We start from the raw sequence: 115,343 nt of genomic DNA on the forward strand, positions 1-115,343 counted from the left end.
AATCATACATGTGTGATTTGTGATCAAGAGAAGAATAGAGGCATTCATCTTTATACGAAATTCATATGCTTAGATTGTGAGAGAAAAGTAATTTCTACATCAACTTCTGATCCTGACTATGCGTTTTACGTAAAAAAACTAAAGAGCATTCATACACCGCCATTATATTCATAGACCTGAAAAGGTCTTTTTTTATACTCTTAATAATAAAAAGAAGATGAAACTTGTTTAAGGATTGAACGTAGTAGATAATAATATTAAAACAGAGTATAGACACAGGAGTCGATTATCTCATGCAGAGATTTTTTCACTTTTTGATGTGGAGTTTAACTAGCAGTGCGACTTTTGTTTTCATAGGAATATTGAGCTTTTTCGGTTTAAACCAGTCGCTTTTTTTATCTTTTGTTTATGGGCTTGCTTCTGGAGCAGCCGTATATATAGCTGGCATCTGGAATGCAAGACGGTTATTTCTTAAAAAGCATGAATTGACAGGAAGAGAGTATGCTTACATTAAGAAAAACTTAGAGGAAGCAAGGCAGAAAATGATCCGTCTTAGGAAAGCCTTGTTTCAGGCTAAAAGCATTCAAATGTTTAAGCAAAATGCAGAAATGCTAAGGATTGTGAGAAGGATTTATCTCCTCACCAAAAAAGAGCCAAAGCGGTTTTATCAGGCAGAACGTTTTTTTTATCAAACTCTCGATTCGATTGTTGAATTGACAGAGAAGTATGCTTTTCTATCATCTCACCCAAAAAAAAGCAAAGAACTGTCGATGTCGTTAAGTGAGACACGCATCACTCTTACTGAATTGACCAAGCGTTTAGAGGAAGATTTAACTCAAGTAATGGGTGATGAAATTGACGAGTTGCAGTTTGAATTAGATGCAGCAAAACATTCATTAAAGAAATAAGGGAAGAGGGTAAGAGCGATGAACCGAGACCAAAGCGACCTTCATATAGATGAATTATTGGCAGATCCTTTTGGTGGTAACATAGAGATACCAGGTTCGGAGGCTGTAAAAGCAGAGAAAGAGCAAGTACGGCTTGTTGATGTTCTTCCCGAGGAAAACAAGGAAAAAGCAATTCAGCTTGCTGGACAGATTGATCATAAAAATATGCAAAGCATTGTCTTATACGGTTCACAAGCTCAATCTAAACTGCTGAACTTTTCTCATGATATGATTAATCATGTTCAAAAGAAGGATGTCGGGGAGATTGGCGAAATACTTGGAGAGCTGATGAAAAAGCTGGAGCAAGTAAATCCTGATGATCTCCAATCTAAGAAAAAGGGTTTTTTGGCACGCATGTTTGGAAGAGTATCAAGTTCTCTTCAAGAGGTGCTGTCTAAATACCAAAAGACCAGCGTGCAGATAGACAGAATCAGCTTGAAGCTGGAGCACTCTAAAAATGCTTTAATCAGTGACAACAAGCTGTTAGAGCAGTTATATGAAAAAAATAAAGAATATTTTGCCGCGCTGAATGTTTATATTGCTGCAGGAGAACTGAAGCTGGAGGAATTAAAAACAAAAACGATTCCTGAACTGAAGCAACAGGCTGAATCGAGTGATCATAACCAAATGGCCGTTCAAGAAGTAAATGATTTGATTCAATTTGCTGATCGGTTAGATAAAAGGGTGCACGATTTGCTGCTGAGCAGGCAAATTACAATCCAAAGTGCGCCGCAAATCAGGCTGATTCAAAATACAAACCAAGCGTTAGCTGAAAAGATCCAGTCATCCATTGTGACAGCGATTCCGCTATGGAAAAATCAAGTTGCCATTGCACTGACGCTTTTAAGGCAGCGCAATGCAGTGGATGCACAACAGAAAGTATCTGATACAACCAATGAGCTTTTGCTGAAAAATGCGGAGCTTTTAAAAACCAATACAATTGAAACTGCACGGGCAAATGAAAGAGGTCTTGTTGATATAGATACCCTGAAGAAGGTGCAGGAAAGCTTAATAAGCACGCTTGAAGAAACACTGACTATACAAGAAGAAGGACGAATCAAACGCCGTCAGGCAGAAGAAGAGCTTATGATGATGGAAGGCGACCTGAAGCAAAAGCTGCTTACAATAAAGGAAAGATAGTTACCAGTAAGTCTGGCTTTAAGTTCTCTCAGAGGCACGATATAATAAGGTGTAAGAAGACACATTCAAAGGATTGTTTTCATGAACACACCTTTATATAAAGCATTAATTCAACATGCGAGAAGAAATTCTCATTCATTTCATGTTCCGGGACATCACAATGGAGATGTCTTTTTTGATGACGCTAAGTCAATATTCGATCCGCTTCTCACCATTGATGTAACTGAACTGGCAGGACTGGATGATCTCCATCATCCTTCCGGGGTGATTAAGGAAGCTCAGGAGCTTGCCAGTCAATTATATGGATCGGCGGAAAGTTTTTTTCTGGTAAATGGTACGACTGTCGGAAACTTAGCGATGATTTTATCTGTTTGTGAACCTGGTGATACAATTCTGGTTCAAAGAAACTGTCATAAATCTGTATTCCATGCTGTTGATTTGGCCGGTGCTGAGCCGGTTTATCTAGCACCTGACGTTGATTCAGCGATGCATGTGCCTACGCATGTTCCGCTTGGAACAATTAAAGAGGCCCTGGCAGCATATCCAGATGCGAAAGGCTTGGTACTGACCAATCCGACATATTACGGACATAGTGCTGATTTGACTGAGATCATTACTGAAGCCCATCATTACGGTATTCCTGTTTTGGTCGATGAAGCGCATGGCGCACATTTTATTTTAGGTGAGCCTTTTCCGGTTTCAGCTTTAAAAATGGGGGCAGATATTGTTGTTCAGTCAGCCCACAAAACGTTGCCTGCCATGACGATGGGTTCTTATTTGCATCTCAACAGCAGCTGCAGGATTAACAGGGATCGGGTGGCAGAGTATTTAAACCGATTACAAAGCAGCAGCCCGTCTTATCCGATTATGGCTTCGTTAGATATTGCCCGCGCTTATGTACAGCATATTATAGAAGAACAAAAGCTTTCTGACATTCTGCAGCGGATACAAACACTTAAACAAACGTTTGATTCACTTACAAATGCAGAAGCTGTTAACCCTGCTAATCCACTGATCATCACGGATCCGCTAAAGCTCACAATTCGTTCAAAACGCGGGCATTCTGGCTATACGCTGCAAAGCATATTAGAGCGTGCCAACATATTCACTGAGCTTGCTGATGAAAATCAAGTACTGCTCGTTCTCCCATTGGGAGGAAAACGGAGAATAAATGCTGAAACCATTAGAAGCATTGATGAAGAGATTGAGAAAACGCCTCCGGATCAGACGTTTGTTTCTGCAGAATGGGGAGTGCAGCCTGTTACTGTCTTGCCTTATCCAAAAAAGGTCTTACATTCGCTTAAGAAAGAATATGTGGACTTTGAGGAAGCAGCTGGCCGGCTGAATGCAGAAGATATCATCCCTTATCCTCCGGGTATCCCGATGATTATGGCGGGAGAAAGAATAACAAAAGAAAGTGTGCAAAAGCTCAGCCGCTTGATCAGCATGAAAACGCATGTTCAAGGGAATATGAAAATCAAAGAGAAACAACTACTTGTTTATATAGAAGAGGAGAAATCATGAACGGTTTATTTATTACATTCGAAGGTCCTGAAGGTGCGGGAAAAACGACTGTTCTGCAGGAAATCAAAAACATACTGACAGCAGAAGGCCTTCAGGTTATGGCAACTCGAGAGCCAGGCGGAATAGATATTGCAGAACAAATTCGAGAGGTTATTCTGAATGAGAACAACATATTAATGGACCCAAAAACAGAAGCTCTCTTATATGCGGCTGCAAGACGCCAACATTTAGTTGAAAAAGTAAAACCTGCTTTAGAACAGGGGTTTATCGTTCTTTGCGACAGATTCATAGACAGTTCTCTTGCTTATCAAGGATATGCAAGAGGACTTGGAATTGATGAGGTTCTGTCCATTAATGAATTTGCCATTGGAGATATGATGCCCCATGTAACGGTTTATTTTTCAATTGATCCGGAAGAAGGACTGAAGCGTATTTACGCAAATGGCTCACGGGAGAAAAACAGGCTCGATTTAGAAAAACTGGATTTTCATACAAAAGTACAAGAAGGTTATCAAGAGCTGATGAAGCGATTTCCGGAAAGATTTCATTCAGTTGATGCCGGGCAATCCAAAGACCTCGTCGTTCAGGATGTTCTAAAGGTGATCGATGAAGCGTTAAAAAAAATTCAATTGTGACCTGTTTCCCAATAGTTGATATAATAATGTAAACGAGATCGCGTTGTTTCCAATCTAAAGGAGGCCTTCACAGATGAAATTGATAGTGGCAGTTGTACAAGATCAGGACAGCAACAGACTTTTGAAAACCTTAACGGATCACAACTTCAGAGTCACAAAGCTTGCGACGACAGGAGGATTTCTTAAATCAGGCAATACAACGTTTATGATCGGTGTCGAGGATATACGCGTCAATAAAGCGTTGAGTCTCATTAAAGAAAACGGGCAGAAACGTGATCAAATGATTGCCCCTGTATCTCCAATGGGCGGAAATGCTGATTCTTATGTCCCTTATCCAGTCGAAGTTGAAGTTGGCGGAGCGACAGTATTTGTCCTTCCAGTCGATGAATTTCATCAATTTTAAGGATTTGAAACTGTGAAAATTAATAAAGATATACGTACATTTATAGATAATAAGCAGCTTCCCTCTGTGAAAACATCTGAGATCACAGCATCGTTTAAAACATCAATGGAAAACCAAAGCAGTAAAATGAAGCTAGATCAGCTTACCAGGCTGTTATCTGATATAGAGGCATTCGGAAAAAGGCTAACGAAATCTCGGAATTTTAAAGACTTAGCGAGATTTAAAGGACTTGTGAAACGTTTTGTCAAAGAAGCTGTGGACAGCGGCCTTTCACATGAAACATCGAAAAGCTTTGACCTTTACGGGAACAGCAGAACGCTGGGACTTGTGAAAGAAATAGATGACAAATTGATACAGCTTACGGAAGAGATGATGGATCAGGAAAAACCGGCAATTGATTTGCTGGAGCGTATTGGCGAAATAAAAGGTTTATTAATTAACCTTTACACATAGAGAGTGATACAATGGCAATATCCTGGAAGGAAATGAACGAGCTTCAGCCCAGAGTGATGAAGCTTTTATATAATAGTATTGAGAAGGACAGACTATCACACGCTTATTTGTTTGAGGGGAAAAAAGGAACAGGCAAGCTTGATGCCGCGCTGCTTCTTGCAAAAAGCTTCTTTTGTCTGGAGGATGGCGCGGAGCCTTGTGAGAGCTGCCGAAACTGTAAACGGATAGAGTCAGGGAACCATCCTGATCTCCATCTTGTTCAGCCTGATGGCTTATCAATCAAAAAGGCGCAAATTCAAGCGCTCCAAGAAGAGTTTTCTAAGACAGGACTTGAATCGCATAAAAAGCTGTATATTATTTCGCACGCAGATCAAATGACAGCAAATGCGGCGAACAGCCTGCTGAAATTTTTAGAAGAACCGAACAAAGACACAATGGCCGTCCTCATCACTGAGCAGCCCCAAAGGTTATTGGATACCATCATTTCAAGATGCCAAACCCTTCCTTTTCAGCCTTTGCAGCCGAAAGCAATTGAAGACAGACTGATTGAACAGGACGTCTCGCTTCATATGGCAAGGCTTCTGGCCAACATGACCAATAATGTAGCAGAAGCAGTCGAATTAAGTCGAAATGATGAGTTTGCAGAGTCTAGAGCGAAAGTGATAAAATTGTATGAAGTCCTACACCAGCGGAAAGGACATGCTTTTTTCTTTATTCAAGATCAATGGATGCCCTTTTTCAAAGAAAAAACCCATCAAGAAATGGGTCTTGATATGCTCTTATTGATATATCGTGATGTGTTGTCCATCCAAATAGGAAATGAAGATAAATTGATTTATCAAGACTTATTCCAATCAATAAAACAGCATGCGCTACAATCAACACAACAAAGCGTTACGAATCAGATACTTGCTGTTTTAGAAGCAAAGAAACGGCTTCATTCCAATGTGAATGTACAAGGATTAATGGAGCACTTGGTGTTAATGTTGCAGGAGGGATAAGCTTGTACAATGTAATTGGTGTCCGCTTTAAGAAAGCGGGTAAAATATATTATTTTGATCCGAATGGATTTCATATAGAACATGACAGCTGCGTAATTGTAGAAACTGTCAGAGGCGTTGAGTACGGCCAGGTCGTAATTGCAAATAAACAGGTGGATGAGCATGATGTGGTGCTTCCCCTTCGAAAAGTGATACGTGTGGCTGACGAGCGCGATCTTCTCATTGTAGAAGAAAATAAACAGGAAGCACTATCAGCATTTGATATCTGCCAAAAGAAAGTGATTGAGCATGGCTTGGATATGAAGCTGGTCGATGTTGAATTCACGTTTGATCGCAATAAAGTCATTTTTTACTTCACTGCTGACGGCCGAGTCGACTTCAGAGAGCTTGTAAAGGATTTGGCATCTATCTTTAAGACAAGAATTGAGCTGCGCCAAATAGGAGTAAGGGATGAGGCAAAAATGCTCGGAGGAATCGGTCCTTGCGGAAGAATGCTTTGCTGTTCAACGTTCCTTGGAGATTTTGAACCCGTTTCCATTAAAATGGCCAAGGATCAGAACTTGTCTTTAAATCCTACGAAGATTTCGGGTCTTTGCGGACGATTGATGTGCTGTCTAAAATATGAGAACGATGAGTATGAGACGGCAAAAGAACAGCTTCCGGATATAGGAGAAATGATTACGACAGCAAACGGTCCCGCGAAGGTCGTCGGACTAAATATTCTGGAACGGGTGCTTCAGGTGGAACTGATAAACCGTGAAAAAGTGATAGAATATACTTGGGAAGAGCTCTTGGAAGAGGGCGTCGTATCCGCACAAACCACAGATTAACGAGGTGTGGAACCTTGGATAAAAAAGAGTTATTTGATACAGTCATTAACTTAGAAGAACAAATCGGCTCACTGTACCGGCAGCTGGGGGATTTGAAGCAGCATATCGGTGAGATGATTGAGGAAAATCATCATTTACAGCTTGAAAACAAGCATTTGCGCAAACGGCTGGACGATACGACGCAGCAGATTGAAAAGTTCAAAGCTGATAAAAAAGAATCAAAAACACAGAAGGCAGAGCAAACTGATATAGGGGAAGGATATGATAATCTGGCACGTCTGTATCAAGAAGGATTTCATATCTGCAATGTCCACTATGGTAGTGTTCGAAAAGAAGATTGTCTTTTCTGTCTGTCATTCTTAAATAAAAAATAGGGAAAAGGCTTCCGCATAAGACGGGAGCCTTTTTCAAAGGTACTGAAAGGATAAGAAGATGGTTTCATTACATGATGATGAAAGATTAGATTATTTGCTGGCAGAGGACATGAAAATCATACAAAGCCCAACAGTGTTTGCTTTTTCGTTGGACGCTGTGCTTCTGTCCAAATTTGCGTACGTTCCGATTCAAAAAGGGAAAATTGTTGATTTATGCACCGGCAATGGTATTGTGCCGCTGCTGCTCAGTACAAGATCAAAAGCAGACATTCTGGGAGTCGAAATTCAAGAAAGGCTGCATGATATGGCTGTTCGCAGCGTGGAGTATAATAAGTTGGACGATCAGATCCAGATCATACATGATGACCTGAAAAACATGCCGGAGAAACTTGGACATAATCGATATGATGTTGTCACCTGCAATCCGCCGTATTTTAAAACGCCGAAACAAACTGAACAAAACATGAACGAGCATCTCCGAATCGCAAGACATGAAATCCACTGCACACTGGAGGATGTCATTTCAGTCAGCAGCAAGCTGCTCAAGCAAGGGGGAAAAGCAGCTCTTGTTCACCGGCCGGGAAGGCTTCTGGAGATTTTTGAACTGATGAAGGCTTATCAAATCGAGCCGAAACGTGTACAATTTGTCTATCCGAAGCAAGGGAAAGAAGCCAATACCATTTTGGTTGAAGGCATCAAAGGCGGGCGCCCGGATTTGAAAATTCTTCCTCCTTTATTCGTTTATGATGAACAAAATGAATATACAAAAGAAATCAGGACCATTTTATATGGAGACAAATAACCATTTCTTCTACGTCGTGAAATGTAAGGACAATAGCTGGTATGCCGGGTATACCAACGATCTGCATAAACGAGTGAAAACACACAATGATGGAAAGGGCGCAAAGTACACAAAAGTAAGACGTCCGGTTGAATTAATTTTTGCCGAGAGCTTTTCAACAAAGCGAGAAGCTATGCAGGCGGAATATTATTTCAAAAAACTAACTCGGAAGAAAAAAGAACTTTATATAGAAGAAAAGCGGAACAGCAAGGAGGCTGTATATGTTAAGGCGCCAAATGAGCTTTAATGGAAAGTCGGACATGGGAATTCTTTACTTGGTCCCAACCCCAATCGGAAATCTAGAGGATATGACATTCCGGGCGATCGACACGCTGAAATCAGTGGATGCGATTGCTGCGGAAGATACGAGGCAAACGAAAAAGCTTTGTCATGTATATGAAATTGAAACACTGCTCGTCAGCTATCACGAACACAATAAAGAAAGCAGTGGGCACAAAATTATTGAATGGCTGAAATCGGGAAAAAACATTGCTCTTGTCAGTGATGCCGGTCTGCCGACGATTTCTGATCCCGGAGCGGAAATTGTAAAGGATTTTACGGATATAGGCGGTTATGTTGTTCCGTTGCCGGGAGCAAATGCTGCATTAACAGCTCTTATTGCTTCAGGCATTGTACCGCAGCCTTTTTTCTTTTACGGTTTTCTCAACAGACAGAAAAAAGAAAAGAAGAAGGAGCTTGAAGCCCTTAAAAAACGGCGGGAAACGATCATTTTTTATGAAGCGCCTCACAGATTGAAGGAAACCTTGTCAGCGATGGCAGAGATATTAGGAGATCGGGAAATCGCTGTAACGCGTGAACTCACTAAGAAATATGAAGAGTTTATCCGAGGAACCATATCTGAGGTCATTGGTTGGGCAAACGAGGATCAGATACGCGGCGAGTTTTGTCTTGTCGTAGAAGGAAGTAATAATGAAGAGGTAGATGAGGAAGAACAATGGTGGGAAACCCTCACTGCGAAAGAACATGTCGAGCATTACATCTCGAAAGGCGCTACGTCTAAAGAAGCCATTAAAAAAGCAGCAGTCGATCGCAATGTACCAAAGCGTGAAGTGTACGATGCTTACCATATTAAGCAATAAAAAAACGTTCTTGTGTCATAACAAGAACGTTTTTTGTACAAGAAATGATTATTTAAGGTTTTGAAGCTGGTTTTGGATTTCGCTGATGATTTGCTCAGCGCCTTCTTTACTAAGAACCAATTTACCGCCTGCAAGTTTAAGGTTATCATCAGAAACTTCACCAGTTACTTGGCAAGTCATGTTTGGTTTATATTTTTTAAGGATGATTTTTTCATCATCAACATAGATTTCAAGAGCATCTTTTTCTGCGATTCCAAGAGTACGACGCAGTTCGATAGGAATAACTACACGTCCTAATTCATCAACTTTACGTACAATACCAGTAGATTTCATAAACATTCTCCTCCCAAGAGATACTTATTTGTTTACATTATATTTTTCTTCGTCATTATTCGACAAAATCCTTACCTTCATAGCATAACAAGGTTTCCAATAATCGTCAATCATTTTGTTTACTATTGATTGTAAGAATTAGTTCTTATAGTCAGTAATGTCTTGGAAACTACCGAAATAACAGCATTTTATAAATATTTAATAAAGCTATTATCCTACTAAAAATCCTTTTAAATCAAGACTTTCGAACCAAAGTTTTTTATTTCATTTGATTATATACGACAAAATTCGACACGAACAGACTTTTTTTATTTTCATTAAAGATTTTTAATTTTAATTATTCTTTTTCAGGGTGTATGTATATATTCTTGATCTTAAAGGCTAAGATGGTATCATAGATAAAGGATAAATATAAATAATATTCATATATGATTTGCACTTATCGCCGCTCTCGTCCTTTGGGCGGGAGCTTTTTGACATTCTGATTAGGAGGTTTCAAGATGCCGCAAGAAAACAATACATTTTACATTACAACACCGATTTATTATCCGAGCGGAAAATTACATATCGGCCATGCATATACGACAGTCGCAGGAGATGCAATGGCACGTTACAAAAGATTAAAAGGGTTCGATGTTCGCTATTTAACGGGAACGGACGAGCATGGACAAAAGATCCAGCAAAAAGCTGAACAGGAAAACATTACACCTCAGGAGTATGTGGATCGCGCAGCGGCAGATATTCAAAAACTGTGGAAGCAGCTTGAAATCTCAAACGACGATTTTATCCGCACGACAGAAAAACGGCATAAAGTTGTCATTGAAAAGGTGTTTCAAAAGCTTCTTGATAACGGGGACATCTATCTTGATGAGTATGAAGGCTGGTACAGCATCCCTGATGAAACGTTCTACACGGAGACTCAGCTCGTTGATATTGAGCGGAATGAAAAGGGAGAGGTCATCGGCGGAAAAAGCCCTGACAGCGGTCACCCAGTTGAATTGATCAAAGAGGAATCTTATTTCTTCCGCATGGGGAAATACGCGGATCGCCTTCTGAAATACTATGAAGAAAACCCGACATTCATTCAGCCAGAATCACGCAAAAACGAAATGATTAATAACTTTATCAAACCTGGACTTGAGGATTTGGCAGTATCACGTACCACTTTTGATTGGGGCGTGAAGGTGCCGGAAAATCCAAAGCATGTTGTATATGTTTGGATTGACGCACTATTTAACTATTTAACGGCACTCGGTTATGATACAGAAAATGATGAGCTTTATCAAAAATATTGGCCTGCCGATGTTCATTTAGTCGGTAAGGAGATTGTACGGTTCCATACTATTTACTGGCCAATTATGCTGATGGCGCTGGATCTTCCGCTGCCGAAGCAAGTATTCGCGCATGGCTGGCTTTTGATGAAAGACGGAAAAATGTCGAAATCAAAAGGAAACGTTGTAGATCCGGTTACATTAATTGAACGCTATGGTTTAGACGAGCTTCGCTATTACCTGCTTCGTGAAGTGCCGTTCGGATCTGACGGTGTTTTCACGCCGGAAGGATTTGTTGAGCGAATCAACTATGATTTAGCGAATGATTTAGGAAATCTATTGAATCGTACTGTTGCGATGATCAATAAGTATTTTGACGGACAAATTGGTTCTTACAAAGGTGCTGTTACGGAATTTGACCAAACGCTCACTTCTGTTGCTGAAGAAACAGTGAAAGCTTATGAGAAAGCAATGGAAAATATGGAGTTCTCGGTAGCACTTTCGACTTTATGGCAGCTCATCAGCCGCACAAACAAATACATTGATGAGACAGCTCCATGGGTGCTTGCGAAAGATCCGGCAAAAGAAGAAGAATTGCGATCAGTTATGTATCATCTCGCTGAATCATTGCGTATTTCAGCGGTACTGCTTCAGCCATTCTTAACAAAAACACCTGAAAAAATGTTCGAGCAGCTGGGCATTACTGATGAATCTTTAAAAGCTTGGGACAGCATTACAACTTTCGGCCAGCTGAAAGATACAAAAGTACAAAAAGGCGAGCCATTGTTCCCTCGTTTAGAGGCAGAAGAAGAAATTGCTTACATCAAAGGGAAAATGCAAGGTTCGGCACCAGCGAAAGAAGAAACAAAAGAAGAAGAGCCGCAAGAGGTCGATCGTTTACCTGAAATTACGATTGATCAATTCATGGATGTAGAGCTTCGTGTAGCTGAGGTCATTGAGGCAGAGCCAGTGAAAAAAGCAGACCGTTTATTGAAACTGCAGCTTGATCTTGGTTTTGAAAAGCGCCAAGTGGTATCCGGCATTGCGAAGCATTATACGCCTGAAGAGCTTGTTGGAAAAAAACTCGTTTGTGTAACAAATCTAAAACCGGTTAAACTCAGAGGAGAGCTTTCTCAAGGTATGATCCTTGCAGGAGAAGCAGATGGCGTTTTAAAGGTCGTGTCTATTGATCAGTCGTTACCAAAAGGCACAAGAATTAAATAATGATAAAACAAAAGGTGTTTCACGTGTAACAATTCGTCGAACACCTTTTGTGTTTCGACAAGAAAGGAGTTTTTCACTTATGTTGTTTGACACACACGCGCATTTAAATGCAGAACAATATGATACTGATCTTGAAGAGGTTATTGAACGGGCAAAAGCTGAAAAAGTTGAACGAATTGTCGTAGTTGGTTTTGACCGTCCGACGATTACCCGTGCGATGGAAATGATTGAGGAATATGATTTTATTTATGCAGCCATTGGCTGGCACCCTGTTGACGCTATTGACATGACAGAGGAAGACTTAGCGTGGATTAAAGAGCTTTCTGCTCATGAGAAAGTGGTAGCGATAGGGGAAATGGGACTGGATTATCATTGGGATAAATCACCTAAAGATATTCAAAAAGAGGTGTTTAGAAAACAAATCGCCTTAGCGAAAGAGGTCAATTTGCCTATTATCATTCATAACCGTGATGCAACGGAGGATGTCGTGACCATTTTGAAAGAGGAAGGCGCAGAATCTGTGGGCGGAATCATGCACTGCTTTACAGGAAGTGCGGAAGTGGCAAGAGAATGCATGAAAATGAATTTTTATTTATCATTTGGGGGACCGGTGACATTTAAAAATGCGAAGAAACCGAAGGAAGTAGTGAAGGAAATTCCCAATGACCGGCTGCTGATTGAAACGGACTGCCCGTTTCTCACACCGCACCCTTTCCGCGGGAAAAGAAATGAGCCAAGCTATGTGAAATATGTGGCAGAACAAATCGCCGAATTAAAAGAAATGACCTTTGAAGAGATTGCTTCCATCACGACTGAAAATGCGAAAAGACTTTTCCGTATAAACTGACAAAAAACGCTAGCGGGTTTTGTAAGAGCTTGTCCCTTACAGCGTTTTTCTATAAAAGTTCTACATGCTTTCTTCTCCTCATAGGATAGGTTTGTCGACAAGTCTTTCTTCCGTTTCTCAGTGTATTTCAGGATAATGAAGAGGACACTGAGCTTTTGGGAGAAAGAGAAGGGAGGGTTGACAGCCTTTTAGATACTCTATATAATCTCTCCGAGGAGAAGGAGGCGTTTTTCATCACACAAAAAATGAAAAAGCTGTTTTCCGTAAAGCTTAGCAAAAGCAAAGTCATTCTGGTTGCTGCTTGTTTGCTTTTGGCAGGAAGCGGGACTACGTACGCGGCTCATGAGCTGACGAAACAATCAGTCTCAGTTTCTATCAATGGCAAAAAGAAACATATACGCACACATGCAAATACAGTCGGTGATCTTTTGGAGGCGCTTGATATCAAGACAAGAGACGAAGACAAGATCACACCTGCTAAACAGACAAAGATAACAGCAGACATGGACGTTGTGTATGAGGCTGCAAAACCTGTGAAGCTTACAATAAACGGGGAAGAAAAGACGTTATGGTCAACAGCAAAAACGGTCGGTGCATTACTGGACGAACAAGATGTTGATGTGAAAGAACAAGATCAAATTGATCCCGCAATAGATACAGATATTTCGAAAGACATGAAGATTAACATAGAGCCCGCATTTCAGGTTACTGTGAATGATGCAGGGAAACAAAAGAAGATCTGGACGACTTCGACTACGGTCGCTGACTTTTTAAAACAGCAAAAGATGAACATAAAAGACGAAGATAAAATCAAGCCTGCGTTAGATGCAAAGCTGACGAAAGGAAAGGCTGATATTACAATTACTCGTATCGAAAAGGTCACCGATGTAGTTGAAGAGAAGATTGCGTTCGATGTGAAAAAGCAAGAAGACGCTTCTCTTGAAAAAGGGAAAGAAAAGGTCGTCCAAAAAGGAAAAGAAGGCAAGCTAAAAAAACATTTCGAAGTCGTTAAAGAAAACGGTAAAGAAGTGTCCAGAGAGCTTGTTAAAGAAGAAACAGCTGAACAAAGCAAAGATAAAGTAATTGCTGTCGGCACAAAGCAAAGCAGTCCAAAAGTTGAAACGGTCAGTGCTTCAGGTGATTCAAAAACAGTTGTGTCCCGCAGCAATGAATCAACAGGCAAAGTCATGACTGTATCATCTACGGCTTATACGGCAAGCTGCAGCGGTTGTTCAGGACATACAGCGACAGGCGTCAATTTAAAAAATAATCCGAATGCCAAAGTCATCGCTGTGGATCCAAATGTCATTCCGCTAGGCTCCAAAGTCCACGTGGAAGGCTATGGATATGCCATTGCTGCAGATACCGGTTCAGCGATTAAAGGGAACAAGATAGACGTCTTTTTCCCAGAGAAATCATCGGCGTACCGATGGGGAAATAAAACAGTCAAAATTAAAATCTTAAATTAGTATATACTTATGTATTCAGAGGGTTTTGCGCCCTCTGTTTTTTTCGTTATAATAGACAAAGTGCATTTTCTGCTTATTAGACGCTCGACATAAGAAAAAGTTTCATGAATATACAAAAGTTTTTATTTTGTCTTGGAGGAAATAATGAAAATTAAAGAGATCATTGTGGTCGAGGGGCGTGACGATACGGCCCGCATCAAATTGGCTGTTGATGCAGACACAATTGAAACAAATGGTTCAGCCATCGATGATCATGTGATTGACCAAATCCGTTTGGCCCAGAAGACCAGAGGCGTCATTATTTTAACGGATCCGGACTTTCCGGGAGAGAAGATTCGCAAAACCATCTCAGAGGCTGTACCCGGCTGTAAGCATGCATTTTTGCCAAAGCATCTTGCCAAACCTAAAAACAAGCGGGGAATTGGTGTGGAGCATGCATCGGTTGAAAGCATTAGGGCATGTTTAGAAAATGTGCATGAGGAGATGGAAGCGCAGCCGAGTGACATTTCAGCTGAGGATTTGATTCATGCCGGACTAATAGGCGGACCTGCGGCCAAACGCCGCCGGGAACGACTGGGTGATCTGTTGAAAATCGGCTATACAAATGGCAAACAGCTTCAAAAACGGCTGCAAATGTTTCAAATTAAAAAAAGTGATTTTATGAGTGCGCTCGATACCGTTATGCGGGAGGAACAGAATGAATAAAGATATTGCGACACCGATTAGAACGAAAGAGATACTGAAGAAATATGGTTTTTCTTTTAAAAAGAGCTTAGGACAGAATTTCTTAATTGATACGAACATTTTAAACAGAATTGTCGATCACGCAGAAGTGACGGAGAAAACAGGTGTCATTGAAATCGGCCCGGGAATCGGGGCTTTAACCGAACAGCTTGCCAAGCGGGCGAAAAAGGTCGTGGCATTTGAGATTGATCAGCGATTATTGCCGATTCTGAAGGATACACTGTCACCTTACGACAATGTCACTGTCATTCATCAGGACGTGTTAAAGGCTGATGTCAAATCAGTCATTGAAGAACAATTTCAAGATTGTGATGAAATCATGGTAGTTGCCAACCTTCCTTATTACGTAACAACACCGATTATCATGAAACTGCTTGAAGAACATCTTCCGCTGAAAGGGATTGTGGTCATGCTGCAAAAAGAAGTGGCTGAGCGCATGGCGGCTGATCCTTCATCTAAGGAGTACGGCTCGCTTTCAATCGCGGTGCAGTTTTATACAGAAGCCAAAACGGTGATGATCGTACCGAAAACCGTATTTGTTCCTCAGCCTAATGTCGATTCCGCAGTCATCCGGCTGATTCTCCGAGACGGCCCGGCAGTGGACGTGGAAAACGAATCCTTTTTCTTTCAGCTCATCAAGGCAAGCTTTGCACAGCGCCGTAAAACGCTGCTCAATAACTTAGTTAACAATCTGCCTGAAGGAAAAGCGCAAAAATCAACGATTGAGCAAGTGCTCGAAGAAACAAATATTGACGGCAAGCGCCGAGGTGAATCCCTGTCTATTGAGGAATTCGCAGCGCTGTCTAACGGATTGTATAAAGCCCTTTTCTAAAAGGGCTTTTTGTTTTGCGCACCACATGGACTGCCGCTACATAGGCTAGAGAAGGACCTTTCATTCAATGATAAGAAAAACTTGGACTCAGCGAAAAAAGGCGCTTTCTCAAGGCTCTTTCTTTCATGATGAGGCTTAGTCTATGTGTGGAGTGAGGAACGTGCAATTTCAAATAGGGGATATGGTAGCCAGAAAATCCTATCAGATGGATGTTTTGTTTCGAATTATAAGAATAGAGCAAACAAGCAAAGGAAATTCAATTGCCATTTTGCATGGAGATGAAGTCAGGCTGATTGCTGATTCGGATTTTTCTGATCTGGTAGCAGTGAAAAAAGATGAGCAGATGATGCGGAAAAAGAAAGATGAGAGCAGAATGAATGAGTCGCTCGAATTACTCCGCCAGGATTATAAACTGCTCAGAGAAAAGCAGGAGTACTATGCGACAAGCCAATATCAGCATCAGGAGCATTATTTCCATATGCCGGGCAAAGTGCTTCATCTGGATGGTGACGAAGCATATCTGAAAAAATGCCTGAATGTCTATAAAAAAATTGGAGTGCCGGTCTATGGCATCCATTGCCATGAAAAGAAAATGTCTGCTTCTATTGAAGAATTGCTCGACAAATATCGACCTGATATCCTGGTGATCACAGGGCATGATGCGTATTCGAAGCAAAAGGGCGGTATTGATGATTTGAATGCGTACAGACATTCTAAGCACTTTGTTGAAACAGTTCAAACAGCCCGAAAAAAGATCCCTCACTTAGATCAGCTTGTTATTTTTGCGGGGGCCTGCCAATCCCATTTTGAATCACTCATCAGAGCGGGTGCGAATTTTGCGAGTTCACCGTCAAGAGTCAATATTCATGCGCTTGATCCGGTATATATCGTCGCGAAGATCAGCTTTACGCCGTTTATGGAACGGATTAATGTATGGGAAGTGCTCCGTAATACGCTGACAAGAGAGAAAGGGCTTGGAGGTATTGAAACAAGAGGAGTTCTGAGAATTGGTATGCCTTATAAGTCCAATTAACAGTTGAAAACCTGCATAGGAGAGCTATGCGGGTTTTTTATTTTACATAATGATACATAATTTACCGAAACTTGCGGAACATAATTGAGGAATCATAGAATTTTGTCAAAATAATTTTATTGACAACGTCTTGTTAACGTTGATATAATTTAAATTTTATTTGACAAAAATGGGCTCGTGTTGTACAATAAATGTAGTGAGGTGGATGCAATGGCGAAGACGTTGTCCGATATTAAAAGATCGCTTGATGGGAATTTAGGTAAAAGGCTGACGTTAAAAGCAAACGGTGGCCGCCGAAAAACGATTGAGCGTTCGGGCATTTTAGCTGAGACGTACCCTTCTGTTTTTGTGATACAACTAGATCAAGACGAGAACTCGTTTGAAAGAGTTTCATACAGTTATGCTGATATTTTGACTGAGACTGTTGAGCTGACATTTAATGATGACGCCGCAAGCTCAGTGGCATTTTAACGGGCAGTGAACCTTTTGTTTACTGCTTTTTGTTTTGCCCTTTTTTGTTTCCATTAATTTTAACGAAAGTTCCATCTAATTTAACAAAAGATAAAACAGTCACATATTATCGTGACGTGCACGAATGGCTATCACTTCTAAAAAAGGGGTTGTTTCGTTTGGGCAGACGTCGTGGAGTTATGTCAGATGAGTTTAAATATGAGCTGGCTAAAGACCTTGGTTTTTATGACACAGTAAAAAATGGCGGCTGGGGCGAAATTCGGGCTCGCGATGCCGGTAACATGGTGAAGCGTGCTATTGAAATCGCCGAACAGCAAATGGCTCAGAATCAGAATAACCGATAAGGATGTGACCCGGGGGACGTGCTGTTCCCTGGTTTTTTTATTTTGGATATAAATACATAATGGGCTGAATATGGATATGTTCATCCTGTACTTCAAATGTGATACAATGTTCATACTTATGTTTAGATGGAGAAGTAGGTGAAAGCTATGCGTATTTTAGAAAAAGCGCCAGCTAAGATCAATCTGTCACTTGACGTCACCCGAAAACGCCCGGATGGCTATCATGAAGTCGAAATGATCATGACGACAATTGATTTAGCTGATCGAATTGAATTGACGGAGCTTGCAGAGGATGAAGTGAGGGTTTCCTCCCACAACCGATTTGTGCCTGATGACCAAAGAAACTTAGCTTATCAGGCTGCCAAGCTGATCAAGGACAGATACAACGTGAAAAAGGGAGTTTCCATCATGATTACGAAGGTAATTCCGGTGGCTGCCGGTCTTGCCGGCGGAAGCAGTGATGCGGCGGCGACGCTCAGAGGGCTGAACAGACTGTGGAATTTAAATCTGTCCGCGGAAACGCTTGCTGAGCTTGGAGCGGAAATTGGCTCTGACGTTTCATTTTGTGTCTATGGCGGAACTGCATTAGCAACAGGGCGCGGCGAGAAAATTAAACATATCAGCACGCCTCCGCACTGCTGGGTCATTTTAGCGAAGCCGACAATCGGTGTTTCAACTGCTGAAGTGTACAGAGCGCTGAAACTGGATGGTATAGAGCATCCTGATGTACAAGGCATGATCGAGGCGATAGAAGAAAAGAGTTTTCAGAAAATGTGCAGCCGTTTAGGCAATGTGCTTGAATCTGTTACGCTCGATATGCATCCTGAAGTTGCGATGATCAAAAACCAGATGAAACGCTTTGGTGCAGATGCCGTGTTAATGAGCGGGAGCGGCCCGACAGTGTTTGGACTGGTTCAGTATGAGTCAAAGGTGCAGAGAATTTATAACGGGTTAAGAGGCTTCTGCGATCAAGTTTATGCGGTGAGAATGATCGGCGAACAGAACGCTCTTGATTAAATCCGTATGTTAAGTTATATTGATCTTAAAATATTCGGATTTTGGGGGTAAGTTCATGAAGTTTCGTCGCAGCGGCAGATTGGTGGACTTAACAAATTATTTGTTAACCCATCCGCACGAGTTAATACCGCTAACCTTTTTCTCTGAGCGGTATGAATCTGCAAAATCATCGATCAGTGAAGATTTAACAATTATTAAACAAACCTTTGAACAGCAGGGGATCGGTACTTTGCTTACTGTTCCCGGAGCTGCCGGAGGCGTTAAATATATTCCGAAAATGAAGCAGGCCGAAGCTGAAGAGTTTGTGCAGACACTTGGACAGTCGCTGGCAAATCCTGAGCGTATCCTTCCGGGCGGTTATGTATATTTAACGGATATCTTAGGAAAGCCATCTGTACTCTCCAAGGTAGGGAAGCTGTTTGCTTCCGTGTTTGCAGAGCGCGAAATTGATGTTGTCATGACCGTTGCCACGAAAGGCATCCCTCTTGCGTACGCAGCTGCAAGCTATTTGAATGTGCCTGTTGTGATCGTTCGTAAAGACAATAAGGTAACAGAGGGCTCCACAGTCAGCATTAATTACGTTTCAGGCTCCTCAAACCGCATTCAAACAATGTCACTTGCGAAAAGAAGCATGAAAACGGGTTCAAACGTACTCATTATTGATGACTTTATGAAAGCAGGCGGCACAATTAATGGTATGATTAACCTGTTGGATGAGTTTAACGCAAATGTGGCGGGAATCGGCGTCTTAGTTGAAGCCGAAGGAGTAGATGAACGTCTTGTTGATGAATATATGTCACTTCTTACTCTTTCAACCATCAACATGAAAGAGAAGTCCATTGAAATTCAGAATGGCAATTTTCTGCGTTTTTTTAAAGACAATCTTTTAAAGAATGGAGAGACAGAATCATGACAAAAGCAGTCCACACAAAACATGCCCCAGCGGCAATCGGGCCTTACTCACAAGGGATTATCGTCAACAATATGTTTTACAGCTCAGGTCAAATCCCTTTGACTCCTTCAGGCGAAATGGTGAACGGCGATATTAAGGAGCAGACTCATCAAGTATTCAGCAATTTAAAGGCGGTTCTGGAAGAAGCGGGTGCTTCTTTTGAAACAGTTGTAAAAGCAACTGTATTTATCGCGGATATGGAACAGTTTGCGGAAGTAAACGAAGTGTACGGACAATACTTTGACACTCACAAACCGGCGAGATCTTGTGTTGAAGTCGCGAGACTCCCGAAGGATGCGTTAGTCGAGATTGAAGTTATTGCACTGGTGAAATAATAAGAAAAGTGATTCTGGGAGAGCCCGGGATCACTTTTTTATTTACCTTATGCCCGAAATGAAAGCTTTATGACCTAATTGTGTAACTATATCCTATTTTTTCAAAAAATATTTTAAAAACGAGCAGGATTTCAGAAAAAATCGTGGAATTGATACACTAATGCTTTTATATAGGGAAAAGGTGGTGAACTACTGTGGAAGTTACTGACGTAAGATTACGCCGCGTGAATACCGATGGTCGCATGAGAGCGATTGCATCCATCACGCTGGATCACGAATTTGTTGTACATGATATTCGTGTGATTGATGGAAACAATGGTCTTTTCGTTGCGATGCCGAGTAAACGCACCCCTGATGGAGAGTTCCGCGATATTGCTCATCCTATTAATTCAAGCACGCGAGGAAAGATTCAAGATGCCGTGTTAAATGAGTATCATCGTCTGGGTGACACTGAAGCATTAGAATTCGAAGAAGCTGGAGCTTCTTAAAAAATAACCAAAAAGCAAGGACTGCTGAAAGGGCTGACATAAGCCTTTTGCCGGCGGTCCTTTTTTAATTCTGATTTTTCAAACTTAGTTGCACTCAATAGAAAATTCTTGCACTTCATGAAGTCTCCTTGAAATCAGAAGATATTTAGGATATATTTTTCTATGGATAAAAGGGATATTGGAGGCCAATAAATGGATAAGCGGTTTGCAGTTGTTTTAGCGGCTGGACAAGGAACGAGAATGAAATCGAAGCTTTATAAAGTCCTTCATCCAGTTTGCGGTAAGCCTATGGTAGAGCACGTCGTGGACGAAGCCTTAAAATTATCTTTATCGAAGCTTGTCACGATTGTCGGACATGGTGCGGAAGAAGTGAAAAAGCAGCTTGGTGATAAAAGCGAGTACGCGCTTCAAGCAGAACAGCTTGGCACTGCTCATGCTGTAAAACAGGCACAGCCATTTCTTGCTGACGAAAAAGGCGTCACGATTGTCATTTGCGGAGATACGCCGCTTTTGACAGCAGAGACGATGGAACAGATGCTGAAAGAACATACACAAAGAGAAGCGAAAGCTACGATTTTAACTGCGGTTGCAGAAGATCCAACCGGATACGGCCGCATTATTCGCAGCGAAAACGGAGCGGTTCAAAAAATCGTTGAGCATAAGGACGCCTCTGAAGAGGAACGTCTTGTAACTGAGATCAATACCGGTACGTATTGTTTTGACAATGAAGCGCTATTTCGGGCTATTGATCAGGTGTCTAATGATAATGCCCAAGGCGAGTATTATTTGCCGGATGTCATAGAGATTCTTAAAAATGAAGGCGAAACTGTTGCCGCTTACCAGACTGGTAATTTCCAAGAAACGCTCGGAGTTAATGATAGAGTTGCTCTTTCTCAGGCAGAACAATTTATGAAAGAGCGTATTAATAAACGGCATATGCAAAATGGCGTGACGTTGATTGACCCGATGAATACGTATATTTCTCCTGACGCTGTTATCGGAAGCGATACTGTGATTTACCCTGGAACTGTGATTAAAGGTGAGGTGCAAATCGGAGAAGATACGATTATTGGACCTCATACGGAGATTATGAATAGTGCCATTGGCAGCCGTACTGTGATTAAACAATCGGTAGTCAATCACAGTAAAGTGGGGAATGATGTAAACATAGGACCTTTTGCTCACATCAGACCTGATTCTGTCATCGGGAATGAAGTGAAGATCGGGAATTTTGTAGAAATTAAAAAGACTCAATTCGGAGACCGAAGCAAGGCATCTCATCTAAGCTATGTCGGCGATGCTGAGGTAGGCACTGATGTAAACCTGGGCTGCGGTTCAATTACTGTCAATTATGATGGAAAGAATAAGTATTTGACAAAAATTGAAGATGGCGCGTTTATCGGCTGCAATTCCAACTTGGTTGCCCCTGTCACAGTCGGAGAAGGCGCTTATGTGGCGGCAGGTTCAACTGTTACGGAAGATGTCCCTGGAAAAGCACTTGCTATTGCCAGAGCGAGACAAGTAAATAAAGACGATTATGTGAAAAATATTCATAAAAAATAATCCTAAATTCGGAGGTTTATCCATGTCTAATCAATACGGAGATAAGAATTTAAAGATTTTTTCTTTGAATTCGAATCCAGAGCTTGCAAAAGAAATCGCAGATATAGTTGGAGTTCAATTAGGGAAATGTTCTGTCACAAGATTTAGTGACGGGGAAGTCCAAATTAATATCGAAGAAAGTATTCGCGGATGTGATTGTTACATCATCCAGTCTACAAGTGACCCCGTTAACGAGCATATTATGGAACTGCTGATTATGGTAGATGCGTTAAAACGCGCTTCTGCAAAAACGATTAACATTGTTATTCCTTATTACGGTTATGCGCGTCAAGACAGAAAAGCAAGATCCCGTGAGCCAATCACAGCTAAACTTTTCGCTAACCTGCTTGAAACAGCCGGTGCGACTCGTGTGATTGCACTTGACCTGCATGCGCCGCAAATTCAAGGATTCTTTGATATACCGATTGACCACTTAATGGGTGTTCCGATTTTAGGAGAATATTTTGAAGGCAAAAATCTTGAAGATATCGTCATTGTTTCACCAGACCATGGCGGTGTGACACGTGCCCGCAAACTGGCTGACCGACTAAAAGCGCCGATTGCGATTATCGATAAACGCCGTCCGCGTCCAAACGTGGCGGAAGTCATGAATATTGTAGGTAACATCGAAGGGAAGACTGCTATCCTCATCGATGACATTATTGATACTGCAGGTACGATTACACTTGCTGCTAATGCGCTCGTTGAAAACGGAGCGAAAGAAGTATATGCATGCTGTACACACCCTGTACTATCAGGCCCTGCGGTTGAACGGATTAATAATTCAACAATTAAAGAGCTTGTTGTGACAAACAGCATCAAGCTTCCTGAAGAAAAGAAAATTGAACGCTTTAAGCAGCTTTCAGTCGGACCGCTTCTGGCCGAAGCGATTATTCGCGTTCATGAGCAGCAATCAGTCAGCTACCTTTTCAGCTAAACCGATTTTGAAAGGTTTAAACCTTTATCGTTTTGGGTATTGTTTGTAATAGGACAACTAAAACGACAATAGGATGGTGCTGAATATGGCAACTTTAACGGCAAAAGAAAGAACGGACTTTACTCGTTCGTCTCTTCGGAATATCCGTACTTCAGGACATGTTCCAGGTATCATATATGGGAAGGATACGGGCAACAAACCTGTGTCATTAGACAGTGTGGAGCTCATCAAAACGCTGAGGGACGAAGGCAAAAATGCAGTCATTACGCTTGAGGTCAGCGGAGAAAAACACTCAGTCATGGTAACAGACCTGCAGACGGATCCGCTGAAAAATGAAATCACTCATGCTGATTTTCAAGTAGTTAATATGAGTGAGGACATTGAAGTGGAAGTTCCGATTCATCTGACCGGAGAAGCCATTGGAGTGAAAAACGGAGGCGTACTGCAGCAGCCGTTATATGCACTTACTGTAAAGGCCAAGCCAAAAGCCATTCCGCAAACGATTGAGGCTGATATTTCAAGCCTCGATGTAAATGAAGTACTGACGATTGCGGATTTGCCTGCTGGCGGTGACTACTCCTTTAATCATGAATCAGATGAGGTTGTGGCTTCAATCCTTCCTCCGCAGCAGCAGGAAGCAGCTGAGGTCGATGAAGAGGAATCTGCCGATGCTCAGCCAGAAGGTGAAAACGAACAATAATAGCTTAAGGCGTAACCCTCCCGCGGTTACGTCTTTTGTGCTAGAATGAGAAGAATTATAGCCCGTTTATGAAGACGGGAGTTATGTGACTAAGGGAGGATTCGCCATGCTTGTGATTGCCGGTCTCGGAAACCCGGGGAAGAACTATGAAAATACACGGCATAATGTCGGATTTATGGTGATAGATCAGCTTGCAAAGGAATGGAATATAGAGCTGAATCAAAATAAATTTAACGGATTATACGGAACCGGATTTGTTTCCGGCAAAAAGGTTCTACTTGTAAAACCGCTTACATATATGAATTTATCAGGAGAATGTTTGCGGCCTTTAATGGACTACTATGATGTCGATAACGAAGATTTGACAGTCATTTACGACGACCTTGACCTTCCTACTGGCAAGATCCGTTTAAGAACGAAAGGAAGCGCCGGAGGGCACAATGGCATCAAATCACTGATCCAGCATCTTGGTACATCCGAGTTTGACCGTATCCGCATCGGAATCGGCCGGCCTGTAAACGGCATGAAGGTCGTTGATTATGTGTTAGGCTCCTTTACCAAGGAGGAGGCACCTGAGATCGAAGGAGCGGTTGATAAATCAGTGAAGGCTTGTGAGGCTTCTTTGAGTAAACCGTTTTTAGAAGTCATGAACGAATTTAACGCAAAGGTATAAAATGTAACAACAAAGTCCATACTACACCAAAATGACTTTTTCATCAGGAGGTCCCTTGTATGGCTTTGCATTATTATTGTCGTCATTGCGGAGTGAAAGTAGGCAGTCTCGAATCTTCAATGGTATCGACAGACTCACTTGGATTTCAGCACTTAACAAATGAGGAAAGAAACGATATGATTTCTTATAAAGAAAATGGAGATGTCCATGTTTTGACGATATGTGAAGACTGCCAAGAGGCGCTTGACCGAAATCCGCATTACCACGAAAATCACACATTTATTCAATAAAAAGCTTTGGTGTAGACACTAGACCAAAGCGTTTTTCTGTTCTCACAGGAAACAGAGAGGAGGGGCCATATGGACAACATTCAAACCTTTATAAAAGAAAGCGATGACTTTAAATCCATCATCAACGGTTTACACGAGGGCCTGAAGGAACAGCTGCTCGCGGGTCTGTCGGGTTCCGCGCGTTCTGTTTTTACTTCTGCTCTGGCTAATGAAACGAATAAGCCTATCTTTCTAATCACCCATAACTTATATCAAGCCCAGAAAGTAACAGATGATCTGACTTCACTTCTAGAGGATCGGTCTGTCCTTTTGTATCCCGTCAATGAACTCATTTCATCAGAAATCGCAGTTGCAAGCCCTGAATTGCGGGCGCAGCGATTAGATGTCATTAATAGACTAACGAATGGAGAAGCGCCAATTGTCGTTGCTCCGGTAGCTGCAATCAGAAGAATGCTGCCGCCTGTAGAGGTGTGGAAAAGCAGCCAGATGCTCATTCAAGTAGGCCATGATATCGAACCTGACCAGCTTGCCTCACGGCTGGTAGAGGTAGGGTATGAGCGGTCTGATATGGTTTCTGCGCCTGGGGAATTCAGTATTCGCGGGGGAATCATTGACATTTATCCGCTGACTTCAGAGAATCCGGTGAGAATTGAACTTTTTGACACCGAGGTGGATTCAATCCGCAGCTTTAATTCAGATGATCAGCGGTCAATTGAGACCCTTACCTCGATCAATATCGGTCCCGCGAAGGAATTAATTATCAGACCGGAAGAAAAAGCGCGGGCGATGGAGAAAATCGATAGTGGTCTTGCCGCGAGCCTGAAAAAATTAAAGGCTGACAAACAAAAAGAAATACTTCATGCGAATATTTCTCACGATAAAGAACGCTTGTCTGAAGGCCAGACAGATCAGGAGCTCGTGAAGTATCTCTCATATTTCTATGAAAAGCCTGCTAGTTTACTAGATTATACACCTGATAATACACTTCTGATTTTGGATGAAGTCAGTCGGATTCATGAGATGGAAGAACAGCTTCAAAAAGAAGAAGCGGAGTTTATCACAAATCTTCTTGAGGAAGGGAAGATTTTGCATGACATTCGTTTGTCATTCAGCTTCCAAAAAATAGTGGCTGAGCAAAAACGGCCTCTGCTGTACTACTCTTTATTTTTGCGGCATGTACACCATACGAGCCCGCAAAATATCGTCAATGTGTCAGGCCGGCAAATGCAGAGTTTCCATGGCCAAATGAACGTGCTTGCGGGCGAAATGGAGCGTTTTAAAAAATCAAATTTCACTGTTGTGTTCTTAGGAGCAAACAAGGAACGTACACAGAAATTGTCATCTGTTTTGGCTGATTATGATATCGAGGCCGCCGTGACAGACAGCAAAAAAGCGCTTGTTCAGGGACAGGTCTATATCATGGAAGGCGAGCTCCAATCGGGATTTGAGCTGCCGTTAATGAAGCTTGCCGTTATCACGGAAGAAGAACTGTTCAAAAACCGTGTAAAGAAGAAGCCGCGAAAACAGAAGCTTACCAATGCAGAGCGCATCAAAAGCTATTCTGAGCTTCAAATTGGAGATTATGTCGTTCATATTAATCACGGGATCGGAAAATACCTGGGGATTGAGACTCTTGAAATCAACGGCATTCATAAAGACTATTTAAATATACATTATCAGGGAAGTGACAAGCTTTACGTCCCTGTAGAACAAATTGATCAGGTCCAAAAATATGTCGGCTCCGAAGGAAAAGAGCCAAAGCTGTATAAATTAGGCGGAAGTGAATGGAAGCGGGTCAAGAAAAAAGTAGAGACATCCGTTCAGGATATTGCTGATGACTTAATTAAGCTGTATGCCGAAAGAGAAGCGAGCAAGGGCTATGCGTTTTCTCCTGACCATGAGATGCAGCGTGAATTCGAATCGGCTTTCCCTTATCAAGAGACTGAGGATCAGCTCCGTTCTATTCACGAAATCAAAAAAGACATGGAAAGAGAACGTCCGATGGACCGCTTGCTGTGCGGAGATGTGGGCTACGGTAAAACAGAGGTTGCCATACGTGCCGCGTTTAAGGCGATCGGTGACGGAAAGCAGGTAGCTCTGCTCGTTCCGACAACAATTTTGGCACAGCAGCACTATGAAACCATAAAAGAGCGCTTCCAGGACTATCCGATTAATATCGGCCTTCTCAGCAGGTTCAGAACGAGAAAAGAAGCAAACGAAACAATCAAAGGGCTGAAAAACGGAACGGTTGATATCGTCATCGGGACGCATCGGCTGCTATCAAAGGATGTCGTGTATAAAGATTTAGGGCTCCTCATCATTGATGAAGAGCAGCGTTTCGGTGTAACCCATAAAGAAAAGATCAAGCAAATAAAAGCCAATGTTGATGTATTAACGTTAACAGCAACGCCGATTCCGCGTACGCTGCATATGTCTATGCTTGGCGTAAGGGACCTTTCAGTCATCGAGACTCCGCCGGAAAATCGGTTCCCTGTACAGACGTATGTTGTGGAATACAACGGAGCTCTTGTCAGAGAGGCAATTGAACGTGAGCTTGCACGCGGGGGCCAAGTCTATTTCTTGTACAACCGGGTAGAGGACATTGAGCGGAAAGCGGATGAAATTTCAATGCTAGTCCCTGACGCGAAGGTAGCATATGCGCATGGGAAAATGACAGAAAATGAATTAGAAACCGTTATGCTAAGTTTCCTTGAAGGAGAATCAGACGTTCTCGTCAGCACAACCATTATCGAAACTGGCGTGGACATCCCGAACGTCAATACGTTGATCGTATTTGACGCCGACAAGATGGGACTTTCTCAGCTTTACCAGCTGCGGGGGCGTGTCGGTCGTTCTAACCGTGTGGCGTATGCGTACTTCACGTATCGCCGGGATAAAGTGCTGACAGAAGTGGCTGAAAAAAGGCTGCAGGCTATTAAAGAATTCACAGAGCTAGGTTCCGGTTTTAAAATCGCAATGCGTGACTTAACGATTCGCGGAGCCGGGAATCTTCTTGGTGCCCAGCAGCATGGCTTCATTGATTCGGTCGGATTTGACCTCTATTCACAAATGCTGAAGGAGGCCATTGAGGAGCGTAAAGGAGACACAGCGAAGACAGAGCAGTTTGAAACAGAAATTGATGTCGAGCTTGATGCGTATATTCCGGAAACTTATATTCAAGACGGCAAACAGAAAATTGATATGTATAAACGCTTCAGGTCTGTGGCGACAATCGAAGAGAAGAATGAGCTTCAAGATGAAATGATCGACCGCTTTGGAAACTATCCAAAAGAAGTCGAATACTTGTTTACTGTTGCAGAAATGAAGGTCTATGCGAGACAGGAACGTGTCGAACTGATTAAGCAGGATAAAGATGCTGTCAGATTGACGATTTCTGAAGAAGCAAGTGCTGAAATTGACGGACAGAAGCTGTTTGAGCTTGGCAATCAATATGGCAGACAAATCGGACTGGGAATGGAAGGGAAAAAACTCAAAATCTCCATACAGACGAAAGGCCGTAGTGCTGATGAATGGCTCGACACCGTGCTGGGCATGCTGAAGGGCTTAAAAGATGTGAAAAAGCAAACCATTTCATCAACGTAAATTTTGTTACTCTCTGGTGTATATTACATTTGATGTGACGGATACTAATTTCAAGCGAGGCGGAAGGTACATAAAGTAACTGCTTTAGGTCTTTCCCACATGTATATACCATCAAATGAAAGAGAGGCACCAGAGATGAAAGCAACCGGTATCGTACGTCGTATTGATGACTTAGGTCGGGTCGTGATTCCTAAAGAAATTCGAAGAACTCTGAGAATCAGGGAAGGCGATCCGCTTGAGATTTTTGTAGATCGTGACGGAGAAGTGATTTTGAAAAAGTACTCTCCGATCAGTGAGCTTGGAGACTTTGCAAAGGAGTATGCAGACGCGCTTTACGACAGCCTCGGCCATTCAGTGCTGATTTGTGATCGTGATGTATATATTGCCGTGTCCGGCAGCTCCAAAAAAGATTACTTAAACAAGTCAATCAGCGAAATGCTGGAAAGAACAATGGATCAGCGCAGCTCCGTGCTTGAGAGTGATGCGAAATCAGTACAGCTTGTGAATGGAATTGATGAGGACATGAATTCTTATACTGTCGGCCCAATTGTGGCGAACGGTGATCCGATAGGTGCTGTGGTAATCTTTTCAAAAGATCAGACAATGGGCGAAGTAGAGCATAAAGCCGTTGAAACAGCAGCTGGATTTTTGGCTCGTCAAATGGAACAGTAGGTCTTATTCCTTTCTTCGAAAATAGGTATGTAAAGAACAGCTCTCCTTGGGACGCTGTTCTTTTTCATGCGTGCCGAAAAAGGAATCCAAGGGTTGGGATGTGGTATAATAACCTCGTTTTTATTTGTGCCGCGGTAATACGTGAACCGTATTGCCCCTGACGTTGGGAAGGAGCTTTTGGATGGACAATTCAATAGGCGTTAAACGGCATTGGATTTGGCAGGGGGCTTTTGTTTTAATTCTGGCAGGCGTCATCACAAAAATTTTAAGTGCCGTTTACAGAGTCCCGTTTCAAAACATTGTCGGCGATGTTGGATTTTATATATATCAGCAGGTATATCCCTTTCTTGGTATTGCGGTCATGCTGTCCACATCAGGATTTCCAGTCATTATTTCAAAGCTGATGAATGATTATAGTGAAAAAAATCATCACACCATATTAAAAATATCAGCGTTATTTTTGTCTTTAATCGGTATTTTATTATTTCTTTGTTTATATTTGGGTGCTGTTCCTATTGCACTCTTTATGGGAGATTCGCATCTAGCCGTGTTAATTCAAGTGACCGCGTACGCGTTTCTGCTGTTCCCATTTGTTGCGTTGCTTAGAGGCGGTTTTCAGGGGCGGCACGAAATGCTCCCTTCAGCCTTATCACAGATGACAGAGCAGTTTCTGCGTGTTGCAGTGCTCTTGGGTTTATCATTTTGGCTCGTGAAAAAGGGAGCCTCGCTTTATACTGCGGGAGCGGCAGCCGCTTCAGGCTCTCTTGCCGGAAGTTTGGTTGCATTGGTGATACTGGGGTTTTTTTGGTTCAAAACGAAAAGAGACAACCAAACGGATAGGCAAAACGAAAATGTCATCACAACAAAAGAATTGACGAAAAAACTGCTTTTATATTCGGTTACAATCTGTGTAAGCAGTTTGCTGCTTTTGTTTATCCAGCTTGTTGATGCTTTGAATTTATATGCATTGCTTTCGGGCGGTGAGGCAAGCGAAGAAGCAAAACGCCTAAAGGGGATCTATGATAGGGGACAACCCTTGCTGCAGCTCGGTTCAATTTTCGCGGTGAGCATTGCGACGTCACTCGTTCCGTATATTTCTATGGCCGTAAAAAACAATGAGCTGAAGATCATGAAAGAAAAAATCACGTCATCTTTGAAACTATGCCTTGTGCTCGGTACGGGCGCAGCGGCTGGGTTGATTTGCATTCTAAAGCCGGTGAATATCATGCTGTTTCAAAATGAAGAAGGGACAGGTGCGTTACAAGTATTTAGCTGCTCCATTTTGTTTGCATCTATGGCGGTAACGGCAGCGGCAGTCTTACAGGGAGCGGGGTACACAGTTTTTCCTGCGATAGCGGTGGGAGCGGGTGTTGCAGTGAAATGGGTGTTAAACACACTTTTGGTTCCGCGCTATGGGATTGAAGGCGCATCGCTTGCGACAGCGGCTTCCTTTGCGGCTGTCGCCGGCCTTAACTTGTATCAGCTTCGGCAAAAGGAATGGCTCGATAAGCTTAGAGGCGTTTTGATTCCGATTATTGGATCTGCTCTTTTGATGTCAGCTGTCTTGCTTGCGTATATGCGTTTCTGGACTTTTTTGTTTCCTGCTACAGGAAGAGGAGCGGCTGTGATTGAGAGTCTTTCTGCTGTTGTCATTGGTGGCGCGGTGTTTATTTATTGTATGATGAGATTGGGAATATTTACAGATGAAGAGCTGAACAGTGTGCCATTCGGCAGCAAGTTAAGCAAATTCATGAGAAGGAGAGAACAAAATGGCGGGTAAAATTACTGTCGTCGGACTTGGTGCCGGAGACATGGACCAATTGACAATTGGTATACACAAGCTGCTGACGAAGGCAGATACGCTGTATGTCAGAACCAAGGATCATCCTTTAATTGAGGAGCTTGAAAAAGAAACGAAGAACATCCGTTTCTTTGATGATATATATGAGAAACATGATCAGTTCGAGGCGGTATATGAAGAAATTGCAGATATCCTCTTTGAAGCGGCGCGGCGTGAGGACGTGGTTTATGCTGTGCCGGGACACCCTTTTGTCGCAGAAAAAACAGTTCAGCTGCTGACGGAGCGGCAGGAAAAGGAAAATGTTCAAGTGAAAGTAGCGGGAGGACAAAGCTTTCTTGATGCCACATTTAATTCTTTGCAAATTGACCCGATTGAAGGTTTTCAATTTGTGGATGCCGGCACATTGTCCGCGGATGAGCTTGAGCTCAGACATCATCTGATCATATGTCAGGTTTACGACCAAATGACGGCTTCTGAAGTCAAGCTGACATTGATGGAGAAGCTGCCTGATGATTATGAGGTCGTCATTGTGACTGCAGCAGGCAGCCGTGGCGAGGAGATCAGGACAGTGCCATTATTTGAGCTGGACCGCAATGTCGCCTTGAACAACTTAACAAGTGTGTATATTCCGCCGATTAAAAAAGAGAAGCTGCTTTATCACGAATTCTCCACGTTCCGAAGCATCATCAGAGAGCTTCGCGGACCTAATGGATGTCCGTGGGATAAAAAGCAGACGCATCAGTCATTAAAGCAGTACATGATTGAAGAATGTTATGAGCTTCTCGAAGCTATTGACGAAGAAGACACAGACCATATGATCGAAGAGCTTGGCGACGTTTTGCTTCAGGTCTTGCTTCACGCGCAAATTGGTGAAGATGAAGGTTATTTCACAATTGATGATGTCATAAAAGGAATCAGTGAAAAAATGGTCCGAAGACATCCCCATGTGTTTAAAGATGTTAAGGTTCAGGATGAAAACGATGTTTTGGCCAATTGGGAAGATATAAAAAAGGCCGAAAAAAATACATCTGAATCATCGTTACTAGACAGTGTGCCGAAAACCCTTCCAGCTCTTTCGAAAGCTGCTAAATTGCAGAAAAAAGCAGCGAAGGTCGGTTTTGACTGGGAAGACGTCAGCGATATTTGGGAAAAGGTAAGTGAGGAAATGAAAGAATTTTCTTCTGAGGTTTCTGAAGCTCCTCACGAACACAATCTTAAAGCCGAGTTTGGCGACATTTTGTTCGCGCTGGTGAATGTAGCCCGCTTTTACAAAATAGAGCCGGAGGAAGCGCTGGCCATGACTAATGACAAATTCCGGAGACGGTTCTCGTACATTGAGGAAACAGCGAAGGAAAAGGGAGTCGAGCTGGCTGATATGTCCCTTGAGGACATGGACAAACTGTGGAATGAAGCAAAAGAAACTGAGAGGAGATCATAGATATGAGATTAGATAAATTTTTGAAAGTATCACGGCTGATCAAACGGCGTACACTAGCGAAGGAAGTAGCTGACCAAGGACGAATCTCTATTAACGGAAACCAAGCTAAAGCAAGCTCTGACGTAAAACCGGGAGATGAACTATCGGTCCGCTTCGGCCAAAAGCTTGTAACGGTTCAAGTTAATGAATTGAAAGACACGACGAAAAAAGAAGAAGCTGCAAACATGTACACGATTCTAAAAGAAGAAAAACTCGGCGAATAGGCTTGTTCTAAAAAAATCCCCCACCTCATACAATGCAGTAATAATGCTAAAAGTATCGAGGATATGGGGGCTGAATAGATGAATTCATATTATGATCAAAAAGGTTCTTCGTCTGTTCCGGAACAGCATGATGTGACAATGAAAGGCCGGAAGCATTTAGATATTTCTGGGGTTAAGCATGTGGAGAGTTTTGATAACGAAGAATTCCTGCTGGAAACGGTGATGGGAATGCTCTCCGTCAGAGGCCAAAACCTGCAGATGAAAAATCTTGATGTGGAAAAAGGGATTGTTTCGATTAAAGGCAGGGTATTTGATTTAGTGTACTTAGACGAACAACAAGGGGATAAAGCTAAAGGGTTTTTTAGCAAGTTGTTTAAATGACGCTGACGACACAATTCTATACAATGCTGGCGATGTCCGGTATGGGTCTCTGGCTTGGTGCTTCGCTTGATACATACCGGCTCTTTGTCATTCGTGCCAAAACAGCCAGATGGCTATTATTTATTCATGATATTCTTTTCTGGATTGTGCAAGGGCTGCTTTTCTTTTATGTCTTGCTTCATGTAAATGAGGGAGAATTCAGGATTTACATCTTTTTAGCGGTTCTGCTGGGCGTTGCGACGTATCAGAGCCTTTGCAAACGAATCTATATAAAAATACTGAAATTCATCATTTACCTTGGTGTTTCTGTTTATCAATTCTTCAAAAAACTCATTCAGCACGTGTTATTTCGTCCTATTGTGTGGACATGCGGAGCGATCATCTGGATGGCGGCACTTTTATTCAAGAAAACATACAGCCTGATTGGTTTTCTCCTGTTGTGTCTATATAAAATAGTCATGGTTCTGTGTTTTCCGATCCGTTTTATCGCGAAACAATGTTTGAAACTTCTTCCTGTGAAAATGCGTCTAACTTTTAGACGTTATTTTGAAAAAGGTGCAGGATTTCTCAAAAAGAAGAAGAAACTATTGATAACCATAAGAACGACCATTACACGGTTTTTGAAGAAATGAAAGGAGGACCGTCTGGTTTGAATTTTTCAAGGGAACGAACGATAACTGAAATACAAAACGACTATAAAGAACAAGTAGAACGGCAAAATCAGCTGAAGAAACGAAGACGCAAAGGGCTGTACAGACGGTTAACTGTATTCGGCGCCCTAGTATTCCTGACGGCAATTGTGCTGGCAAGCTCTGTATGGTCCCAAACATCTTCCCTTAGTGCAAAAGAAGAAAAGAAAGAACAGCTTGAAAAAGAACTGAAAAGTTTAAAGACAAAACAAACGGATTTAAAAGAAGAAATATCCAAATTGAAGGATGAGGATTACGTCACAGAGCTTGCCAGAAGGGACTTATTCATGTCTGGAGACGGAGAAATTATCTTCAATGTGGAGAAGAAGAGCAAGTAGCCTTGTTGACACTTAAATTTTTATTTAGGTATAATTAAGCAAACGATCTTTTTATAAGCCTAAGGAGGAGCACTTTTTTTATGTCGATTGAAGTTGGCAGCAAGTTGCAAGGGAAAATTACAGGTATTACAAATTTTGGAGCATTTGTTGAATTGCCTGGAGGCTCAACCGGTCTCGTTCACATTAGTGAGGTAGCTGATAATTATGTCAAAGACATTAACGACCACTTAAAAGTCGGCGACCAAGTTGAAGTGAAAGTCATCAACGTTGAAAAAGACGGGAAAATTGGTTTATCTATTAAAAAAGCTAAAGACCGTCCGCAAGCCAGACCTAGAAATGATTTCCGTCCGAAAGAATCTTTTGAACAGAAAATGAATAAGTTTTTAAAAGACAGCGAAGATCGCTTGTCATCTTTAAAACGCAATACGGAATCAAAACGTGGAGGGCGCGGAGCAAGAAGAGGATAACTTGCTGCTTTCTATAAAATAAATGAAGCATCCGTTCATCCCGACGGATGCTTTTTTATTATCCTCACCCTCTTTAAGAGTCAGAAAATTACAACATTAAAGTTTCTGTTGACGAAAGAGACAAACCTTTGTATTATATAACTTGTGCTTAGAAGCACAAAACAATATGGCGGTGTAGCTCAGCTGGCTAGAGCGTACGGTTCATACCCGTGAGGTCGGGGGTTCGATCCCCTCCGCCGCTACCATATTTGTTTGGCCCGTTGGTCAAGCGGTTAAGACACCGCCCTTTCACGGCGGTAACACGGGTTCGAATCCCGTACGGGTCATCCTAAAAAATCGGTTTCTCTTGCAGAAGCCGATTTTTTTCATTTTTAGACAACATTTCGGACATAAACGAATATCAAGGCAGAAACCGTCGAAGATTTCTTTGGTATTGTTACCTTCTTTTGACAAAATCCTATCTGTGCTTTCGCTATAATGACAGGCAACGAATATAACAGGTGGGAGATGAGAGGAATGGAAAAAGCAGAAAGAAGAGTGAACGGGCCAATGGCGGGACAAGCTTTGGAAAAACTCCAATCGTTTTTTAACAGGGGCACGAAGCTGGTGACTCATCATTTGCATTCACTGTTTTTCTATAAAGGATTCATTTATGTTGTCATCGGATTTTTGCTTGGACGTGCTTTCATATTATCCGAAGTGCTTCCTTTCGCACTTCCTTTCTTTGGAGCGATGCTTCTCATCAGAAGAGACAAAGCGTTTTATGCGGTTTTGGCTGTGCTTGCAGGTGCGCTGACCATATCTCCAAAGCACTCATTGCTCATACTGGCGGCATTGCTGGCATTCTTTGTATTTTCTAAAGTGGCTGCCTTCATTACCGACGATCGTGTAAAAGCACTCCCGATTGTCGTGTTCTTCTCCATGGCTGCAGCAAGAGCCGGGTTTGTTTATGCCCAAAATGGCGTATTTACAACCTATGATTATGTAATGGCTATCGTTGAGGCTGGACTTTCGTTTATCTTAACACTGATTTTTCTTCAGAGCCTTCCGATTTTTACTGTGAAAAAAGTGAAACAATCATTAAAAATAGAGGAAATTATCTGCTTTATGATTCTTATTGCTTCTGTTTTAACGGGGCTGGCCGGATTGTCCTACCAAGGAATGCAGGCAGAACATATATTGGCTCGTTATGTTGTATTGAGTTTTTCCTTTATTGGCGGAGCAAGCATTGGCTGTACGGTTGGTGTTGTGACCGGCCTGATTCTTGGCTTGGCGAATATCGGAAACCTCTATCAGATGAGTCTGCTTGCTTTTTCCGGTTTATTAGGCGGTTTGCTGAAGGAAGGAAAAAAAGCGGGTGCAGCAATCGGTCTGATCGTTGGATCACTTCTTATATCTTTATATGGTGAAGGCTCTGCCGGTCTGATGACAACGCTCTATGAGTCATTAATCGCAGTCGGCCTGTTTTTGCTCACACCTCAATCTATTACAAGGAAAGTTGCGAGATATATTCCGGGAACTGTCGAGCATCTTCAAGAGCAACAGCAATACGCTAGAAAAATCCGAGATGTCACTGCTCAGAAGGTAGACCAGTTCTCCAATGTATTTCACGCGCTGTCTGAAAGCTTTGCAACCTTTTACCAAGCATCAGACGAACAGACAGATGACAGCGAAGTTGATCTGTTCTTAAGCAAAATCACGGAGCATTCCTGTCAGACGTGCTACAAGAAAAACAGGTGCTGGGTACAGAACTTTGATAAAACATATGACTTAATGAAACAAGTTATGCTTGAAACAGAGGAAAAAGAATATGCATCAAACCGAAGGCTGAAAAAAGAGTTTCAACAGCATTGTTCTAAATCAAAGCAGGTTGAAGAGCTGATTGAGGATGAGCTCGCACATCATCATGCCCATTTGACACTCAAGAAAAAAGTCCAAGACAGCAGGCGTCTTGTTGCTGAACAGCTTTTAGGCGTTTCTGAAGTCATGGCCGACTTTTCTCGGGAAATAAAAAGAGAGCGAGAACAGCACTTTCTGCAGGAAGAGCAAATCATAGAGGCACTCCAACATTTCGGAATTGAGATTCAGCATGTCGAGATCTATAGCCTTGAACAAGGAAATATCGATATTGAAATGACCATTCCGTTCAGCGGACATGGAGAAAGTGAAAAAATCATTGCCCCTATGCTGTCTGACATTCTGGAAGAACAAATTCTTGTGAAAGCCGAACAGCACTCTCCGCATCCGAATGGATACAGCCATGTCGCCTTTGGATCAACAAAATCATACAGGGTGTCCACGGGAGCTGCTCACGCTGCGAAGGGCGGCGGCCTTGTCTCCGGCGACAGCTACAGCATGATGGAGCTTGGAGCCAGAAAATATGCTGCAGCAATCAGTGACGGAATGGGCAATGGCGCAAGAGCGCATTTTGAAAGCAATGAAACGATCAAGCTTCTTGAAAAAATCCTTGAATCGGGAATTGATGAAAAAATAGCAATTAAAACGATCAATAGCATACTGTCTCTAAGGACAACTGACGAAATATATTCCACGCTTGACCTGTCTATTATCGATCTTCAAGATGCCAGCTGTAAATTTTTGAAGGTTGGATCGACGCCCAGCTTTATCAAACGGGGTGACCAGGTCATGAAAGTTCAAGCGAGCAATCTGCCAATCGGTATTATTAATGAATTCGATGTGGAGGTTGTGAGTGAACAGCTGAAAGCGGGTGACCTCTTAATTATGATGAGTGATGGCATTTTTGAGGGGCCTAAGCATGTGGAAAATCACGACTTATGGATGAAGCGTAAAATGAAAGGGTTGAAAACAAATGACCCGCAGGAGATTGCCGATTTGCTTATGGAAGAAGTCATCCGCACAAGATCCGGCCAAATTGAGGACGATATGACTGTTGTTGTCGTCCGGATTGATCACAATACACCGAAGTGGGCATCCATTCCTGTTCCGGCAATCTTTCAAAACAAACAAGAAATTTCATAACGCTTCCGTATAAATCAAATTTCTTCTGGCGAAGATGGGAATATATGAATCTGAGAATCCTCGTATTCTCCAGGAGGAATGAATGTGAACAACGGACATTTAAATCAAATTTTGCTGATAACGGATGGCTGCTCAAACCATGGGGAAGACCCGCTTGCGATGGCTGCTTTTGCTAAAGAGCAGGGGATTACGGTAAATGTCATTGGTATAATGGAAGAAAATCAAATTGACCCTGAGGCAATGAAGGAAGTCGAAGGGATTGCGCTTGCCGGAGGAGGCGTGCACCAAGTCGTTTATGCATCTCAGCTTTCACAAACTGTTCAAATGGTAACAAAAAAAGCGATGACGCAAACCTTACAAGGTGTAGTCAATCAAGAACTGAAACAGATTCTCGGAAAGAATGTGGAAATGGAAGAGCTTTCTCCGGAAAAACGCGGCGAAGTCATGGAAGTGGTCGACGAGCTTGGAGAAACGGTGCATCTTCAGGTTTTGGTTCTTGTTGATACAAGTGCAAGTATGGCGCCAAAGCTTCCAACAGTAAAAGAGGCGCTGATTGATTTGTCTGTAAGCCTCAATTCCCGAATCGGGAATAACGAATTTGCGATGTGTATATTTCCCGGGAAAAAACAAGAGGTCGAACTTGTGCTGAACTGGACACCGAAGCTGCAATCTCTTTCCACACTCTTTGCAAAGCTTTCGACAGGCGGCATCACGCCGACAGGTCCGGCAATTCGTGAAGCGACACTGCAGTTTGAAAAAATACGCTCAAGAAGGGGCATGCTTGCAGATGATGAACGACGCTTTGACGAGTTTGGCATGTAGCCTCAAGCCGGGTACGACAATCAAAGGCAAGTGGAATGGAAACACTTATACATTGCGTAAACAGCTTGGTAAAGGGGCCAATGGAATTGTGTATTTGGCAGAAGCATCAGATGGACATGTTGCCTTAAAGGTGAGTGATGACAGCCTGTCTATTACTTCTGAAGTGAATGTCTTGAAATCTTTCTCAAAGGCCCAGTCCGTTACGATGGGGCCTTCTTTTTTTGATACGGATGATGCCTATATTCCCAGTGCCAATACGAAAGTTTCATTTTATGCAATGGAATACATAAAAGGGCCGCTGCTTTTGAAGTATGTCAGTGATAAAGGAGCAGAGTGGATACCGGTATTAATGATTCAGCTGTTATCCAGCTTATCGGTGCTTCACCAGCAAGGATGGATATTCGGCGATCTTAAACCTGATAATCTGATCGTAACTGGTCCGCCCGCAAGGATCCGCTGCATTGATGTGGGCGGCACGACAAAGGAAGGCCGGGCGATAAAAGAGTATACGGAGTTTTATGACAGAGGCTATTGGGGGTATGGAACAAGAAAGGCAGAGCCATCCTACGATCTGTTCGCAGTTGCCATGATTATGATCAACAGTGTGCATAAAAAAGAATTTAAGAAAACGAACCAGCCCAAAGAACAGCTTAGGTCTCTCATCGAAGGAAACCCGCTGCTTCAAAAGTATAAAAAAGTGCTTTTTTCAGCCTTGAACGGAGATTATCAATCCGCAGATGAAATGAAGAAGGATATGCTAGACGCGGGGCAAAAAGCAGCACAAAGAAAACAGCCTATAAAAGCATCACCGCAACCTGCCACACGACAAAGACAGCAAAAATCGCGCCAAGGAAAAATAACGAAGACGCGATATACCCCAAAACAGAAACCGGCTAAGTCGGGGGGGTTATTTGAAACAACGCTTATCGTGATCAGTGTTTTAGCGCTTTATTTCGCCTATATTGTCTTTTTCTTAATCTGAATGGTGCAAACTGCAGAGCCTATGCTTCTTCTTTGCTTGGAGGGGTTGAAAGTGTTAGGATATGAATATCTTTAAAATACCTGCTCATTGTGAGGAGGACATTGTGAAAAGTGTCAAAGATTTTTTAAACAAACACAATCTTACGTTAAAAGGGGCGACAATCATTGTAGGCGTTTCCGGCGGTCCGGACTCAATGGCTCTTCTTCACGCGTTGCATACATTATGCGGCCGTTCAGCGAATGTTATTGCAGCTCACGTTGATCATCGGTTCAGAGGTGCGGAATCCGAGGAGGACATGCGTTTCGTCCAAGCTTATTGTAAAGCTGAACAGCTCGTGTGCGAAACGGCTCAAATCAATGTAACCGCATATGCACAGGAAAAAGGACTCAATAAGCAGGCTGCAGCACGCGATTGCCGCTACCGGTTTTTTGAGGAAATCATGTCGAAGCACCAAGCGGACTATCTGGCGCTTGCACATCATGGTGATGACCAGGTTGAAACAATGCTTATGAAACTGGCTAAGGGTACGCTTGGAACGGGACTTGCGGGAATGCAGCCGGTTAGACGTTTTGGGACGGGGCGGATCATCAGGCCGTTCTTAACCATTACAAAGGAAGAGATCCTTCACTATTGCCGTGAAAATGGCTTGAGCTACCGGACGGATGAAAGCAACGCCAAAGATGACTACACAAGAAACAGATTCAGAAAAACAGTGCTCCCGTTTTTGAAGCAGGAATCTCCTGATGTGCATAAAAGGTTTCAGAAAGTGAGTGAAGCACTGACGGAAGATGAGCAATTCTTACAGTCATTAACGAAAGATGAAATGAATAAAGTAATCACAAGCCAGTCTAATACATCAGTTGAAATCAATTCCTCTCAATTGCTTGCCCTCCCGATGCCTTTACAAAGAAGAGGAGTTCAACTAATATTAAACTATCTTTATGAAAACGTTCCATCATCCTTTTCAGCCCATCACATTCAGCAGTTTCTCGATTGGGCGGAAAATGGCGGTCCTTCAGGAGTACTGGACTTTCCGAAAGGGCTGAAGGTGGTCAAATCATATCAGACATGTTTGTTTACATTTGAACAATGGCAGTGCAAAAATGTTCCCTTTGAATACCAAATTAGCGGAGCTGCTGATGAAACGGCAGTGCTCCCCAATGGATATCTGATAGAGGCAAAGCATTATGCGGACTCGCCTGAAGAACATGGGAATGCTGTTTTTATCACAAGTGAAAAAAAGGTGCGGTTTCCCTTAACAATCCGGACGAGAAAAGCTGGAGACCGGATCAAACTAAAAGGGATGAACGGCTCAAAAAAGGTAAAGGATATATTTATTGATAAGAAACTGCCTCTCCAAGAAAGAGACAACTGGCCGATTGTGACGGACGCAAGCGGTGAAATTATCTGGATACCTGGCTTGAAAAAATCAATTTTTGAAGATCTTGTGATTCCAAACAGCGACCGCATTGTATTACAATATAGACAGCATGAAAAGTGTAGGGGGCAAGCAAAATCATGATGAAACATGATATCGAGAAAGTACTGATCTCAGAGGAAGAGATACAAAAGAAAGTAAAAGAGTTAGGTGCAGAATTAACGAGCGAGTATCAAGATACATTTCCGTTGGCAATCGGTGTGTTAAAAGGAGCACTTCCTTTTATGGCGGATCTTATCAAGCATATTGATACATATTTGGAAATGGATTTCATGGATGTATCAAGCTACGGAAATTCTACGGTTTCTTCTGGAGAAGTAAAAATCATTAAAGATTTGGATACATCTGTAGAGGGCCGGGACATCTTAATTATTGAAGATATCATCGACAGTGGGTTAACCTTAAGTTATCTCGTAGAGCTCTTCCGATACCGTAAAGCAAAATCAATTAAGATTGTTACCCTTTTGGATAAACCGAGCGGAAGAAAAGCGGACATCAAAGCAGACTTTGTCGGTTTTGAAGTTCCTGACGCGTTTGTAGTGGGTTACGGACTTGATTATGCTGAGCGCTATCGCAATCTGCCTTATATCGGAGTGTTAAAACCGGCAGTTTATGAAAGCTGATCGGCAGCCTGCTTCCGAGATGGTTATTGTTTGTATTGGAATGATTTTCTATGGTACTATTGAACATAGTTGTGCTTACTGTGGGAGGAGGTAAGGAATGAATCGGGTCTTCCGTAATACCATTTTTTATTTACTTATTTTATTAGTAGTAATCGGGGTTGTGAGCTACTTCCAGACCTCAAATCCGAAAACAGAAAATATGTCGTACAGTACGTTCATCAAAAACCTGGATGACGGGAAAGTTGATAGCGTATCGGTTCAGCCTGTCAGAGGTGTTTATGAGGTAAAAGGGCAGCTGAAAAACTACGACAAAGATCAATACTTTTTGACTCATGTTCCTGAAGGAAAGGGAGCAGACCAGATATTTAACGCTTTGAAAAAGACAGACGTAAAGGTTGAGCCCGCTCAAGAAACAAGCGGATGGGTGACGTTCCTGACGACCATCATCCCATTTGTCATTATCTTTATTCTGTTTTTCTTCCTGCTCAATCAGGCTCAAGGCGGCGGCAGCCGTGTCATGAACTTTGGCAAGAGTAAAGCGAAGCTGTATACAGAGGAAAAGAAACGCGTCAAATTTAAAGACGTTGCAGGGGCTGACGAAGAAAAGCAAGAACTTGTTGAAGTTGTTGAGTTTCTGAAAGATCCCCGCAAGTTTGCCGAGCTCGGCGCCAGAATACCGAAAGGCGTGCTTTTAGTCGGACCTCCGGGTACCGGTAAAACATTGCTTGCCAAGGCTTGTGCAGGAGAAGCCGGCGTACCTTTCTTCAGCATCAGCGGATCTGATTTCGTTGAAATGTTTGTAGGGGTCGGTGCTTCCCGTGTGCGTGACTTGTTTGAAAATGCGAAAAAGAATGCGCCTTGTTTGATCTTCATTGATGAAATTGACGCAGTTGGACGCCAGCGTGGCGCTGGTCTCGGCGGTGGACACGATGAACGTGAACAGACGCTAAACCAATTGCTTGTTGAAATGGACGGATTCAGCGCTAATGAAGGAATTATCATCATTGCTGCGACGAACCGTGCGGACATCTTGGACCCAGCCTTACTTCGTCCGGGACGTTTTGACCGTCAAATCACAGTGGACCGCCCAGATGTCATTGGCCGTGAAGCTGTATTGAAAGTCCATGCGAGAAACAAACCGCTGGATGAAACGGTTAACCTAAAATCAATTGCCATGAGAACACCAGGCTTCTCGGGCGCTGACTTAGAAAACCTCTTGAATGAAGCTGCGCTTGTAGCGGCTCGTCAAAACAAGAAAAAAATCGATGCGCGTGATATTGACGAAGCGACGGACCGTGTAATTGCCGGACCTGCTAAGAAGAGCCGCGTTATCTCCAAGAAAGAACGCAATATCGTGGCTTATCACGAAGGCGGACACACCGTTATCGGTCTCGTTTTAGATGAGGCAGATATGGTTCATAAAGTAACGATTGTTCCTCGGGGCCAGGCTGGCGGTTATGCTGTTATGCTGCCAAGAGAAGACCGTTATTTCCAAACAAAGCCGGAGTTGCTTGATAAAATTGTCGGTCTCTTGGGCGGACGTGTTGCTGAAGAGATTATCTTCGGTGAAGTCAGCACAGGGGCGCACAATGACTTCCAGCGTGCGACGAACATTGCAAGACGAATGGTTACGGAATTCGGTATGTCAGAAAAACTGGGACCGTTGCAATTTGGACAGTCTCAGGGTGGCCAGGTATTCTTAGGCCGTGATTTCAACAACGAACAGAATTACAGTGATCAAATCGCTTACGAAATTGATCAGGAAATTCAGCGTATCATCAAAGAATGTTATGAGCGTGCGAAACAAATCCTGACTGAAAATCGTGACAAGCTTGAATTGATTGCCCAAACGCTTCTGAAAGTTGAAACGCTTGACGCTGAACAGATCAAACACCTTATCGATCATGGAACATTACCTGAGCGTAATTTCTCAGATGATGAAAAGAACGATGATGTGAAAGTAAACATTCTGACAAAAACAGAAGAAAAGAAAGACGATACGAAAGAGTAATTAGCTTTCTTTCTAAAAAAACTGCCGGCTGACGCTGGCAGTTTTTTTATGTAAATGATGGGCTCAGATGCGGCTTTTACAATCATCCAATTCTGGTATCGATTTGTTTACAAATGAGCCGCTGATCGTGTATGGTATTGTAGAATGTTTGTAAAAAGTAAAGTAGAGAAACTATTCAAAAGTGGTGATAGAGGTTGTTACTGGTTATCGATGTGGGGAACACCAATACTGTACTTGGTGTATATCATGATGGAAAATTAGAATATCACTGGCGTATAGAAACAAGCAGGCATAAAACAGAAGATGAGTTTGGGATGATTTTGCGCTCCTTATTTGATCACTCCGGGCTTATGTTTGAACAGATAGATGGCATTATTATTTCGTCAGTAGTGCCGCCAATCATGTTTGCGTTAGAAAGAATGTGCACAAAATACTTTCATATCGAGCCGCAAATTGTTGGTCCTGGTATGAAAACCGGTTTAAATATAAAATATGATAATCCGAAAGAAGTGGGGGCAGACAGAATCGTAAATGCTGTCGCTGCGATACACTTATACGGCAATCCATTAATTGTTGTCGATTTCGGAACCGCCACAACGTACTGCTATATTGATGAAAACAAACAATACATGGGCGGGGCGATTGCCCCTGGGATTACAATTTCGACAGAGGCGCTTTACTCGCGTGCAGCAAAGCTTCCGCGTATCGAAATCACCCGGCCCGACAATATTATCGGAAAAAACACTGTTAGCGCGATGCAATCTGGGATTTTATTTGGCTATGTCGGCCAAGTGGAAGGAATCGTTAAGCGAATGAAATGGCAGGCAAAACAGGAACCAAAGGTCATTGCGACAGGAGGCCTGGCGCCGCTCATTGCGAACGAATCAGATTGTATAGACATCGTTGATCCATTCTTAACCCTAAAAGGGCTGGAATTGATTTATGAAAGAAACCGCGTAGGAAGTGTATAGGAGGTTTAGTAATGGATTATTTAGTAAAAGCACTTGCGTATGACGGAAAAGTTCGGGCTTATGCAGCGAGAACGACTGATATGGTAAATGAGGGGCAGAGACGCCATGGTACGTGGCCGACAGCATCCGCTGCATTGGGCCGCACAATGACAGCTTCACTTATGCTCGGCGCTATGCTGAAGGGCGATGATAAGCTGACCGTGAAAATCGAGGGCGGAGGTCCGATCGGAGCTATTGTAGCTGATGCCAATGCCAAAGGAGAAGTCAGAGCCTATGTCTCTAACCCGCAAGTTCATTTTGATTTAAATGAACAAGGCAAGCTTGATGTCAGACGTGCGGTTGGAACAAACGGAACGTTAAGTGTCGTAAAAGATTTAGGTTTGCGCGAGTTCTTCACAGGACAAGTAGAAATCGTTTCAGGAGAATTAGGAGATGATTTCACTTACTATCTTGTATCATCTGAGCAGGTTCCTTCATCAGTGGGCGTAGGTGTGCTCGTAAATCCTGACAATACCATTCTTGCGGCAGGGGGCTTTATTATTCAGCTGATGCCGGGAACAGATGATGAAACAATCACAAAAATTGAACAGCGTCTATCTCAAGTAGAGCCGATTTCTAAGCTCATCCAAAAAGGGCTGACACCAGAAGAAATTTTAGAAGAAGTCCTAGGCGAGAAACCTGAGATTTTGGAAACGATGCCTGTCAGATTCCATTGCCCTTGTTCAAAAGAACGGTTCGAAACAGCCATTTTAGGACTAGGCAAAAAAGAAATTCAAGATATGATAGAAGAAGATGGACAAGCCGAAGCAGTATGCCATTTTTGTAATGAAAAGTACTTATTTACAAAAGAAGAGCTGGAAGGGCTTCGTGACCAAACTACCCGCTAAGCTCTTTAGCGGGTTTTTAATTTGAGAAAAGGGGCTGAAAGCAGGTTTGAAATCAAGAACAATCTGGACCATTATTTTAGGGGCGCTGTTGGTTTGCTGTATTGCTGTTGCATATACGCTGACGAAATCCCAAGCCGGCGCATCGTCATCCGGTGAGTCTATTGCGACTATTGGAGGCAAGAGTGTGACAAGAGAAGAATGGCTGAAAGAAATGGAAGATCAGTATGGTAAGTCAACGCTTGAAGATATGATCAATGTCCGAGTTGTTGAGCAGCTGGCTAAAAAGAACAAACTTAAAATATCCAAAAGCGAAGTTGATCGTGAGTTTTTGCTGATTAAAGCGGTCAATAATTCCTTTTACGAAGATGAACATACGACGGAGAAAGAGTGGAAAGACCAAATTCGTTATAATATCCTCCTTGAGGATTTGTTAACAAGGGATATCGATATCTCAAACAAAGAATTGGAATCATTCTATAATAAAAATAAGGAACTATATCAGTTTGATGATTCGTATCGAATTCGGCACATTGTTGTAAAAGATGAAGAAGAAGCGAGAGAAGTCCTGAAAGAACTGAAAGGCGGATCAAGCTTTGAAGCTGTCGCTGCCGAAAGATCTACAGACAGATATACATCACCATACGGCGGAGATTTAGGTTTTGTCACAGAGGCATCAGACAACATTCCATCAGCATACATTGAAGAGGCGAAAACACTCAAAGAGGATGAATGGTCTCAGGAACCAATAAAGGTCAGCAACGGATATGCCATTATCCAGCTGAAAGAAAAACTAAAGGCAAGAACGTTCTCATTTGATGAAGTAAAGGGCCAGATCAGACGGCAAATCGCAATGGATCAGCTAGGTGATAAAGCGACAGTTAAGACACTTTGGAAAGAAGCCGATGTATCTTGGTTTTATGGGGAAAAAAGTACTAAGTGATTGACAAAAAATTTTGAAATTGATAGATTATATACATAATACCAATACAAATAGTCGGAAATTGAGGTGTCGAGAATGGTACGTGTAGCAAACTCCATTACTGAATTAATTGGGAATACGCCAATCGTTAAATTAAATCGCCTTGCAGATGAAAACAGTGCGGATGTATATCTAAAACTTGAATACATGAACCCTGGAAGCAGTGTAAAAGACCGTATCGGTTTAGCCATGATTGAAGCGGCTGAAAAAGAAGGAAAATTAAAAGCCGGTGATACAATCATTGAACCGACAAGCGGAAATACAGGAATCGGGCTTGCAATGGTTGCTGCTGCTAAAGGATTAAAAGCCATTTTGGTTATGCCTGATACAATGAGCATGGAGCGCCGCAACCTTCTGCGCGCATACGGTGCTGAGCTTGTGCTGACTCCTGGTGCGGAAGGCATGAAAGGCGCCATTAAGAAAGCTGAAGAGCTTGCTGAAAAGCACGGATACTTTGTGCCGCAGCAGTTTAACAACCCTTCTAACCCAGAAATTCACCGCCAAACAACGGGTAAAGAAATCGTTGAGCAATTCGGTGATGATCAGCTTGACGCATTTGTAGCCGGAATCGGAACGGGCGGAACGATTACGGGAGCGGGTGAAGTGCTGAAGGAAGCGTACCCTTCCATCAAGATTTATGCTGTTGAACCGTCAGATTCCCCAGTGCTTTCAGGAGGAAAACCAGGCCCCCACAAAATTCAGGGAATCGGAGCTGGATTCGTGCCGGACATCTTAAACACTGAAGTATATGATGAAATCTTCCCTGTGAAGAATGAAGAAGCATTCGAATATGCCCGCAGAGCTGCACGTGAAGAAGGAATTCTCGGAGGCATCTCATCAGGTGCGGCAATTTATGCTGCTCTTCAAGTGGCAAAAAAACTCGGAAAAGGCAAAAAAGTATTGGCCATCATTCCAAGTAATGGCGAACGTTATCTAAGCACGCCGCTGTATCAATTCGATTAAAAAAAGCCAAAACTCCCGGTCCGCCGGGAGTTTTTTTATATTTCGTGCATCAAATATGCCATGTCTGCGACGAATGTTATTCTTGGAAGAGAAATTCACTTTTTTCACTAACAACATTGCTTTACAATTAAAACAAGTAAAAAAGAAAATAGAGGAATGATACAAATGGCACAACGCAGACCGGCAGGCAAAAAAGTACCTTTTCAAAAAGACTCATTCTTACAACAATTTGAGAAACTTGCGCAATCCCGAAAACATCATGTACTTCTCGAAAGTGCAAGAGGCGGCAGATATAGTATAGCCGGTCTTGATCCAATTGCGACTGTGAAAGGAAAAGACGGAATAACTACAATTAAGCATGGTGATGAGATGCTGTTTAAAGAAGGTGATCCATTACGGGCCTTCCACAGCTGGTTTAAAACGCTGGAAACAGAAGCGAATCATGAGTTCCCTGACTTTCAGGGCGGGGCAATCGGGTTTCTCAGCTATGATTACGCACGGTACATTGAAAATTTTAAAATGCTCTCATTAGATGATCTAGAAACACCAGATATTTATTTTCTTGTTTTTGATGATATAGCAGTTTATGACCATCAAGAAGAGTCTCTATGGCTGATTACTCATGTTAATGGTTCTGATCAGGAAACAGCGGATGTGAAACTATCTGAGTTAGAGCAGATGTGGCTGACTGAGCTTCCCGCTGTCTCTTCGCGAGAGATGAAGCCTGAAACAGATGGTTCCTTCGCGGCGCCATTTACCGAGGATGGGTTCTCACAAGCTGTAGAGAAAATCAAACAATACATTGCCAGCGGAGATGTGTTTCAAGTCAATCTATCAATAAGGCAGTCACAGTCACTGTCTGCCCACCCATATCAAATATACAAAACCTTGAGAGAAGTAAATCCTTCTCCTTATATGGCGTATTTAGAAACACCTGATTTCCAAATCATTTGCGGATCGCCTGAACTGCTTGTCAGCAAAAAGGGCAAGCTATTAGAGACGAGACCGATTGCGGGCACCCGTTCCAGAGGGAAAACAAATGAAGAAGACGAGGCGCTAGCAAACGAATTGATACACAATGAAAAAGAACGCGCGGAACATGTCATGCTGGTTGATCTTGAGCGAAATGACCTGGGAAGAGTATCACGTTACGGGTCTGTGCGCGTAAATGAATTCATGGCAATTGAAAAATACTCGCATGTGATGCACATTGTGTCTAATGTCCAAGGTGAACTGCAGGATGGGTATGATGCTGTAGATATTATTCATGCTGTGTTTCCCGGAGGAACCATTACTGGTGCACCGAAAGTAAGAACGATGGAAATTATAGAAGAACTTGAGCCGACACGCCGAGGGCTTTATACTGGATCTATAGGATGGTTTGGATATAATCACGATCTGCAGTTTAATATCGTCATTCGAACCATTTATGCAACCGGAGGGCAGGCATTTATGCAGTCCGGCGCAGGAGTTGTGATTGATTCTGTTCCGAAGCACGAATACAAGGAATCATTCAAAAAAGCTTTTGCGATGCAAAGAGCATTAGAGCTGAGCAAAGAAGAGACAAAAATTAGATGAGGTGAGCGGAGAAATGATTTTAATGATTGATAACTACGATTCATTCACGTACAACTTGGTACAGTATTTGGGCGAGCTTGGGGAAGAGCTGGTTGTGAGACGCAATGACAGCATCACAATCGAAGAAATTGAAGAACTGTCTCCGGACTTTCTGATGATATCTCCCGGACCTTGCAGCCCTGATGAGGCGGGAATCAGCCTCGAAGCAATTAAACATTTCGCAGGGAAAATTCCTATTTTCGGTGTATGTCTCGGACATCAGTCCATCGCACAAGTGTTCGGCGGTGATGTTGTTAGGGCAGAACGGCTTATGCACGGGAAAACCTCGGATATCGAGCATGACGGCAAGACCATTTTTGAAGGGTTGAAAAATCCCCTTGTTGCGACGCGATACCACTCGCTGATCGTAAAACCTGAGACGCTGCCAAACTGTTTTACAGTAACAGCACAAACGAAAGAAGGAGAAATCATGGCTATTCGCCACAATGACCTCCCGATAGAGGGCGTGCAATTTCACCCAGAGTCTATTATGACCTCCTTTGGGAAAGAAATGCTCAGAAATTTTATTGAGACATATCGCAAGGAAGTTATTGCGTGATGATATATGTGAACGGCCGGTATATGGAGGAGAAAGATGCAGTTCTTTCTCCTTTTGACCATGGGTTTTTATATGGGATCGGTGTTTTCGAAACCTTCAGGCTCTACGAAGGCTGCCCGTTTTTGCTTGATTGGCATATAGAAAGGCTTGAACGCGCACTTAAGGATCTGCAAATCGAATATACTGTTTCAAAGCATGAGATCCTTGAGATGCTGGACAAGCTGCTTAAGCTAAATGATATCAAGGATGGCAATGTCCGCGTCAGACTGAACATATCTGCGGGGATCAGCGATAAAGGCTTTGTCGCCCAGACGTACGATAAGCCGACCGTTTTATGCTTTGTGAATCAGCTTAAACCAGAAAGTCTTCCTTTGCAAAAAGAAGGGAAGATTTTATCGATACGGAGAAACACTCCTGAGGGGTCGTTCCGGTTAAAATCTCATCATTATTTAAATAATATGTATGCGAAACGGGAAATTGGAAATGATCCGCGTGTCGAGGGAATTTTCCTAACGGAGGATGGAGCTGTTGCAGAGGGTATCATATCTAATGTCTTCTGGAGAAAAGGTCGCTGTATCTATACGCCATCGCTTGATACCGGTATTCTGGACGGCGTCACGAGACGTTTTATCATAGAAAATGCAAAGAATATCGGCCTGGAGCTCAAAACGGGCCGATATGAGCTAGAAGCTCTCTTGACAGCTGACGAAGCGTGGATGACGAACTCGGTTCTTGAAATCATCCCGTTTACTAAAATAGAAGAAGTAAACTATGGAAGCAAAAGCGGAGAAGCAACCTCCGCTCTTCAATTGTTATACAAAAAAGAAATAAAGAACATGATTCATGAAAAGGGAGGAAGAGCATGGCGCAGCACACAATAGATCAAACACAAGTAATCCACACTAAGCCCAGTGCTTTATCATATAAAGAGAAGACGCTGGTGATGGGAATTTTAAACGTAACGCCTGACTCTTTCTCGGACGGCGGAAAATATGACAGCTTGGACAAGGCGCTGCTGCACGCGAAAGAGATGATCGATGATGGTGCCCATATCATTGATATCGGAGGGGAATCGACAAGGCCTGGCGCTGAGTGCGTATCTGAGGATGAGGAGATGTCCAGAGTCATTCCGGTGATTGAGCGGATTGCGAAAGAGCTTGGTGTTCCTATTTCTGTAGACACGTACAAGGCTTCTGTCGCAGATGAAGCAGTGAAAGCCGGCGCATCCATTATCAATGATATTTGGGGTGCCAAACATGATCCGAAGATGGCTTCCGTTGCAGCTGAACATAATGTTCCAATTGTTCTCATGCATAACCGCCTTGAAAGAAACTACAATGACTTATTGCCGGATATGCTGTCGGACTTAATGGAGAGTGTAAAAATTGCTGTTGAGGCCGGAGTAGACGAGAAGAACATTATTCTTGATCCCGGTATCGGTTTCGCGAAAACCTATCACGATAACCTGGCAGTGATGAACAAACTAGAGATTTTCAGCGGGTTGGGATATCCGGTTCTTCTGGCAACCTCCCGAAAAAGATTCATCGGACGTGTTCTGGATCTTCCGCCTGAGGAGCGGGCTGAGGGCACAGGCGCGACTGTGTGTCTCGGCATTCAAAAAGGCTGTGACATTGTCAGGGTCCATGATGTAAAGCAAATTGCCAGAATGGCGAAAATGATGGACGCGATGCTGAATAAGGGAGGGGTGCACCATGGATAAAGTTTATGTAGAAGGTATGGAGTTTTACGGATATCACGGTGTGTTCAAAGAAGAAAACAAGCTTGGCCAGCGGTTTAAAGTCGATTTAACTGCTGAGCTGGATTTGAGCAAAGCTGGACAAACAGACGACCTTGAGCAAACGATCAACTATGCTGAGCTCTATCACGTATGTAAAGATATCGTGGAAGGGGAGCCTGTAAAATTGGTAGAAACGCTGGCGGAACGTATTGCTGGCACTGTTCTCGAAAAATTTCAGCCTGTTCAGCAATGTACGGTGAAAGTGATTAAGCCAGACCCGCCAATTCCCGGACACTATAAATCAGTAGCAATTGAAATTACGAGAAAAAAGTCATGAACAACATAGCTTATATTGCACTTGGATCTAATATTGGAGATAGAGAAACGTATTTAAGGCAAGCAGTGGCTTTACTGCATCAGCATGCTGCGGTGACAGTCACTAAAGTGTCGTCTATTTACGAAACTGACCCGGTCGGATACGAAGACCAAGCTGAATTTTTGAATATGGCTGTTGAAATCAAGACATCACTGAACCCTTTTGAACTCCTTGAACTGACGCAGCAGATAGAAAATGAATTAGGCAGAACAAGGGAAGTAAGATGGGGGCCGCGGACGGCAGACCTTGACATTTTGTTATTTAATCGTGAAAATATTGAAACAGAGCAACTAATTGTTCCGCATCCGAGAATGTATGAGCGTTTGTTTGTCCTTGCGCCTCTTGCGGAAATTTGCCAGCAGGTTGAAAAAGAGGCTACAAACGCCGAAACAGACCAAGAAGGTGTAAGAGTATGGAAGCAGAAATCTGGGGTAGACGAATTCGTGCATTCAGAAAGCTGAAAGGTTATACTCAAGAAGGATTTGCAAAAGCATTAGGTATATCAGTTTCTATTCTCGGCGAAATTGAACGCGGAAACCGATTGCCGTCAGCTGCCATCATTCAAGATGCAGCAGATGTTTTAAATATAAGTGCGGACGAATTGGCGCCGCCAGAAAAATAGAACAAATGAAAGGAGGAGAAAAATTGTTCAAAATCGGAGATATTCAATTGAAAAACCGGGTTGTGCTCGCACCTATGGCTGGTGTCTGCAACTCTGCGTTCAGATTGACTGTAAAGGAATTCGGAGCCGGATTGGTATGCGCTGAAATGGTCAGTGACAAAGCGATCCTTTACAACAATGCAAGAACAATGGGTATGCTTTATATCGATGAACGTGAGAAACCACTCAGCCTTCAAATTTTCGGAGGAAAAAAGGAAACCCTTGTGGAAGCGGCGAAGTTTGTAGACCAAAACACAACTGCTGATATCATTGATATTAACATGGGATGTCCCGTGCCGAAGATTACAAAATGCGATGCGGGAGCCAAATGGCTTCTCGACCCTGATAAGATTTACGAAATGGTTTCTGCAGTAGTGGATGCTGTTAATAAACCAGTTACAGTGAAAATGAGAATGGGCTGGGATGAAGACCACATTTTCGCAGTGAAAAATGCACAGGCTGTAGAACGTGCGGGCGGTAAAGCAGTGGCACTTCACGGCCGTACGAGAGTGCAGATGTACGAAGGAACGGCAAACTGGGATATCATCAAAGAAGTAAAACAATCAGTATCGATTCCGGTTATCGGAAACGGCGATGTTAAGACACCGCAGGATGCTAAGCGTATGCTCGATGAGACAGGAGTAGACGGGGTGATGATCGGACGCGCTGCATTGGGCAACCCGTGGATGATTTACCGTACGGTTCAGTATCTTGAAACAGGTGAATTAAAAGAAGAGCCGCAAGTACGCGAAAAAATGGCCGTATGCAAACTGCATCTTGACCGTCTGATTGACTTAAAAGGTGAAAACGTAGCGGTAAGAGAAATGAGAAAGCACGCTGCATGGTATCTGAAAGGCGTAAAAGGCAATGCGAACGTTCGTAATGAAATCAATCATTGCGAGACGAGAGAAGAGTTTGTACAGCTTTTAGATGCATTTACGGTTGAAGTTGAGGCAAAAGAGCTTCAAAATGCAAAAGTAGGATAATACTTACCTCTATTTGCTGCTCACTGCTAGTTTTACGCTGGCAGTTTTTCTGCTTTTTTCATGAAACAATATCTGTAATGGAGTGATAACAATGAGTCAAGAAGAGCATAACCATGAAGAATTGAATGATCAGCTGCAAGTCAGACGCGATAAAATGAATCAGCTGAGAGATAACGGCATCGATCCATTCGGCGCACGTTTTGAAAGAACTCATCAGTCTCAAGAAGTTATTTCGGCATATCAAGATCTAACCAAAGAAGAGTTAGAAGAAAAAGCGATTGAAGTTACAATCGCAGGCCGCATGATGACAAAACGCGGCAAAGGAAAAGCCGGCTTTGCCCATCTTCAGGATTTAGAAGGCCAAATCCAAATCTACGTAAGAAAAGACAGTGTCGGTGACGACCAATATGAAATCTTCAAGTCTTCTGACCTCGGTGATCTTATCGGTGTAACCGGAAAAGTCTTCAAAACAAATGTAGGCGAATTGTCTGTTAAAGCAACTTCCTTTGAATTGCTGACAAAAGCGCTTCGTCCGCTTCCTGACAAATACCATGGTTTAAAAGACGTTGAGCAGCGCTACCGTCAGCGTTACCTGGATCTTATCGTAAACCCAGACAGCAAACATACATTCATTACACGAAGCAAGATCATTCAAGCTATGAGAAGATACCTTGATGATCATGGATACTTAGAAGTAGAAACACCTACAATGCACAGCATTCCTGGGGGAGCTTCTGCACGTCCGTTTATCACTCACCACAACGCGTTAGACATTCCACTCTATATGCGTATTGCTATCGAACTGCACCTAAAACGCCTAATTGTCGGCGGTTTAGAAAAAGTATATGAAATCGGCCGTGTTTTCCGTAACGAAGGTGTCTCTACACGCCATAATCCTGAATTTACAATGATTGAGTTATATGAAGCATATGCGGACTATAAAGATATCATGAGCTTAACTGAAAACCTTGTCGCTCATATCGCCCAAGAAGTGCTTGGCACAACTACGATTCAATACGGGGAAGAGCAAATCGACCTTAAACCGGAGTGGAAAAGAATCCATATGGTTGACGCAGTCAAAGAAGCGACCGGCGTTGATTTCTGGGAAGAGGTTACTGTTGAGCAGGCGCGTGAATATGCAAAAGAACATGGAGTAGAAATTAAAGATTCTATGACAGTAGGGCATATCATCAACGAATTCTTCGAACAAAAAATTGAAGAAACGCTTATTCAGCCAACGTTTATTTACGGGCATCCTGTAGAAATTTCTCCTCTTGCTAAGAAAAACCCTGAGGACCCGCGTTTTACAGACCGTTTTGAGCTGTTTATCGTTGGCCGTGAACATGCCAACGCGTTTACAGAGCTGAATGATCCTATTGATCAAAGAGAACGCTTTGAAGCGCAATTAAAAGAGCGTGAAGCCGGTAATGATGAAGCTCATCTAATGGATGAAGACTTTGTTGAAGCTCTGGAATACGGTATGCCGCCAACAGGAGGTTTAGGCATCGGTATCGACCGTCTGGTTATGCTGCTGACGAATGCCCCTTCTATTCGCGATGTGCTGTTATTTCCGCAAATGAGACAACGCTAATAAAGAAGAGCGGTATCCTCCATAGGGAAAGGATGCCGCTCTTTTTAAATTCCTTAGTATTTCTTCAAAAAAACTATTGCACTATTATTTACTAGGTGGTATATTATTATTCGTTGCCGCTAAACAAGGCGATAACGAAAAAATAACTTAAAAAAAGTTATTGACTTCACTGAGTCAACGAGTTATAATAATAAAGTCGCTTGAACGAAGTGAACAAAATGATCTTTGAAAACTAAACAAGACAAAACGTACCTGTTAATTCAGTTTTTAAAAATCGCACAGCGATGTGCGTAGTCAGTCAAACTACTTTATCGGAGAGTTTGATCCTGGCTCAGGACGAACGCTGGCGGCGTGCCTAATACATGCAAGTCGAGCGGACAGATGGGAGCTTGCTCCCTGATGTTAGCGGCGGACGGGTGAGTAACACGTGGGTAACCTGCCTGTAAGACTGGGATAACTCCGGGAAACCGGGGCTAATACCGGATGGTTGTTTGAACCGCATGGTTCAAACATAAAAGGTGGCTTCGGCTACCACTTACAGATGGACCCGCGGCGCATTAGCTAGTTGGTGAGGTAACGGCTCACCAAGGCAACGATGCGTAGCCGACCTGAGAGGGTGATCGGCCACACTGGGACTGAGACACGGCCCAGACTCCTACGGGAGGCAGCAGTAGGGAATCTTCCGCAATGGACGAAAGTCTGACGGAGCAACGCCGCGTGAGTGATGAAGGTTTTCGGATCGTAAAGCTCTGTTGTTAGGGAAGAACAAGTACCGTTCGAATAGGGCGGCACCTTGACGGTACCTAACCAGAAAGCCACGGCTAACTACGTGCCAGCAGCCGCGGTAATACGTAGGTGGCAAGCGTTGTCCGGAATTATTGGGCGTAAAGGGCTCGCAGGCGGTTTCTTAAGTCTGATGTGAAAGCCCCCGGCTCAACCGGGGAGGGTCATTGGAAACTGGGGAACTTGAGTGCAGAAGAGGAGAGTGGAATTCCACGTGTAGCGGTGAAATGCGTAGAGATGTGGAGGAACACCAGTGGCGAAGGCGACTCTCTGGTCTGTAACTGACGCTGAGGAGCGAAAGCGTGGGGAGCGAACAGGATTAGATACCCTGGTAGTCCACGCCGTAAACGATGAGTGCTAAGTGTTAGGGGGTTTCCGCCCCTTAGTGCTGCAGCTAACGCATTAAGCACTCCGCCTGGGGAGTACGGTCGCAAGACTGAAACTCAAAGGAATTGACGGGGGCCCGCACAAGCGGTGGAGCATGTGGTTTAATTCGAAGCAACGCGAAGAACCTTACCAGGTCTTGACATCCTCTGACAATCCTAGAGATAGGACGTCCCCTTCGGGGGCAGAGTGACAGGTGGTGCATGGTTGTCGTCAGCTCGTGTCGTGAGATGTTGGGTTAAGTCCCGCAACGAGCGCAACCCTTGATCTTAGTTGCCAGCATTCAGTTGGGCACTCTAAGGTGACTGCCGGTGACAAACCGGAGGAAGGTGGGGATGACGTCAAATCATCATGCCCCTTATGACCTGGGCTACACACGTGCTACAATGGACAGAACAAAGGGCAGCGAAACCGCGAGGTTAAGCCAATCCCACAAATCTGTTCTCAGTTCGGATCGCAGTCTGCAACTCGACTGCGTGAAGCTGGAATCGCTAGTAATCGCGGATCAGCATGCCGCGGTGAATACGTTCCCGGGCCTTGTACACACCGCCCGTCACACCACGAGAGTTTGTAACACCCGAAGTCGGTGAGGTAACCTTTTAGGAGCCAGCCGCCGAAGGTGGGACAGATGATTGGGGTGAAGTCGTAACAAGGTAGCCGTATCGGAAGGTGCGGCTGGATCACCTCCTTTCTAAGGATATTATACGGAATATAAGACCTTAGGTCTTATAAACAGAACGTTCCCTGTCTTGTTTAGTTTTGAAGGATCATTCCTTCGAAACGTGTTCTTTGAAAACTAGATAACAGTAGACATCACATTCAATTAGTAATACAAGATATCACATAGTGATTCTTTTTAACGGTTAAGTTAGAAAGGGCGCACGGTGGATGCCTTGGCACTAGGAGCCGATGAAGGACGGGACGAACACCGATATGCTTCGGGGAGCTGTAAGCAAGCTTTGATCCGGAGATTTCCGAATGGGGAAACCCACCACTCGTAATGGAGTGGTATCCATATCTGAATTCATAGGATATGAGAAGGCAGACCCGGGGAACTGAAACATCTAAGTACCCGGAGGAAGAGAAAGCAAATGCGATTCCCTGAGTAGCGGCGAGCGAAACGGGATTAGCCCAAACCAAGAGGCTTGCCTCTTGGGGTTGTAGGACACTCTGTACGGAGTTACAAAAGAACGAGGTAGATGAAGAGGTCTGGAAAGGCCCGCCATAGGAGGTAACAGCCCTGTAGTCAAAACTTCGTTCTCTCCTGAGTGGATCCTGAGTACGGCGGAACACGTGAAATTCCGTCGGAATCCGGGAGGACCATCTCCCAAGGCTAAATACTCCCTAGTGACCGATAGTGAACCAGTACCGTGAGGGAAAGGTGAAAAGCACCCCGGAAGGGGAGTGAAAGAGATCCTGAAACCGTGTGCCTACAAGTAGTCAGAGCCCGTTAACGGGTGATGGCGTGCCTTTTGTAGAATGAACCGGCGAGTTACGATCCCGTGCAAGGTTAAGCAGAAGATGCGGAGCCGCAGCGAAAGCGAGTCTGAATAGGGCGCATGAGTACGTGGTCGTAGACCCGAAACCAGGTGATCTACCCATGTCCAGGGTGAAGTTCAGGTAACACTGAATGGAGGCCCGAACCCACGCACGTTGAAAAGTGCGGGGATGAGGTGTGGGTAGGGGTGAAATGCCAATCGAACCTGGAGATAGCTGGTTCTCTCCGAAATAGCTTTAGGGCTAGCCTCAAGGTAAGAGTCTTGGAGGTAGAGCACTGATTGGACTAGGGGCCCCTACCGGGTTACCGAATTCAGTCAAACTCCGAATGCCAATGACTTATCCTTGGGAGTCAGACTGCGAGTGATAAGATCCGTAGTCGAAAGGGAAACAGCCCAGACCGCCAGCTAAGGTCCCAAAGTATACGTTAAGTGGAAAAGGATGTGGAGTTGCTTAGACAACCAGGATGTTGGCTTAGAAGCAGCCACCATTTAAAGAGTGCGTAATAGCTCACTGGTCGAGTGACTCTGCGCCGAAAATGTACCGGGGCTAAACGTATCACCGAAGCTGCGGACTGTTCTTCGAACAGTGGTAGGAGAGCGTTCTAAGGGCTGTGAAGCCAGACCGGAAGGACTGGTGGAGCGCTTAGAAGTGAGAATGCCGGTATGAGTAGCGAAAGAGGGGTGAGAATCCCCTCCACCGAATGCCTAAGGTTTCCTGAGGAAGGCTCGTCCGCTCAGGGTTAGTCGGGACCTAAGCCGAGGCCGAAAGGCGTAGGCGATGGACAACAGGTTGATATTCCTGTACCACCTCCTCACCATTTGAGCAATGGGGGGACGCAGGAGGATAGGGTAAGCGCGGTATTGGATATCCGCGTCCAAGCAGTTAGGCTGGGAAATAGGCAAATCCGTTTCCCATAAGGCTGAGCTGTGATGGCGAGCGAAATATAGTAGCGAAGTTCCTGATTCCACACTGCCAAGAAAAGCCTCTAGCGAGGTGAGAGGTGCCCGTACCGCAAACCGACACAGGTAGGCGAGGAGAGAATCCTAAGGTGATCGAGAGAACTCTCGTTAAGGAACTCGGCAAAATGACCCCGTAACTTCGGGAGAAGGGGTGCTCTGTTAGGGTGCAAGCCCGAGAGAGCCGCAGTGAATAGGCCCAGGCGACTGTTTAGCAAAAACACAGGTCTCTGCGAAGCCGTAAGGCGAAGTATAGGGGCTGACGCCTGCCCGGTGCTGGAAGGTTAAGAGGAGCGCTTAGCGTAAGCGAAGGTGCGAATTGAAGCCCCAGTAAACGGCGGCCGTAACTATAACGGTCCTAAGGTAGCGAAATTCCTTGTCGGGTAAGTTCCGACCCGCACGAAAGGCGCAACGATCTGGGCACTGTCTCAACGAGAGACTCGGTGAAATTATAGTACCTGTGAAGATGCAGGTTACCCGCGACAGGACGGAAAGACCCCGTGGAGCTTTACTGCAGCCTGATATTGAATGTTGGTACAGCTTGTACAGGATAGGTAGGAGCCTTGGAAACCGGAGCGCCAGCTTCGGTGGAGGCATCGGTGGGATACTACCCTGGCTGTATTGACCTTCTAACCCGCCGCCCTTATCGGGCGGGGAGACAGTGTCAGGTGGGCAGTTTGACTGGGGCGGTCGCCTCCTAAAAGGTAACGGAGGCGCCCAAAGGTTCCCTCAGAATGGTTGGAAATCATTCGCAGAGTGTAAAGGCACAAGGGAGCTTGACTGCGAGACCTACAAGTCGAGCAGGGACGAAAGTCGGGCTTAGTGATCCGGTGGTTCCGCATGGAAGGGCCATCGCTCAACGGATAAAAGCTACCCCGGGGATAACAGGCTTATCTCCCCCAAGAGTCCACATCGACGGGGAGGTTTGGCACCTCGATGTCGGCTCATCGCATCCTGGGGCTGTAGTCGGTCCCAAGGGTTGGGCTGTTCGCCCATTAAAGCGGTACGCGAGCTGGGTTCAGAACGTCGTGAGACAGTTCGGTCCCTATCCGTCGCGGGCGCAGGAAATTTGAGAGGAGCTGTCCTTAGTACGAGAGGACCGGGATGGACGCACCGCTGGTGTACCAGTTGTTCTGCCAAGGGCATCGCTGGGTAGCTATGTGCGGACGGGATAAGTGCTGAAAGCATCTAAGCATGAAGCCCCCCTCAAGATGAGATTTCCCATTCCGCAAGGAAGTAAGATCCCTGAAAGATGATCAGGTTGATAGGTCTGAGGTGGAAGTGTGGCGACACATGGAGCTGACAGATACTAATCGATCGAGGACTTAACCATATTTTTGAATGATGTCACACCTGTTATCTAGTTTTGAGAGAACACTCTCAATTTGTTTGGTGGCGATAGCGAAGAGGTCACACCCGTTCCCATACCGAACACGGAAGTTAAGCTCTTCAGCGCCGATGGTAGTCGGGGGTTTCCCCCTGTGAGAGTAGGACGCCGCCAAGCAATTGCACGTTAGTGCAATTATGGAGGATTAGCTCAGCTGGGAGAGCATCTGCCTTACAAGCAGAGGGTCGGCGGTTCGAGCCCGTCATCCTCCACCATTATGCCGGTGTAGCTCAATTGGTAGAGCAACTGACTTGTAATCAGTAGGTTGGGGGTTCAAGTCCTCTTGCCGGCACCACTTTTATATGATATAATACTCAAGTCTCTTGTAGAAGAGCCATTAGCTCAGTTGGTAGAGCATCTGACTTTTAATCAGAGGGTCGAAGGTTCGAGTCCTTCATGGCTCACCATTTTACGCGGGTGTGGCGGAATTGGCAGACGCGCTAGACTTAGGATCTAGTGTCTTTATGACGTGGGGGTTCAAGTCCCTTCACCCGCATTATATAGGATAACAGTTAGAAAAACTGGACATCCTGTCTGCGGAAGTAGTTCAGTGGTAGAACACCACCTTGCCAAGGTGGGGGTCGCGGGTTCGAATCCCGTCTTCCGCTCCAACTATACCATCCACGCCGGGGTGGTGGAATTGGCAGACACACAGGACTTAAAATCCTGCGGTAGGTGACTACCGTGCCGGTTCAAGTCCGGCCCTCGGCATTATGTTTTGCGCCCGTAGCTCAATTGGATAGAGCGTTTGACTACGGATCAAAAGGTTAGGGGTTCGACTCCTCTCGGGCGCGCCATATCTTTTAATAGAATAGATGGGAAATCGGGAAGTAGCTCAGCTTGGTAGAGCACATGGTTTGGGACCATGGGGTCGCAGGTTCGAATCCTGTCTTCCCGACCATTTTTATGGGGCCTTAGCTCAGCTGGGAGAGCGCCTGCTTTGCACGCAGGAGGTCAGCGGTTCGATCCCGCTAGGCTCCACCAAAAGTTTTTTAAAAAAGTTATTGACTTTGAAGAAGTGATATTGTATACTAACAAAGTTGCTTTAACAAAGCGGACAAAAAATGATCTTTGAAAACTAAACAAGACAAAACGTACCTGTTAATTCAGTTTTTAAAAATCGCACAGCGATGTGCGTAGTCAGTCAAACTACTTTATCGGAGAGTTTGATCCTGGCTCAGGACGAACGCTGGCGGCGTGCCTAATACATGCAAGTCGAGCGGACAGATGGGAGCTTGCTCCCTGATGTTAGCGGCGGACGGGTGAGTAACACGTGGGTAACCTGCCTGTAAGACTGGGATAACTCCGGGAAACCGGGGCTAATACCGGATGGTTGTTTGAACCGCATGGTTCAAACATAAAAGGTGGCTTCGGCTACCACTTACAGATGGACCCGCGGCGCATTAGCTAGTTGGTGAGGTAACGGCTCACCAAGGCAACGATGCGTAGCCGACCTGAGAGGGTGATCGGCCACACTGGGACTGAGACACGGCCCAGACTCCTACGGGAGGCAGCAGTAGGGAATCTTCCGCAATGGACGAAAGTCTGACGGAGCAACGCCGCGTGAGTGATGAAGGTTTTCGGATCGTAAAGCTCTGTTGTTAGGGAAGAACAAGTACCGTTCGAATAGGGCGGCACCTTGACGGTACCTAACCAGAAAGCCACGGCTAACTACGTGCCAGCAGCCGCGGTAATACGTAGGTGGCAAGCGTTGTCCGGAATTATTGGGCGTAAAGGGCTCGCAGGCGGTTTCTTAAGTCTGATGTGAAAGCCCCCGGCTCAACCGGGGAGGGTCATTGGAAACTGGGGAACTTGAGTGCAGAAGAGGAGAGTGGAATTCCACGTGTAGCGGTGAAATGCGTAGAGATGTGGAGGAACACCAGTGGCGAAGGCGACTCTCTGGTCTGTAACTGACGCTGAGGAGCGAAAGCGTGGGGAGCGAACAGGATTAGATACCCTGGTAGTCCACGCCGTAAACGATGAGTGCTAAGTGTTAGGGGGTTTCCGCCCCTTAGTGCTGCAGCTAACGCATTAAGCACTCCGCCTGGGGAGTACGGTCGCAAGACTGAAACTCAAAGGAATTGACGGGGGCCCGCACAAGCGGTGGAGCATGTGGTTTAATTCGAAGCAACGCGAAGAACCTTACCAGGTCTTGACATCCTCTGACAATCCTAGAGATAGGACGTCCCCTTCGGGGGCAGAGTGACAGGTGGTGCATGGTTGTCGTCAGCTCGTGTCGTGAGATGTTGGGTTAAGTCCCGCAACGAGCGCAACCCTTGATCTTAGTTGCCAGCATTCAGTTGGGCACTCTAAGGTGACTGCCGGTGACAAACCGGAGGAAGGTGGGGATGACGTCAAATCATCATGCCCCTTATGACCTGGGCTACACACGTGCTACAATGGACAGAACAAAGGGCAGCGAAACCGCGAGGTTAAGCCAATCCCACAAATCTGTTCTCAGTTCGGATCGCAGTCTGCAACTCGACTGCGTGAAGCTGGAATCGCTAGTAATCGCGGATCAGCATGCCGCGGTGAATACGTTCCCGGGCCTTGTACACACCGCCCGTCACACCACGAGAGTTTGTAACACCCGAAGTCGGTGAGGTAACCTTTTAGGAGCCAGCCGCCGAAGGTGGGACAGATGATTGGGGTGAAGTCGTAACAAGGTAGCCGTATCGGAAGGTGCGGCTGGATCACCTCCTTTCTAAGGATATTATACGGAATATAAGACCTTGGGTCTTATAAACAGAACGTTCCCTGTCTTGTTTAGTTTTGAAGGATCATTCCTTCGAAACGTGTTCTTTGAAAACTAGATAACAGTAGACATCACATTCAATTAGTAATACAAGATATCACATAGTGATTCTTTTTAACGGTTAAGTTAGAAAGGGCGCACGGTGGATGCCTTGGCACTAGGAGCCGATGAAGGACGGGACGAACACCGATATGCTTCGGGGAGCTGTAAGCAAGCTTTGATCCGGAGATTTCCGAATGGGGAAACCCACCACTCGTAATGGAGTGGTATCCATATCTGAATTCATAGGATATGAGAAGGCAGACCCGGGGAACTGAAACATCTAAGTACCCGGAGGAAGAGAAAGCAAATGCGATTCCCTGAGTAGCGGCGAGCGAAACGGGATTAGCCCAAACCAAGAGGCTTGCCTCTTGGGGTTGTAGGACACTCTGTACGGAGTTACAAAAGAACGAGGTAGATGAAGAGGTCTGGAAAGGCCCGCCATAGGAGGTAACAGCCCTGTAGTCAAAACTTCGTTCTCTCCTGAGTGGATCCTGAGTACGGCGGAACACGTGAAATTCCGTCGGAATCCGGGAGGACCATCTCCCAAGGCTAAATACTCCCTAGTGACCGATAGTGAACCAGTACCGTGAGGGAAAGGTGAAAAGCACCCCGGAAGGGGAGTGAAAGAGATCCTGAAACCGTGTGCCTACAAGTAGTCAGAGCCCGTTAACGGGTGATGGCGTGCCTTTTGTAGAATGAACCGGCGAGTTACGATCCCGTGCAAGGTTAAGCAGAAGATGCGGAGCCGCAGCGAAAGCGAGTCTGAATAGGGCGCATGAGTACGTGGTCGTAGACCCGAAACCAGGTGATCTACCCATGTCCAGGGTGAAGTTCAGGTAACACTGAATGGAGGCCCGAACCCACGCACGTTGAAAAGTGCGGGGATGAGGTGTGGGTAGGGGTGAAATGCCAATCGAACCTGGAGATAGCTGGTTCTCTCCGAAATAGCTTTAGGGCTAGCCTCAAGGTAAGAGTCTTGGAGGTAGAGCACTGATTGGACTAGGGGCCCCTACCGGGTTACCGAATTCAGTCAAACTCCGAATGCCAATGACTTATCCTTGGGAGTCAGACTGCGAGTGATAAGATCCGTAGTCGAAAGGGAAACAGCCCAGACCGCCAGCTAAGGTCCCAAAGTATACGTTAAGTGGAAAAGGATGTGGAGTTGCTTAGACAACCAGGATGTTGGCTTAGAAGCAGCCACCATTTAAAGAGTGCGTAATAGCTCACTGGTCGAGTGACTCTGCGCCGAAAATGTACCGGGGCTAAACGTATCACCGAAGCTGCGGACTGTTCTTCGAACAGTGGTAGGAGAGCGTTCTAAGGGCTGTGAAGCCAGACCGGAAGGACTGGTGGAGCGCTTAGAAGTGAGAATGCCGGTATGAGTAGCGAAAGAGGGGTGAGAATCCCCTCCACCGAATGCCTAAGGTTTCCTGAGGAAGGCTCGTCCGCTCAGGGTTAGTCGGGACCTAAGCCGAGGCCGAAAGGCGTAGGCGATGGACAACAGGTTGATATTCCTGTACCACCTCCTCACCATTTGAGCAATGGGGGGACGCAGGAGGATAGGGTAAGCGCGGTATTGGATATCCGCGTCCAAGCAGTTAGGCTGGGAAATAGGCAAATCCGTTTCCCATAAGGCTGAGCTGTGATGGCGAGCGAAATATAGTAGCGAAGTTCCTGATTCCACACTGCCAAGAAAAGCCTCTAGCGAGGTGAGAGGTGCCCGTACCGCAAACCGACACAGGTAGGCGAGGAGAGAATCCTAAGGTGATCGAGAGAACTCTCGTTAAGGAACTCGGCAAAATGACCCCGTAACTTCGGGAGAAGGGGTGCTCTGTTAGGGTGCAAGCCCGAGAGAGCCGCAGTGAATAGGCCCAGGCGACTGTTTAGCAAAAACACAGGTCTCTGCGAAGCCGTAAGGCGAAGTATAGGGGCTGACGCCTGCCCGGTGCTGGAAGGTTAAGAGGAGCGCTTAGCGTAAGCGAAGGTGCGAATTGAAGCCCCAGTAAACGGCGGCCGTAACTATAACGGTCCTAAGGTAGCGAAATTCCTTGTCGGGTAAGTTCCGACCCGCACGAAAGGCGCAACGATCTGGGCACTGTCTCAACGAGAGACTCGGTGAAATTATAGTACCTGTGAAGATGCAGGTTACCCGCGACAGGACGGAAAGACCCCGTGGAGCTTTACTGCAGCCTGATATTGAATGTTGGTACAGCTTGTACAGGATAGGTAGGAGCCTTGGAAACCGGAGCGCCAGCTTCGGTGGAGGCATCGGTGGGATACTACCCTGGCTGTATTGACCTTCTAACCCGCCGCCCTTATCGGGCGGGGAGACAGTGTCAGGTGGGCAGTTTGACTGGGGCGGTCGCCTCCTAAAAGGTAACGGAGGCGCCCAAAGGTTCCCTCAGAATGGTTGGAAATCATTCGCAGAGTGTAAAGGCACAAGGGAGCTTGACTGCGAGACCTACAAGTCGAGCAGGGACGAAAGTCGGGCTTAGTGATCCGGTGGTTCCGCATGGAAGGGCCATCGCTCAACGGATAAAAGCTACCCCGGGGATAACAGGCTTATCTCCCCCAAGAGTCCACATCGACGGGGAGGTTTGGCACCTCGATGTCGGCTCATCGCATCCTGGGGCTGTAGTCGGTCCCAAGGGTTGGGCTGTTCGCCCATTAAAGCGGTACGCGAGCTGGGTTCAGAACGTCGTGAGACAGTTCGGTCCCTATCCGTCGCGGGCGCAGGAAATTTGAGAGGAGCTGTCCTTAGTACGAGAGGACCGGGATGGACGCACCGCTGGTGTACCAGTTGTTCTGCCAAGGGCATCGCTGGGTAGCTATGTGCGGACGGGATAAGTGCTGAAAGCATCTAAGCATGAAGCCCCCCTCAAGATGAGATTTCCCATTCCGCAAGGAAGTAAGATCCCTGAAAGATGATCAGGTTGATAGGTCTGAGGTGGAAGTGTGGCGACACATGGAGCTGACAGATACTAATCGATCGAGGACTTAACCATATTTTTGAATGATGTCACACCTGTTATCTAGTTTTGAGAGAACACTCTCAATTTGTTTGGTGGCGATAGCGAAGAGGTCACACCCGTTCCCATACCGAACACGGAAGTTAAGCTCTTCAGCGCCGATGGTAGTCGGGGGGTTTCCCCCTGTGAGAGTAGGACGCCGCCAAGCAAGCTTAAACCCAGCTCATTGAGCTGGGTTTTTTGTATTTTGGTTTATTGGTATCATAAAATTCCACTTAACTGTATAATATAATAACTTTATACCGAATTTTAAATCAGCAATCAGGTTTTGTGGACCGCGAAAATGGAAATAATAAAGGATAGAGCGAGAAAGTTGAAAATTCTCGAGAAACGGCTTATAGTAAGATTATAGTCAAATATAGTCAAAGTCAGTAAAGGAGGGGGTTGAGTGGGACATAATATTTCTGACATCATTGAACAATATTTAAAACGAGTGTTAGATCAAAATGGCAAGGAAATTTTAGAGATTAAACGAAGTGAAATTGCAGATAAATTTCAATGCGTTCCTTCCCAAATAAATTATGTCATCAACACCAGATTTACAAGCGAAAGAGGATATATTGTTGAGAGCAAACGCGGGGGCGGCGGTTACATCAGAATCATTAAAATTAAAATGAACAATGAAGTTGTCCTGATCAATAATATTATTTCTCAAATTAATACCCATTTGTCTCAAGCAGCCTCTGATGACATTATTTTAAGGCTATTAGAAGACAAGGTAATTTCAGAAAGAGAAGCAAAAATGATGGTCAGCGTAATGGACCGCTCAGTTTTACACATTGACTTACCTGAACGTGATGAATTAAGAGCAAGAATGATGAAGGCAATGCTGACTTCTTTAAAATTAAAATAAGCGGGTGAAAAGATTGATTTGTCAAGAGTGCCACGAGAGACCAGCCACTTTTCACTTTACAAAGGTTGTTAACGGAGAAAAAATAGAAGTTCATATTTGTGAACAATGTGCCAAAGAAAATAGTGATTCATATGGTATAAGTGCAAATCAGGGTTTCTCTATTCATAATTTACTTTCGGGTTTACTGAACATGGATTCTTCATTTCAAAATGCAGGAACTCAAATGTTCAGTCACTCGGAGCAAATATCTGCTTGTCCGAAATGCGGAATGACTTTTCAGCAATTCAGAAAAATTGGCCGTTTTGGATGTTCTGAATGTTACAAAACATTTCATAGCAACATTACACCAATCCTACGTAAAGTGCACAGCGGAAACACTGTGCATGCAGGTAAGATACCGAAACGAATAGGCGGCAATCTTCATGTCAGACGGCAGATTGATATGCTAAAAAAGGAATTAGAATCCTTAATCCATCAAGAAGAATTTGAAAATGCAGCTCATGTAAGAGATCAAATTCGTTCATTAGAACAATCACTCAAAAGTACAGATAGTGAGGAGGAACAGGAGTAATGTCGCTAAAGCATTTTATTCAGGACGCACTAAGCAGTTGGATGAAGCAGAAAGGACCTGAAAGTGACATTGTACTCAGCAGCCGCATACGTTTAGCAAGGAACTTTGAGCATATTCGGTTCCCTACGCGGTATTCCAATGAAGAAGCCTCATCCATCATACAGCAATTTGAAGATCAGTTTTCAGAGCAAGAAATTCCCGGAATCGGCAAATTTGTTTTGATTAGAATGAATGATGCGCAGCCTTTAGAGAAGCGTGTACTTGTTGAAAAACATCTAATCAGCCCGAATCTGACAGAGTCTCCTTTTGGCGGCTGTTTGCTTTCTGAAAATGAGGAAGTAAGCGTCATGCTAAATGAAGAGGACCATATTAGAATTCAGTGTCTTTTCCCTGGATTTCAGCTTTTAGAAGCAATGAAAGCCGCAAACCAGGTCGACGACTGGATTGAAGAAAAAGTTGATTATGCATTCAATGAGCAAAGAGGATACTTAACCAGCTGTCCTACAAACGTAGGTACAGGTTTAAGGGCTTCGGTCATGATGCATCTGCCGGCATTGGTTTTAACTAGGCAAATAAATCGAATTATACCGGCAATTAATCAATTAGGCTTAGTTGTTAGAGGAATTTATGGGGAAGGCAGCGAAGCAGTAGGGAATATCTTTCAAATTTCAAATCAGATCACGCTTGGTAAGTCAGAGCAGGATATTGTAGAGGATCTTAACAGTGTTGCTGCTCAGTTGATTGAACAAGAACGATCTGCCCGAGAAGCGATTTATCAAACTTCTAAAATCGAACTCGAGGATCGGGTATATCGGTCTTATGGGGTCTTGTCTAATTGCCGGATGATAGAATCGAAAGAAACTGCAAAGTGCCTTTCAGATGTTCGGTTAGGCATAGACCTAGGCATTATAAAAGGACTTTCAAGCAACATACTTAACGAACTTATGATTTTGACGCAGCCAGGGTTTTTACAGCAATACTCGGGAGGCGCTTTGCGTCCGAACGAAAGGGACATTCGAAGAGCGGCTCTCATCAGAGAACGGCTTCACTTAGAAATGAATGGGAAAAGACAGGAGGATGAATCGATATGATGTTTGGAAGATTTACAGAACGAGCTCAAAAAGTACTGGCGCTAGCACAGGAAGAAGCACTTCGGTTAGGTCATAATAACATTGGCACTGAGCATATTTTATTAGGACTGGTAAGAGAAGGAGAGGGCATTGCTGCTAAAGCTCTTCAAGCGCTTGGACTCGGTTCAGATAAAATTCAGAAAGAAGTAGAAAGTTTGATCGGGCGCGGGCAGGAAATGTCTCAAACGATTCATTATACTCCTAGAGCTAAAAAAGTCATTGAGCTTTCAATGGATGAAGCAAGAAAACTCGGTCATTCTTATGTTGGAACAGAACATATTCTTCTTGGTCTGATTCGTGAAGGAGAAGGTGTTGCTGCGAGAGTTCTGAATAATCTCGGTGTCAGCTTAAATAAAGCAAGACAGCAGGTGCTCCAGCTTCTAGGAAGTAATGAAACAGGATCATCAGCGGCAGGAACAAACAGCAATGCGAATACGCCTACGCTTGACAGCTTGGCAAGAGACTTAACTGCTATTGCGAAGGAAGACAGTCTTGACCCTGTAATCGGCAGAAGCAAGGAGATCCAGCGTGTCATTGAAGTGTTAAGCCGCAGAACGAAAAACAACCCTGTTCTCATAGGGGAACCAGGTGTAGGTAAAACGGCTATCGCAGAAGGTTTGGCACAGCAAATTATCAATAATGAAGTACCCGAAATTTTGCGTGATAAACGTGTGATGACATTAGACATGGGAACAGTTGTTGCCGGCACAAAATACCGTGGAGAATTTGAGGATCGCCTGAAGAAGGTCATGGATGAAATTCGCCAGGCAGGAAATATCATTCTATTCATCGATGAGCTCCATACACTAATCGGGGCAGGCGGAGCAGAAGGTGCTATTGATGCATCTAATATTTTAAAACCATCACTTGCTCGCGGCGAACTCCAATGTATTGGTGCAACGACTCTTGATGAGTACCGTAAATATATTGAAAAAGATGCAGCACTGGAACGCCGTTTTCAGCCGATTCAGGTTGATCAGCCATCTGTAGATGAAAGTATTCAAATTTTACAAGGTCTGCGTGACAGATACGAAGCCCACCACCGCGTTTCTATCACTGATGATGCCATTGAAGCTGCGGTTAAGCTTTCTGACAGATATATTTCTGACCGCTTCCTTCCGGATAAAGCAATTGACTTGATCGATGAAGCAGGTTCAAAGGTGAGACTGCGCTCATTTACAACGCCTCCTAACTTAAAAGAGCTTGAGCAGAAGCTTGATGAGGTTCGTAAAGAGAAGGATGCGGCAGTGCAAAGCCAAGAGTTTGAAAAAGCTGCTTCCTTGCGTGATACTGAACAACGCCTGCGCGAGCAAGTAGAGGATACGAAGAAATCATGGAAAGAGAAGCAAGGGCAGGAAAACTCAGAGGTTACTGTGGATGATATTGCGATGGTTGTATCCAGCTGGACCGGTGTGCCTGTATCTAAAATCGCCCAAACTGAAACTGATAAGCTTCTCAATATGGAAAACATTCTTCATTCCCGCGTCATCGGCCAGGATGAGGCAGTTGTAGCTGTTGCAAAAGCCGTCAGACGTGCGAGAGCAGGGTTGAAAGATCCTAAACGCCCAATCGGCTCATTCATTTTCTTAGGCCCTACAGGTGTAGGTAAAACAGAGCTTGCACGAGCACTCGCTGAATCCATTTTTGGCGATGAAGAATCCATGATCAGAATTGATATGTCTGAATACATGGAAAAACACTCAACTTCAAGACTTGTTGGTTCACCTCCGGGATATGTGGGATATGATGAAGGCGGTCAATTGACAGAGAAAGTCAGAAGAAAACCTTACTCTGTCGTGCTTCTTGATGAGATCGAGAAAGCGCACCCTGATGTCTTCAATATCCTTCTGCAAGTTCTTGAAGACGGACGATTGACTGATTCTAAAGGACGCACAGTCGATTTCCGCAATACCATTCTGATCATGACATCAAACGTCGGAGCAAGTGAGCTGAAACGCAATAAATATGTCGGCTTTAACGTTCAGGATGAAACTCAAAATCATAAAGACATGAAAGATAAAGTGATGGGTGAATTGAAACGAGCGTTCAGACCTGAGTTCATCAACCGTATTGATGAAATCATTGTCTTCCATTCACTTGAGAAAAAACATCTTACTGAAATTGTGTCATTAATGTCTGATCAATTAACGAAACGCCTGAAAGAACAAGATCTTTCTATCGAATTGACAGATGCTGCAAAAGCGAAAGTCGCGGAAGAGGGCGTTGACCTGGAATACGGTGCCCGTCCGTTAAGAAGAGCGATCCAAAAACATGTCGAGGATCGTTTATCTGAAGAACTCCTCAGAGGAAATATTCATAAAGGACAGCATATTGTTCTTGATGTAGAAGATGGCGAATTTGTCGTAAAAACGACTGCTAAAACGAATTAATATAGAAGACGGAAATGAGGCATACAGCATGTAAGTGTATGCCTCACTTTCATATCAAGAAATAGAACAAGGGAGAGGTCTTACACTATATATGGCTAAAACAAAATCGAAATTCATCTGCCAATCCTGCGGCTACGAGTCTCCAAAATGGATGGGGAAATGTCCGGGCTGCGGTGCTTGGAATACAATGGTGGAAGAAATGATTAAAAAAGCACCGGCCAATCGGAGAGCGGCTTTTTCTCATTCTGTTCAAACTGTACAGAAACCTTCACCTATTACATCAATCGAAACATCAGAAGAACCCCGCGTCAAAACACAGCTTGGCGAGTTTAACAGAGTACTCGGCGGAGGTGTCGTTAAAGGCTCCCTCGTTTTAATCGGCGGTGATCCTGGTATCGGAAAGTCAACGCTATTACTGCAGGTTTCCGCTCAATTATCAGGCTCATCAAACAGTGTGCTGTATATTTCGGGAGAAGAATCTGTAAAGCAAACGAAGCTGCGAGCAGACCGGCTCGGCATTAATAATCCGTCACTGCATGTTTTATCTGAAACCGATATGGAGTATATTTCGTCTGCTATACAAGAGATGAATCCAGCGTTTGTCGTTGTTGACTCTATTCAGACGGTTTACCAAAGCGATATTACATCGGCTCCAGGCAGTGTGTCACAAGTCAGAGAATGTACCGCTGAGCTGATGAAAATTGCAAAAACAAAAGGTATTCCGATTTTTATCGTAGGGCACGTGACGAAAGAAGGGTCTATTGCAGGTCCGAGACTGTTGGAGCATATGGTTGACACTGTTTTATATTTTGAGGGAGAACGCCACCATACTTTCCGTATTTTGCGGGCTGTAAAAAACCGTTTCGGATCTACAAACGAAATGGGCATTTTTGAAATGCGGGAAGAGGGGCTCACTGAGGTTTTGAATCCTTCAGAAATTTTCTTAGAAGAACGCTCTGCTGGTTCCGCAGGCTCGAGTATCACTGCCTCTATGGAGGGCACTAGACCGATTCTTGTTGAAATTCAGGCGCTTATCTCGCCAACAAGCTTTGGCAACCCAAGGCGTATGGCAACGGGAATAGACCATAACAGGGTTTCTCTGTTAATGGCTGTGTTAGAAAAAAGAGTAGGGCTGCTGCTGCAAAATCAGGATGCTTATTTGAAAGTGGCTGGCGGCGTTAAGCTTGATGAACCGGCAATTGATCTTGCCATTGTGATTAGTATCGCATCAAGCTTTAGAGACACACCTCCAAATCCTGCAGATTGTTTTATTGGAGAAGTGGGATTAACCGGAGAAGTCCGGCGGGTTTCAAGAATTGAACAGCGTGTGAAAGAAGCGGCAAAGCTTGGTTTTAAACGCATGATCATACCCGCGGCAAATCTGGATGGATGGACAAAACCAAAAGGGATTGAGGTTATCGGAGTAGCAAATGTTGCAGAAGCGCTTCGTACTTCATTAGGAGGATAATAGATGGAAAAAGAGAAAAAAGGGGCGAAACACGAGTTAGACCTGTCATCTATATTGCAGTTTGTTGCTCCAGGTACACCGCTCAGAGCGGGGATGGAAAACGTCTTGAGAGCAAATACAGGCGGTCTGATTGTTGTTGGATATAATGATAAAGTAAAAGAAGTGGTGGACGGCGGCTTTCACATAAACACGGCTTTTTCTCCGGCGCATTTATATGAGCTGGCTAAAATGGATGGAGCGATCATTTTAAGTGATTCGGGTCAAAAAATCCTCTACGCGAATACTCAGCTGATGCCGGATGCCACAATTTCTTCATCAGAAACAGGAATGCGGCACAGAACTGCCGAAAGAGTAGCTAAGCAAACTGGCTGTCTTGTGATCGCAATTTCTGAAAGAAGAAATGTCATAACGTTATATCAGGAAAACATGAAGTATACACTAAAAGACATAGGATTTATTTTAACCAAGGCGAACCAAGCCATTCAAACACTTGAAAAATATAAGACAATCCTCGATAAAACGATTAATGCACTGAACGCGTTAGAGTTTGAGGAACTTGTTACCTTCAGTGATGTCTTGTCTGTCATGCATCGTTATGAAATGGTACTGAGAATCAAAAACGAAATTAATATGTATATCAAAGAGCTGGGGACAGAAGGACATCTGATCAAACTGCAAGTCATTGAATTGATTACGGATATGGAAGAAGAGGCCGCTTTATTTATTAAGGACTATGTAAAAGAAAAGATTAAAGATCCGTTTGTTCTCTTGAAGGAGCTGCAGGATATGTCCAGTTATGATCTGCTGGATGATTCCATTGTGTATAAGCTTCTCGGTTACCCTGCTTCTACTAATCTTGATGATTATGTATTGCCGAGAGGATACAGGCTGTTAAATAAGATACCGCGTCTTCCGATGCCGATTGTTGAAAATGTTGTAGAAGCATTTGGAGTCCTGCCAAGGATTATTGAGGCGAGTGCAGAAGAATTAGATGAAGTAGAGGGAATCGGTGAAGTACGAGCCCAAAAAATCAAAAAAGGATTAAAACGCCTGCAAGAGAAGCATTATTTAGACAGACAACTGTGATTTCGGTTAAAACCTTATGAATACGGGTATATTAATGTTGGTTTTTGTTTATTCTGATATTCGTAGGATGCATAAGACTTTGTGAAATTAAAATGTTAAAAAAGGAGGTGGGGGTATGTTAAAACGAATAGTTCAGGCGTTCTTCATTATTTTTGGCGGCGTTGTTGGTATATTTTTGATACCTGAATTGTTTGTACTGTTAAATATACAGGACATACCTTTAATAACAAACGCATATACGTCTGCGGCAATAGGAGCAATTATCTTTTTTCTCATCAGTATATGGGGTACAGAATACGTTGTGAACTGGGTGAAGTGGATAGAGGATTCATTGTTAAAAGCGCCGGTTCCAGATTTGTTATTTGGAAGTCTTGGCTTAGTTTTTGGACTTATAATTGCTTATCTTATCGTAAATGTTATTCCTTTAGACAATATACCTTACCGCATATTCAGCACAATAATTCCTGTATTTTTGGCTTTCTTCCTCGGTTATCTCGGCTTCCAGGTGGGCTTTAAGAAAAAGGATGAATTGATCAGCCTGTTTTCCATTTCCGCCAGAATGCAAAAGAAAAAAGGAACAGCTGATGAAGAACATGAGGTTCAAGACAAGAAGCTGAAAATTTTGGACACTAGTGTTATTATTGATGGGAGAATAGCAGATATTTGTCAGACTGGTTTTTTAGAGGGAGTTATCGTGATTCCGCAGTTTGTTCTTGAGGAATTGCAGCATATTGCAGACTCTTCAGATGTTTTAAAACGAAACAGAGGACGCCGCGGTCTTGATATCCTGAACCGCATTCAGAAAGAATTAGACATTGAAGTTGAAATTTACGAAGGCGACTTTGAAGATATTCAGGAGGTTGACAGCAAGCTCGTCAAACTTGCTAAGCTGACATCCGGGGTCGTCGTGACGAATGATTTTAATTTAAATAAAGTGTGCGAGCTTCAGAAGGTAGCAGTATTAAACATTAATGACCTTGCCAATGCGGTCAAGCCTGTTGTGCTTCCTGGCGAGGAAATGAATGTTCAGGTCATTAAGGACGGGAAAGAGCATAATCAGGGAGTTGCCTACTTGGATGACGGTACGATGATTGTCGTTGAAGAAGGACGGAATTATATCGGCAAGCATATTGATGTACTCGTCACAAGTGTGCTGCAGACAGCAGCGGGACGAATGATTTTTGCGAAGCCTAAGCTGTTGGAGAAGGCGCTGTAAAGGGAGAAGAAACAATGAGTTATGATGTGGTGATTCCTGCAGCCGGACAGGGAAAGCGGATGAAGGCAGGGAGAAATAAACTGTTCATTGAGCTGAAAGGAGACCCGGTGATCATACACACGTTAAGAGTGTTTGACAGCCACCGGCAGTGCGATAAAATCATTTTGGTGATTAACGAGCAGGAGCGGGAGCACTTTCAGCAATTGCTGTCCGATTACCCGTTTCAAACTTCGATTGAGCTTGTTGCAGGCGGAGAAGAGCGTCAGCACAGTGTGTATAAGGGGCTGAAAGCCGTAAAGCAGGAAAAGATTGTCCTTGTACATGACGGTGCCCGCCCATTTATAAAACATGAACAAATTGACGAACTGATCGCAGAGGCGGAACAGACAGGAGCGGCCATCCTTGCTGTTCCGGTAAAAGATACGATTAAACGCGTTCAAGATTTACAAGTCAGTGAGACGATTGAACGTTCAAGCTTGTGGGCTGTCCAAACGCCACAAGCTTTTCGTCTTTCTTTATTGATGAAGGCTCACGCTGAGGCCGAGCGCAAGGGATTTTTAGGGACGGATGACGCCAGCCTCGTTGAACAGATGGAGGGCGGTTCGGTCCGTGTTGTAGAAGGCAGCTATACAAATATTAAGCTGACGACGCCAGACGATTTGACGTCAGCTGAAGCTATCATGGAATCAGAAAGTGGGAATAAACATGTTTAGAATTGGACAAGGATTTGATGTGCATCAATTAGTGGAGGGCCGTCCTCTCATTATTGGCGGAATTGAAATCCCGTACGAAAAAGGGCTGCTTGGCCATTCTGATGCAGACGTATTGCTGCATACCGTCGCTGACGCCTGCCTGGGAGCTGTGGGTGAAGGAGACATCGGCAAGCATTTTCCTGACACAGATCCCGAGTTCAAGGACGCAGATTCTTTCAAATTACTTCAGCATGTCTGGGGAATCGTGAAACAGAAGGGGTATGTCCTTGGGAACATTGATTGCACCATCATAGCGCAAAAGCCGAAGATGCTGCCGTACATAGAAGATATGAGAAAAAGAATTGCTGAAGGCCTTGAGGCAGATGTTTCTCAAGTAAATGTAAAAGCAACAACGACAGAAAAGCTTGGATTTACAGGCCGGGCGGAAGGAATAGCGGCTCAGGCGACAGTACTGATACAAAAAGGCTAACTTGTTTTGATGCCGGGTCTATTTGGTGGTAGAATAGATTCATACATTTTTGCCTGAGGCCATACATGACATGAAAGGAAGTATTTGAAAATGGGAAACGAAGTACGCGTCCGTTATGCACCGAGTCCAACCGGACATTTGCATATTGGAAATGCCAGAACGGCGCTTTTTAATTATTTATTTGCCCGCAATCAAGGCGGTAAGTTTATCATTCGAGTTGAGGATACTGATAAAAAGCGCAATATTGAGGGCGGAGAACAAAGCCAGCTGAATTATCTGAAGTGGCTAGGTATTGACTGGGATGAGAGTGTGGATGTCGGAGGAGAGTACGGCCCATACCGTCAGTCAGAGCGTAACGATATCTATAAAGTGTACTATGAAGAGCTTCTTGAAAAAGGGCTTGCTTATAAATGTTACTGTACGGAAGAAGAGCTTGAAAAAGAGCGTGAAGAACAGATTGCCCGCGGAGAAATGCCTCGTTATTCCGGAAAACACAGAGACCTGACTCAGGAAGAACAGGAGAAATTTATCGCTGAAGGCAGAAAACCGAGTATTCGTTTCCGAGTGCCGGAAGGGAAAATCATCGCCTTCAATGATATCGTAAAAGGTGAAATTTCTTTTGAATCAGATGGCATCGGCGACTTTGTTATTGTGAAAAAGGACGGAACGCCGACTTACAACTTCGCGGTAGCGATTGATGACTACTTAATGAAAATGACACACGTGCTGCGTGGTGAGGATCATATTTCTAACACACCGAAACAGATTATGATTTATCAAGCATTCGGATGGGATATTCCTCAGTTCGGACACATGACGCTGATCGTAAACGAAAGCCGTAAAAAGCTCAGCAAACGTGATGAATCCATTATTCAATTCATCGAGCAGTACAAAGAGCTTGGCTACCTGCCAGAAGCACTGTTCAACTTTATCGGCCTGTTAGGCTGGTCACCTGTTGGAGAAGAAGAGCTTTTCACAAAAGAACAGTTTATTGAAATTTTTGATGTAAATCGTTTATCTAAATCACCAGCTTTGTTTGATATGCATAAGCTAAAATGGGTTAACAACCAATATGTGAAGAAGCTGGATCTTGATCAGGTTGTTGAATTGACGCTTCCGCATTTGCAAAAAGCCGGCAAAGTTGGCACTGAGCTTTCTGCTGAAGAACAAGAATGGGTTCGTAAACTGATTTCCCTGTATCATGAGCAATTAAGCTACGGTGCGGAAATTGTTGAGCTGACTGATTTGTTCTTTACGGATGAGATCGAGTATAATCAAGAAGCGAAAGCTGTTCTGGAAGAAGAACAGGTTCCTGAAGTGCTCAGCACATTCGCAGCGAAGCTTGAAGAGCTTGAGGAGTTCACTCCGGATAACATCAAAGCATCGATCAAAGCAGTGCAGAAAGAAACTGGCCATAAAGGAAAAAAACTGTTTATGCCGATTCGTGTTGCTGTAACAGGGCAAACTCACGGTCCGGAACTGCCGCAATCAATTGAATTGATCGGTAAAGAGACTGCAATTCAGCGTTTGAAAAATATCTAAATAAATGATTGTTGACAGGGAAGAGTATAAAGCTTTAGGCCATTACAGAAAGGATCTCCATTGGCTGAGAGAGATCCATGAGCCGGGTTTTAGAAGTGCGCCCTTAAGACCTTTGAAGAACGTTTTTTGAAATCAGTATTCAAAGGCGGCCGCCGCCGTTACAGGCTGAAGTTGGGAGAGCAGAAGTCTGCTTTTCAAACAGAGTGGAACCGCGCGGTTAAAGCGTCTCTGTCATGTTTACATGCAGAGACGCTTTTTTTATTGGGTAGAGGAAATTAGATAGAGAAACGGGGGGAAGCATGTGTTTTTTAGAATGCTCAAAGAAGACATTGATACTGTGTTCGATCAAGATCCCGCAGCAAGAAGCTATTTTGAAGTGATTTTAACTTATTCCGGTTTACATGCTATATGGGCGCATCGGATTGCACATGCTTTATATAAACGAAAATTTTATTTCCTTGCACGCCTTATATCTCAAGTAAGCCGATTTTTTACCGGGATAGAAATCCACCCCGGCGCTACAATCGGGAGAAGATTTTTCATAGACCACGGCATGGGGGTTGTCATTGGGGAGACATGTGAAATCGGCAATAACGTAACCGTTTTTCAGGGGGTTACCCTCGGGGGAACGGGGAAAGAAAAGGGAAAAAGGCACCCAACGATTAAAGATGACGCATTGATAGCCACAGGTGCTAAAGTGCTCGGTTCTATTACGGTCGGTGAAGGCTCAAAGATTGGCGCTGGTTCAGTAGTGCTGCATGATGTTCCTGATTTTTCAACAGTTGTCGGTATCCCTGGGCGGGTCGTTGTACAAAATGGCAAGAAAGTAAGACGCGATTTAAACCATCAGGATTTGCCCGATCCAGTTGCTGACCGCTTTAAGTCTTTGGAACAGCAGATTTTAGAGCTGAAGGCAGAACTTGAAGACAGAAAAGAAAGGATCAATCAAAAATGACAATCACACTTTATAATACATTGACTAGACAGAAGGAAACATTCGTTCCTCTTGAAGAGGGAAAAGTGAAAATGTATGTATGCGGACCCACGGTTTACAATTACATTCATATCGGGAACGCGCGTCCGGCAATCGTTTACGATACGGTTCGAAACTATTTAGAGTATAAAGGCTATGATGTGCAGTATGTCTCTAACTTCACAGACGTAGACGATAAATTAATTAAAGCGGCAAATGAACTCGGTGAGGATGTACCCACCATTTCAGAGCGTTTTATTAAAGCATACTTTGAAGACGTAGGTGCGCTAGGCTGCCGAAAAGCCGACCTTCATCCGCGAGTAATGGAGAACATGGACGCCATTATCGAATTCGTAGATCAGCTCGTGAAAAAGGGCTACGCATATGAATCAGAAGGTGACGTATATTTCAAAACCAGAGCATTTGAAGGGTACGGAAAGCTTTCTCAGCAATCAATCGATGAACTTAGATCAGGTGCACGCATCCGAGTCGGCGAGAAAAAAGAAGATGCTCTTGATTTCGCATTGTGGAAAGCGGCAAAAGAAGGAGAAATCTCTTGGGATAGCCCTTGGGGGAAAGGACGTCCGGGCTGGCACATTGAATGCTCAGCAATGGTGAAAAAGTATCTCGGTGACCAGATTGATATTCATGCGGGCGGACAGGATTTAACATTCCCTCACCATGAAAACGAAATCGCGCAATCTGAGGCGCTGACAGGCAAAACGTTTGCGAAGTACTGGCTTCATAATGGTTATATCAATATTGATAATGAAAAAATGTCAAAATCACTAGGCAACTTTGTGCTTGTCCATGACATCATTAAACAGCATGATCCGCAGCTTTTGAGATTCTTTATGCTATCTGTTCATTATCGCCATCCGATTAACTATTCAGAAGAGCTTCTGGAGAATACGAAAAGCGCGTTCAACCGTTTAAAAACAGCGTACAGCAATCTTCAGCACCGTCTGAACAGCAGTACGAATTTAACCGAAGATGACGATCAATGGATTGAAAAAGTTGAAGAACACCGCAAAGCATTCGAAGAAGCGATGGACGATGATTTTAATACGGCGAATGCCATTTCAGTCTTGTTTGACTTAGCGAAACACGCCAATTATTATCTTCAGAAAGATCATACGGCTGATCATGTGATTACGGCGTTTATTGAGATGTTTGACCGCATTGTTTCTGTCCTCGGTTTTTCGTTGGGAGAGCAGGAACTTCTCGATCAAGAGATTGAAGACTTAATCGAAAAGCGAAATGAAGCGCGCCGGAATCGCGATTTTGCATTGTCAGACCAGATCCGCGACCAGCTGAAAAGCATGAATATCATTCTTGAAGATACGGCTCAAGGCACTCGCTGGAAACGGGGAGAATAACAGATGCTTGAATTTGATACGATAAAAGATTCTAAGCAGCTTAACGGTCTTGCGCTTGCTTATATAGGTGATGCCATTTTTGAAGTGTATGTCAGGCATCACCTGCTTAAGCAGGGCTTTACCAAACCAAATGATCTTCATAAGAAATCAAGCCGGATTGTTTCAGCAAAGTCACAGGCTGAGATCCTATTTTTTCTGCAGAATCAATCATTTTTTACAGAAGAAGAGGAAGCGGTGCTGAAAAGAGGCAGAAATGCCAAATCAGGGACAATACCTAAAAATACAGATGTTCAGACGTACCGCTACAGTACAGCATTTGAAGCGCTTCTGGGCTACCTTTTTCTAGAGAAAAAAGAGGAACGACTTAGTCAGCTCGTAGCCGAAGCTATACAATTCGGGACGTCAGGGAGGAAAACAAATGAGTCAGCAACATGATTACGTCATAGGGAAAAATGCAGTGATCGAGACGTTAAAATCTGATCGGAAGCTGTATAAGCTGTGGATGGCGGAAAACACCGTAAAGGGACAAGCACAGCAAGTGATTGAGCTTGCCAAAAAGCAGGGAATCACGATTCAATACGTCCCGAGAAAAAAACTCGATCAAATGGTGACAGGACAGCATCAGGGCGTAGTGGCACAGGTTGCAGCGTATGAATATGCAGAACTGGACGATTTATATAAAGCAGCTGAAGAAAAAAATGAACAGCCTTTCTTCCTCATTCTGGACGAGCTTGAAGACCCTCATAATCTGGGTTCCATTATGAGGACAGCAGATGCGGTCGGCGCTCATGGCATCGTTATTCCAAAACGGAGAGCTGTCGGGCTGACAACAACAGTGGCAAAAGCTTCAACAGGAGCAATTGAGCACATTCCTGTAGCAAGAGTCACCAATTTGGCACGGACGTTAGAAGAGATGAAAGAGCGGGGAATCTGGGTTGTCGGAACGGATGCGTCCGCGCGTGAGGATTACCGCAATATGGACGGCAATATGCCTTTGGCTCTAGTCATCGGAAGTGAAGGAAAAGGGATGGGCCGCCTTGTGAAGGAAAAGTGCGATTTTCTCATTAAACTCCCGATGGCCGGAAAGGTAACTTCACTAAATGCATCTGTCGCGGCTGGTCTTTTGATGTATGAAGTCTACCGGAAACGAAACCCTCTGGGAGAATAAAGACCCATGGATATCCTGTTAGTAGACGGGTACAACATGATTGGAGCCTGGCCGCAGCTGAAGGATTTAAAAGCGAACAGTTTTGAAGAGGCGAGAGACGTACTGATTCAGAAAATGGCGGAATATCAATCGTATACAGGAAACAGGGTTATTGTTGTTTTTGACGCGCATCTCGTAAAAGGGCTTGAGAAAAAACAGACCAACCATCGAGTTGAAGTAATTTTTACAAAAGAAAATGAGACGGCTGATGAGCGGATAGAAAAGCTCGCTCAGGCTTTGAATAATGTTGCGACTCAAATTCACGTTGCGACCTCTGACTATACTGAGCAGTGGGCGATTTTCGGACAGGGGGCATTGCGGAAATCGGCCCGGGAGCTTTTGAGAGAGGTAGAAACGATTGAAAGGCGAATAGAGAGACGGGTAAGAAAAATCACTTCCGAAAAGCCGGCGGGTAAAATTGCTTTATCGGAAGAGGTTTTGAAAACGTTTGAAAAGTGGAGGCGGGGAGACTTAGATTAAGTTGACGCTTTTTTGCCCAATACTGTATAATATTTCTATCTACGTGCGCCGGGGGGATCGGAGTGAATCTACAGAACAACAAGGGAAAATTCAACAAAGAGCAGTTTTGCCAGTTGGAGGACGAGCAGGTCATTGAAAAGGTTCATGTTGGGGACAGTGATGCGTTAGATTACTTGATTACGAAGTACCGAAACTTTGTTCGGGCAAAAGCAAGATCCTATTTCTTAATAGGGGCGGACAGAGAGGATATTGTTCAGGAAGGCATGATAGGCCTCTATAAGTCTATTCGTGACTTCAAAGAGGACAAGCTTACCTCATTCAAAGCTTTCGCAGAATTATGTATTACCCGCCAAATTATTACCGCAATAAAGACAGCTACTCGCCAGAAACACATTCCTTTGAATTCCTACGTCTCATTAGATAAACCGATTTTTGATGAAGAATCAGACCGAACGCTGCTGGATGTCATTTCAGGAGCGAAAACCTTAAATCCTGAGGAAATGATCATTAATCAGGAAGAATTTGATGATATTGAAATGAAAATGGGTGAACTATTAAGTGATTTAGAGAGAAAAGTACTTGTCTTATATCTCGACGGGAGAAGTTACCAAGAGATTTCTGATGAACTGAACCGACATGTGAAATCGATCGACAATGCCCTTCAGCGTGTGAAACGCAAGCTGGAGAAGTACTTGGAAATTCGCGAAATCAGTTTGTAATAGGAATTTATGCTATATTGACAGTATTTTTCTGACTATGATATGTTACTAAAGATAAGAACTAATGTCTATTTAGAAAAAGGTGTAATGACATGAGAAAAAAGATTACGTTAGCATGCAAGACATGCGGAAACCGTAATTATACGACAATGAAGAGCTCTGCATCAGCGGCTGAGCGATTAGAAGTAAAGAAATACTGCAGTACTTGCAATTCACATACAGCTCATCTTGAAACAAAATAGTTTTTGCGCTTTTAAATTGTGGAGGTCTTTTACATGCGTATTATGAAATTCTTTAAAGATGTTGGGAAAGAAATGAAAAAGGTAAGCTGGCCTAAAGGAAAAGAGTTAACGCGTTATACCATTACGGTAATTTCAACAGTTATCTTTTTTGTTATCTTTTTTGCCCTCCTTGACACAGGAATTTCTCAATTAATTCGTTTAATAGTTGAATAATGATCAGCAATACGTGCTATAATAGATCATAATATTACTTGCCAAAACCCGTTCAGCGGGTTTTTTATTGTGGCTTAAAATGATAGTTATCATAGGCTTGCCGCCTATTTTTGAAGCGTTATGGTAATTCACTAAAACCAAATGCGGGGAGGGAAGGACTGGACAGTCCTGAATAGAATGGAAAAGAATTGGTATGTTGTTCACACGTACTCTGGTTATGAGAATAAAGTAAAAGCCAACTTGGAAAAACGTGTTGAATCAATGGGGATGCAGGATAAAATTTTCCGTGTAGTCGTACCCGAAGAAGAAGAAACGGATATCAAAAACGGCAAGAAAAAAGTCGTGAAAAAGAAAGTATTCCCTGGTTATGTGCTTGTTGAAATTGTAATGACAGACGACTCTTGGTATGTTGTCCGCAACACGCCGGGCGTTACTGGATTCGTAGGATCTGCCGGGTCAGGTTCAAAACCGACGCCGCTTCTTCCGGGCGAAGCAGAAACCATTCTGAAGAGAATGGGCATGGATGAACGCAAAACTGATATTGACTTTGAACTGAAAGAGACAGTGAAAGTAATAGACGGACCTTTTGCTAACTTTACAGGATCAATTGAAGAGATTGATTATGATAAAAGCAAGGTCAAAGTTTTCGTTAATATGTTCGGCCGTGAAACGCCGGTTGAGCTGGAATTTACTCAAATCGATAAATTGTAATGTGAAAAAACTTGAAATTGCTATATATAAATGATAATATAGCAAAGGTACGTCTTGGACTTATCCAAGGCAACTAGCATGATATTTCGTCATTCATATAAAGAATGAAACCTTGAGTGGGAGGGTTTACCCTATTTACCACATCACGGACTTAAGGAGGTGTGTCTCGTGGCTAAAAAAGTAGTTAAAGTTGTAAAATTGCAAATTCCTGCTGGAAAAGCTAACCCAGCGCCACCAGTTGGACCTGCACTTGGTCAAGCCGGTGTTAACATCATGGGATTCTGTAAGGAGTTTAACGCTCGTACAGCTGACCAAGCTGGTTTAATCATTCCTGTTGAAATTTCGGTTTACGAAGACCGTTCATTTACATTTATTACAAAAACTCCACCTGCTGCAGTATTGCTTAAAAAAGCAGCTGGAATTGAGTCTGGTTCTGGTGAACCAAACCGTAATAAAGTGGCAACCGTTAAGCGCGATAAAGTACGCGAAATCGCTGAAACGAAAATGCCTGACTTAAACGCAGCAGACGTTGAAGCGGCAATGCGCATGGTTGAAGGTACTGCCCGCAGTATGGGTATTGTAATCGAGGATTAATTTGTTTCTTGTCGGGTTGCGAGTTTTAACAAGTTCGCAACCCTTATTCGTGGGAGGTTATTCCGCTATAACCACATAAGGAGGAAATTTTAAAATGGCTAAAAAAGGTAAAAAGTACGTTGAAGCTGCTAAGCTTGTAGACCGTTCTAAAGCTTACGACGTCTCTGAAGCAGTAGCTCTCGTTAAAAAAACAAACACAGCTAAATTCGACGCTACAGTTGAAGTGGCTTTCCGTTTAGGGGTTGACCCTCGTAAAAACGACCAGCAAATCCGTGGAGCAGTTGTGCTTCCAAACGGAACTGGTAAAACTCAGCGCGTTCTCGTTTTCGCAAAAGGCGAAAAAGCGAAAGAAGCTGAAGCTGCTGGTGCAGATTTCGTAGGCGATACTGACTACATCAACAAAATTCAACAAGGCTGGTTCGATTTCGATGTTATCGTAGCTACACCTGACATGATGGGTGAAGTTGGTAAAATCGGTCGTGTACTTGGACCAAAAGGTTTAATGCCAAACCCTAAAACTGGTACAGTTACTTTCGAAGTTGAAAAAGCTATCGGCGAAATCAAAGCTGGTAAAGTTGAATACCGCGTTGATAAAGCTGGAAACATTCATGTTCCTATCGGTAAAGTTTCTTTCGAGGATGAAAAACTTGTTGAGAACTTCACAACAATGTACGATACAATCCTTAAAGCTAAACCTGCTGCAGCTAAAGGCGTTTACGTGAAAAACGTTGCTGTAACTTCTACTATGGGACCTGGTGTCAAAGTAGACTCTTCAACTTTTAACGTAAAATAATATTGACATGACATCAACATTCTGATATTATTCAAAATGTTGTAAAATAGAATATCATTTATACCGTAGACAGTAGGGGCCTAACCGCTTAATTATCCTACCGAGGTGTATATTATCACAGCTATTACGTTACGTATGCTTGTATATACAGCCTCCATGTCTCATGGAGGCTTTTTATATGGAATCCGTCGTCTCAGTCGTGATCACCTAACGGTATAAGTGTTACACAAGAATCTACAGGAGGTGTAACCATGAGCAGCGCAATTGAAACAAAAAAAGTTGTTGTTGAAGAAATTGCTTCTAAACTGAAAGAAAGTAAATCAACGATCATCGTTGACTATCGCGGACTTAACGTTTCTGAAGTAACTGAACTTCGTAAACAGCTTCGCGAAGCTAACGTTGAGTTCAAAGTTTACAAAAATACGATGACTCGCCGTGCGGTTGAACAAGCTGAGCTTAATGGTTTGAATGATTTCTTAACTGGACCGAACGCGATCGCATTCAGCACTGAAGATGTTGTCGCTCCGGCTAAAGTTCTTAATGACTTCGCTAAAAATCACGAAGCTCTTGAAATCAAAGCTGGCGTTATCGAAGGTAAAGTTTCTACTGTTGAAGAAGTGAAAGCTCTTGCTGAACTTCCATCACGCGAAGGCTTGCTTTCTATGTTGCTTAGCGTACTTCAAGCTCCAGTTCGCAACCTTGCTCTTGCTGCAAAAGCTGTGGCAGAACAAAAGGAAGAACAAGGCGCTTAATCTAATCAGTTTTTCATAAATTAAAACAAAATGGAGGAATTACAAATGGCTTTAAATATCGAAGAAATCATTGCTTCCGTTAAAGAAGCAACTGTACTTGAATTGAACGACCTAGTAAAAGCAATCGAAGAAGAATTTGGCGTAACTGCTGCTGCTCCTGTAGCTGTAGCTGGCGGAGCTGCTGCAGGCGGAGCTGCTGAAGAGCAAAGCGAATTCGATCTTATCCTTGCTGGTGCAGGATCTCAAAAAATCAAAGTTATCAAAGTTGTACGTGAAATCACTGGTCTTGGCTTGAAAGAAGCTAAAGAACTTGTTGACAACACTCCAAAACCACTTAAAGAAGGTATTGCTAAAGAAGAAGCTGAAGAGCTTAAAGCTAAACTTGAAGAAGTTGGCGCTTCTGTAGAAGTTAAGTAATCTTCACTTACCTGTAGGGGAAGCTCGCTTTTATGAGGCGAGCTTTTTCTTTGCCATTCTTTAAGCCATGAAAAAAGGAGGTTCTAATAATGAGTGAGCACTATTATTCAGAAAAACCTTCAGTGAAAAGCAACAAGCAAACCTGGTCTTTTAGGCTTCGGAATAAAGATTTCACGTTTACCAGCGACAGCGGGGTTTTTTCTAAAAAAGAAGTTGATTTCGGCTCCCGCCTGCTGATTGATTCTTTTGAAGAGCCTGAGGTTGAGGGCGGCATTTTGGATGTAGGCTGCGGATACGGCCCGATTGGTTTATCGCTCGCCAGCGACTTTAAAGACCGGACTATCCACATGATTGACGTTAATGAGAGAGCCGTAGAACTATCAAATGAAAATGCGGAACATAACGGAATAACAAACGTTAAGATTTATCAAAGCGATTTGTTTTCAAACGTTGATTCTGCTCAAACATTTGCTTCTATTCTTACAAATCCCCCAATCCGAGCCGGAAAAAAAGTTGTCCATGCTATCTTTGAGAAAAGCGCTGAACACTTAAAAGCTTCAGGTGAATTGTGGATCGTCATACAGAAAAAGCAAGGCGCGCCTTCTGCCATTGAAAAGCTCGAGGAACTGTTCGATGAAGTTTCTGTCGTTCAAAAAAAGAAAGGCTATTATATCATAAAAGCAAAAAAAGTTTGACTCGGTATTTTAACTATGTTAATATTGTAAAATGCCAATGTATATATTTTGCTTGATATGATGAATTGTCAATATCTATGTATAAATTATACAAGTATGGAAATGCTAATAAAATCGGTATTTGTTTTTGGATGTGGTTTTCTTAATTAGAAACCCTTTTTTCTTTTGTCTTGTAAAAGTATTTTCTTTCTTTGGAAGAAATGCTTATTACACATATAATACGCATGATTTGAGGGGTGAATCAGTTGACAGGTCAACTAGTTCAGTATGGACGACACCGCCAGCGCAGAAGCTATGCTCGCATTAGCGAAGTGTTAGAATTACCAAATCTCATTGAAATTCAAACCTCTTCTTATCAGTGGTTTCTTGATGAGGGTCTTAGAGAGATGTTTCAAGACATATCACCAATTGAGGATTTCACTGGTAACCTCTCTCTTGAGTTCATTGATTATAGTTTAGGTGAGCCTAAATATCCTGTAGAGGAATCAAAAGAACGTGATGTGACTTACTCAGCTCCGCTAAGAGTGAAGGTTCGTTTAATTAACAAAGAAACTGGAGAGGTAAAAGACCAAGATGTCTTCATGGGTGATTTCCCTATTATGACAGATACAGGTACTTTTATCATTAACGGTGCGGAACGTGTTATCGTTTCCCAGCTTGTTCGGTCTCCAAGTGTATATTTCAGTGGTAAAGTAGACAAAAACGGTAAAAAAGGTTTTACCGCAACTGTCATTCCAAACCGTGGCGCATGGTTAGAATACGAAACTGATGCGAAAGATGTTGTTTATGTCCGCATTGATCGCACACGTAAGTTGCCGGTTACGGTTCTTTTGCGTGCTCTCGGCTTCGGCTCCGATCAAGAGATTCTTGATCTCATAGGAGAAAACGAATACTTGCGAAATACGCTTGATAAAGATAACACAGAAAACAGCGACAAAGCGTTGCTGGAAATTTACGAGCGTCTCCGTCCTGGAGAGCCGCCTACAGTAGAAAATGCGAAAAGCTTGCTTGATTCTCGTTTCTTTGATCCGAAACGATACGATCTTGCCAATGTAGGACGCTATAAAATTAATAAAAAACTTCATATTAAGAATCGCCTCTTCAATCAGAGACTTGCTGAAACGCTTGTTGATCCTGAAACAGGAGAAATCCTTGCTGAAAAAGGCCAGATTCTTGATAGAAGAACACTTGATAAAGTACTGCCATACTTAGAAAACGGAATCGGTTTCAGAAAGTTGTATCCGAATGGCGGCGTTGTTGAAGATGAAGTGACTCTTCAATCAATTAAAATCTTTGCTCCGACTGATCAAGAAGGAGAACAGGTTATTAATGTAATCGGCAATGCTTACATCGAAGAAGAGATTAAAAACATCACGCCTGCTGATATTATTTCTTCAATCAGCTACTTCTTCAACCTGCTGCACGGAGTAGGCGACACAGATGATATCGATCATCTTGGAAACCGCCGTTTACGTTCTGTAGGCGAGCTTCTCCAGAACCAATTCCGTATCGGTTTAAGCCGTATGGAGCGTGTGGTTCGTGAGAGAATGTCAATTCAAGATACGAATACAATTACGCCTCAGCAACTGATCAATATTCGTCCTGTTATTGCGTCCATTAAAGAGTTCTTTGGAAGCTCACAGCTTTCTCAATTCATGGATCAGACGAACCCGCTTGCTGAATTAACGCACAAGCGTCGTCTGTCAGCATTAGGACCGGGCGGATTGACACGTGAGCGTGCCGGAATGGAAGTGCGTGACGTTCACTACTCCCACTATGGCCGTATGTGTCCGATTGAAACGCCTGAGGGCCCGAACATCGGTTTGATCAACTCACTATCATCTTATGCAAAAGTAAACCGTTTTGGCTTTATTGAAACGCCATATCGCCGCGTTGACCCTGAAACAGGGAAGGTAACGGGCAGAATCGATTACTTAACTGCTGATGAAGAGGATAACTATGTTGTCGCTCAAGCGAATGCTCGTCTTGATGACGAAGGCGCCTTTATTGATGACAGCATCGTAGCTCGTTTCCGCGGGGAGAACACTGTTGTTTCCAGAAATCGTGTAGACTACATGGATGTATCGCCTAAGCAGGTTGTATCTGCTGCGACAGCATGTATCCCGTTCTTAGAAAACGATGACTCCAACCGTGCCCTCATGGGAGCGAACATGCAGCGTCAGGCTGTGCCTTTGATGCAGCCGGAAGCGCCATTTGTTGGAACTGGTATGGAATACGTATCAGGAAAAGACTCTGGTGCCGCTGTTATTTGTAAACACCCTGGTATCGTTGAACGCGTAGAAGCGAAAAACGTTTGGGTTCGCCGTTATGAAGAAGTAGACGGTCAAAAAGTAAAAGGAAACCTGGATAAATACAGCCTGCTGAAATTTGTCCGCTCTAACCAAGGTACGTGCTACAACCAGCGTCCGATCGTAAGTGTCGGCGATGAAGTGGTAAAAGGAGAAATCCTTGCTGACGGTCCTTCTATGGAGCTTGGTGAACTTGCACTTGGCCGTAACGTAATGGTCGGCTTCATGACATGGGATGGCTACAACTATGAGGATGCCATCATCATGAGTGAACGCCTAGTGAAGGATGATGTTTATACATCTATCCACATTGAAGAATACGAATCAGAAGCACGTGATACGAAACTTGGACCTGAAGAAATCACTCGCGATATTCCAAACGTCGGTGAAGATGCGCTTCGCAATCTTGATGACCGCGGAATCATCCGTATTGGGGCAGAAGTAAAAGACGGAGATCTTCTTGTTGGTAAAGTAACGCCTAAAGGCGTAACTGAACTGACTGCAGAAGAACGCCTTCTTCACGCCATCTTTGGCGAGAAAGCCCGCGAGGTTCGTGATACTTCTCTTCGTGTGCCTCATGGCGGCGGCGGAATTATCCATGACGTTAAAGTCTTCAACCGTGAAGACGGAGACGAACTTCCTCCAGGTGTTAACCAGTTAGTACGCGTATATATCGTTCAGAAACGTAAGATTTCTGAAGGGGATAAAATGGCCGGTCGTCACGGTAACAAAGGTGTTATCTCTAAGATTCTTCCTGAAGAAGATATGCCTTACCTTCCTGACGGCACACCAATTGATATCATGCTTAACCCGCTGGGCGTACCATCACGTATGAACATCGGGCAGGTATTGGAACTTCACATGGGTATGGCCGCTCGTTACCTTGGCATTCACATTGCATCTCCTGTATTTGACGGAGCGCGAGAAGAGGATGTCTGGGAAACACTTGAAGAAGCCGGCATGTCTCGTGACGCCAAAACAGTGCTTTACGACGGACGTACTGGAGAGCCGTTTGATAACCGTGTATCTGTCGGTATCATGTACATGATCAAACTGGCTCACATGGTTGACGATAAACTTCATGCACGCTCTACAGGCCCTTACTCACTTGTTACGCAGCAGCCTCTTGGCGGTAAAGCGCAATTTGGCGGACAGCGTTTTGGTGAGATGGAGGTTTGGGCACTTGAAGCTTACGGTGCGGCTTACACTCTTCAAGAAATTCTGACTGTTAAGTCTGATGACGTGGTTGGACGTGTGAAAACATACGAAGCCATCGTTAAAGGCGACAATGTTCCTGAACCAGGTGTTCCGGAATCATTCAAAGTATTAATCAAAGAACTTCAAAGCTTAGGTATGGATGTCAAAATCCTTTCTGGTGATGAAGAAGAAATAGAAATGAGAGATTTAGAAGACGAAGAAGATGCGAAACAAGCTGACGGCCTGGCATTATCAGGTGATGAAGAGCCGGAAGAAACAGCATCTGCAGACGTTGAACGCGATGTAGTAACAAAAGAATAATCTCTAGTTATAAAGGCAAGTGACATCGGTTAATCCGAAGATAAAAAGGGAGGTAGGCCCCTTGCTAGATGTGAACAATTTTGAGTATATGAACATCGGTCTTGCTTCACCAGATAAAATCCGTTCATGGTCTTTTGGTGAAGTGAAAAAGCCTGAAACGATAAACTATCGTACGTTAAAACCTGAAAAGGACGGTCTATTCTGCGAACGCATTTTCGGACCGACTAAGGACTGGGAATGTCATTGCGGGAAGTACAAGCGAGTTCGTTATAAAGGCGTAGTTTGTGACCGCTGCGGAGTCGAAGTAACACGGGCTAAAGTCCGTCGTGAGAGAATGGGGCACATTGAACTGGCTGCCCCAGTTTCCCACATTTGGTATTTCAAAGGTATTCCAAGCCGTATGGGTCTTGTGCTGGATATGTCACCTCGTGCTTTAGAAGAAGTCATTTACTTTGCTTCTTACGTTGTAACTGATCCGGCGAATACACCGCTTGAAAAGAAACAGCTTCTGTCTGAGAAAGAATATCGTGCTTATCTTGATAAATACGGTAATAAATTCCAAGCATCTATGGGTGCTGAAGCAATTCATAAACTTCTTCAAGATATCGATCTTGTAAAAGAAGTTGATATGTTAAAAGAAGAGCTGAAAACTTCACAAGGACAACGCCGTACTCGTGCGATCAAACGTCTTGAAGTTTTAGAAGCCTTCCGTAACTCAGGAAACAAGCCTTCTTGGATGATCCTTGATGTGCTTCCTGTTATTCCTCCGGAGCTTAGACCGATGGTTCAGCTAGATGGCGGACGTTTTGCGACTTCTGATTTGAATGACCTTTATCGTCGTGTCATCAACCGTAACAATCGTTTGAAACGCCTTTTGGACCTTGGTGCGCCTAGCATCATCGTTCAAAACGAAAAGCGTATGCTTCAAGAGGCTGTCGATGCCCTAATTGACAACGGCCGCCGCGGACGCCCTGTAACAGGTCCTGGTAACAGACCGTTAAAATCTCTTTCTCACATGCTGAAAGGGAAGCAAGGCCGTTTCCGTCAAAACCTTCTTGGTAAACGTGTTGATTACTCCGGACGTTCTGTAATCGTTGTTGGTCCTCATTTGAAAATGTACCAATGCGGATTACCGAAGGAAATGGCGCTTGAACTTTTCAAACCTTTCGTTATGAAAGAACTTGTTGAAAAAGGTCTTGCTCACAACATTAAGAGTGCGAAACGCAAAATTGAGCGCGTACAGCCTGAAGTTTGGGATGTACTAGAATCAGTTATTAAGGAGCACCCGGTACTGCTGAACCGTGCCCCTACACTTCACAGATTAGGTATCCAGGCGTTTGAACCAACGCTTGTTGAAGGACGCGCAATTCGTCTTCACCCGCTCGTATGTACAGCTTACAACGCTGACTTTGACGGTGACCAAATGGCGGTTCACGTACCATTATCTGCTGAAGCACAAGCTGAAGCACGCATCTTGATGCTTGCTGCTCAAAACATCTTGAACCCTAAAGATGGTAAACCGGTTGTAACACCGTCTCAGGATATGGTACTAGGTAACTATTACCTGACACTTGAGCGTGCCGGTGCTGTCGGTGAAGGTATGGTCTTCAAGAATACAGACGAAGCGCTTCTTGCTTATCAAAACGGATATGTTCACCTTCATACGAGAGTAGCTGTTGCAGCTAACTCACTTAAGAATGTGACATTTACCGAAGAACAGCGCTCAAAATTGTTAATTACAACTGTCGGTAAGCTTGTCTTCAATGAAATTCTTCCGGAATCATTCCCTTACATGAATGAACCAACGAAGAGCAACATTGAAGAAAAAACACCTGACCGTTTCTTCTTAGAAAAAGGTGCTGACGTTAAAGCTGTTATCGCACAGCAGCCAATCAATGCGCCGTTTAAAAAAGGCATTCTGGGTAAAATCATCGCGGAAATCTTTAAACGATTCCATATTACGGAAACGTCTAAAATGCTTGACCGCATGAAAAACCTAGGTTTCAAATATTCAACTAAAGCTGGTATTACAGTTGGGGTTTCTGACATCGTCGTACTCGATGATAAACAAGAAATTCTTGAAGAAGCGCAAAGCAAAGTTGACAACGTTATGAAGCAGTTCCGCCGCGGTCTTATCACTGAAGAAGAACGCTATGAGAGAGTCATCTCTATCTGGAGTGCTGCAAAAGACGTTATTCAAGGCAAACTGATGAAATCACTTGATGAACTCAACCCGATCTACATGATGAGTGACTCTGGTGCCCGTGGTAACGCATCTAACTTTACGCAGCTTGCCGGAATGCGCGGCCTGATGGCCAACCCGGCTGGACGTATCATTGAGTTGCCGATCAAATCAAGTTTCCGTGAAGGTCTGACAGTATTGGAGTACTTTATCTCCACACACGGTGCGCGTAAAGGTCTTGCCGATACCGCTCTTAAAACTGCTGACTCAGGTTACCTTACACGCCGTCTCGTTGACGTTGCGCAGGATGTTATCATCCGTGAAACTGATTGCGGAACTGACCGAGGCATTCTTGCTAAGCCTCTTAAAGAAGGAACTGAAACAATTGAGCGCTTAGAAGAACGCTTAATCGGACGTTTTGCAAGAAAACAAGTGAAGCACCCTGAAACAGGTGAAGTGCTTGTGAATGAAAACGAACTGATTGATGAAGATAAAGCACTGGAGATTGTCGAAGCCGGCATTGAAGAAGTGTGGATCCGTTCTGCCTTCACATGTAATACGCCTCATGGTGTATGTAAACGATGCTATGGCCGAAATCTTGCAACTGGCTCCGATGTTGAAGTCGGTGAAGCTGTCGGAATCATTGCTGCCCAATCAATCGGTGAGCCTGGTACACAGTTAACAATGCGTACATTCCATACAGGCGGGGTTGCCGGAGACGATATCACACAGGGTCTTCCGCGTATCCAAGAGCTTTTCGAAGCGCGTAATCCGAAAGGTCAAGCAACAATTACAGAAATCGACGGTACAGTCGTTGAGATCAATGAAGTTCGTGATAAGCAACAGGAAATTGTGGTTCAAGGCGCAGTGGAAACACGTTCTTATACGGCACCTTACAACTCCCGCCTGAAAGTAGCGGAAGGAGATAAAATTACTCGAGGCCAAGTACTGACAGAAGGTTCAATCGATCCGAAAGAACTTCTTAAAGTGACTGACCTGACGACTGTTCAAGAGTATCTTCTCCATGAGGTTCAAAAGGTTTACCGTATGCAGGGTGTTGAAATCGGTGATAAACACGTAGAAGTAATGGTTCGCCAGATGCTTCGCAAAGTACGCGTAATTGATGCTGGTGACACTGATGTGCTTCCAGGTACATTGCTTGATATTCACCAATTTACTGAAGCGAACAAAAAGGTATTGCTTGAAGGCAATCGACCTGCTACAGGCCGTCCTGTCTTACTCGGTATTACAAAAGCATCTCTTGAAACTGATTCATTCTTATCTGCTGCTTCCTTCCAGGAAACAACACGTGTCCTTACAGATGCAGCGATCAAAGGTAAGCGTGACGAGCTTCTCGGCTTGAAAGAGAATGTTATCATCGGTAAGCTTGTTCCAGCTGGTACAGGAATGATGAAATACCGTAAAGTAAAACCAGTATCAAATGTTCAGCCGACTGACGATATGGTTCCGGTTGAATAACTGATTTCATTCTGCTGAAAGACTGTTTTTGCGGTCTTTCAGCAGATATATTTATGAAAAAGTCACTCTATGAGAAGATAGAAACTAAAAAATGTCATACCTTGTTGACATTCGTCTCCTAGAATGATAATATAACCAAGGTGCTCGAAATAAACCTGTTACTTTGGAGGATATGTTTATGTCTTATGATAAAGTATCACAGGCCAAATCAATTATTATTGGTACGAAGCAAACAGTGAAAGCTCTAAAGCGAGGTTCAGTAAAGGAAGTAGTCGTTGCAAAAGACGCAGATCCGATACTCACGTCAAGTGTTGTTTCACTTGCTGAAGATCAAGGTATCTCTGTCTCAATGGTTGAATCCATGAAAAAGCTCGGCAAAGCCTGCGGAATTGAGGTAGGAGCAGCCGCTGTTGCCATTATTTTATAACGTACTTTTGTTTTTGCGTAAGATTCCATCTTGTGTAAAGACATTGTTTTTTGCCTTTTGATGAACCACCTGGGTATGTGGGTTATAAAACGTAATGAAGGGAGGAAAAATTCATGCCTACAATTAATCAGCTAATTCGCAAAGGACGCGTGAGTAAAGTAGAAAACTCAAAGTCTCCTGCACTTAACAAAGGATACAACAGCTTTAAAAAAGAGCACACTAACGTATCTTCTCCACAAAAACGCGGGGTATGTACTCGTGTTGGTACAATGACACCGAAAAAACCGAACTCAGCACTTCGTAAATATGCTCGTGTTCGTTTGACTAACGGAATCGAGGTTACTGCTTACATTCCTGGTATCGGTCACAACCTGCAAGAGCACAGTGTTGTACTTATCCGCGGCGGACGTGTAAAAGACTTACCAGGGGTACGTTACCACATCGTTCGTGGTGCGCTTGATACTGCTGGAGTTGAAAACCGTGCACAAGGCCGTTCTAAATACGGTACGAAAAAACCTAAAGCAAAATAATATACGAAAATACGCATAATTGATGAAGGGAGGATATTCAGATGCCACGTAAAGGTCCTGTAGCAAAAAGAGATGTTTTACCTGATCCGATTTACAACTCTAAGCTTGTATCTCGTCTAATCAACAAAATGATGATCGATGGTAAAAAAGGTAAGTCTCAAACAATCCTATACAAGTCATTCGATATCATTAAAGAACGTACTGGCAATGATGCAATGGAGGTTTTCGAACAAGCATTGAAAAACATCATGCCTGTACTTGAAGTAAAAGCACGCCGTGTAGGTGGTGCGAACTACCAAGTTCCTGTAGAAGTTCGTCCTGAACGTCGTACGACTCTTGGACTTCGCTGGTTAGTTAACTACGCTCGTCTTCGCGGAGAAAAAACGATGGAAGAGCGTTTAGCTAACGAAATCCTTGACGCAGCTAACAACACTGGTGCTGCTGTTAAGAAACGTGAAGACACTCATAAGATGGCTGAAGCAAACAAAGCATTTGCTCACTATCGCTGGTAGGATTTATAGATTAACAAAACACAATTTCCTAATAAGGAAGGAGAAATTACCCAATGGCAAGAGAGTTCTCCTTAGAAAAAACTCGTAATATCGGTATCATGGCTCACATCGATGCCGGTAAAACGACTACTACAGAACGTATCTTGTTCTATACTGGTCGTATCCACAAAATTGGTGAAACTCATGAAGGAGCTTCACAAATGGACTGGATGGAGCAGGAACAAGAACGTGGTATCACAATCACTTCCGCTGCGACAACTGCTCAGTGGAAAGGATACCGCGTAAACATCATCGATACTCCAGGACACGTAGACTTCACAGTTGAAGTTGAACGTTCTCTTCGTGTACTTGATGGTGCTGTTGCTGTACTTGACGCGCAATCAGGCGTTGAGCCTCAAACAGAAACTGTTTGGCGTCAGGCAACAACTTATGGAGTACCGCGTATCGTTTTTGTTAACAAAATGGACAAAATCGGTGCAGACTTCCTTTACTCTGTAGGAACTTTAAGAGACCGTCTTCAAGCAAACGCTCATGCAATTCAATTGCCGATCGGTGCTGAAGATAACTTCGAAGGTATCATTGACCTTGTAGAAAACGTTGCGTATTTCTACGAAGATGACCTCGGAACTCGTTCTGATGCAAAAGAAATCCCTGAAGAGTACAAAGAGCAAGCTGAAGAGCTTCGCAACAGCCTTATTGAAGCTGTATGTGAGCTTGATGAAGAGCTTATGGATAAGTACCTTGAGGGTGAAGAAATCACAATTGACGAGTTAAAAGCAGGAATTCGTAAAGGTACATTAAATGTTGAATTCTACCCTGTTCTTGTTGGTTCTGCCTTCAAAAACAAAGGTGTTCAACTAGTACTTGATGCTGTTCTTGACTACCTTCCTGCACCAACTGACGTTGCTGCAATCAAAGGTACACGTCCTGATACAAATGAAGAGATTGAGCGTCATTCTTCTGACGAAGAGCCATTCTCTGCATTAGCATTTAAGGTTATGACTGACCCTTACGTTGGTAAGTTGACGTTCTTCCGTGTGTACTCTGGAACACTTGATTCTGGTTCATACGTGAAAAACTCTACTAAAGGCAAACGTGAGCGTGTTGGACGTATTCTTCAAATGCACGCTAACAGCCGTGAAGAAATCTCTACTGTATACGCAGGGGATATCGCAGCTGCTGTAGGTCTAAAAGATACAACTACTGGAGATACTCTATGTGATGAGAAGGATCTTGTTATCCTTGAGTCAATGGAATTCCCAGAACCAGTTATCGACGTTGCTATTGAGCCTAAATCAAAAGCTGACCAAGATAAAATGGGTATCGCTTTAGCGAAACTTGCTGAAGAAGATCCTACATTCCGTACTCAAACAAACCCAGAAACTGGCCAAACGATCATCTCTGGTATGGGTGAACTTCACCTTGATATCATTGTTGACCGTATGAAACGCGAATTTAAAGTAGAAGCCAATGTTGGTGCTCCTCAAGTTGCGTACCGTGAAACATTCCGTACCGGTGCAAAAGTTGAAGGTAAATTCGTACGTCAGTCTGGTGGACGCGGTCAGTTCGGACACGTTTGGATCGAATTCGAACCAAACGAAGAAGGCGCTGGCTTTGAATTTGAAAATGCGATTGTCGGTGGGGTTGTTCCTCGTGAATACATCCCAGCTGTTCAAGCAGGTCTGGAAGATGCACTTGAAAATGGTGTACTAGCAGGCTTCCCGCTTATCGACATTAAAGCTAAACTTTTCGACGGTTCTTACCATGATGTTGACTCAAACGAAATGGCATTTAAAGTTGCTGCTTCTATGGCATTGAAAAATGCAGTCAGCAAATGTAACCCAGTTCTTCTTGAACCAATCATGAAAGTAGAAGTGGTTATTCCAGAAGAATACATGGGAGATATCATGGGTGATATCACTTCACGTCGCGGACGCGTAGAAGGTATGGAAGCACGCGGTAACGCTCAAGTTGTTCGCGCTATGGTTCCTCTTGCTGAAATGTTCGGTTACGCTACTGCACTTCGTTCTAATACGCAAGGTCGCGGTACGTTCACTATGCACATGGATCACTACGAAGAAGTGCCGAAGAGCGTCGCAGAAGAAATTATCAAAAAAAATAAAGGCGAATAATTGATTTTGCCGCTTAACTCAAGTATAACTACTATTGTAAGATGAGGAAGTGAAAGCTTTCTTTCACTTCCTATCACTCTATACATTACTAATTAAAAGCTCTTAAGGAGGATTTTAGAATGGCTAAAGAAAAATTCGACCGTTCCAAATCACATGCCAATATTGGTACAATTGGACACGTTGACCATGGTAAAACAACTTTAACTGCTGCTATCACAACAGTACTTCATAAGAAATCTGGTAAAGGTACAGCTATGGCGTACGATCAAATTGATGGTGCTCCAGAAGAACGCGAGCGCGGTATCACAATCTCTACTGCACACGTTGAGTACGAAACTGAAACTCGTCACTATGCACACGTTGACTGCCCAGGACACGCTGACTATGTTAAAAACATGATCACTGGTGCTGCGCAAATGGACGGAGCTATCCTTGTAGTATCTGCTGCTGATGGCCCAATGCCACAAACTCGTGAGCACATCCTTCTTTCTAAAAACGTTGGTGTACCATACATCGTTGTATTCTTAAACAAATGCGACATGGTAGACGACGAAGAGCTTCTTGAACTAGTTGAAATGGAAGTTCGCGATCTTCTTAGCGAATACGACTTCCCTGGCGATGATGTACCAGTTGTTAAAGGTTCTGCTCTTAAAGCTCTTGAAGGAGACGCTGAGTGGGAAGCTAAAATCTTCGAACTTATGGATGCGGTTGATGAGTACATCCCAACTCCAGAACGCGACACTGAAAAACCATTCATGATGCCAGTTGAGGACGTATTCTCAATCACTGGTCGTGGTACAGTTGCTACTGGCCGTGTAGAACGCGGACAAGTTAAAGTCGGTGACGAAGTTGAAATCATCGGTCTTCAAGAAGAGAACAAGAAAACAACTGTTACAGGTGTTGAAATGTTCCGTAAGCTTCTTGATTACGCTGAAGCTGGTGACAACATTGGTGCCCTTCTTCGCGGTGTATCTCGTGAAGAAATCCAACGTGGTCAAGTACTTGCTAAACCAGGTACAATCACTCCACACAGCAAATTCAAAGCTGAAGTTTACGTTCTTTCTAAAGAAGAGGGTGGACGTCATACTCCATTCTTCTCTAACTACCGTCCTCAGTTCTACTTCCGTACAACTGACGTAACTGGTATCATCCATCTTCCAGAAGGCGTAGAAATGGTTATGCCTGGAGATAACACTGAAATGAACGTTGAACTTATCTCTACAATCGCTATCGAAGAAGGAACTCGTTTCTCTATTCGTGAAGGCGGACGTACTGTTGGTTCAGGCGTAGTTTCTACAATCACTGAGTAATAGTATGATTTTAAACGAGACCCCTGCGGGTCTCGTTTTTTGTTTGCTTATCTTTTTCTTGTATAATAGGATCTATCATATTCGAGGGGTTAATATTTATGATTCCTGAAAAGAAATCAATCGCAATCATGAAAGAACTAAGCATTGGAAATACAAAGCAAATGCTGATGATTAATGGAGTTGACGTGAAAAATCCATTGCTGCTTTTTTTACATGGCGGGCCGGGAACGCCGCAAATCGGATATGTTAGACATTATCAAAAAGAGCTGGAACAGTATTTTACAGTAGTTCATTGGGATCAGAGAGGATCGGGGCTTTCTTATTCTAAGCGAATTTCGCATCACTCTATGACAATAAATCACTTCATTAAAGATACAATCCAAGTCACTCAATGGCTTTTAGCTCATTTTTCAAAATCAAAACTTTACCTAGCCGGTCATTCTTGGGGGTCAATACTGGCGCTTCATGTTCTGCAGCAGTGTCCTGATTTATTTTACGCGTATTATGGAATCAGCCAGGTTGTTAACCCTCACGATGAAGAATCAACTGCTTATAAACATATTCGTGAAATTTCTGAATCAAAAAAAGCCAGCTTATTATCTTTCCTCACACGTTTCATTGGTGCTCCGCCTTGGAAGCAGGATATCCAGCACCTTATCTATCGGTTTTGTGTCGAGCTTAGCAGGGGAGGATTCACTCGTCGTCATCGTCAATCTCTAGCTGTAATATTTCAAATGCTTACTGGCAATGAGTATGGAGTGCGGAATATGCACAGCTTCTTTAATGGATTGCGCTTCAGTAAAAAACATTTAACTGATGAGTTGTACCGGTTTAATGCTTTTACATCAGTTCCTTCTATTAAAGTACCGTGTGTTTTCATTTCAGGGAAACATGACTTAATTGTTCCTGCTGAAATATCGAAACAGTATTATCATAAACTTGAGGCACCCGAAAAGCGCTGGTTTCAATTTGAGAACTCAGCTCACACCCCGCATATTGAGGAGCCGTCATTATTCGCGAACACATTAAGTCGACATGCACGACACCATTTATGATAGATCCTTGATAAATAAGAAAAACCCCTGTATAATAAAAAAAGTGTGCAAACCATGCATATTTTAAATAAGTCTTGCAACATGCGCCTATTTTCTGTATAATGGTGTATGTTGGTCTTTGACTGCGATGAAGTGAGAGGTTGCTGACACACCCGGCCGCTTTGCCATGGCAAGGTGTTCAGGTTTTTCTCACGGAGAACTGTCTAACGTGATGTAGGCGAAAAGGAGGGAAAATAATGGCAAAACAAAAAATTCGTATTCGTTTGAAAGCATATGATCATAGAATCCTTGATCAATCTGCAGAGAAGATTGTTGAAACGGCAAAACGTTCTGGTGCCAGCGTATCTGGTCCGATTCCGTTGCCAACTGAAAAATCAGTTTACACAATCCTTCGTGCGGTGCACAAATACAAAGATTCTCGTGAGCAATTTGAAATGCGTACACATAAACGTTTAATCGACATTGTGAACCCAACACCACAAACTGTTGATGCTCTTATGCGATTAGACTTACCATCTGGTGTCGATATCGAAATTAAACTTTAATTCTAAAATATAGAATGATCTTAATAGGAGGTGTGACGAATGACCAAAGGAATCTTAGGAAGAAAAATTGGTATGACGCAAGTATTCGCTGAGAATGGTGATCTTATTCCGGTAACTGTTATCGAGGCTGCTCCAAACGTTGTTCTTCAAAAGAAAACAGCTGAAAACGACGGTTACGAAGCAATCCAGCTTGGTTTTGACGACAAGCGTGAAAAGCTTTCTAACAAACCTGAAAAAGGACACGTTGCAAAAGCGGAAACTGCTCCTAAGCGCTTCGTTAAAGAATTACGCGGAGTGGAAATGGATGCGTATGAAGTTGGTCAGGAAGTCAAGGTTGAAATTTTCTCTGCTGGAGAAATCGTAGATGTAACAGGAGTATCTAAAGGTAAAGGTTTCCAAGGTGCGATCAAGCGCCACGGACAATCTCGCGGACCTATGTCTCACGGTTCACGCTACCACCGTCGTCCTGGTTCAATGGGACCTGTAGATCCTAACCGTGTATTCAAAGGTAAATTATTACCTGGACGTATGGGCGGAGAGCAAATCACTGTTCAAAACCTTGAAATCGTAAAAGTTGATGCAGAACGCAATCTTCTTTTGATCAAAGGTAACGTACCTGGTGCGAAGAAATCTTTAATCACTGTTAAAAGTGCTGTTAAATCTAAATAATTCTCTTAGGAAAGGAGGAAATTGATTATGCCAAAAGTAGCATTATACAACCAAAACGGTTCTACTGCTGGTGACATCGAATTAAACGCTTCTGTATTTGGTATCGAACCAAATGAGAGTGTTGTATTCGACGCTATTCTTATGCAAAGAGCTTCCTTACGTCAAGGAACTCACAAAGTAAAAAATCGTTCTGAAGTACGCGGCGGAGGTCGTAAACCATGGCGTCAAAAAGGTACTGGACGTGCCCGTCAAGGTTCAATCCGTTCACCGCAATGGCGCGGAGGTGGTGTCGTATTCGGCCCAACACCACGCAGCTATTCTTATAAATTACCTAAAAAAGTTCGCCGCTTGGCAATCAAATCAGTATTGTCTTCTAAAGTGATCGACAACAACATCATCGTTCTTGAAGATCTTACTCTTGATACGGCTAAAACAAAAGAAATGGCAGCTATCCTTAAAGGATTATCTGTTGAGAAAAAAGCTTTAATCGTAACTGCGGATGCAAATGAAGCAGTAGCATTATCTGCTCGTAACATTCCTGGAGTTACTGTTGTTGAAGCTAACGGAATCAACGTTTTAGACGTTGTCAACCACGAGAAGCTTCTGATTACAAAAGCAGCGGTTGAAAAAGTAGAGGAGGTGCTTGCATAATGAAAGATCCTCGTGATGTTCTAAAGCGCCCCGTCATTACTGAACGTTCTGCTGATTTAATGACTGAAAAAAAATATACTTTTGAAGTTGATGTAAGAGCTAACAAAACAGAAGTGAAAGACGCGGTTGAAAGCATCTTTGGAGTGAAAGTTGACAAAGTCAACATCATGAACTACAAAGGCAAATCAAAACGTGTTGGACGCTACACTGGTATGACTAGCCGTCGCAGAAAAGCGATCGTAAAACTTACTGCAGACAGCAAAGAAATCGAAATTTTTGAAGCTTAATTATCTGTAAAAAGAAGGAGGGAAATTCAAAATGGCGATTAAAAAGTATAAACCGACCTCTAATGGACGTCGTGGCATGACAACTTCAGATTTTGCTGAAATCACGACTGACAAGCCGGAAAAATCCTTGCTTGCTCCCCTTCACAAAAAAGGCGGACGTAACAACCAAGGTAAATTGACTGTACGTCACCAAGGTGGCGGACATAAACGCCAATACCGTGTTATCGACTTCAAACGCGATAAAGATGGTATACCTGGACGCGTTGCTACAGTTGAATACGATCCAAACCGTTCAGCTAACATCGCTCTAATCAACTATGCAGACGGAGAAAAACGTTACATTCTTGCTCCTAAAGGAATTCAAGTAGGTACTGAAATCATGTCAGGTCCTGAAGCTGACATTAAAGTAGGTAATGCACTTCCACTTATCAACATCCCTGTTGGTACAGTTGTGCATAACATTGAATTAAAACCTGGTAAAGGCGGACAGCTTGTACGTTCAGCTGGTACATCTGCTCAGGTTCTTGGTAAAGAAGGTAAATACGTTCTTGTACGTCTTAACTCTGGTGAAGTTCGCATGATCCTTTCTGCTTGCCGTGCTTCTATCGGTCAAGTAGGTAACGAACAGCACGAACTTATCAACATTGGTAAAGCTGGACGTTCTCGCTGGAAAGGCATCCGTCCTACAGTTCGTGGTTCTGTAATGAACCCTAACGATCACCCACACGGTGGTGGTGAAGGACGTGCGCCAATCGGACGTAAATCACCAATGTCTCCATGGGGCAAACCAACTCTTGGATTCAAGACTCGTAAGAAAAAGAACAAATCCGATAAATTTATCGTACGTCGTCGTAAAAATAAATAACGGGGTTGTCTACGGTTCTTTTCGGACCGTAGTGCAATCACGAAGGGAGGTTCCAAAATGGCTCGCAGCTTAAAAAAAGGACCATTTGTCGATGGACACTTGATGACTAAAATCGAGAAATTAAATGAAACAGACAAGAAACAAGTCGTAAAAACTTGGTCTCGTCGTTCTACTATTTTCCCACAGTTTATTGGTCACACAATCGCAGTCTATGACGGACGTAAACACGTGCCTGTATTCATTTCTGAAGATATGGTAGGGCACAAGTTGGGTGAATTCGCTCCAACTCGTACGTACAAAGGTCATGCTAGTGATGACAAAAAAACAAGACGCTAAGAGAGGAGGCTTTTAAATGCAAGCTAAAGCTGTTGCAAGAACAGTCCGTATTGCTCCTCGTAAAGCACGTCTAGTAATGGACCTGATTCGAGGCAAGCAAGTAGGTGAGGCAGTATCAATCTTGAACCTTACACCAAGAGCTGCTTCTCCAATTATCGAGAAAGTATTAAAATCCGCTATTGCAAATGCTGAGCATAACTATGAAATGGACGCTAACAACCTGGTTATTTCTCAAGCATTCGTTGACGAAGGCCCTACGTTAAAAAGATTTCGCCCACGTGCTATGGGACGTGCGAGCCAAATCAACAAACGTACGAGCCACATTACAATCGTTGTATCAGAAAAGAAGGAGGGATAAGTAGTGGGTCAAAAGGTAAATCCAGTCGGTCTTCGTATCGGAGTCATTCGTGATTGGGAATCTAAGTGGTACGCTGGTAAAGATTACGCTGACTTCCTGCACGAAGATTTAAAAATTCGTGAATACATTAGCAAACGCCTTTCTGACGCTTCTGTTTCTAAAGTAGAAATCGAGCGTGCAGCAAACCGCGTTAACATTACGATCCACACAGCTAAGCCTGGTATGGTTATCGGTAAAGGCGGTTCTGAAGTCGAAGCACTTCGCAAAGCCCTTAACAGCCTTACTGGCAAGCGTGTACACATTAACATTCTTGAAATCAAAAGAGCAGATCTTGATGCACAGTTAGTTGCTGACAACATCGCTCGTCAATTAGAAAACCGTGTTTCTTTCCGCCGTGCGCAGAAACAACAAATCCAACGTACTATGCGTGCTGGAGCACAAGGTGTGAAAACAATGGTTTCTGGTCGTCTTGGCGGTGCAGATATCGCTCGTTCTGAATACTACAGTGAAGGAACTGTTCCATTGCACACATTACGTGCGGACATTGACTATGCAACATCTGAAGCTGACACTACTTACGGTAAGCTTGGTGTGAAAGTCTGGATCTATCGTGGAGAGGTTCTTCCTACTAAGAAGAAAACTGAGGAAGGAGGAAAATAATATGTTATTACCAAAACGCGTTAAATATCGCAGAGAGCATCGCGGAAAAATGCGTGGCCGTGCGAAAGGCGGTACTGAAGTACATTTCGGTGAATTCGGTATCCAAGCTCTTGAAGCTTCTTGGATTACTAACCGTCAAATCGAAGCTGCACGTATTGCGATGACTCGTTACATGAAACGTGGCGGTAAAGTTTGGATCAAAATTTTCCCTTCTAAACCTTACACTGCTAAACCACTTGAGGTACGTATGGGATCCGGTAAAGGGGCTCCTGAAGGTTGGGTAGCTGTTGTAAAACCGGGCAAAGTTTTATTTGAAATTTCTGGTGTGTCTGAAGAGGTTGCTCGTGAAGCGCTTCGCCTTGCATCTCACAAATTGCCAATTAAAACGAAGTTCGTAAAACGTGAAGAAATTGGTGGTGAATCAAATGAAAGCTAATGAAATTCGTGACCTTACCACTGCTGAAATTGAACAAAAAGTAAAGTCTCTTAAAGAAGAACTTTTCAATCTTCGCTTTCAATTAGCGACAGGACAACTTGAAAATACTGCTCGCATTCGTGAAGTGCGCAAAGCTATCGCGCGCATGAAAACTGTGATTCGTGAAAGAGAAATTGCTGCTAATAAATAATCACTGAGGGGAGGTCGTGAGCATGAGCGAACGTAACCAACGCAAAGTTTACCAAGGCCGTGTTGTTTCTGACAAAATGGATAAAACCATTACTGTTGTTGTTGAGACATACAAAAAACATACACTTTACGGTAAACGCGTAAAATACTCAAAAAAATTCAAAGCACATGATGAAAATAATCAAGCTAAAATCGGTGACATCGTTAAGATTATGGAAACACGTCCATTGTCTGCAACTAAGCGTTTCCGTCTAGTTGAAGTTGTCGAAGAAGCTGTTATTATCTAATAAAGTTCGGAATTCTTTTTCCGAAGGGAGGTAACAAATAATGATTCAACAAGAGACTCGTTTAAAAGTAGCTGACAACTCTGGCGCACGTGAAGTACTTACTATTAAAGTTCTTGGTGGTTCTGGACGTAAAACAGCTAACATTGGTGATGTAATTGTTTGCACGGTTAAACAAGCAACACCAGGAGGCGTTGTCAAAAAAGGTGAAGTCGTAAAAGCTGTTATCGTTCGCACTAAAAGCGGAGCGCGCAGAAGTGACGGTTCATACATCAGCTTCGATGAGAATGCATGTGTTATCATCCGTGACGACAAGAGCCCACGCGGAACTCGTATCTTCGGACCAGTTGCTCGTGAATTGCGTGAAAACAACTTTATGAAAATTGTTTCTCTAGCTCCAGAAGTTATCTAATGAAATAAATGCCTTACTCAAGGAGGTGCGATCAGGATGCATGTAAAAAAAGGCGATAAAGTTATGGTTATCTCTGGTAAAGATAAAGGCAAACAAGGAACAATCCTTGCTGCTTTCCCTAAAAAGGACCGCGTTTTAGTTGAAGGTGTTAACATGGTAAAGAAACACTCTAAACCAACTCAAGCTAACCCTCAAGGCGGTATTTCTAATCAAGAGGCGCCAATTCATGTATCAAACGTTATGCCGCTCGATCCTAAAACAGGTGAAGTGACTCGCGTAGGATACAAAGTGGAAGATGGCAAAAAAGTTCGTGTAGCAAAAAAATCTGGGCAAGTTCTAGATAAATAGTATTAAAAGGAAGGGAGGTCTATCTCATGAACCGCCTTAAAGAAAAGTACAATAAAGAAATTGCACCTGCTTTAATGACTAAGTTCAACTATGATTCAGTCATGCAAGTGCCTAAAATCGAAAAAATCGTAATCAACATGGGTGTTGGTGACGCTGTTCAAAACGCCAAAGCAATCGACAGTGCTGTTGAAGAATTAACGTTTATCGCAGGTCAAAAACCTGTCGTTACTCGTGCGAAGAAATCAATTGCTGGATTCCGTCTTCGTGAGGGAATGCCTATCGGTGCGAAAGTAACTCTTCGCGGAGAGCGCATGTATGATTTCCTTGATAAACTTATTTCTGTATCTTTACCGCGTGTACGTGACTTCCGCGGGGTTTCTAAAAAATCTTTCGACGGTCGCGGTAACTACACACTTGGTATCAAAGAACAGTTAATCTTCCCTGAAATTGACTACGATAAAGTAACAAAGGTTCGCGGAATGGACATCGTTATCGTAACAACTGCTAATACTGACGAAGAAGCTCGTGAGCTATTAACTCAAGTAGGTATGCCGTTCCAGAAATAATCAATGAAAGGGAGGCGAAATCGTGGCTAAAAAGTCTATGATTGCGAAACAACAACGTACACCAAAGTTTAAAGTACAAGAGTACACACGCTGTGAACGCTGCGGACGTCCGCATTCAGTCATTCGTAAATTTAAACTTTGCCGTATTTGTTTCCGTGAGCTTGCATATAAAGGACAAATTCCTGGCGTGAAAAAAGCCAGCTGGTAATCCCCAAGAAAGGGAAGGAGGTAATTATATAATGGTTATGACAGATCCAATTGCAGATATGCTAACTCGTATTCGCAATGCAAACATGGTACGTCATGAGAAGCTTGAAATTCCTGCTTCTAAATTGAAAAGAGAAATTGCTGAAATTTTAAAGCGTGAAGGTTTCATTCGTGACGTTGAGTTCGTAGAAGACAGCAAACAAGGTATCATCCGCGTTTTCTTGAAATACGGACAAAACAACGAGCGCGTTATCACTGGTCTTAAAAGAATCAGCAAGCCTGGTTTGCGTGTTTATGCTAAATCTAATGAAGTACCTCGCGTACTTAACGGTCTTGGAATCGCGATTATTTCTACATCACAAGGTGTTTTAACGGACAAAGAAGCCCGTGCAAAACAAGCTGGTGGAGAAGTTCTAGCATACGTTTGGTAAGAAGTTTAACATGAATGGAGGTGTTTGGTATGTCTCGTGTAGGTAAGAAGCTACTTGAGATTCCTTCTGATGTTACAGTAACGTTAAATGATAACAACACTGTAGCTGTGAAAGGACCAAAAGGAGAATTAACTCGTACGTTTCACCCTGATATGGAGATTAAAGTAGAGGACAATGTGCTTACAGTCGCTCGTCCTTCTGATCAAAAAGAGCACCGTGCCCTGCATGGTACGACTCGCAGTCTGCTTGGCAACATGGTTGAAGGTGTATCTAAAGGATTTGAAAGAGGTTTGGAATTAGTCGGTGTCGGTTACCGTGCTTCTAAATCCGGAAATAAACTTGTTTTAAACGTTGGATACTCTCATCCTGTTGAGATCGTTCCTGAAGAAGGCATCGAAATCGAAGTTCCTTCTCAAACAAAAGTAGTTGTAAAAGGTACAGACAAAGAACGCGTAGGAGCTATTGCTGCTAACATCCGCGCTGTACGTTCTCCAGAGCCTTACAAAGGTAAAGGAATCCGCTACGAAGGTGAAGTTGTTCGCCGTAAAGAAGGTAAATCTGCTAAGTAAGATCGCTTAAAGTGAAGAAAGGAGTGACCTAGATGATTACGAAAACTAGCAAAAATGCTGCTCGTCTTAAAAGACACGCTCGTGTTCGCGCTAAACTTTCCGGTACTGCTGAAAGACCGCGCCTGAACGTTTTCCGTTCTAACAAGCACATTTACGCTCAAATCATCGATGATGTAAATGGTGTAACACTTGCTAGTGCATCTACTCTCGATAAAGACTTGAACGTTGAAAGCACTGGAGATACTTCTGCTGCTACTAAAGTTGGAGAATTAGTTGCAAAACGCGCTGCTGAAAAAGGCATTTCTGACGTAGTATTTGACCGTGGCGGATACTTATACCATGGACGTGTAAAAGCTTTGGCTGATGCCGCTCGTGAAGCTGGACTTAAATTTTAATAAAAGAAGGAGGGACACATGATTATGCGTCGTATTGACCCAAGCAAATTAGAGTTAGAAGAACGCTTAGTTACGGTTAACCGCGTAGCGAAAGTTGTTAAAGGTGGTCGTCGTTTCCGCTTCGCAGCTCTAGTCGTTGTCGGTGACAAAAACGGACACGTAGGATTCGGTACTGGTAAAGCACAAGAAGTACCAGAAGCGATCCGCAAAGCTGTTGAAGATGCGAAAAAGAATTTGATTGAAGTACCAATGGTTGGAACTACAATTCCACACGAAATCATCGGACGTTTCGGTGCAGGTAACATCTTGTTAAAACCTGCTTCTGAAGGTACTGGAGTTATCGCTGGAGGCCCTGTACGTGCGGTACTTGAGCTAGCTGGTGTAGCTGATATCCTTTCTAAGTCTTTAGGTTCTAACACACCGATCAACATGATTCGTGCAACACTTCAAGGTTTAAGTGAACTTAAACGTGCTGAAGACGTTGCGAAGCTTCGTGGAAAATCTGTAGAAGAACTGTTAGGATAAGGAGGGAACATTAATGGCTAAATTAGAAATTACCCTCAAACGAAGTGTAATCGGTCGCCCGGAAGACCAACGCGTTACTGTAAGAACACTTGGTTTAAAGAAAACAAACCAAACTGTTGTTCATGAAGACAACGCTGCGATCCGTGGTATGATTAATAAAGTATCTCATTTAGTTTCTGTTAAAGAACAATAAAAATATTTGATCGGATAAGGAGGTGTCCTAATGAAACTTCATGAATTAAAACCTTCAGAAGGTTCACGCAAAACGCGTAATCGCGTAGGTCGTGGTATTGGTTCTGGCAACGGTAAAACAGCTGGTAAAGGTCACAAAGGTCAAAACGCTCGTTCTGGCGGCGGTGTACGCCCTGGATTCGAGGGGGGACAAATGCCTTTATTCCAACGTCTTCCTAAACGCGGTTTCACTAACATCAACCGCAAGGAATACGCTGTAGTCAACCTAGACAAATTGAACGGTTTTGCAGAAGGAACGGAAGTCACTCCTGAACTTCTTCTAGAGACTGGTGTTATTAGCAAACTTAATGCAGGAGTAAAGATTCTTGGCAACGGTAAATTAGAGAAAAAATTAACTGTAAAAGCCAATAAATTCTCTGCTTCTGCGAAAGAAGCTGTTGAAGCTGCTGGCGGTACAGCTGAGGTGATCTAACTTGTTTAAAACAATCTCCAACTTTATGCGTGTGAGTGATATCAGGAATAAAATCATATTCACTTTACTCATGCTTATCGTCTTTCGCATAGGTGCGTTTATTCCTGTGCCTTATGTTAACGCTGAAGCGTTACAGGCGCAGTCTCAAATGGGTGTTTTTGATCTCCTTAATACATTTGGCGGCGGTGCGCTTTACCAATTTTCCATTTTCGCAATGGGAATTACTCCTTATATCACGGCTTCGATCATCATTCAGCTGCTTCAGATGGATGTTGTACCGAAGTTTACCGAGTGGTCTAAGCAAGGTGAAGTTGGCCGCCGTAAATTAGCTCAGTTCACAAGGTACTTTACGATTGTGCTTGGTTTCATCCAAGCGTTAGGTATGTCATATGGATTCAACAATCTGGCAAACGGTATGCTGATCGAAAAATCCGGTGTATCGACATATCTTATCATTGCTTTAGTGCTCACTGGCGGAACTGCCTTTTTAATGTGGCTTGGGGAACAAATTACTTCTCATGGAGTAGGCAACGGAATATCGATCATTATCTTCGCGGGGATTGTGTCTAGTATTCCAAAAACAATTGGGCAAATATATGAGACTCAATTTGTCGGTAGCAACGATCAGTTGTTTATTCATATTGTGAAAATCGCACTTCTTGTGATTGCGATTTTAGCAGTTATTGTTGGAGTTATTTTCATTCAGCAAGCCGTACGGAAAATTGCGATTCAATATGCTAAAGGCACAGGTCGTTCACCTGCTGGCGGAGGTCAGTCTACACACCTTCCATTGAAAGTGAATCCTGCAGGGGTTATTCCGGTAATCTTTGCGGTTGCGTTTTTGATAACGCCGCGGACGATCGCGTCATTCTTTGGAACAAACGATGTGACAAAGTGGATTCAAAACAACTTTGATAATACGCATCCGGTGGGTATGGCGATATATGTTGCGTTGATTATTGCCTTTACGTACTTTTATGCTTTTGTACAGGTAAACCCTGAACAAATGGCTGATAACCTTAAAAAACAGGGTGGCTATATCCCGGGGGTTCGTCCAGGGAAAATGACTCAAGATAGAATTACGAGCATTTTGTATCGACTTACGTTTGTGGGTTCTATATTCTTAGCCGTGATTTCCATTCTTCCTATCTTTTTCATTCAATTCGCTGGATTGCCTCAAAGTGCACAAATTGGCGGAACATCTTTGTTAATTGTTGTCGGGGTAGCCTTGGAGACAATGAAACAACTAGAAAGCCAGTTGGTGAAACGAAACTACCGTGGATTTATGAAAAACTAGAGGAAATGGATTTATCCATTCCCTCTTAATAAAGAGAGGACGGGGGAAATCCGAATGAACTTAGTCTTAATGGGGCTTCCTGGTGCCGGTAAAGGCACACAGGGCGAACGAATTGTTGAGGATTATGGGATTCCTCATATCTCAACAGGAGATATGTTCCGTGCTGCTATGAAAGAAGAAACACCACTCGGACTCGAAGCAAAATCTTATATTGATAAGGGAGAGCTCGTACCTGACGAAGTCACAATCGGAATTGTAAAAGAGAGACTTGGCAAAGATGATTGTGAAAGAGGTTTTCTTCTGGACGGATTTCCGCGAACAGTCGCTCAAGCCGAAGCTCTTGAAGAAATTCTTGAGGAATACGGCAAGCCGATTGATTATGTCATTAACATTGAAGTCGACAAAGACGCTCTTATGGAACGTCTGACTGGACGCAGAATTTGCAGTGTTTGCGGCACAACCTATCATTTAGTCTTTAATCCGCCGAAAACGCCGGGTATTTGTGATAAAGACGGAGGCGAACTCTATCAACGGGCAGATGATAATGAGGAAACCGTCTCTAAACGGCTTGAGGTAAACATGAAGCAAACTCAGCCTTTACTCGATTTCTATTCAGAGAAAGGTTATCTTGCAAACGTGAATGGCCAACAGGACATTCAAGACGTTTATGCAGATGTGAAGGATCTTCTTGGAGGATTAAAAAAATGATTATCTGTAAAACCCCACGTGAACTTGGTATCATGCGGGAAGCAGGGCGAATCGTGGCTTTAACTCATGAAGAGTTAAAAAGGCACATTAAACCAGGAATCTCGACAAAAGAATTGGATCAAATTGCCGAACGTTTTATTAAGAAGCAGGGTGCAATCCCATCTTTTAAGGGGTATAATGGGTTTCGCGGGAGCATTTGCGTATCAGTTAATGAAGAACTGGTTCACGGCATACCTGGCAGCAGGGTGCTGAAGGACGGTGACATCATCAGTATTGATATCGGTGCTAAATTAAATGGTTATCATGGTGACTCTGCATGGACATATCCGGTAGGAAACATCAGCGATGATGACAAAAAACTTCTGGAAGTGACAGAGGAGTCTTTATATAAAGGCTTGCAGGAAGCAAAACCAGGTGAACGTTTGTCGAATATTTCCCACGCAATACAAACGTATGTCGAAAATGAGCAGTTTTCAGTTGTTAGGGAGTATGTCGGACATGGTGTTGGTCAAGACTTGCATGAGGACCCGCAAATTCCTCATTACGGTCCGCCCAACAAAGGACCACGGCTTAAACCTGGCATGGTTCTCGCTATTGAACCTATGGTGAACGCTGGCAGCCGCTACGTGAAAACATTGGCTGATAACTGGACGGTTGTAACGGTAGATGGGAAAAAGTGTGCTCATTTTGAACATACGATTGCGATTACGGAAACGGGTTTTGATATACTGACGAGAGTCTAGATGATGAAAATAATTCCGAAGACAGATGTTTTTCAAGCTTGATAGGGCAGAAAGCTTGGGGGAACATTGGCAAGACCGAATTCATCTTGCTGCTTGTCGTTGGAATTTTAACCATCATCAATGTACTAACAGCAGACGGAGAAAAGCGTACATTTCATTCTCCTAAGAAAAAGAATATCAATCATTTAACCCTTTATGATTGCGTATCTCCGGAAGTTCAGAACAGTATAAACGAAACAGGGCGTGTGACAAACTTCTTTTGAAATTTGTCAGAAAGCAAGTTACTGATTTGAAGAAGGGAGAACACTTGAATGGCGAAAGACGATGTAATTGAAGTGGAAGGTACTATAGTCGAAACACTGCCAAACGCGATGTTCAAAGTTGAACTTGAAAATGGCCACACTGTTTTGGCTCATGTATCTGGTAAAATCCGCATGCACTTCATTCGCATTTTACCTGGAGACAAAGTTACGGTAGAATTATCTCCATATGACTTAACTCGTGGCAGGATTACGTACCGTTACAAATAAAGCACTCCGGAAACTGAAGGAGGTTGGAAACACATGAAAGTGAGACCATCAGTTAAACCAATCTGCGAAAAATGTAAAGTTATTCGCAGAAAAGGAAAAGTAATGGTGATCTGTGAAAATCCAAAGCATAAACAAAAACAAGGATAATTTATAAGGAGGTGCCCAGAGAATGGCTCGTATTGCTGGTGTAGATATCCCACGTGACAAACGTGTTGTTATTTCTTTAACATACATCTTCGGAATTGGCCGCACAACGGCTCAGCAAGTTTTAAAAGAAGCTGGAGTTTCAGAAGATACTCGTGTGCGCGATCTTACTGAAGAAGAACTTGGTAAAATCCGTGATATTATTGACAAACTGAAAGTAGAAGGTGACCTTCGCCGTGAAGTTTCTCTTAATATCAAACGTCTGATCGAAATCGGAAGCTACCGCGGAATCCGTCATCGCAGAGGATTACCTGTTCGCGGACAAAACTCTAAAAACAACGCGCGTACTCGTAAAGGTCCGCGTCGTACTGTAGCTAACAAGAAAAAATAAGTAAGGGAGGTTCTTAAACAATGGCTGCTGCTCGTAAATCTAACACGCGTAAACGTCGCGTGAAAAAGAATATTGAGTCTGGAATTGCTCATATTCGTTCAACTTTCAATAACACGATCGTTACGATCACTGACACTCATGGTAATGCTATTTCTTGGTCTAGTGCCGGAGCTTTAGGATTCAGAGGTTCTCGTAAATCTACTCCTTTTGCTGCGCAAATGGCTGCAGAAACAGCTGCTAAAGGTTCAATCGAACATGGTCTTAAAACTCTAGAGGTTACTGTTAAAGGACCTGGTTCAGGCCGTGAAGCTGCAATCCGTGCACTTCAAGCTGCTGGACTAGAAGTCACTGCTATCAGAGACGTAACTCCTGTTCCTCATAACGGATGCCGTCCACCAAAACGTCGCCGCGTGTAATTTGTTTGTATAGATTTTGTGTCCCTGTCAATAATGGGTTATGATACAGTTATTTATGAAACGAATGCACCGACTCGTTGCCTGAGCACATACGGGACTAAACAATGGGGAATTTCGGATGGAATCTCATATGATTCTATTCGAGGTTTCGACGTTTTGAAGGAGGGTTTTAAGTAATGATCGAGATTGAAAAACCAAAAATCGAAACGGTTGAAATCAGCGACGATGCCAAATTTGGTAAGTTTGTCGTAGAGCCACTTGAGCGTGGATATGGTACAACTCTGGGTAACTCCTTACGTCGTATCCTCTTATCCTCACTCCCTGGTGCCGCTGTAACATCAATCCAGATAGATGGTGTACTGCACGAATTCTCGACAATTGAAGGCGTTGTGGAAGATGTTACAACGATTATCTTACACATTAAAAAGCTTGCATTGAAAATCTACTCTGATGAAGAGAAGACGCTAGAAATTGATGTACAGGGTGAAGGAACTGTAACGGCAGCTGATATTACACACGATAGTGATGTAGAGATCTTAAATCCTGATCTTCATATCGCGACTCTTGGTGAGAATGCGAGTTTCCGAGTTCGCCTTACTGCTCAAAGAGGACGTGGGTATACGCCTGCTGACGCAAACAAGAGAGACGATCAGCCAATCGGCGTGATTCCGATCGATTCTATCTATACGCCAGTTTCTCGTGTATCTTATCAGGTAGAGAACACTCGTGTAGGCCAAGTTGCAAACTATGATAAACTTACACTTGATGTTTGGACTGATGGAAGCACTGGACCGAAAGAAGCAATTGCGCTTGGTTCAAAGATTTTAACTGAACACCTTAATATATTCGTTGGTTTAACTGACGAAGCTCAACATGCTGAAATCATGGTTGAAAAAGAAGAAGATCAAAAAGAGAAAGTTCTTGAAATGACAATTGAAGAATTGGATCTTTCTGTTCGTTCTTACAACTGCTTAAAGCGTGCGGGTATTAACACGGTTCAAGAGCTTGCGAACAAGACGGAAGAAGATATGATGAAAGTTCGAAATCTAGGACGCAAATCACTTGAAGAAGTGAAAGCGAAACTAGAAGAACTTGGACTCGGACTTCGCAAAGACGATTGACTAGTTTCCCTTGTGAACTAGGATTTTCGTGTGTTTTTTATTCAGAAACAGCATTCCAATAAAGGAGGGGACATCACATGTCATACAGAAAACTAGGACGTACGAGTGCACAGCGTAAAGCTATGCTTCGTGATCTTACAACTGATTTGATCATCAACGAAAGAATCGAAACAACTGAAACACGTGCGAAAGAACTTCGCTCTGTAGTTGAAAAAATGATCACGCTTGGCAAACGCGGTGATCTTCACGCTCGCCGTCAAGCTGCTGCATACATCCGCAACGAGGTTGCAAACGAAGAAAATAACCAAGATGCACTTCAAAAATTATTCTCTGACATTGCAACTCGTTACGAGGAGCGCCAAGGCGGATACACACGTATTATGAAGCTTGGTCCTCGCCGTGGTGACGGAGCACCAATGGCAATTATCGAATTGGTTTAATCACATATTTTTGTGTATCTAAAGAAGGGCGGGACAGTTTCTAACTGGATCTATGCCCTTTTTTTAGATACTGCAACTTTTAATAGAGAGAAAAGCAGAGCATTAGCTGAGAGGAGGCCGGTTTTCCATGAATCAAAATCAGTTGATATCGGTAGAGGATATCGTATTTCGATATCGGAAGGACGCAGAAAGACGAGCACTAGACGGCGTCTCCCTGCAGGTGTATGAGGGTGAATGGCTTGCAATCGTAGGTCATAACGGTTCAGGGAAATCAACACTGGCCCGGGCATTGAATGGTTTAATTCTTCCTGAATCAGGCGACATTGAGGTTGCCGGGATTCAATTGACAGAGGAGTCTGTTTGGGAAGTGCGTAAGAAGATAGGTATGGTCTTTCAAAATCCGGATAACCAATTTGTCGGAACGACTGTTCGCGATGATGTGGCTTTTGGTTTAGAAAACAATGGTGTACCGCGGGAAGAAATGATTGAGAGAGTAGACTGGGCAGTAAAACAGGTGAATATGCAAGATTTTCTCGATCAAGAGCCGCACCATCTCTCCGGAGGCCAAAAGCAGAGAGTTGCGATTG

General features: G+C 43.5%; 122 protein-coding genes, 11 tRNA genes, 6 rRNA genes, 1 pseudogene and 2 other annotated features (2 of these 142 cut by a window edge). Of the genes and pseudogenes, 139 read left to right on the forward strand and 1 reads right to left on the reverse strand.

What is annotated here, in order from left to right; genetic code table 11:
- The 13 genes from csfB to rsmI form a co-directional block, all read left to right on the forward strand.
- A protein-coding gene (gene csfB, locus NYE49_RS00180) for an anti-sigma-G factor (protein WP_015482686.1) crosses the window boundary here: on the forward strand, positions 1 to 174 show its 3' portion. Its footprint begins 21 nt before the window's first position; only the last 174 of its 195 coding nucleotides appear in the window; the start codon falls outside the window, past its left edge; its stop codon occupies positions 172 to 174.
- Positions 175 to 293: 119 nt separating this feature from the next.
- Positions 294 to 908: a 5-bromo-4-chloroindolyl phosphate hydrolysis family protein gene (locus NYE49_RS00185; RefSeq protein ID WP_047181963.1), complete on the forward strand. Its 615-nt coding sequence runs from the start codon at positions 294 to 296 to the stop codon at positions 906 to 908.
- An 18-nt stretch (positions 909 to 926) separates the two neighbouring features.
- A complete protein-coding gene (locus NYE49_RS00190) occupies positions 927 to 2,087 on the forward strand; it encodes a toxic anion resistance protein (RefSeq protein WP_015715091.1) in 1,161 nt (386 codons plus the stop codon).
- 81 nt (positions 2,088 to 2,168) lie between these two features.
- Positions 2,169 to 3,611 carry an aminotransferase class I/II-fold pyridoxal phosphate-dependent enzyme gene (locus NYE49_RS00195; RefSeq protein ID WP_047181964.1) on the forward strand — a complete coding sequence of 481 codons (1,443 nt, stop codon included), beginning with the start codon at positions 2,169 to 2,171 and terminating at the stop codon, positions 3,609 to 3,611.
- Positions 3,608 to 4,246, forward strand: coding sequence for a dTMP kinase (gene tmk / locus NYE49_RS00200; protein WP_047181965.1), 639 nt, complete (start codon positions 3,608 to 3,610; stop codon positions 4,244 to 4,246). Before NYE49_RS00195 ends, tmk begins: the two co-directional genes overlap by 4 nt.
- A gap of 73 nt (positions 4,247 to 4,319) precedes the next feature.
- Positions 4,320 to 4,649, forward strand: coding sequence for a cyclic di-AMP receptor DarA (gene darA, locus NYE49_RS00205; protein WP_003242755.1), 330 nt, complete (start codon positions 4,320 to 4,322; stop codon positions 4,647 to 4,649).
- 12 nt (positions 4,650 to 4,661) lie between these two features.
- Positions 4,662 to 5,102, forward strand: a complete 441-nt coding sequence (locus NYE49_RS00210; RefSeq protein ID WP_015382556.1) for a YaaR family protein — start codon at positions 4,662 to 4,664, stop codon at positions 5,100 to 5,102.
- Between the two features lie 11 nt (positions 5,103 to 5,113).
- Entirely contained in the window at positions 5,114 to 6,103 is a 990-nt protein-coding gene (gene holB / locus NYE49_RS00215) for a DNA polymerase III subunit delta' (protein WP_015482689.1), read from the forward strand.
- Between the two features lie 2 nt (positions 6,104 to 6,105).
- The gene (ricT, locus tag NYE49_RS00220) at positions 6,106 to 6,933 is read left to right on the forward strand and encodes a competence/sporulation regulator complex protein RicT (RefSeq protein ID WP_003226767.1); all 828 of its coding nucleotides are present in this window, start codon (positions 6,106 to 6,108) and stop codon (positions 6,931 to 6,933) included.
- Between the two features lie 14 nt (positions 6,934 to 6,947).
- A complete protein-coding gene (gene yabA / locus NYE49_RS00225) occupies positions 6,948 to 7,307 on the forward strand; it encodes a replication initiation-control protein YabA (RefSeq protein WP_047181966.1) in 360 nt (119 codons plus the stop codon).
- Positions 7,308 to 7,365: 58 nt separating this feature from the next.
- A complete protein-coding gene (locus NYE49_RS00230) occupies positions 7,366 to 8,109 on the forward strand; it encodes a tRNA1(Val) (adenine(37)-N6)-methyltransferase (RefSeq protein ID WP_003244526.1) in 744 nt (247 codons plus the stop codon).
- Entirely contained in the window at positions 8,096 to 8,395 is a 300-nt protein-coding gene (locus NYE49_RS00235) for a GIY-YIG nuclease family protein (RefSeq protein ID WP_003242983.1), read from the forward strand. The genes NYE49_RS00230 and NYE49_RS00235 overlap by 14 nt, the downstream gene beginning before the upstream one ends.
- A complete protein-coding gene (rsmI, locus tag NYE49_RS00240; RefSeq protein ID WP_342410752.1) occupies positions 8,370 to 9,248 on the forward strand; it encodes a 16S rRNA (cytidine(1402)-2'-O)-methyltransferase in 879 nt (292 codons plus the stop codon). Before NYE49_RS00235 ends, rsmI begins: the two co-directional genes overlap by 26 nt.
- A gap of 48 nt (positions 9,249 to 9,296) precedes the next feature.
- On the opposite strand, the gene abrB is transcribed toward rsmI, so the two are convergent.
- Positions 9,297 to 9,587: a transition state genes transcriptional regulator AbrB gene (gene abrB / locus NYE49_RS00245; RefSeq protein ID WP_003226760.1), complete on the reverse strand. Its 291-nt coding sequence runs from the start codon at positions 9,585 to 9,587 to the stop codon at positions 9,297 to 9,299.
- Between the two features lie 494 nt (positions 9,588 to 10,081).
- Between abrB and metG the strand changes: the two genes are divergently transcribed.
- From metG to NYE49_RS00875, 126 genes and pseudogenes are all read left to right on the forward strand, one after another.
- The gene (metG, locus tag NYE49_RS00250; RefSeq protein ID WP_015382561.1) at positions 10,082 to 12,076 is read left to right on the forward strand and encodes a methionine--tRNA ligase; all 1,995 of its coding nucleotides are present in this window, start codon (positions 10,082 to 10,084) and stop codon (positions 12,074 to 12,076) included.
- A 79-nt stretch (positions 12,077 to 12,155) separates the two neighbouring features.
- The gene (locus tag NYE49_RS00255; RefSeq protein WP_342410753.1) at positions 12,156 to 12,923 is read left to right on the forward strand and encodes a TatD family hydrolase; all 768 of its coding nucleotides are present in this window, start codon (positions 12,156 to 12,158) and stop codon (positions 12,921 to 12,923) included.
- A gap of 155 nt (positions 12,924 to 13,078) precedes the next feature.
- A complete protein-coding gene (locus tag NYE49_RS00260; protein WP_342410754.1) occupies positions 13,079 to 14,392 on the forward strand; it encodes a ubiquitin-like domain-containing protein in 1,314 nt (437 codons plus the stop codon).
- 144 nt (positions 14,393 to 14,536) lie between these two features.
- Positions 14,537 to 15,097: a ribonuclease M5 gene (gene rnmV / locus NYE49_RS00265; protein WP_015253010.1), complete on the forward strand. Its 561-nt coding sequence runs from the start codon at positions 14,537 to 14,539 to the stop codon at positions 15,095 to 15,097.
- Positions 15,090 to 15,968, forward strand: a complete 879-nt coding sequence (rsmA, locus tag NYE49_RS00270) for a 16S rRNA (adenine(1518)-N(6)/adenine(1519)-N(6))-dimethyltransferase RsmA (protein WP_014662482.1) — start codon at positions 15,090 to 15,092, stop codon at positions 15,966 to 15,968. Before rnmV ends, rsmA begins: the two co-directional genes overlap by 8 nt.
- A 160-nt stretch (positions 15,969 to 16,128) precedes the next feature.
- Entirely contained in the window at positions 16,129 to 17,001 is an 873-nt protein-coding gene (prtG, locus tag NYE49_RS00275) for a sporulation-specific protease PrtG (RefSeq protein WP_015382563.1), read from the forward strand.
- A gap of 210 nt (positions 17,002 to 17,211) precedes the next feature.
- On the forward strand, positions 17,212 to 17,472 hold the full coding sequence (locus tag NYE49_RS00280) for a Veg family protein (RefSeq protein ID WP_003218330.1): 261 nt from the start codon (positions 17,212 to 17,214) through the stop codon (positions 17,470 to 17,472).
- 158 nt (positions 17,473 to 17,630) lie between these two features.
- Entirely contained in the window at positions 17,631 to 17,816 is a 186-nt protein-coding gene (locus NYE49_RS00285; protein ID WP_003218333.1) for a small, acid-soluble spore protein, alpha/beta type, read from the forward strand.
- 147 nt (positions 17,817 to 17,963) lie between these two features.
- A complete protein-coding gene (ispE, locus tag NYE49_RS00290; RefSeq protein WP_003226742.1) occupies positions 17,964 to 18,833 on the forward strand; it encodes a 4-(cytidine 5'-diphospho)-2-C-methyl-D-erythritol kinase in 870 nt (289 codons plus the stop codon).
- Between the two features lie 55 nt (positions 18,834 to 18,888).
- Entirely contained in the window at positions 18,889 to 19,746 is an 858-nt protein-coding gene (gene purR, locus NYE49_RS00295; RefSeq protein ID WP_003218342.1) for a pur operon repressor, read from the forward strand.
- The gene (gene ridA, locus NYE49_RS00300; protein WP_003226738.1) at positions 19,743 to 20,120 is read left to right on the forward strand and encodes a 2-iminobutanoate/2-iminopropanoate deaminase; all 378 of its coding nucleotides are present in this window, start codon (positions 19,743 to 19,745) and stop codon (positions 20,118 to 20,120) included. Before purR ends, ridA begins: the two co-directional genes overlap by 4 nt.
- Positions 20,121 to 20,314: 194 nt before the next feature.
- Positions 20,315 to 20,608, forward strand: coding sequence for a septation regulator SpoVG (gene spoVG / locus NYE49_RS00305; RefSeq protein ID WP_003218346.1), 294 nt, complete (start codon positions 20,315 to 20,317; stop codon positions 20,606 to 20,608).
- Between the two features lie 192 nt (positions 20,609 to 20,800).
- Entirely contained in the window at positions 20,801 to 22,171 is a 1,371-nt protein-coding gene (gene glmU / locus NYE49_RS00310; protein WP_015382564.1) for a bifunctional UDP-N-acetylglucosamine diphosphorylase/glucosamine-1-phosphate N-acetyltransferase GlmU, read from the forward strand.
- A 22-nt stretch (positions 22,172 to 22,193) separates the two neighbouring features.
- Positions 22,194 to 23,147 (forward strand): ribose-phosphate diphosphokinase, encoded by a 954-nt coding sequence (locus tag NYE49_RS00315; RefSeq protein ID WP_003218353.1) that lies wholly within the window; start codon positions 22,194 to 22,196, stop codon positions 23,145 to 23,147.
- A gap of 85 nt (positions 23,148 to 23,232) precedes the next feature.
- The gene (locus tag NYE49_RS00320) at positions 23,233 to 23,847 is read left to right on the forward strand and encodes a 50S ribosomal protein L25/general stress protein Ctc (RefSeq protein ID WP_003243443.1); all 615 of its coding nucleotides are present in this window, start codon (positions 23,233 to 23,235) and stop codon (positions 23,845 to 23,847) included.
- Between the two features lie 106 nt (positions 23,848 to 23,953).
- Positions 23,954 to 24,520 carry an aminoacyl-tRNA hydrolase gene (pth, locus tag NYE49_RS00325; protein ID WP_015382565.1) on the forward strand — a complete coding sequence of 189 codons (567 nt, stop codon included), beginning with the start codon at positions 23,954 to 23,956 and terminating at the stop codon, positions 24,518 to 24,520.
- A 59-nt stretch (positions 24,521 to 24,579) separates the two neighbouring features.
- Positions 24,580 to 24,810 carry an anti-sigma-F factor Fin gene (gene fin / locus NYE49_RS00330; protein ID WP_015482693.1) on the forward strand — a complete coding sequence of 77 codons (231 nt, stop codon included), beginning with the start codon at positions 24,580 to 24,582 and terminating at the stop codon, positions 24,808 to 24,810.
- 69 nt (positions 24,811 to 24,879) lie between these two features.
- Positions 24,880 to 28,413, forward strand: coding sequence for a transcription-repair coupling factor (mfd, locus tag NYE49_RS00335; RefSeq protein ID WP_014478601.1), 3,534 nt, complete (start codon positions 24,880 to 24,882; stop codon positions 28,411 to 28,413).
- 135 nt (positions 28,414 to 28,548) lie between these two features.
- A complete protein-coding gene (gene spoVT / locus NYE49_RS00340) occupies positions 28,549 to 29,085 on the forward strand; it encodes a stage V sporulation protein T (protein ID WP_003218365.1) in 537 nt (178 codons plus the stop codon).
- A gap of 181 nt (positions 29,086 to 29,266) precedes the next feature.
- Positions 29,267 to 30,865 (forward strand): polysaccharide biosynthesis protein, encoded by a 1,599-nt coding sequence (locus NYE49_RS00345; RefSeq protein WP_047181968.1) that lies wholly within the window; start codon positions 29,267 to 29,269, stop codon positions 30,863 to 30,865.
- A complete protein-coding gene (mazG, locus tag NYE49_RS00350) occupies positions 30,855 to 32,324 on the forward strand; it encodes a nucleoside triphosphate pyrophosphohydrolase (protein ID WP_015382568.1) in 1,470 nt (489 codons plus the stop codon). Before NYE49_RS00345 ends, mazG begins: the two co-directional genes overlap by 11 nt.
- Positions 32,325 to 32,326: 2 nt before the next feature.
- The gene (locus NYE49_RS00355) at positions 32,327 to 32,587 is read left to right on the forward strand and encodes an RNA-binding S4 domain-containing protein (protein WP_015382569.1); all 261 of its coding nucleotides are present in this window, start codon (positions 32,327 to 32,329) and stop codon (positions 32,585 to 32,587) included.
- A 78-nt stretch (positions 32,588 to 32,665) separates the two neighbouring features.
- Entirely contained in the window at positions 32,666 to 32,968 is a 303-nt protein-coding gene (gene yabP / locus NYE49_RS00360) for a sporulation protein YabP (protein WP_003226714.1), read from the forward strand.
- Complete coding sequence (gene yabQ, locus NYE49_RS00365; protein WP_047181969.1) at positions 32,965 to 33,600, forward strand: spore cortex biosynthesis protein YabQ; 636 nt, start codon at positions 32,965 to 32,967, stop codon at positions 33,598 to 33,600. Before yabP ends, yabQ begins: the two co-directional genes overlap by 4 nt.
- A 17-nt stretch (positions 33,601 to 33,617) precedes the next feature.
- A complete protein-coding gene (gene divIC, locus NYE49_RS00370) occupies positions 33,618 to 33,995 on the forward strand; it encodes a cell division protein DivIC (protein WP_003243211.1) in 378 nt (125 codons plus the stop codon).
- Positions 33,996 to 34,075: 80 nt separating this feature from the next.
- Entirely contained in the window at positions 34,076 to 34,462 is a 387-nt protein-coding gene (locus tag NYE49_RS00375; RefSeq protein WP_003218379.1) for a S1 domain-containing RNA-binding protein, read from the forward strand.
- Positions 34,463 to 34,630: 168 nt separating this feature from the next.
- Positions 34,631 to 34,707 (forward strand) — tRNA-Met (locus NYE49_RS00380).
- Positions 34,708 to 34,716: 9 nt separating this feature from the next.
- Positions 34,717 to 34,788 (forward strand) — tRNA-Glu (locus NYE49_RS00385).
- 190 nt (positions 34,789 to 34,978) lie between these two features.
- Positions 34,979 to 37,462 (forward strand): stage II sporulation protein E, encoded by a 2,484-nt coding sequence (gene spoIIE / locus NYE49_RS00390; RefSeq protein WP_047181970.1) that lies wholly within the window; start codon positions 34,979 to 34,981, stop codon positions 37,460 to 37,462.
- 84 nt (positions 37,463 to 37,546) lie between these two features.
- Positions 37,547 to 38,284 carry a VWA domain-containing protein gene (locus tag NYE49_RS00395; protein ID WP_003243782.1) on the forward strand — a complete coding sequence of 246 codons (738 nt, stop codon included), beginning with the start codon at positions 37,547 to 37,549 and terminating at the stop codon, positions 38,282 to 38,284.
- Positions 38,250 to 39,266 (forward strand): serine/threonine protein kinase PrkT, encoded by a 1,017-nt coding sequence (prkT, locus tag NYE49_RS00400; protein ID WP_047181971.1) that lies wholly within the window; start codon positions 38,250 to 38,252, stop codon positions 39,264 to 39,266. The genes NYE49_RS00395 and prkT overlap by 35 nt, the downstream gene beginning before the upstream one ends.
- Positions 39,267 to 39,369: 103 nt before the next feature.
- Positions 39,370 to 40,788, forward strand: a complete 1,419-nt coding sequence (gene tilS / locus NYE49_RS00405) for a tRNA lysidine(34) synthetase TilS (protein ID WP_047181972.1) — start codon at positions 39,370 to 39,372, stop codon at positions 40,786 to 40,788.
- Positions 40,785 to 41,327, forward strand: coding sequence for a hypoxanthine phosphoribosyltransferase (hpt, locus tag NYE49_RS00410; protein WP_003226700.1), 543 nt, complete (start codon positions 40,785 to 40,787; stop codon positions 41,325 to 41,327). The genes tilS and hpt overlap by 4 nt, the downstream gene beginning before the upstream one ends.
- A 97-nt stretch (positions 41,328 to 41,424) precedes the next feature.
- Entirely contained in the window at positions 41,425 to 43,338 is a 1,914-nt protein-coding gene (gene ftsH, locus NYE49_RS00415) for an ATP-dependent zinc metalloprotease FtsH (protein WP_003243881.1), read from the forward strand.
- Positions 43,339 to 43,532: 194 nt separating this feature from the next.
- Positions 43,533 to 44,309: a type III pantothenate kinase gene (locus tag NYE49_RS00420; RefSeq protein ID WP_010886388.1), complete on the forward strand. Its 777-nt coding sequence runs from the start codon at positions 43,533 to 43,535 to the stop codon at positions 44,307 to 44,309.
- An 11-nt stretch (positions 44,310 to 44,320) separates the two neighbouring features.
- Complete coding sequence (gene hslO, locus NYE49_RS00425; protein ID WP_003226695.1) at positions 44,321 to 45,196, forward strand: redox-regulated molecular chaperone HslO; 876 nt, start codon at positions 44,321 to 44,323, stop codon at positions 45,194 to 45,196.
- 46 nt (positions 45,197 to 45,242) lie between these two features.
- Positions 45,243 to 46,136: a peptidyl-prolyl cis-trans isomerase gene (locus NYE49_RS00430; protein WP_047181973.1), complete on the forward strand. Its 894-nt coding sequence runs from the start codon at positions 45,243 to 45,245 to the stop codon at positions 46,134 to 46,136.
- 75 nt (positions 46,137 to 46,211) lie between these two features.
- Positions 46,212 to 47,138 (forward strand): cysteine synthase A, encoded by a 927-nt coding sequence (gene cysK / locus NYE49_RS00435; protein WP_003218399.1) that lies wholly within the window; start codon positions 46,212 to 46,214, stop codon positions 47,136 to 47,138.
- 165 nt (positions 47,139 to 47,303) lie between these two features.
- The gene (locus NYE49_RS00440) at positions 47,304 to 48,716 is read left to right on the forward strand and encodes an anthranilate synthase component I family protein (protein WP_047181974.1); all 1,413 of its coding nucleotides are present in this window, start codon (positions 47,304 to 47,306) and stop codon (positions 48,714 to 48,716) included.
- A 13-nt stretch (positions 48,717 to 48,729) separates the two neighbouring features.
- Positions 48,730 to 49,314, forward strand: coding sequence for an aminodeoxychorismate/anthranilate synthase component II (gene pabA, locus NYE49_RS00445; RefSeq protein WP_021479714.1), 585 nt, complete (start codon positions 48,730 to 48,732; stop codon positions 49,312 to 49,314).
- On the forward strand, positions 49,314 to 50,195 hold the full coding sequence (gene pabC / locus NYE49_RS00450) for an aminodeoxychorismate lyase (RefSeq protein ID WP_047181975.1): 882 nt from the start codon (positions 49,314 to 49,316) through the stop codon (positions 50,193 to 50,195). The genes pabA and pabC overlap by 1 nt, the downstream gene beginning before the upstream one ends.
- Positions 50,177 to 51,034 carry a dihydropteroate synthase gene (folP, locus tag NYE49_RS00455; RefSeq protein WP_047181976.1) on the forward strand — a complete coding sequence of 286 codons (858 nt, stop codon included), beginning with the start codon at positions 50,177 to 50,179 and terminating at the stop codon, positions 51,032 to 51,034. The genes pabC and folP overlap by 19 nt, the downstream gene beginning before the upstream one ends.
- The gene (gene folB / locus NYE49_RS00460; RefSeq protein WP_014478613.1) at positions 51,027 to 51,389 is read left to right on the forward strand and encodes a dihydroneopterin aldolase; all 363 of its coding nucleotides are present in this window, start codon (positions 51,027 to 51,029) and stop codon (positions 51,387 to 51,389) included. The genes folP and folB overlap by 8 nt, the downstream gene beginning before the upstream one ends.
- Positions 51,386 to 51,889, forward strand: a complete 504-nt coding sequence (folK, locus tag NYE49_RS00465) for a 2-amino-4-hydroxy-6-hydroxymethyldihydropteridine diphosphokinase (RefSeq protein WP_015482701.1) — start codon at positions 51,386 to 51,388, stop codon at positions 51,887 to 51,889. Before folB ends, folK begins: the two co-directional genes overlap by 4 nt.
- The gene (locus NYE49_RS00470; RefSeq protein ID WP_003226678.1) at positions 51,841 to 52,050 is read left to right on the forward strand and encodes a helix-turn-helix transcriptional regulator; all 210 of its coding nucleotides are present in this window, start codon (positions 51,841 to 51,843) and stop codon (positions 52,048 to 52,050) included. The genes folK and NYE49_RS00470 overlap by 49 nt, the downstream gene beginning before the upstream one ends.
- Positions 52,051 to 52,073: 23 nt before the next feature.
- Positions 52,074 to 53,075: a tRNA dihydrouridine synthase DusB gene (gene dusB, locus NYE49_RS00475; protein WP_014475588.1), complete on the forward strand. Its 1,002-nt coding sequence runs from the start codon at positions 52,074 to 52,076 to the stop codon at positions 53,073 to 53,075.
- Between the two features lie 91 nt (positions 53,076 to 53,166).
- On the forward strand, positions 53,167 to 54,666 hold the full coding sequence (lysS, locus tag NYE49_RS00480; RefSeq protein ID WP_003226674.1) for a lysine--tRNA ligase: 1,500 nt from the start codon (positions 53,167 to 53,169) through the stop codon (positions 54,664 to 54,666).
- A gap of 308 nt (positions 54,667 to 54,974) precedes the next feature.
- Positions 54,975 to 56,524: ribosomal RNA gene (locus NYE49_RS00485) — 16S ribosomal RNA — on the forward strand.
- Positions 56,525 to 56,694: 170 nt separating this feature from the next.
- Positions 56,695 to 59,622, forward strand: a 23S ribosomal RNA gene (locus tag NYE49_RS00490).
- A 55-nt stretch (positions 59,623 to 59,677) separates the two neighbouring features.
- Positions 59,678 to 59,793, forward strand: a 5S ribosomal RNA gene (gene rrf / locus NYE49_RS00495).
- Positions 59,794 to 59,815: 22 nt separating this feature from the next.
- A tRNA-Val gene (locus NYE49_RS00500) sits at positions 59,816 to 59,891 on the forward strand.
- 4 nt (positions 59,892 to 59,895) lie between these two features.
- Positions 59,896 to 59,971, forward strand: a tRNA-Thr gene (locus NYE49_RS00505).
- 36 nt (positions 59,972 to 60,007) lie between these two features.
- Positions 60,008 to 60,083, forward strand: a tRNA-Lys gene (locus NYE49_RS00510).
- A 6-nt stretch (positions 60,084 to 60,089) separates the two neighbouring features.
- A tRNA-Leu gene (locus NYE49_RS00515) sits at positions 60,090 to 60,172 on the forward strand.
- Positions 60,173 to 60,212: 40 nt separating this feature from the next.
- Positions 60,213 to 60,287, forward strand: a tRNA-Gly gene (locus tag NYE49_RS00520).
- A gap of 14 nt (positions 60,288 to 60,301) precedes the next feature.
- Positions 60,302 to 60,387 (forward strand) — tRNA-Leu (locus NYE49_RS00525).
- Between the two features lie 9 nt (positions 60,388 to 60,396).
- Positions 60,397 to 60,473: transfer RNA gene (locus tag NYE49_RS00530), tRNA-Arg, on the forward strand.
- Between the two features lie 27 nt (positions 60,474 to 60,500).
- A tRNA-Pro gene (locus NYE49_RS00535) sits at positions 60,501 to 60,577 on the forward strand.
- A gap of 7 nt (positions 60,578 to 60,584) precedes the next feature.
- Positions 60,585 to 60,660: transfer RNA gene (locus tag NYE49_RS00540), tRNA-Ala, on the forward strand.
- Between the two features lie 170 nt (positions 60,661 to 60,830).
- Positions 60,831 to 62,380, forward strand: a 16S ribosomal RNA gene (locus NYE49_RS00545).
- A gap of 170 nt (positions 62,381 to 62,550) precedes the next feature.
- Positions 62,551 to 65,478: ribosomal RNA gene (locus NYE49_RS00550) — 23S ribosomal RNA — on the forward strand.
- A 55-nt stretch (positions 65,479 to 65,533) separates the two neighbouring features.
- Positions 65,534 to 65,650, forward strand: a 5S ribosomal RNA gene (gene rrf / locus NYE49_RS00555).
- The 16S, 23S and 5S rRNA genes sit together here with 9 tRNA genes alongside, the layout of an rRNA operon.
- Positions 65,651 to 65,890: 240 nt before the next feature.
- Positions 65,891 to 66,355: a transcriptional regulator CtsR gene (gene ctsR / locus NYE49_RS00560; protein WP_003225724.1), complete on the forward strand. Its 465-nt coding sequence runs from the start codon at positions 65,891 to 65,893 to the stop codon at positions 66,353 to 66,355.
- 13 nt (positions 66,356 to 66,368) lie between these two features.
- Positions 66,369 to 66,926, forward strand: a complete 558-nt coding sequence (gene mcsA, locus NYE49_RS00565; RefSeq protein WP_015252993.1) for a protein-arginine kinase activator protein McsA — start codon at positions 66,369 to 66,371, stop codon at positions 66,924 to 66,926.
- Positions 66,926 to 68,017, forward strand: coding sequence for a protein arginine kinase (locus NYE49_RS00570; protein WP_003235007.1), 1,092 nt, complete (start codon positions 66,926 to 66,928; stop codon positions 68,015 to 68,017). Before mcsA ends, NYE49_RS00570 begins: the two co-directional genes overlap by 1 nt.
- On the forward strand, positions 68,014 to 70,446 hold the full coding sequence (gene clpC / locus NYE49_RS00575) for an ATP-dependent protease ATP-binding subunit ClpC (RefSeq protein WP_014475592.1): 2,433 nt from the start codon (positions 68,014 to 68,016) through the stop codon (positions 70,444 to 70,446). The genes NYE49_RS00570 and clpC overlap by 4 nt, the downstream gene beginning before the upstream one ends.
- Positions 70,447 to 70,537: 91 nt before the next feature.
- Complete coding sequence (radA, locus tag NYE49_RS00580; protein WP_014475593.1) at positions 70,538 to 71,914, forward strand: DNA repair protein RadA; 1,377 nt, start codon at positions 70,538 to 70,540, stop codon at positions 71,912 to 71,914.
- Positions 71,915 to 71,917: 3 nt separating this feature from the next.
- Positions 71,918 to 73,000, forward strand: coding sequence for a DNA integrity scanning diadenylate cyclase DisA (gene disA, locus NYE49_RS00585; protein ID WP_003225736.1), 1,083 nt, complete (start codon positions 71,918 to 71,920; stop codon positions 72,998 to 73,000).
- 115 nt (positions 73,001 to 73,115) lie between these two features.
- The gene (locus tag NYE49_RS00590) at positions 73,116 to 74,216 is read left to right on the forward strand and encodes a PIN/TRAM domain-containing protein (protein ID WP_003235014.1); all 1,101 of its coding nucleotides are present in this window, start codon (positions 73,116 to 73,118) and stop codon (positions 74,214 to 74,216) included.
- Between the two features lie 14 nt (positions 74,217 to 74,230).
- Positions 74,231 to 74,929 carry a 2-C-methyl-D-erythritol 4-phosphate cytidylyltransferase gene (gene ispD / locus NYE49_RS00595; protein ID WP_015252991.1) on the forward strand — a complete coding sequence of 233 codons (699 nt, stop codon included), beginning with the start codon at positions 74,231 to 74,233 and terminating at the stop codon, positions 74,927 to 74,929.
- Positions 74,922 to 75,398, forward strand: coding sequence for a 2-C-methyl-D-erythritol 2,4-cyclodiphosphate synthase (gene ispF, locus NYE49_RS00600; protein ID WP_003225745.1), 477 nt, complete (start codon positions 74,922 to 74,924; stop codon positions 75,396 to 75,398). The genes ispD and ispF overlap by 8 nt, the downstream gene beginning before the upstream one ends.
- Before the next feature lie 90 nt (positions 75,399 to 75,488).
- Positions 75,489 to 76,940, forward strand: a complete 1,452-nt coding sequence (gene gltX / locus NYE49_RS00605; protein ID WP_014478617.1) for a glutamate--tRNA ligase — start codon at positions 75,489 to 75,491, stop codon at positions 76,938 to 76,940.
- Between the two features lie 2 nt (positions 76,941 to 76,942).
- Positions 76,943 to 77,173 (forward strand) — a binding site (T-box leader).
- A gap of 68 nt (positions 77,174 to 77,241) precedes the next feature.
- Positions 77,242 to 77,895 carry a serine O-acetyltransferase gene (cysE, locus tag NYE49_RS00610; RefSeq protein WP_003225749.1) on the forward strand — a complete coding sequence of 218 codons (654 nt, stop codon included), beginning with the start codon at positions 77,242 to 77,244 and terminating at the stop codon, positions 77,893 to 77,895.
- On the forward strand, positions 77,892 to 79,292 hold the full coding sequence (cysS, locus tag NYE49_RS00615; RefSeq protein WP_015482703.1) for a cysteine--tRNA ligase: 1,401 nt from the start codon (positions 77,892 to 77,894) through the stop codon (positions 79,290 to 79,292). The genes cysE and cysS overlap by 4 nt, the downstream gene beginning before the upstream one ends.
- A 3-nt stretch (positions 79,293 to 79,295) precedes the next feature.
- Positions 79,296 to 79,727, forward strand: coding sequence for a mini-ribonuclease 3 (locus tag NYE49_RS00620; RefSeq protein WP_014475597.1), 432 nt, complete (start codon positions 79,296 to 79,298; stop codon positions 79,725 to 79,727).
- Complete coding sequence (gene rlmB / locus NYE49_RS00625; RefSeq protein ID WP_014475598.1) at positions 79,711 to 80,460, forward strand: 23S rRNA (guanosine(2251)-2'-O)-methyltransferase RlmB; 750 nt, start codon at positions 79,711 to 79,713, stop codon at positions 80,458 to 80,460. Before NYE49_RS00620 ends, rlmB begins: the two co-directional genes overlap by 17 nt.
- A gap of 6 nt (positions 80,461 to 80,466) precedes the next feature.
- Positions 80,467 to 80,979 carry a ribosome-dependent mRNA decay endonuclease Rae1/YacP gene (gene rae1, locus NYE49_RS00630; RefSeq protein WP_047181978.1) on the forward strand — a complete coding sequence of 171 codons (513 nt, stop codon included), beginning with the start codon at positions 80,467 to 80,469 and terminating at the stop codon, positions 80,977 to 80,979.
- Between the two features lie 62 nt (positions 80,980 to 81,041).
- Positions 81,042 to 81,698, forward strand: coding sequence for an RNA polymerase sporulation sigma factor SigH (gene sigH, locus NYE49_RS00635; RefSeq protein WP_003225758.1), 657 nt, complete (start codon positions 81,042 to 81,044; stop codon positions 81,696 to 81,698).
- Between the two features lie 92 nt (positions 81,699 to 81,790).
- Positions 81,791 to 81,940 (forward strand): 50S ribosomal protein L33, encoded by a 150-nt coding sequence (gene rpmG / locus NYE49_RS00640; protein WP_003156421.1) that lies wholly within the window; start codon positions 81,791 to 81,793, stop codon positions 81,938 to 81,940.
- 33 nt (positions 81,941 to 81,973) lie between these two features.
- A complete protein-coding gene (gene secE, locus NYE49_RS00645; RefSeq protein WP_004399676.1) occupies positions 81,974 to 82,153 on the forward strand; it encodes a preprotein translocase subunit SecE in 180 nt (59 codons plus the stop codon).
- Between the two features lie 177 nt (positions 82,154 to 82,330).
- Positions 82,331 to 82,864 carry a transcription termination/antitermination protein NusG gene (nusG, locus tag NYE49_RS00650; RefSeq protein WP_003225764.1) on the forward strand — a complete coding sequence of 178 codons (534 nt, stop codon included), beginning with the start codon at positions 82,331 to 82,333 and terminating at the stop codon, positions 82,862 to 82,864.
- A 168-nt stretch (positions 82,865 to 83,032) separates the two neighbouring features.
- On the forward strand, positions 83,033 to 83,458 hold the full coding sequence (gene rplK / locus NYE49_RS00655) for a 50S ribosomal protein L11 (protein WP_003156430.1): 426 nt from the start codon (positions 83,033 to 83,035) through the stop codon (positions 83,456 to 83,458).
- 94 nt (positions 83,459 to 83,552) lie between these two features.
- Positions 83,553 to 84,251 (forward strand): 50S ribosomal protein L1, encoded by a 699-nt coding sequence (gene rplA, locus NYE49_RS00660; RefSeq protein WP_003235040.1) that lies wholly within the window; start codon positions 83,553 to 83,555, stop codon positions 84,249 to 84,251.
- Between the two features lie 45 nt (positions 84,252 to 84,296).
- Positions 84,297 to 84,437: a sequence feature (ribosomal protein L10 leader region), on the forward strand.
- A gap of 65 nt (positions 84,438 to 84,502) precedes the next feature.
- On the forward strand, positions 84,503 to 85,003 hold the full coding sequence (rplJ, locus tag NYE49_RS00665; protein WP_003235042.1) for a 50S ribosomal protein L10: 501 nt from the start codon (positions 84,503 to 84,505) through the stop codon (positions 85,001 to 85,003).
- A gap of 45 nt (positions 85,004 to 85,048) precedes the next feature.
- The gene (rplL, locus tag NYE49_RS00670; RefSeq protein WP_003156436.1) at positions 85,049 to 85,420 is read left to right on the forward strand and encodes a 50S ribosomal protein L7/L12; all 372 of its coding nucleotides are present in this window, start codon (positions 85,049 to 85,051) and stop codon (positions 85,418 to 85,420) included.
- Between the two features lie 89 nt (positions 85,421 to 85,509).
- Positions 85,510 to 86,115 (forward strand): class I SAM-dependent methyltransferase, encoded by a 606-nt coding sequence (locus NYE49_RS00675; RefSeq protein ID WP_015252989.1) that lies wholly within the window; start codon positions 85,510 to 85,512, stop codon positions 86,113 to 86,115.
- 245 nt (positions 86,116 to 86,360) lie between these two features.
- Positions 86,361 to 89,942, forward strand: coding sequence for a DNA-directed RNA polymerase subunit beta (rpoB, locus tag NYE49_RS00680; protein ID WP_009966326.1), 3,582 nt, complete (start codon positions 86,361 to 86,363; stop codon positions 89,940 to 89,942).
- A 61-nt stretch (positions 89,943 to 90,003) separates the two neighbouring features.
- Positions 90,004 to 93,603 (forward strand): DNA-directed RNA polymerase subunit beta', encoded by a 3,600-nt coding sequence (gene rpoC / locus NYE49_RS00685; RefSeq protein ID WP_004399688.1) that lies wholly within the window; start codon positions 90,004 to 90,006, stop codon positions 93,601 to 93,603.
- A 178-nt stretch (positions 93,604 to 93,781) separates the two neighbouring features.
- Positions 93,782 to 94,030, forward strand: a complete 249-nt coding sequence (locus tag NYE49_RS00690) for a 50S ribosomal protein L7ae-like protein (protein ID WP_003225778.1) — start codon at positions 93,782 to 93,784, stop codon at positions 94,028 to 94,030.
- Between the two features lie 113 nt (positions 94,031 to 94,143).
- The gene (gene rpsL / locus NYE49_RS00695) at positions 94,144 to 94,560 is read left to right on the forward strand and encodes a 30S ribosomal protein S12 (RefSeq protein ID WP_003225781.1); all 417 of its coding nucleotides are present in this window, start codon (positions 94,144 to 94,146) and stop codon (positions 94,558 to 94,560) included.
- A gap of 41 nt (positions 94,561 to 94,601) precedes the next feature.
- Positions 94,602 to 95,072 (forward strand): 30S ribosomal protein S7, encoded by a 471-nt coding sequence (rpsG, locus tag NYE49_RS00700; RefSeq protein ID WP_003225784.1) that lies wholly within the window; start codon positions 94,602 to 94,604, stop codon positions 95,070 to 95,072.
- A gap of 53 nt (positions 95,073 to 95,125) precedes the next feature.
- Positions 95,126 to 97,204 carry an elongation factor G gene (gene fusA / locus NYE49_RS00705; protein ID WP_003235056.1) on the forward strand — a complete coding sequence of 693 codons (2,079 nt, stop codon included), beginning with the start codon at positions 95,126 to 95,128 and terminating at the stop codon, positions 97,202 to 97,204.
- 119 nt (positions 97,205 to 97,323) lie between these two features.
- Positions 97,324 to 98,514, forward strand: a complete 1,191-nt coding sequence (gene tuf / locus NYE49_RS00710) for an elongation factor Tu (RefSeq protein WP_003235058.1) — start codon at positions 97,324 to 97,326, stop codon at positions 98,512 to 98,514.
- 98 nt (positions 98,515 to 98,612) lie between these two features.
- A complete protein-coding gene (locus NYE49_RS00715) occupies positions 98,613 to 99,569 on the forward strand; it encodes an alpha/beta hydrolase (RefSeq protein WP_047181979.1) in 957 nt (318 codons plus the stop codon).
- A gap of 236 nt (positions 99,570 to 99,805) precedes the next feature.
- Positions 99,806 to 100,114 carry a 30S ribosomal protein S10 gene (gene rpsJ / locus NYE49_RS00720; RefSeq protein ID WP_003156464.1) on the forward strand — a complete coding sequence of 103 codons (309 nt, stop codon included), beginning with the start codon at positions 99,806 to 99,808 and terminating at the stop codon, positions 100,112 to 100,114.
- 39 nt (positions 100,115 to 100,153) lie between these two features.
- Positions 100,154 to 100,783 (forward strand): 50S ribosomal protein L3, encoded by a 630-nt coding sequence (rplC, locus tag NYE49_RS00725; protein WP_004399671.1) that lies wholly within the window; start codon positions 100,154 to 100,156, stop codon positions 100,781 to 100,783.
- 27 nt (positions 100,784 to 100,810) lie between these two features.
- Positions 100,811 to 101,434, forward strand: coding sequence for a 50S ribosomal protein L4 (rplD, locus tag NYE49_RS00730; protein WP_004399658.1), 624 nt, complete (start codon positions 100,811 to 100,813; stop codon positions 101,432 to 101,434).
- Entirely contained in the window at positions 101,434 to 101,721 is a 288-nt protein-coding gene (gene rplW / locus NYE49_RS00735) for a 50S ribosomal protein L23 (RefSeq protein ID WP_003156467.1), read from the forward strand. The genes rplD and rplW overlap by 1 nt, the downstream gene beginning before the upstream one ends.
- Before the next feature lie 31 nt (positions 101,722 to 101,752).
- Positions 101,753 to 102,586 carry a 50S ribosomal protein L2 gene (rplB, locus tag NYE49_RS00740; protein WP_003225795.1) on the forward strand — a complete coding sequence of 278 codons (834 nt, stop codon included), beginning with the start codon at positions 101,753 to 101,755 and terminating at the stop codon, positions 102,584 to 102,586.
- 57 nt (positions 102,587 to 102,643) lie between these two features.
- Positions 102,644 to 102,922 carry a 30S ribosomal protein S19 gene (gene rpsS, locus NYE49_RS00745; RefSeq protein WP_003156472.1) on the forward strand — a complete coding sequence of 93 codons (279 nt, stop codon included), beginning with the start codon at positions 102,644 to 102,646 and terminating at the stop codon, positions 102,920 to 102,922.
- A 16-nt stretch (positions 102,923 to 102,938) separates the two neighbouring features.
- Positions 102,939 to 103,280 (forward strand): 50S ribosomal protein L22, encoded by a 342-nt coding sequence (gene rplV / locus NYE49_RS00750; RefSeq protein ID WP_003156475.1) that lies wholly within the window; start codon positions 102,939 to 102,941, stop codon positions 103,278 to 103,280.
- 3 nt (positions 103,281 to 103,283) lie between these two features.
- Entirely contained in the window at positions 103,284 to 103,940 is a 657-nt protein-coding gene (gene rpsC / locus NYE49_RS00755; RefSeq protein ID WP_003242001.1) for a 30S ribosomal protein S3, read from the forward strand.
- Position 103,941: 1 nt separating this feature from the next.
- Complete coding sequence (gene rplP / locus NYE49_RS00760) at positions 103,942 to 104,376, forward strand: 50S ribosomal protein L16 (protein ID WP_003225801.1); 435 nt, start codon at positions 103,942 to 103,944, stop codon at positions 104,374 to 104,376.
- Positions 104,366 to 104,566, forward strand: coding sequence for a 50S ribosomal protein L29 (rpmC, locus tag NYE49_RS00765; RefSeq protein ID WP_003156482.1), 201 nt, complete (start codon positions 104,366 to 104,368; stop codon positions 104,564 to 104,566). Before rplP ends, rpmC begins: the two co-directional genes overlap by 11 nt.
- Before the next feature lie 22 nt (positions 104,567 to 104,588).
- A complete protein-coding gene (rpsQ, locus tag NYE49_RS00770) occupies positions 104,589 to 104,852 on the forward strand; it encodes a 30S ribosomal protein S17 (protein WP_003225804.1) in 264 nt (87 codons plus the stop codon).
- A 40-nt stretch (positions 104,853 to 104,892) separates the two neighbouring features.
- Entirely contained in the window at positions 104,893 to 105,261 is a 369-nt protein-coding gene (gene rplN, locus NYE49_RS00775) for a 50S ribosomal protein L14 (protein WP_003225805.1), read from the forward strand.
- Positions 105,262 to 105,297: 36 nt separating this feature from the next.
- Positions 105,298 to 105,609 carry a 50S ribosomal protein L24 gene (gene rplX / locus NYE49_RS00780; RefSeq protein WP_003156486.1) on the forward strand — a complete coding sequence of 104 codons (312 nt, stop codon included), beginning with the start codon at positions 105,298 to 105,300 and terminating at the stop codon, positions 105,607 to 105,609.
- Positions 105,610 to 105,635: 26 nt separating this feature from the next.
- Entirely contained in the window at positions 105,636 to 106,175 is a 540-nt protein-coding gene (gene rplE, locus NYE49_RS00785; protein ID WP_003225809.1) for a 50S ribosomal protein L5, read from the forward strand.
- A 22-nt stretch (positions 106,176 to 106,197) separates the two neighbouring features.
- Positions 106,198 to 106,383, forward strand: a complete 186-nt coding sequence (gene rpsN, locus NYE49_RS00790) for a 30S ribosomal protein S14 (RefSeq protein WP_003156488.1) — start codon at positions 106,198 to 106,200, stop codon at positions 106,381 to 106,383.
- Positions 106,384 to 106,414: 31 nt separating this feature from the next.
- Positions 106,415 to 106,813, forward strand: a complete 399-nt coding sequence (gene rpsH / locus NYE49_RS00795; RefSeq protein WP_003241998.1) for a 30S ribosomal protein S8 — start codon at positions 106,415 to 106,417, stop codon at positions 106,811 to 106,813.
- A 29-nt stretch (positions 106,814 to 106,842) separates the two neighbouring features.
- Complete coding sequence (gene rplF / locus NYE49_RS00800) at positions 106,843 to 107,382, forward strand: 50S ribosomal protein L6 (protein WP_004399690.1); 540 nt, start codon at positions 106,843 to 106,845, stop codon at positions 107,380 to 107,382.
- A gap of 32 nt (positions 107,383 to 107,414) precedes the next feature.
- Positions 107,415 to 107,777 carry a 50S ribosomal protein L18 gene (rplR, locus tag NYE49_RS00805; RefSeq protein ID WP_003225816.1) on the forward strand — a complete coding sequence of 121 codons (363 nt, stop codon included), beginning with the start codon at positions 107,415 to 107,417 and terminating at the stop codon, positions 107,775 to 107,777.
- Positions 107,778 to 107,801: 24 nt separating this feature from the next.
- A complete protein-coding gene (gene rpsE / locus NYE49_RS00810) occupies positions 107,802 to 108,302 on the forward strand; it encodes a 30S ribosomal protein S5 (RefSeq protein ID WP_003328273.1) in 501 nt (166 codons plus the stop codon).
- 13 nt (positions 108,303 to 108,315) lie between these two features.
- A complete protein-coding gene (gene rpmD / locus NYE49_RS00815) occupies positions 108,316 to 108,495 on the forward strand; it encodes a 50S ribosomal protein L30 (protein WP_003156497.1) in 180 nt (59 codons plus the stop codon).
- Positions 108,496 to 108,525: 30 nt separating this feature from the next.
- Entirely contained in the window at positions 108,526 to 108,966 is a 441-nt protein-coding gene (rplO, locus tag NYE49_RS00820) for a 50S ribosomal protein L15 (protein ID WP_003225819.1), read from the forward strand.
- A gap of 1 nt (position 108,967) precedes the next feature.
- Entirely contained in the window at positions 108,968 to 110,263 is a 1,296-nt protein-coding gene (gene secY, locus NYE49_RS00825) for a preprotein translocase subunit SecY (RefSeq protein WP_024571501.1), read from the forward strand.
- 54 nt (positions 110,264 to 110,317) lie between these two features.
- The gene (locus NYE49_RS00830; protein WP_003241987.1) at positions 110,318 to 110,971 is read left to right on the forward strand and encodes an adenylate kinase; all 654 of its coding nucleotides are present in this window, start codon (positions 110,318 to 110,320) and stop codon (positions 110,969 to 110,971) included.
- Entirely contained in the window at positions 110,968 to 111,714 is a 747-nt protein-coding gene (gene map / locus NYE49_RS00835; protein ID WP_015482707.1) for a type I methionyl aminopeptidase, read from the forward strand. Before NYE49_RS00830 ends, map begins: the two co-directional genes overlap by 4 nt.
- Positions 111,715 to 111,806: 92 nt before the next feature.
- A pseudogene (locus tag NYE49_RS00840) lies at positions 111,807 to 112,048 on the forward strand (RNA-binding protein); the annotation flags it as partial.
- Entirely contained in the window at positions 112,026 to 112,244 is a 219-nt protein-coding gene (gene infA / locus NYE49_RS00845; protein ID WP_003156508.1) for a translation initiation factor IF-1, read from the forward strand. The pseudogene NYE49_RS00840 and the gene infA, both read left to right, overlap by 23 nt.
- 33 nt (positions 112,245 to 112,277) lie before the next feature.
- Positions 112,278 to 112,391, forward strand: a complete 114-nt coding sequence (gene rpmJ / locus NYE49_RS00850; protein ID WP_003156543.1) for a 50S ribosomal protein L36 — start codon at positions 112,278 to 112,280, stop codon at positions 112,389 to 112,391.
- Between the two features lie 22 nt (positions 112,392 to 112,413).
- Complete coding sequence (gene rpsM, locus NYE49_RS00855) at positions 112,414 to 112,779, forward strand: 30S ribosomal protein S13 (RefSeq protein WP_003235095.1); 366 nt, start codon at positions 112,414 to 112,416, stop codon at positions 112,777 to 112,779.
- 20 nt (positions 112,780 to 112,799) lie between these two features.
- The gene (gene rpsK / locus NYE49_RS00860; RefSeq protein ID WP_009966385.1) at positions 112,800 to 113,195 is read left to right on the forward strand and encodes a 30S ribosomal protein S11; all 396 of its coding nucleotides are present in this window, start codon (positions 112,800 to 112,802) and stop codon (positions 113,193 to 113,195) included.
- A gap of 176 nt (positions 113,196 to 113,371) precedes the next feature.
- Complete coding sequence (locus NYE49_RS00865) at positions 113,372 to 114,316, forward strand: DNA-directed RNA polymerase subunit alpha (protein ID WP_003225835.1); 945 nt, start codon at positions 113,372 to 113,374, stop codon at positions 114,314 to 114,316.
- Between the two features lie 77 nt (positions 114,317 to 114,393).
- Positions 114,394 to 114,756, forward strand: coding sequence for a 50S ribosomal protein L17 (gene rplQ / locus NYE49_RS00870; protein WP_003225836.1), 363 nt, complete (start codon positions 114,394 to 114,396; stop codon positions 114,754 to 114,756).
- A 127-nt stretch (positions 114,757 to 114,883) separates the two neighbouring features.
- Positions 114,884 to 115,343: the 5' portion of an energy-coupling factor ABC transporter ATP-binding protein gene (locus NYE49_RS00875; RefSeq protein WP_014478629.1), read on the forward strand. Its footprint extends 386 nt past the window's final position; the window shows 460 of its 846 coding nt (coding positions 1-460); the start codon lies at positions 114,884 to 114,886; its stop codon lies off the right edge, out of view.

Origin of the sequence: Bacillus sp. FSL L8-0358, from assembly GCF_038593095.1 — a bacterium.
Classification (GTDB): domain Bacteria; phylum Bacillota; class Bacilli; order Bacillales; family Bacillaceae; genus Bacillus; species Bacillus subtilis.

Coding starts and splice junctions, on each gene's coding strand:
- NYE49_RS00570 (WP_003235007.1), top strand. CDS start 66,926: ATGTCGCTAAAGCATTTTATTCAGGACGCACTAAGCAGTTGGATGAAG.
- rplN (WP_003225805.1), top strand. CDS start 104,893: ATGATTCAACAAGAGACTCGTTTAAAAGTAGCTGACAACTCTGGCGCA.
- rsmA (WP_014662482.1), top strand. CDS start 15,090: ATGAATAAAGATATTGCGACACCGATTAGAACGAAAGAGATACTGAAG.
- NYE49_RS00830 (WP_003241987.1), top strand. CDS start 110,318: ATGAACTTAGTCTTAATGGGGCTTCCTGGTGCCGGTAAAGGCACACAG.
- infA (WP_003156508.1), top strand. CDS start 112,026: ATGGCGAAAGACGATGTAATTGAAGTGGAAGGTACTATAGTCGAAACA.
- NYE49_RS00315 (WP_003218353.1), top strand. CDS start 22,194: ATGTCTAATCAATACGGAGATAAGAATTTAAAGATTTTTTCTTTGAAT.
- folK (WP_015482701.1), top strand. CDS start 51,386: ATGAACAACATAGCTTATATTGCACTTGGATCTAATATTGGAGATAGA.
- purR (WP_003218342.1), top strand. CDS start 18,889: ATGAAGTTTCGTCGCAGCGGCAGATTGGTGGACTTAACAAATTATTTG.
- spoIIE (WP_047181970.1), top strand. CDS start 34,979: ATGGAAAAAGCAGAAAGAAGAGTGAACGGGCCAATGGCGGGACAAGCT.
- NYE49_RS00280 (WP_003218330.1), top strand. CDS start 17,212: ATGGCGAAGACGTTGTCCGATATTAAAAGATCGCTTGATGGGAATTTA.
- darA (WP_003242755.1), top strand. CDS start 4,320: ATGAAATTGATAGTGGCAGTTGTACAAGATCAGGACAGCAACAGACTT.
- rplE (WP_003225809.1), top strand. CDS start 105,636: ATGAACCGCCTTAAAGAAAAGTACAATAAAGAAATTGCACCTGCTTTA.
- rpmC (WP_003156482.1), top strand. CDS start 104,366: ATGAAAGCTAATGAAATTCGTGACCTTACCACTGCTGAAATTGAACAA.
- rsmI (WP_342410752.1), top strand. CDS start 8,370: ATGTTAAGGCGCCAAATGAGCTTTAATGGAAAGTCGGACATGGGAATT.
- mazG (WP_015382568.1), top strand. CDS start 30,855: ATGGCGGGTAAAATTACTGTCGTCGGACTTGGTGCCGGAGACATGGAC.
- pth (WP_015382565.1), top strand. CDS start 23,954: ATGCTTGTGATTGCCGGTCTCGGAAACCCGGGGAAGAACTATGAAAAT.
- disA (WP_003225736.1), top strand. CDS start 71,918: ATGGAAAAAGAGAAAAAAGGGGCGAAACACGAGTTAGACCTGTCATCT.
- rplV (WP_003156475.1), top strand. CDS start 102,939: ATGCAAGCTAAAGCTGTTGCAAGAACAGTCCGTATTGCTCCTCGTAAA.
- clpC (WP_014475592.1), top strand. CDS start 68,014: ATGATGTTTGGAAGATTTACAGAACGAGCTCAAAAAGTACTGGCGCTA.
- yabQ (WP_047181969.1), top strand. CDS start 32,965: ATGACGCTGACGACACAATTCTATACAATGCTGGCGATGTCCGGTATG.
- tuf (WP_003235058.1), top strand. CDS start 97,324: ATGGCTAAAGAAAAATTCGACCGTTCCAAATCACATGCCAATATTGGT.
- tmk (WP_047181965.1), top strand. CDS start 3,608: ATGAACGGTTTATTTATTACATTCGAAGGTCCTGAAGGTGCGGGAAAA.
- NYE49_RS00230 (WP_003244526.1), top strand. CDS start 7,366: ATGGTTTCATTACATGATGATGAAAGATTAGATTATTTGCTGGCAGAG.
- ridA (WP_003226738.1), top strand. CDS start 19,743: ATGACAAAAGCAGTCCACACAAAACATGCCCCAGCGGCAATCGGGCCT.
- rlmB (WP_014475598.1), top strand. CDS start 79,711: ATGAGTCAGCAACATGATTACGTCATAGGGAAAAATGCAGTGATCGAG.
- NYE49_RS00320 (WP_003243443.1), top strand. CDS start 23,233: ATGGCAACTTTAACGGCAAAAGAAAGAACGGACTTTACTCGTTCGTCT.
- NYE49_RS00255 (WP_342410753.1), top strand. CDS start 12,156: ATGTTGTTTGACACACACGCGCATTTAAATGCAGAACAATATGATACT.
- rpsM (WP_003235095.1), top strand. CDS start 112,414: ATGGCTCGTATTGCTGGTGTAGATATCCCACGTGACAAACGTGTTGTT.
- glmU (WP_015382564.1), top strand. CDS start 20,801: ATGGATAAGCGGTTTGCAGTTGTTTTAGCGGCTGGACAAGGAACGAGA.
- radA (WP_014475593.1), top strand. CDS start 70,538: ATGGCTAAAACAAAATCGAAATTCATCTGCCAATCCTGCGGCTACGAG.
- spoVT (WP_003218365.1), top strand. CDS start 28,549: ATGAAAGCAACCGGTATCGTACGTCGTATTGATGACTTAGGTCGGGTC.
- rpmJ (WP_003156543.1), top strand. CDS start 112,278: ATGAAAGTGAGACCATCAGTTAAACCAATCTGCGAAAAATGTAAAGTT.
- rplP (WP_003225801.1), top strand. CDS start 103,942: ATGTTATTACCAAAACGCGTTAAATATCGCAGAGAGCATCGCGGAAAA.
- rnmV (WP_015253010.1), top strand. CDS start 14,537: ATGAAAATTAAAGAGATCATTGTGGTCGAGGGGCGTGACGATACGGCC.
- abrB (WP_003226760.1), bottom strand. CDS start 9,587: ATGTTTATGAAATCTACTGGTATTGTACGTAAAGTTGATGAATTAGGA.
- mfd (WP_014478601.1), top strand. CDS start 24,880: ATGGACAACATTCAAACCTTTATAAAAGAAAGCGATGACTTTAAATCC.
- rplD (WP_004399658.1), top strand. CDS start 100,811: ATGCCAAAAGTAGCATTATACAACCAAAACGGTTCTACTGCTGGTGAC.
- NYE49_RS00690 (WP_003225778.1), top strand. CDS start 93,782: ATGTCTTATGATAAAGTATCACAGGCCAAATCAATTATTATTGGTACG.
- ispF (WP_003225745.1), top strand. CDS start 74,922: ATGTTTAGAATTGGACAAGGATTTGATGTGCATCAATTAGTGGAGGGC.
- ispE (WP_003226742.1), top strand. CDS start 17,964: ATGCGTATTTTAGAAAAAGCGCCAGCTAAGATCAATCTGTCACTTGAC.
- rpsH (WP_003241998.1), top strand. CDS start 106,415: ATGGTTATGACAGATCCAATTGCAGATATGCTAACTCGTATTCGCAAT.
- rpsK (WP_009966385.1), top strand. CDS start 112,800: ATGGCTGCTGCTCGTAAATCTAACACGCGTAAACGTCGCGTGAAAAAG.
- rplF (WP_004399690.1), top strand. CDS start 106,843: ATGTCTCGTGTAGGTAAGAAGCTACTTGAGATTCCTTCTGATGTTACA.
- rpsL (WP_003225781.1), top strand. CDS start 94,144: ATGCCTACAATTAATCAGCTAATTCGCAAAGGACGCGTGAGTAAAGTA.
- rpsS (WP_003156472.1), top strand. CDS start 102,644: ATGGCTCGCAGCTTAAAAAAAGGACCATTTGTCGATGGACACTTGATG.
- fusA (WP_003235056.1), top strand. CDS start 95,126: ATGGCAAGAGAGTTCTCCTTAGAAAAAACTCGTAATATCGGTATCATG.
- rplL (WP_003156436.1), top strand. CDS start 85,049: ATGGCTTTAAATATCGAAGAAATCATTGCTTCCGTTAAAGAAGCAACT.
- rae1 (WP_047181978.1), top strand. CDS start 80,467: ATGGATATCCTGTTAGTAGACGGGTACAACATGATTGGAGCCTGGCCG.
- NYE49_RS00470 (WP_003226678.1), top strand. CDS start 51,841: ATGGAAGCAGAAATCTGGGGTAGACGAATTCGTGCATTCAGAAAGCTG.
- NYE49_RS00865 (WP_003225835.1), top strand. CDS start 113,372: ATGATCGAGATTGAAAAACCAAAAATCGAAACGGTTGAAATCAGCGAC.
- rpsG (WP_003225784.1), top strand. CDS start 94,602: ATGCCACGTAAAGGTCCTGTAGCAAAAAGAGATGTTTTACCTGATCCG.
- rplX (WP_003156486.1), top strand. CDS start 105,298: ATGCATGTAAAAAAAGGCGATAAAGTTATGGTTATCTCTGGTAAAGAT.
- ftsH (WP_003243881.1), top strand. CDS start 41,425: ATGAATCGGGTCTTCCGTAATACCATTTTTTATTTACTTATTTTATTA.
- hpt (WP_003226700.1), top strand. CDS start 40,785: ATGATGAAACATGATATCGAGAAAGTACTGATCTCAGAGGAAGAGATA.
- NYE49_RS00715 (WP_047181979.1), top strand. CDS start 98,613: ATGATTCCTGAAAAGAAATCAATCGCAATCATGAAAGAACTAAGCATT.
- rplJ (WP_003235042.1), top strand. CDS start 84,503: ATGAGCAGCGCAATTGAAACAAAAAAAGTTGTTGTTGAAGAAATTGCT.
- cysS (WP_015482703.1), top strand. CDS start 77,892: ATGACAATCACACTTTATAATACATTGACTAGACAGAAGGAAACATTC.
- NYE49_RS00235 (WP_003242983.1), top strand. CDS start 8,096: ATGGAGACAAATAACCATTTCTTCTACGTCGTGAAATGTAAGGACAAT.
- holB (WP_015482689.1), top strand. CDS start 5,114: ATGGCAATATCCTGGAAGGAAATGAACGAGCTTCAGCCCAGAGTGATG.
- folB (WP_014478613.1), top strand. CDS start 51,027: ATGGATAAAGTTTATGTAGAAGGTATGGAGTTTTACGGATATCACGGT.
- rpsQ (WP_003225804.1), top strand. CDS start 104,589: ATGAGCGAACGTAACCAACGCAAAGTTTACCAAGGCCGTGTTGTTTCT.
- NYE49_RS00185 (WP_047181963.1), top strand. CDS start 294: ATGCAGAGATTTTTTCACTTTTTGATGTGGAGTTTAACTAGCAGTGCG.
- prkT (WP_047181971.1), top strand. CDS start 38,250: ATGATGAACGACGCTTTGACGAGTTTGGCATGTAGCCTCAAGCCGGGT.
- NYE49_RS00190 (WP_015715091.1), top strand. CDS start 927: ATGAACCGAGACCAAAGCGACCTTCATATAGATGAATTATTGGCAGAT.
- fin (WP_015482693.1), top strand. CDS start 24,580: ATGGCTTTGCATTATTATTGTCGTCATTGCGGAGTGAAAGTAGGCAGT.
- secE (WP_004399676.1), top strand. CDS start 81,974: ATGCGTATTATGAAATTCTTTAAAGATGTTGGGAAAGAAATGAAAAAG.
- rpsJ (WP_003156464.1), top strand. CDS start 99,806: ATGGCAAAACAAAAAATTCGTATTCGTTTGAAAGCATATGATCATAGA.
- rplO (WP_003225819.1), top strand. CDS start 108,526: ATGAAACTTCATGAATTAAAACCTTCAGAAGGTTCACGCAAAACGCGT.
- rplQ (WP_003225836.1), top strand. CDS start 114,394: ATGTCATACAGAAAACTAGGACGTACGAGTGCACAGCGTAAAGCTATG.
- folP (WP_047181976.1), top strand. CDS start 50,177: ATGGCGCAGCACACAATAGATCAAACACAAGTAATCCACACTAAGCCC.
- NYE49_RS00620 (WP_014475597.1), top strand. CDS start 79,296: ATGCTTGAATTTGATACGATAAAAGATTCTAAGCAGCTTAACGGTCTT.
- pabC (WP_047181975.1), top strand. CDS start 49,314: ATGATATATGTGAACGGCCGGTATATGGAGGAGAAAGATGCAGTTCTT.
- NYE49_RS00375 (WP_003218379.1), top strand. CDS start 34,076: ATGTCGATTGAAGTTGGCAGCAAGTTGCAAGGGAAAATTACAGGTATT.
- NYE49_RS00195 (WP_047181964.1), top strand. CDS start 2,169: ATGAACACACCTTTATATAAAGCATTAATTCAACATGCGAGAAGAAAT.
- rpmD (WP_003156497.1), top strand. CDS start 108,316: ATGGCTAAATTAGAAATTACCCTCAAACGAAGTGTAATCGGTCGCCCG.
- rplC (WP_004399671.1), top strand. CDS start 100,154: ATGACCAAAGGAATCTTAGGAAGAAAAATTGGTATGACGCAAGTATTC.
- rplW (WP_003156467.1), top strand. CDS start 101,434: ATGAAAGATCCTCGTGATGTTCTAAAGCGCCCCGTCATTACTGAACGT.
- rplB (WP_003225795.1), top strand. CDS start 101,753: ATGGCGATTAAAAAGTATAAACCGACCTCTAATGGACGTCGTGGCATG.
- NYE49_RS00440 (WP_047181974.1), top strand. CDS start 47,304: ATGGCACAACGCAGACCGGCAGGCAAAAAAGTACCTTTTCAAAAAGAC.
- rpsE (WP_003328273.1), top strand. CDS start 107,802: ATGCGTCGTATTGACCCAAGCAAATTAGAGTTAGAAGAACGCTTAGTT.
- NYE49_RS00590 (WP_003235014.1), top strand. CDS start 73,116: ATGTTAAAACGAATAGTTCAGGCGTTCTTCATTATTTTTGGCGGCGTT.
- NYE49_RS00355 (WP_015382569.1), top strand. CDS start 32,327: ATGAGATTAGATAAATTTTTGAAAGTATCACGGCTGATCAAACGGCGT.
- gltX (WP_014478617.1), top strand. CDS start 75,489: ATGGGAAACGAAGTACGCGTCCGTTATGCACCGAGTCCAACCGGACAT.
- pabA (WP_021479714.1), top strand. CDS start 48,730: ATGATTTTAATGATTGATAACTACGATTCATTCACGTACAACTTGGTA.
- rpmG (WP_003156421.1), top strand. CDS start 81,791: ATGAGAAAAAAGATTACGTTAGCATGCAAGACATGCGGAAACCGTAAT.
- nusG (WP_003225764.1), top strand. CDS start 82,331: ATGGAAAAGAATTGGTATGTTGTTCACACGTACTCTGGTTATGAGAAT.
- lysS (WP_003226674.1), top strand. CDS start 53,167: ATGAGTCAAGAAGAGCATAACCATGAAGAATTGAATGATCAGCTGCAA.
- hslO (WP_003226695.1), top strand. CDS start 44,321: ATGGATTATTTAGTAAAAGCACTTGCGTATGACGGAAAAGTTCGGGCT.
- ispD (WP_015252991.1), top strand. CDS start 74,231: ATGAGTTATGATGTGGTGATTCCTGCAGCCGGACAGGGAAAGCGGATG.
- NYE49_RS00675 (WP_015252989.1), top strand. CDS start 85,510: ATGAGTGAGCACTATTATTCAGAAAAACCTTCAGTGAAAAGCAACAAG.
- yabP (WP_003226714.1), top strand. CDS start 32,666: ATGAATTCATATTATGATCAAAAAGGTTCTTCGTCTGTTCCGGAACAG.
- rplA (WP_003235040.1), top strand. CDS start 83,553: ATGGCTAAAAAAGGTAAAAAGTACGTTGAAGCTGCTAAGCTTGTAGAC.
- cysK (WP_003218399.1), top strand. CDS start 46,212: ATGGTACGTGTAGCAAACTCCATTACTGAATTAATTGGGAATACGCCA.
- metG (WP_015382561.1), top strand. CDS start 10,082: ATGCCGCAAGAAAACAATACATTTTACATTACAACACCGATTTATTAT.
- rplR (WP_003225816.1), top strand. CDS start 107,415: ATGATTACGAAAACTAGCAAAAATGCTGCTCGTCTTAAAAGACACGCT.
- map (WP_015482707.1), top strand. CDS start 110,968: ATGATTATCTGTAAAACCCCACGTGAACTTGGTATCATGCGGGAAGCA.
- NYE49_RS00345 (WP_047181968.1), top strand. CDS start 29,267: ATGGACAATTCAATAGGCGTTAAACGGCATTGGATTTGGCAGGGGGCT.